At 51.4% G+C, this 87,587-nt stretch carries 83 protein-coding genes; 51 read left to right on the top strand and 32 right to left on the bottom strand.

Features of this window, described 5'->3' with window-relative positions; all coding sequences use genetic code 11:
- Positions 1-166: 166 nt before the first annotated feature.
- The 26 genes from HYT77_06810 (at position 167) to HYT77_06685 (ending at position 20,604) form a co-directional block, all read left to right on the top strand.
- Complete coding sequence (locus tag HYT77_06810; GenBank protein ID MBI2067704.1) at positions 167-361, top strand: hypothetical protein; 195 nt, start codon at positions 167-169, stop codon at positions 359-361.
- Between the two features lie 23 nt (positions 362-384).
- Positions 385-600 carry a gas vesicle structural protein GvpA gene (gene gvpA / locus HYT77_06805; GenBank protein ID MBI2067703.1) on the top strand — a complete coding sequence of 72 codons (216 nt, stop codon included), beginning with the start codon at positions 385-387 and terminating at the stop codon, positions 598-600.
- A 188-nt stretch (positions 601-788) separates the two neighbouring features.
- On the top strand, positions 789-1,340 hold the full coding sequence (locus tag HYT77_06800) for a hypothetical protein (protein ID MBI2067702.1): 552 nt from the start codon (positions 789-791) through the stop codon (positions 1,338-1,340).
- Between the two features lie 14 nt (positions 1,341-1,354).
- Positions 1,355-1,741, top strand: a complete 387-nt coding sequence (locus HYT77_06795; protein MBI2067701.1) for a hypothetical protein — start codon at positions 1,355-1,357, stop codon at positions 1,739-1,741.
- A 139-nt stretch (positions 1,742-1,880) separates the two neighbouring features.
- Positions 1,881-2,819, top strand: a complete 939-nt coding sequence (gvpN, locus tag HYT77_06790) for a gas vesicle protein GvpN (protein ID MBI2067700.1) — start codon at positions 1,881-1,883, stop codon at positions 2,817-2,819.
- A gap of 13 nt (positions 2,820-2,832) precedes the next feature.
- Positions 2,833-3,165, top strand: coding sequence for a hypothetical protein (locus HYT77_06785; protein MBI2067699.1), 333 nt, complete (start codon positions 2,833-2,835; stop codon positions 3,163-3,165).
- Positions 3,166-3,360: 195 nt separating this feature from the next.
- A complete protein-coding gene (locus HYT77_06780; GenBank protein ID MBI2067698.1) occupies positions 3,361-3,933 on the top strand; it encodes an Hsp20/alpha crystallin family protein in 573 nt (190 codons plus the stop codon).
- Positions 3,933-6,125: a CDC48 family AAA ATPase gene (locus HYT77_06775; GenBank protein MBI2067697.1), complete on the top strand. Its 2,193-nt coding sequence runs from the start codon at positions 3,933-3,935 to the stop codon at positions 6,123-6,125. Before HYT77_06780 ends, HYT77_06775 begins: the two co-directional genes overlap by 1 nt.
- A 1-nt stretch (position 6,126) precedes the next feature.
- On the top strand, positions 6,127-7,131 hold the full coding sequence (locus tag HYT77_06770; GenBank protein MBI2067696.1) for a GvpL/GvpF family gas vesicle protein: 1,005 nt from the start codon (positions 6,127-6,129) through the stop codon (positions 7,129-7,131).
- The gene (locus tag HYT77_06765) at positions 7,128-7,880 is read left to right on the top strand and encodes a GvpL/GvpF family gas vesicle protein (GenBank protein ID MBI2067695.1); all 753 of its coding nucleotides are present in this window, start codon (positions 7,128-7,130) and stop codon (positions 7,878-7,880) included. The genes HYT77_06770 and HYT77_06765 overlap by 4 nt, the downstream gene beginning before the upstream one ends.
- Before the next feature lie 118 nt (positions 7,881-7,998).
- The gene (locus tag HYT77_06760; GenBank protein MBI2067694.1) at positions 7,999-8,871 is read left to right on the top strand and encodes a GvpL/GvpF family gas vesicle protein; all 873 of its coding nucleotides are present in this window, start codon (positions 7,999-8,001) and stop codon (positions 8,869-8,871) included.
- On the top strand, positions 8,855-9,085 hold the full coding sequence (locus HYT77_06755; protein ID MBI2067693.1) for a gas vesicle protein GvpG: 231 nt from the start codon (positions 8,855-8,857) through the stop codon (positions 9,083-9,085). The genes HYT77_06760 and HYT77_06755 overlap by 17 nt, the downstream gene beginning before the upstream one ends.
- A 13-nt stretch (positions 9,086-9,098) precedes the next feature.
- A complete protein-coding gene (locus tag HYT77_06750) occupies positions 9,099-9,389 on the top strand; it encodes a hypothetical protein (GenBank protein ID MBI2067692.1) in 291 nt (96 codons plus the stop codon).
- Between the two features lies 1 nt (position 9,390).
- Entirely contained in the window at positions 9,391-9,633 is a 243-nt protein-coding gene (locus tag HYT77_06745) for a gas vesicle protein (protein MBI2067691.1), read from the top strand.
- Positions 9,630-9,806, top strand: coding sequence for a hypothetical protein (locus HYT77_06740; protein MBI2067690.1), 177 nt, complete (start codon positions 9,630-9,632; stop codon positions 9,804-9,806). The genes HYT77_06745 and HYT77_06740 overlap by 4 nt, the downstream gene beginning before the upstream one ends.
- A 27-nt stretch (positions 9,807-9,833) precedes the next feature.
- The gene (locus HYT77_06735; GenBank protein ID MBI2067689.1) at positions 9,834-10,184 is read left to right on the top strand and encodes a gas vesicle protein K; all 351 of its coding nucleotides are present in this window, start codon (positions 9,834-9,836) and stop codon (positions 10,182-10,184) included.
- Positions 10,181-10,951 carry a GvpL/GvpF family gas vesicle protein gene (locus HYT77_06730; GenBank protein ID MBI2067688.1) on the top strand — a complete coding sequence of 257 codons (771 nt, stop codon included), beginning with the start codon at positions 10,181-10,183 and terminating at the stop codon, positions 10,949-10,951. Before HYT77_06735 ends, HYT77_06730 begins: the two co-directional genes overlap by 4 nt.
- 8 nt (positions 10,952-10,959) lie before the next feature.
- Positions 10,960-11,175: a gas vesicle protein gene (locus HYT77_06725; GenBank protein ID MBI2067687.1), complete on the top strand. Its 216-nt coding sequence runs from the start codon at positions 10,960-10,962 to the stop codon at positions 11,173-11,175.
- 50 nt (positions 11,176-11,225) lie between these two features.
- Entirely contained in the window at positions 11,226-12,704 is a 1,479-nt protein-coding gene (locus tag HYT77_06720) for a M20/M25/M40 family metallo-hydrolase (protein MBI2067686.1), read from the top strand.
- Between the two features lie 55 nt (positions 12,705-12,759).
- Positions 12,760-13,626: a hypothetical protein gene (locus tag HYT77_06715; protein ID MBI2067685.1), complete on the top strand. Its 867-nt coding sequence runs from the start codon at positions 12,760-12,762 to the stop codon at positions 13,624-13,626.
- Positions 13,627-13,665: 39 nt separating this feature from the next.
- Entirely contained in the window at positions 13,666-14,649 is a 984-nt protein-coding gene (locus HYT77_06710; GenBank protein MBI2067684.1) for an ABC transporter substrate-binding protein, read from the top strand.
- A 7-nt stretch (positions 14,650-14,656) separates the two neighbouring features.
- Positions 14,657-16,303, top strand: a complete 1,647-nt coding sequence (locus tag HYT77_06705) for an iron ABC transporter permease (GenBank protein MBI2067683.1) — start codon at positions 14,657-14,659, stop codon at positions 16,301-16,303.
- Positions 16,300-17,079: an ABC transporter ATP-binding protein gene (locus HYT77_06700; GenBank protein MBI2067682.1), complete on the top strand. Its 780-nt coding sequence runs from the start codon at positions 16,300-16,302 to the stop codon at positions 17,077-17,079. The genes HYT77_06705 and HYT77_06700 overlap by 4 nt, the downstream gene beginning before the upstream one ends.
- Before the next feature lie 54 nt (positions 17,080-17,133).
- Positions 17,134-18,570 (top strand): glutamate--cysteine ligase, encoded by a 1,437-nt coding sequence (locus tag HYT77_06695; protein ID MBI2067681.1) that lies wholly within the window; start codon positions 17,134-17,136, stop codon positions 18,568-18,570.
- The gene (locus HYT77_06690) at positions 18,567-19,307 is read left to right on the top strand and encodes a type 1 glutamine amidotransferase (protein MBI2067680.1); all 741 of its coding nucleotides are present in this window, start codon (positions 18,567-18,569) and stop codon (positions 19,305-19,307) included. The genes HYT77_06695 and HYT77_06690 overlap by 4 nt, the downstream gene beginning before the upstream one ends.
- A 124-nt stretch (positions 19,308-19,431) precedes the next feature.
- Positions 19,432-20,604 carry an ATP-binding protein gene (locus HYT77_06685; GenBank protein ID MBI2067679.1) on the top strand — a complete coding sequence of 391 codons (1,173 nt, stop codon included), beginning with the start codon at positions 19,432-19,434 and terminating at the stop codon, positions 20,602-20,604.
- On the opposite strand, the gene HYT77_06680 is transcribed toward HYT77_06685, so the two are convergent.
- The 5 genes from HYT77_06680 to hutH all read right to left on the bottom strand — a co-directional run bounded on the left by HYT77_06680 (position 20,605) and on the right by hutH (position 27,115).
- Entirely contained in the window at positions 20,605-22,200 is a 1,596-nt protein-coding gene (locus tag HYT77_06680; protein MBI2067678.1) for a radical SAM protein, read from the bottom strand.
- Between the two features lie 55 nt (positions 22,201-22,255).
- Complete coding sequence (locus HYT77_06675; GenBank protein MBI2067677.1) at positions 22,256-23,794, bottom strand: hypothetical protein; 1,539 nt, start codon at positions 23,792-23,794, stop codon at positions 22,256-22,258.
- A gap of 154 nt (positions 23,795-23,948) precedes the next feature.
- A complete protein-coding gene (gene deoC / locus HYT77_06670; GenBank protein MBI2067676.1) occupies positions 23,949-24,614 on the bottom strand; it encodes a deoxyribose-phosphate aldolase in 666 nt (221 codons plus the stop codon).
- 6 nt (positions 24,615-24,620) lie between these two features.
- Complete coding sequence (locus HYT77_06665; GenBank protein MBI2067675.1) at positions 24,621-25,205, bottom strand: lytic transglycosylase domain-containing protein; 585 nt, start codon at positions 25,203-25,205, stop codon at positions 24,621-24,623.
- Positions 25,206-25,615: 410 nt separating this feature from the next.
- Complete coding sequence (gene hutH, locus HYT77_06660) at positions 25,616-27,115, bottom strand: histidine ammonia-lyase (GenBank protein ID MBI2067674.1); 1,500 nt, start codon at positions 27,113-27,115, stop codon at positions 25,616-25,618.
- Between the two features lie 68 nt (positions 27,116-27,183).
- Here hutH and HYT77_06655 point away from each other — a divergent pair, with 68 nt between their 5' ends.
- The 3 genes from HYT77_06655 to hutU all read left to right on the top strand — a co-directional run bounded on the left by HYT77_06655 (position 27,184) and on the right by hutU (position 31,201).
- Positions 27,184-28,452, top strand: a complete 1,269-nt coding sequence (locus HYT77_06655) for an imidazolonepropionase (GenBank protein ID MBI2067673.1) — start codon at positions 27,184-27,186, stop codon at positions 28,450-28,452.
- Positions 28,412-29,419 (top strand): formimidoylglutamase, encoded by a 1,008-nt coding sequence (locus HYT77_06650; protein MBI2067672.1) that lies wholly within the window; start codon positions 28,412-28,414, stop codon positions 29,417-29,419. Before HYT77_06655 ends, HYT77_06650 begins: the two co-directional genes overlap by 41 nt.
- 147 nt (positions 29,420-29,566) lie before the next feature.
- Complete coding sequence (hutU, locus tag HYT77_06645; protein MBI2067671.1) at positions 29,567-31,201, top strand: urocanate hydratase; 1,635 nt, start codon at positions 29,567-29,569, stop codon at positions 31,199-31,201.
- On the opposite strand, the gene typA is transcribed toward hutU, so the two are convergent.
- From typA to HYT77_06615, 6 genes are all read right to left on the bottom strand, one after another.
- On the bottom strand, positions 31,178-32,983 hold the full coding sequence (gene typA / locus HYT77_06640; GenBank protein MBI2067670.1) for a translational GTPase TypA: 1,806 nt from the start codon (positions 32,981-32,983) through the stop codon (positions 31,178-31,180). The genes hutU and typA overlap by 24 nt on opposite strands.
- Entirely contained in the window at positions 32,967-33,995 is a 1,029-nt protein-coding gene (locus HYT77_06635) for an alcohol dehydrogenase catalytic domain-containing protein (protein MBI2067669.1), read from the bottom strand. The genes typA and HYT77_06635 overlap by 17 nt, the downstream gene beginning before the upstream one ends.
- Before the next feature lie 10 nt (positions 33,996-34,005).
- On the bottom strand, positions 34,006-34,803 hold the full coding sequence (gene lsrF, locus HYT77_06630) for a 3-hydroxy-5-phosphonooxypentane-2,4-dione thiolase (GenBank protein MBI2067668.1): 798 nt from the start codon (positions 34,801-34,803) through the stop codon (positions 34,006-34,008).
- A gap of 36 nt (positions 34,804-34,839) precedes the next feature.
- The gene (locus HYT77_06625) at positions 34,840-35,082 is read right to left on the bottom strand and encodes a hypothetical protein (GenBank protein ID MBI2067667.1); all 243 of its coding nucleotides are present in this window, start codon (positions 35,080-35,082) and stop codon (positions 34,840-34,842) included.
- Between the two features lie 82 nt (positions 35,083-35,164).
- Positions 35,165-36,985, bottom strand: a complete 1,821-nt coding sequence (locus HYT77_06620) for a hypothetical protein (protein MBI2067666.1) — start codon at positions 36,983-36,985, stop codon at positions 35,165-35,167.
- A 13-nt stretch (positions 36,986-36,998) separates the two neighbouring features.
- The gene (locus HYT77_06615) at positions 36,999-37,367 is read right to left on the bottom strand and encodes a hypothetical protein (GenBank protein ID MBI2067665.1); all 369 of its coding nucleotides are present in this window, start codon (positions 37,365-37,367) and stop codon (positions 36,999-37,001) included.
- A gap of 171 nt (positions 37,368-37,538) precedes the next feature.
- Between HYT77_06615 and HYT77_06610 the strand changes: the two genes are divergently transcribed.
- The 5 genes from HYT77_06610 to HYT77_06590 all read left to right on the top strand — a co-directional run bounded on the left by HYT77_06610 (position 37,539) and on the right by HYT77_06590 (position 45,757).
- Complete coding sequence (locus tag HYT77_06610; GenBank protein MBI2067664.1) at positions 37,539-38,660, top strand: hypothetical protein; 1,122 nt, start codon at positions 37,539-37,541, stop codon at positions 38,658-38,660.
- Between the two features lie 9 nt (positions 38,661-38,669).
- Positions 38,670-40,004 carry a hypothetical protein gene (locus HYT77_06605; GenBank protein ID MBI2067663.1) on the top strand — a complete coding sequence of 445 codons (1,335 nt, stop codon included), beginning with the start codon at positions 38,670-38,672 and terminating at the stop codon, positions 40,002-40,004.
- Positions 39,998-41,707: a thrombospondin type 3 repeat-containing protein gene (locus HYT77_06600; GenBank protein ID MBI2067662.1), complete on the top strand. Its 1,710-nt coding sequence runs from the start codon at positions 39,998-40,000 to the stop codon at positions 41,705-41,707. Before HYT77_06605 ends, HYT77_06600 begins: the two co-directional genes overlap by 7 nt.
- Before the next feature lie 107 nt (positions 41,708-41,814).
- Positions 41,815-42,651 (top strand): hypothetical protein, encoded by an 837-nt coding sequence (locus HYT77_06595; protein MBI2067661.1) that lies wholly within the window; start codon positions 41,815-41,817, stop codon positions 42,649-42,651.
- Positions 42,652-42,661: 10 nt separating this feature from the next.
- Positions 42,662-45,757 carry a hypothetical protein gene (locus HYT77_06590; protein MBI2067660.1) on the top strand — a complete coding sequence of 1,032 codons (3,096 nt, stop codon included), beginning with the start codon at positions 42,662-42,664 and terminating at the stop codon, positions 45,755-45,757.
- Between the two features lie 118 nt (positions 45,758-45,875).
- Here HYT77_06590 and HYT77_06585 read toward each other — a convergent pair whose 3' ends face one another.
- Genes HYT77_06585 through HYT77_06560 form a run of 6 tightly spaced genes read right to left on the bottom strand, consistent with a single transcriptional unit; the run spans position 45,876 to position 52,254 of the window.
- Positions 45,876-46,760, bottom strand: a complete 885-nt coding sequence (locus HYT77_06585; GenBank protein MBI2067659.1) for a UbiA family prenyltransferase — start codon at positions 46,758-46,760, stop codon at positions 45,876-45,878.
- A complete protein-coding gene (locus HYT77_06580) occupies positions 46,757-47,320 on the bottom strand; it encodes a UbiX family flavin prenyltransferase (GenBank protein MBI2067658.1) in 564 nt (187 codons plus the stop codon). Before HYT77_06580 ends, HYT77_06585 begins: the two co-directional genes overlap by 4 nt.
- Complete coding sequence (locus tag HYT77_06575) at positions 47,317-48,051, bottom strand: ubiquinone/menaquinone biosynthesis methyltransferase (GenBank protein MBI2067657.1); 735 nt, start codon at positions 48,049-48,051, stop codon at positions 47,317-47,319. Before HYT77_06575 ends, HYT77_06580 begins: the two co-directional genes overlap by 4 nt.
- Complete coding sequence (locus HYT77_06570; GenBank protein MBI2067656.1) at positions 48,015-49,484, bottom strand: menaquinone biosynthesis decarboxylase; 1,470 nt, start codon at positions 49,482-49,484, stop codon at positions 48,015-48,017. The genes HYT77_06575 and HYT77_06570 overlap by 37 nt, the downstream gene beginning before the upstream one ends.
- Positions 49,469-50,668, bottom strand: coding sequence for an amidohydrolase family protein (locus HYT77_06565; protein MBI2067655.1), 1,200 nt, complete (start codon positions 50,666-50,668; stop codon positions 49,469-49,471). The genes HYT77_06570 and HYT77_06565 overlap by 16 nt, the downstream gene beginning before the upstream one ends.
- Before the next feature lie 47 nt (positions 50,669-50,715).
- Positions 50,716-52,254 carry a hypothetical protein gene (locus HYT77_06560; GenBank protein ID MBI2067654.1) on the bottom strand — a complete coding sequence of 513 codons (1,539 nt, stop codon included), beginning with the start codon at positions 52,252-52,254 and terminating at the stop codon, positions 50,716-50,718.
- 38 nt (positions 52,255-52,292) lie between these two features.
- Here HYT77_06560 and HYT77_06555 point away from each other — a divergent pair, with 38 nt between their 5' ends.
- Positions 52,293-53,312 carry a radical SAM protein gene (locus HYT77_06555; protein MBI2067653.1) on the top strand — a complete coding sequence of 340 codons (1,020 nt, stop codon included), beginning with the start codon at positions 52,293-52,295 and terminating at the stop codon, positions 53,310-53,312.
- A gap of 25 nt (positions 53,313-53,337) precedes the next feature.
- On the opposite strand, the gene HYT77_06550 is transcribed toward HYT77_06555, so the two are convergent.
- Genes HYT77_06550 through dnaK form a run of 3 tightly spaced genes read right to left on the bottom strand, consistent with a single transcriptional unit; the run spans position 53,338 to position 57,337 of the window.
- Positions 53,338-54,636, bottom strand: a complete 1,299-nt coding sequence (locus tag HYT77_06550; GenBank protein MBI2067652.1) for a radical SAM protein — start codon at positions 54,634-54,636, stop codon at positions 53,338-53,340.
- The gene (locus HYT77_06545; protein MBI2067651.1) at positions 54,605-55,366 is read right to left on the bottom strand and encodes a menaquinone biosynthesis protein; all 762 of its coding nucleotides are present in this window, start codon (positions 55,364-55,366) and stop codon (positions 54,605-54,607) included. The genes HYT77_06550 and HYT77_06545 overlap by 32 nt, the downstream gene beginning before the upstream one ends.
- Positions 55,367-55,411: 45 nt before the next feature.
- Complete coding sequence (gene dnaK / locus HYT77_06540) at positions 55,412-57,337, bottom strand: molecular chaperone DnaK (GenBank protein ID MBI2067650.1); 1,926 nt, start codon at positions 57,335-57,337, stop codon at positions 55,412-55,414.
- 103 nt (positions 57,338-57,440) lie between these two features.
- On the opposite strand from dnaK, the gene hemE reads away from it, so the two are divergent.
- The 11 genes from hemE (at position 57,441) to carB (ending at position 70,610) form a co-directional block, all read left to right on the top strand.
- On the top strand, positions 57,441-58,469 hold the full coding sequence (hemE, locus tag HYT77_06535; GenBank protein ID MBI2067649.1) for a uroporphyrinogen decarboxylase: 1,029 nt from the start codon (positions 57,441-57,443) through the stop codon (positions 58,467-58,469).
- Positions 58,444-59,862, top strand: coding sequence for an oxygen-independent coproporphyrinogen III oxidase (gene hemN, locus HYT77_06530; protein MBI2067648.1), 1,419 nt, complete (start codon positions 58,444-58,446; stop codon positions 59,860-59,862). The genes hemE and hemN overlap by 26 nt, the downstream gene beginning before the upstream one ends.
- Complete coding sequence (gene hemJ, locus HYT77_06525) at positions 59,863-60,300, top strand: protoporphyrinogen oxidase HemJ (GenBank protein MBI2067647.1); 438 nt, start codon at positions 59,863-59,865, stop codon at positions 60,298-60,300. It begins immediately after the preceding gene.
- Positions 60,300-61,238 (top strand): ferrochelatase, encoded by a 939-nt coding sequence (gene hemH / locus HYT77_06520; GenBank protein MBI2067646.1) that lies wholly within the window; start codon positions 60,300-60,302, stop codon positions 61,236-61,238. The genes hemJ and hemH overlap by 1 nt, the downstream gene beginning before the upstream one ends.
- 177 nt (positions 61,239-61,415) lie before the next feature.
- Positions 61,416-62,060 carry a transposase gene (locus HYT77_06515; GenBank protein ID MBI2067645.1) on the top strand — a complete coding sequence of 215 codons (645 nt, stop codon included), beginning with the start codon at positions 61,416-61,418 and terminating at the stop codon, positions 62,058-62,060.
- A gap of 231 nt (positions 62,061-62,291) precedes the next feature.
- Positions 62,292-62,687 (top strand): hypothetical protein, encoded by a 396-nt coding sequence (locus HYT77_06510; protein MBI2067644.1) that lies wholly within the window; start codon positions 62,292-62,294, stop codon positions 62,685-62,687.
- A gap of 35 nt (positions 62,688-62,722) precedes the next feature.
- Positions 62,723-63,757, top strand: coding sequence for an aspartate carbamoyltransferase catalytic subunit (locus HYT77_06505; GenBank protein MBI2067643.1), 1,035 nt, complete (start codon positions 62,723-62,725; stop codon positions 63,755-63,757).
- Complete coding sequence (locus HYT77_06500; protein ID MBI2067642.1) at positions 63,754-65,052, top strand: dihydroorotase; 1,299 nt, start codon at positions 63,754-63,756, stop codon at positions 65,050-65,052. Before HYT77_06505 ends, HYT77_06500 begins: the two co-directional genes overlap by 4 nt.
- A complete protein-coding gene (gene carA / locus HYT77_06495) occupies positions 65,039-66,163 on the top strand; it encodes a glutamine-hydrolyzing carbamoyl-phosphate synthase small subunit (protein MBI2067641.1) in 1,125 nt (374 codons plus the stop codon). The genes HYT77_06500 and carA overlap by 14 nt, the downstream gene beginning before the upstream one ends.
- On the top strand, positions 66,163-67,365 hold the full coding sequence (locus tag HYT77_06490) for a threonine ammonia-lyase (GenBank protein MBI2067640.1): 1,203 nt from the start codon (positions 66,163-66,165) through the stop codon (positions 67,363-67,365). The genes carA and HYT77_06490 overlap by 1 nt, the downstream gene beginning before the upstream one ends.
- Complete coding sequence (gene carB, locus HYT77_06485; GenBank protein ID MBI2067639.1) at positions 67,365-70,610, top strand: carbamoyl-phosphate synthase large subunit; 3,246 nt, start codon at positions 67,365-67,367, stop codon at positions 70,608-70,610. Before HYT77_06490 ends, carB begins: the two co-directional genes overlap by 1 nt.
- A 56-nt stretch (positions 70,611-70,666) precedes the next feature.
- Here carB and HYT77_06480 read toward each other — a convergent pair whose 3' ends face one another.
- From HYT77_06480 to HYT77_06455, 6 genes are all read right to left on the bottom strand, one after another.
- Positions 70,667-71,209, bottom strand: a complete 543-nt coding sequence (locus tag HYT77_06480) for a hypothetical protein (GenBank protein MBI2067638.1) — start codon at positions 71,207-71,209, stop codon at positions 70,667-70,669.
- Between the two features lie 50 nt (positions 71,210-71,259).
- The gene (locus tag HYT77_06475; GenBank protein MBI2067637.1) at positions 71,260-71,724 is read right to left on the bottom strand and encodes a hypothetical protein; all 465 of its coding nucleotides are present in this window, start codon (positions 71,722-71,724) and stop codon (positions 71,260-71,262) included.
- Positions 71,714-72,142: a hypothetical protein gene (locus HYT77_06470; GenBank protein ID MBI2067636.1), complete on the bottom strand. Its 429-nt coding sequence runs from the start codon at positions 72,140-72,142 to the stop codon at positions 71,714-71,716. The genes HYT77_06475 and HYT77_06470 overlap by 11 nt, the downstream gene beginning before the upstream one ends.
- 171 nt (positions 72,143-72,313) lie before the next feature.
- Positions 72,314-72,775: a hypothetical protein gene (locus HYT77_06465; protein ID MBI2067635.1), complete on the bottom strand. Its 462-nt coding sequence runs from the start codon at positions 72,773-72,775 to the stop codon at positions 72,314-72,316.
- A 15-nt stretch (positions 72,776-72,790) separates the two neighbouring features.
- Complete coding sequence (locus tag HYT77_06460) at positions 72,791-73,393, bottom strand: hypothetical protein (GenBank protein ID MBI2067634.1); 603 nt, start codon at positions 73,391-73,393, stop codon at positions 72,791-72,793.
- Entirely contained in the window at positions 73,390-73,824 is a 435-nt protein-coding gene (locus tag HYT77_06455) for a hypothetical protein (GenBank protein MBI2067633.1), read from the bottom strand. The genes HYT77_06460 and HYT77_06455 overlap by 4 nt, the downstream gene beginning before the upstream one ends.
- A gap of 57 nt (positions 73,825-73,881) precedes the next feature.
- Between HYT77_06455 and HYT77_06450 the strand changes: the two genes are divergently transcribed.
- From HYT77_06450 to HYT77_06440, 3 genes are all read left to right on the top strand, one after another.
- Positions 73,882-74,760 (top strand): carbon-nitrogen hydrolase, encoded by an 879-nt coding sequence (locus tag HYT77_06450; GenBank protein ID MBI2067632.1) that lies wholly within the window; start codon positions 73,882-73,884, stop codon positions 74,758-74,760.
- A 93-nt stretch (positions 74,761-74,853) separates the two neighbouring features.
- Positions 74,854-75,888, top strand: coding sequence for an agmatine deiminase family protein (locus HYT77_06445; GenBank protein MBI2067631.1), 1,035 nt, complete (start codon positions 74,854-74,856; stop codon positions 75,886-75,888).
- A 12-nt stretch (positions 75,889-75,900) separates the two neighbouring features.
- A complete protein-coding gene (locus HYT77_06440) occupies positions 75,901-76,953 on the top strand; it encodes a Glu/Leu/Phe/Val dehydrogenase (protein ID MBI2067630.1) in 1,053 nt (350 codons plus the stop codon).
- On the opposite strand, the gene speA is transcribed toward HYT77_06440, so the two are convergent.
- Together speA and HYT77_06430 are read right to left on the bottom strand one after the other, a co-directional pair.
- Positions 76,950-78,947 (bottom strand): biosynthetic arginine decarboxylase, encoded by a 1,998-nt coding sequence (speA, locus tag HYT77_06435; protein ID MBI2067629.1) that lies wholly within the window; start codon positions 78,945-78,947, stop codon positions 76,950-76,952. The genes HYT77_06440 and speA overlap by 4 nt on opposite strands.
- 38 nt (positions 78,948-78,985) lie before the next feature.
- Positions 78,986-79,648 (bottom strand): hypothetical protein, encoded by a 663-nt coding sequence (locus HYT77_06430; GenBank protein ID MBI2067628.1) that lies wholly within the window; start codon positions 79,646-79,648, stop codon positions 78,986-78,988.
- Positions 79,649-79,741: 93 nt separating this feature from the next.
- Between HYT77_06430 and HYT77_06425 the strand changes: the two genes are divergently transcribed.
- Both HYT77_06425 and HYT77_06420 read left to right on the top strand, forming a co-directional pair.
- Positions 79,742-80,596, top strand: coding sequence for a hypothetical protein (locus HYT77_06425; protein MBI2067627.1), 855 nt, complete (start codon positions 79,742-79,744; stop codon positions 80,594-80,596).
- A gap of 73 nt (positions 80,597-80,669) precedes the next feature.
- Positions 80,670-81,920 (top strand): ATP-binding protein, encoded by a 1,251-nt coding sequence (locus HYT77_06420; GenBank protein ID MBI2067626.1) that lies wholly within the window; start codon positions 80,670-80,672, stop codon positions 81,918-81,920.
- 16 nt (positions 81,921-81,936) lie between these two features.
- Here HYT77_06420 and HYT77_06415 read toward each other — a convergent pair whose 3' ends face one another.
- The 4 genes from HYT77_06415 to HYT77_06400 all read right to left on the bottom strand — a co-directional run.
- Positions 81,937-82,188 (bottom strand): hypothetical protein, encoded by a 252-nt coding sequence (locus tag HYT77_06415; GenBank protein MBI2067625.1) that lies wholly within the window; start codon positions 82,186-82,188, stop codon positions 81,937-81,939.
- Between the two features lie 49 nt (positions 82,189-82,237).
- A complete protein-coding gene (locus HYT77_06410; protein ID MBI2067624.1) occupies positions 82,238-82,504 on the bottom strand; it encodes a hypothetical protein in 267 nt (88 codons plus the stop codon).
- A gap of 13 nt (positions 82,505-82,517) precedes the next feature.
- Positions 82,518-85,331 (bottom strand): hypothetical protein, encoded by a 2,814-nt coding sequence (locus HYT77_06405; protein MBI2067623.1) that lies wholly within the window; start codon positions 85,329-85,331, stop codon positions 82,518-82,520.
- Positions 85,332-87,587: hypothetical protein (locus tag HYT77_06400; GenBank protein ID MBI2067622.1), on the bottom strand; the 2,256-nt coding region annotated here is incomplete at its 5' end.

The following is an 87,587-nucleotide window of genomic DNA, read 5'->3' as shown; positions in this document are numbered from 1 at the left end:
TGCCCTTTCATCCTCTTGTATTTGGATTCCATATTTCCTCCTTCAGACCAGGAGTAGCATATCTTTTTGTCAATTGGTACAAATAATAGATAAGCATGAATTTTGACTCCAACCTGGATCTTGGTCCCTCTTTTGCTTTAGCAAGCGCGAGTAGAGGGGGACCAAGATGGTCGGGATGATCACAGAGAGGGATTGGAGGGAGATTGAGAGGCAGTTTCCCGGTCTTCATTCCTTCTACGGTCACCTTCCACGAAAACCACACACGTTTCTCGAACTTCTCGAACTTTTCAGGATTTATAAACAGTTTACGACACGGCGGAGATCGATGAGCGATTCTCCGTTGGGCCAAGCCACGTCGTAATCTAGTTTAACAGGAGGTGTATCATGGCCGTACAAAAATCGATGGCGAGTTCGTCACTCGCGGAAGTCATCGACAGGGTCCTCGACAAGGGGATCGTCATTGATGCCTGGGCACGTCTCTCACTCGTCGGGATTGAGTTTCTATCCCTCGAGGCCAGAGTCGTTGTCTCCGGTGTTGAGACCTATCTGAAGTATGCCGAGGCGATTGGCTTGACAGCGACCGCTGCTCAGCCTGCCTAGGTGGGAAAAAGGTTCTAAGAGGACCTGCCGGTCTGACCCTGCCCTTTGCGAGCAGGCTTAGATCGCCAGGTCGTCTGGATCTGAAGGCTCGTAGCCCCCTCCCAACCTCCCCTTACCCTAAGGGGAGGGGAACGGGTCGTCCCCTCTTGTGGGGGGAGTTATAAGGGAGCCTCAGAGAAAGGGGATGTATGTCGGTTCCGAGCGAGATTCGTAATCTGACGAGTGAGGTGGTTGCCTCCTTCGAGTCGGGCATCGGGGCGGTTGGGGCCCTCATTGAAAAGGGACTCGAGCTTCTCGATGGCTACCGAATGGAGCAGGAGGCGATCCGTGGCCACTTGAGGGAGAAACTGGCATCGATGGGGAGTTTCCGGAGGAAGGATTTCGATTCCGTCATCGGGAGAATCCTCGATTTCCAGTTGCGTCGTGAGACAGAGATCAAGACGTTGATCCGGAGTTTTCTCGCCCGCCAGAGGGAGCTGACTTCAAGGCTCAATCGGTCGATGCAGGCCAACCTTTTTGAAGAGATGGAGAGGTGTAAGAAAGAGCTCTCGTTCCTCATCGAACGGGTGCGGAGTGAGATTCAGGTCTTTCAAAAGGAGCAGCAGAAGATCCGGGCCGCCTTTCGGACGTTTGAAGAAAAAGACGAGGTGAGCGGCCGTGAGTTCAGGAAGTCGATCCAGAATCTCGAAGGGGAACTGATCGGTCAGTCTTCGGTTAAACAACAGGTAAACGCTCTTTAGTTTGAAGGGGGTGAATGAACATGGGATTTGCGGAAGAGATGAAAAAAATGGGAGATGGGATCAAGGGCTCTTTTGATGCTCGGATGAATTTTCTTGGCACGAATATCGTAGAGGCCGGAAAGACGCTTGCCGGGGCGCGCAAGTTTGTCGGCGACTGTCACCGGAAGCGGAAAATAATGGCCAGGAAACTGCATGCCGATCTCCACGGCTTCACGGAGGATCTCAAGGATAACGTCGGTACGATGAAGGAGAAGTTCCATCGGGAGCAGAGGAAGAATCACCAGGAGTTTCGGTCGGGTCATCAGGCGTTCTTTGCTGCTGCCAAGGCCTTGAGTGCGAGAAGGCGGAACTTTAAATCGGAGATTGCCCGGGCCAAGCAGAAGGCCCAGCATGCCCATTAGGCAGCCTTTTCACGGATGGTTACGTCCCCTGTGTAGCTGATAGGCCAAGCAGGGGACCTGATCGTCCCTGGAGGATGACATGTCAAAGCAGGCTAGTCTTAATCAGAAAATTATTGTTCAGGAGGGGGGTGGGCAATCCATGGAGGATACGAGCATTACCATTGTAAAACCGCAGGCGGGAGAGACCTTTGTTGAAACTCCGTTTGTCAAAGGGACAATCGATCGCTCCCTGCATTATCTCAAGGCCGGCTTTCCGATCCATTTTCGCGGAATCTCCGGAACCGGGAAGACAACGATGGCGCTCCGGGTGGCAGAGCTCCTGGAGAAACCGGTTGTCATCATACATGGGGATGAACAACTGACAACCGGGGATCTGGTTGGTTCCGAGACCGGTTATCATGTCTCGAAGCTCCGGGACAATTTCATCTCGTCGGTTCTCAAGGTGGAGGAGGAGTCATCGAAGAGGTGGGTTGACAACCGGCTGACCGTCGCTGTCCAGAACGGCTATACCCTGATCTATGATGAATTCACGAGGTCGCGTCCCGAGGCGAACAATGTTCTCCTCTCTGTCCTGCAGGAAGGGATTCTCGATATTCCGGTTAATTATGATGAAGGACGCAGCAATTACATCAAGATTCATCCTGACTTTCGGGCGATCTTCACCTCAAACCCGGAGGAATACGCCGGTGTTCATCGTTCACAGGATGCGTTGCGGGACCGGATGGTAACACTCGATCTTGAAGGTCCGGACGAAGAGACGGAATCGCTTATTACCTCCCGAAAATCTGGATTGCCGGTCAAGGAGGCGTTGAAGATTGTAAGAGTTGTGCGGCACCTGAGGGAGCATGGTCAATATGAATTTGCTCCAACGATCCGGGGTTGCATCATGATTGCCCGGACGGCCAGGGAATACGGAAAAAGAATTGAAATAAACTTCAGCGATCCGATGTTTAAGAAAATCTGCTTTGACGTGTTGACGTCGGAGACATCCAGGATTGGGAGCAAGACGACCTCAACAAAGGTTCGCGAGGTGGTGGAGAAAGCGATTAGACAATACTGCCGGAACGGCCGGCATTGACAAGGGAGGGGTTATGCAACTCAAGGGAAATTTACCACGAGGCTGTCCTACGATTCGGGGGGCGTCTGATATCGTTCATCTCAAGTCGCTCGGCGGACCCAGTGCGCAACAGGCGAACCGGATGTATATGCTAACGGTCCGTCGTGAGAGCCTCATGAGCAAGAGGCAGAGTCTCGTTCAGCGAATCCATGACATCGACACGCAGCTTAAGGGGATCGAAAAAGATCTGCGGGCCTTCGAGATGATGTACCGCAATGTTTTGAAACTGCCGCGCTCAAAAAAAATGGGGGCTGCTCTCACGGGGGCCGGCAGGAAAGAGGCAAAGAGGATGTCACTCAAATTTTAAGGTGTAAGACTCTATGGTTGATCAGCTTTTGGTTAGTACATTTTTGTTGATAAACCATAAGTATTTCTAACTTTTAGCGTTGATCAGCTTTTGGTTAGTACATTTTTGTTGATAAACCATAAGTATTTCTAACTTTTAGCGGGTACAGTCGTATCCGCTAAAAGTTGAAATACTATAAAACAGAGGGAGGGGGAGATGACCAAAAAAGGGGCTCGCGGTGAAGGGGAAAAGGGTCCTGAAATCGACCTGGAGGGGGGAGCCAGGGGGCTTCTTGGGGGCTTCTTTAAGGGACTCTCGAGCCTCATCGATCTTGCCGACAAGGTGACGGAAGAAGGGGGAGAGTTAAAAAAGTCCGGCGAGTTTGGCGTCAAGGGGCAAAAGGACATGACCGGTGTCTACGGCTTCACGATTCGGACGATGGCCGGCCCTGGCGGAATGCCGAGACAAGTCGTCCGTCCGTTTGGGGATATCGCCAAGGTGAAAAGCACGAAGATGGAAAAACCGAAGGGGCCTGTGGTGGAAGAGACGCTGGAACCGTTAACGGATCTCTTTGATGAGAAGCAGTTTATAAGGATTGTCGCTGAACTTCCGGGGGTCGCCGAATCGGAGATCCATTGTGAAATAAAGGGGGATGATGTTTTTGATCTCTCGACCGTTGGCAGAAAAAAATATTCAAAGGAACTGCTTCTGCCGGCAAAGGTTGATTTGGCAAGCCTGGAGCGGAGTTATACCAATGGGGTGCTGGAGGTGAAGGTGAGGAAGAAATGATGCCTGCCAAGAAAGCAAAGATTGAAACAAGGAATCACGAGTCCGGTTCTCTTACGCTACGAGTCGCAGAGGCGCTCCCTAAAGATGTGGGCCGCGGCATTGCCCGAATTGATCCGGACGAGATTGAGAGGCTCGGTCTCAAGATCGGTGACCTCGTTCTGGTTCGTGGCAAGAGGGAGACGGGTGTCAAGTTGTTGCCAACGTTTTCTGATTATCGGGGGAAGGGGTTGATCCAGATTGATGGGATAGTGCGCGAAAACGCAAAGGTCGGGATCGATGAAAAGATAAGGATCCATTCGGCCACCTCTTCCCCCGCCAGATCGATTACGCTGAAGGCCCTTTCCCCCTTAGGCGTTGTCAATCGGTCGGGAGAGACGAGCTATCTGGGAAAGCTCGTTGAGGGACTCCCCGTAGCGCAGGGGGACAAGATTCGAGTGACTCTCTTTGGTTCGCGTACAAGGGACTTTACCGCCATTCAGACCACCCCGGCGGGGGGTCTCGTTTTTGTAACACCGCAGACGACGGTTCGGGTCGAAGGGACGGAGACCAAAGAGAAGGGGGAGACGAGGAGCTCGGTCGCCTATGAGGATGTCGGCGGCCTGGATCGGGAAATGCAACGGGTTCGTGAGATGATCGAACTGCCTCTCAAAAGCCCGCAGATCTTTGAACGACTTGGGATCGACCCGCCGAAGGGGGTTCTTCTTTATGGTCCTCCCGGAACGGGCAAGACGCTTATTGCACGCGCGGTGGCCCATGAATCCGACGCCAATTTCTTTACCGTCAATGGTCCGGAGATTGTCCACAAATTTTATGGCGAGAGTGAGGCACATCTGCGCAGTATCTTTGAGGAGGCGAGCCGGCAATCTCCATCCATTATCTTTATTGACGAGATTGATTCGGTTGCTCCCAAACGGGCGAACGTCCAGGGGGAGGTCGAAAAACGGATTGTTGCGACACTGCTCTCACTCATGGATGGCCTCAAATCTCGCGGGCAATTGATTGTCATCGGTGCGACCAACATGCCGGACCTTCTGGATCCTGCACTTCGACGCCCCGGTCGCTTTGACCGGGAAATCTCGATCGGAATTCCGGATCGGAATGGTCGTCTCAGGATCCTCGAGATCCACACACGCGGGATGCCGCTCGCCGAGGATGTCAGTCTCGAGAAGCTCTCCGACATCACTCATGGTTATGTGGGCGCCGATCTTGAGGCGCTCGCGCGCGAGGCGGCGATGGTCTGTCTTCGGGAATCGATGGAGAAAGGGGATATCACGCTGGAAGAGGTTCCTTATGAGGTGATCGAGACGCTTGAGGTAACACACCCCCAATTCATGAAGGCAATGAACGAAGTGGAGCCGTCTGCCATCCGCGAGATTTCGATTGAATCGCCGAATGTCCACTGGTCTGATGTCGGAGGACTCGAGGATGTGAAAAGAACTTTGAGAGAGACGGTCGAGTGGCCGCTTAAATTTGGGAAGCTCTTCGAAAAGGCAAGGCTTAAACCGACCAAGGGGATCCTGCTCGGAGGTTCTCCCGGGACCGGAAAGACGCTCATCGCCAAGGCACTGGCGACAGAATCGGAGGTCAATTTTATCTCGGTCAAAGGTCCGGAACTCGTTTCCAAATGGATCGGTGAGAGCGAAAAAGGGATCCGCGAGGTGTTCAAAAAGGCGAAGGCAGCCGCCCCGTGTGTCCTCTTCTTTGACGAAATTGATTCGATGGCCCCCAAGCGAGGGGGTGGTGAAGGAGACTCCGGTGTCATGGGCAGGACAATCAGCCAATTCTTGACCGAACTGGATGGACTGGAGGAGCTACGCGGGGTTGTTATCCTCGGTGCGACAAACCGCGTGGACCTCATTGATCCAGCGCTGATTCGTCCCGGCCGTTTCGACCACATCATTCATCTGGGGCTCCCCGATGAGGAGGGGCGTGAGGCGATTTTTCGGATCCATACAGGAGGGCGCCCGCTTGAAAAGGGGATCAACCTGAGGGGACTTTCCCGAGAGACAGAGGGAAAGAGCGGTGCTGAAATTGAATCGATCTGCCGGCAGGCGGTGACACTTGCCGTTCGGAGTTTTATTGAGAGGTACGGTGACGAGGCGAATGAAAAGTCGGGGAGTCTTGTCATTCGCAAAGAACATTTTGACGAGGCGGTTTCGATGATAGGCCAAAAAGCGAAAAGGGAGTCTTAGAATGGATCTCTATCTTTACGGGGTTATTGAGGGGGATCGTCCGATGGATTTCGGTTCGATCGGCTTTGATGGTAAAAACGTCACGGCTATTCCGGGCAACGGTCTTGGTGCGGTGGTAGGGAATTCTCCCCAAAAGGGGATTGATCATCTACAGAAAGAGGAGTTGGTTTCACTCCTTCTCGCCCATCAGCAGACGCTCGAATCGGTCATGAAACGTTTTTTTGTCCTTCCGTTTAAATTTGGGACGATACTGGGTGATCGATCCGAACTAGACAGAATTTTGGAGGGGTCAGGGCCGCTCTTGAAGCGGTTGGTTGCACAAATGAAAGACTCTGTTGAAATGGACCTCATAGTGACATGGGATGTTCGGACGATGCTTCAGGAGATATCGGAGGAAGATCCGGAGATTGCGGCCTGCAAGCAACAGATGGTGCAGAATCGTGCTGATCCTTTCCATATCGGCAAGCTGCTTGCCGAGGCTCTTAAACGGCGTGCGGATGCCTGGGTTCGGAAAATAACCCAATTGTTGGGAGGTGCTGTCGTTGACTCAGCCAACCATGATCTTCAGAATGACGGAATGATTTTTAATACCTCTTTTCTGGTCCGTCGGGACCTCCAGAAGGGGTTTTTCCATATCCTTGAGGAGGTCGATCGGGTTTTTGAAGGGAAGCTCCATTTCAAGTGCGTTGGGCCGCTTCCCCCTTATAGCTTTGCGACCGTTACCCTCAAGCGGTTTGATCCGGCTCAGATTCGCGAGGCGGCAACGCTTCTCCATCTGGAGGGAAAGGTGGAAATTTCTCGTTTAAAAAAAATCTACAGGGAACTTTCAAGGACCGTTCATCCCGATCACCATGTTGGTGTCTCGGCGGAACAGTTTGAACGTCTGAGCGAGGCGTATGAATTGGTCGCTGATTATTGTAGGGAAGGTGCGCGGTCTCTGGGGGAGGAGGCGGTGGTGCAATACATCCGGCTCGATTCCTTGACGTTACAGGGGGAAACGAGATGAAACAAGAAGGCAAATACCTCTACGGCATCATTGCCACTGATGAGGCCCCCAACTTCGGTTCGATCGGGATCGGCGGAAAAGATGACGAGGTTGTTACGGTGAGCACCAACGGTCTGGCGGCCGTGGTGAGCAACTCCGATTCCGACCACTACGTCTTCTCGCGCGAAAACATGGCGAGCCATATGCGCGTTCTGGAAAAGGCGATGGAACGTTTCACCATCCTGCCGATGCGGTTTGGCACGGTGGCGGAATCAACCGACGAGATCATCTCATTTTTGGAGCAAAACAAGAGGACCCTTAAAGGGAGACTCAAGGATCTGGACGGGAAGGTGGAGGTCGGGATCAAGATCCTCTGGCGCGACATGAAGGAAATTTACGAAGAGATTGTAAAGGAGAACCGGGCAATTCGCGCCGTTAAGGAGAAAGGAGCTCAAAACCGCGAGGCGCTCATCCGGGCCGGTGAGATGGTCGAGGCGGCCCTTGAAGAGAAAAAGGCGGTCGAAGGGGATGAATATCTGGGATTTCTCAAGAGGGGGCCCGTCGAATTCAAACGGGCGGAGATCAAGTTGGAGGACGTGGTCGTCGATGCCTCTTTCCTTCTCGACCGTGACTGGCTGCCGGAGTTTGATGGAAAGATCGAGAAGATTAACCAGGACCACAATGGCCGGATCGATATCCATTACGTCGGACCGATGCCGCCGGTCAGTTTTGTGGATTTGGAACTTCACTGGAGTGGAGGGAGGGGATGAGGTGGCGTCTCTCATATCCCCTCCTGACCTCCCCTTACCCTAAGGGGAGGAACTTTTATCCCCCTCTTAAGGTAAGAGGGGGCTGGGGGAGATATGGAGCATTCATTGAGGGGGTATTATGAGCGAGCGACAAGGCCTCTGGATGTATTGCATCATTGAGACCCGGGGGGAGATGAAGTTGGATTGCCTTGGAATCCACGGGACGAGTCCGGTCACAACAGTCATTGGAGGGGAGTTTGCCGCTGTCGTCTCCGAGGAGCCGATGAAAAAATACCCGCTCGTCCGCGACACTCTGATTGCCCACCAGAATGTGAACGAGACCGTTATGAAATTTCAAGAGCTCCTTCCGGTCAAGTTTTGCACCATGGCGGATCATCGGGACCGGATCATCGAGGAGGTCCTCATTCCTAAACGGGAGGAGTTTCGCGAGAATCTTTCTCGCATCCACAGCAAGGAAGAGTACGGTCTGCGCGTCCGCTGGAAAGATCTTGACCAGGTCTTTCGCGAGATCGGAGAACAGGATGAGAAGATCCGGGAGAAAAAAGAGAGGCTTTCAAGGATGTCTGAGGAGAAGAGACGAAATGAGCTGATCGATGTCGGTCATCTTGTTCAGGAGGCGGTCTCAACTAAAAATAAACAGATGGCGAGGAGGCTCATGGAGGCCCTTTCACCCCTTGCCTCGGAAACAAAGGAAAACAATGTTTTGGGGGATGCGATGATTTTAAACGCCGCTTTTTTGGTCTCCCATGAGAAGCGGCTTGCATTCGATCAGGCGGTCAATTCACTGGAGGATCAGTATGGGGCGAGTCTCCAGTTGAAATATGTGGGGCCGGTCCCCCCATTCAATTTTATCGAGATCGTTATTAAATGGCGGGAGAATCCCCCCCTCACCCGTCCCCCGACTCCTTCGACGATGCTCAGGACAGGTTCGCTCGAGACACCCTCCAAGGGGAGAGGGCAGAAAGGAACGAAAAATGTTCCTACTGGATGACATCTTGCTTGCCCCCTTAAAAGGGGTTGCATGGGTTGCAGAGAAGCTTCGGGAGGTTGCGGACAAGGAGCTTTTTGATCCTGACAAGATCCGGGAAGAGCTCATGTCTCTTCAGGCGAAGCTCGATATGGGGGATATCGGCGAAGAGCAGTACAGGGAGATCGAAAAGGCGCTTCTCGAGCGTCTGACGGCGATTCAGAACCGGGAGAAATGAGAAAGGGGGATCTATGCCAAACATCTTGGAGGCCCAGAACAAGGTGGTTGAGTTCCTGACCCATGAATTGGGGAAGCAGAAGGAGTCGATCCGGATTGTCAAGATGGCCAAAACGACTGACGGGTGGGAATGCAAGGCGGAAATAACCGAGGTCAATGAATATCTCAAAAAGGTTGGATTTCCGTCGATCTTCGACAAGAACATTTACACAGTTCTCCTTGATGCACAGATGGAGGTCTCCGGGTTTGCCGAGACGGAGTCCCGCGAACGGACCTACGCAACAGAGGAGAGGGAGGAGATCTAGTATGGCCGTCGTCCATTCAACGAAAGGGGAGAGTTTGGCCGATGTTGTGGAAAGGGTCCTGGACAAAGGGCTCGTGATCAACGCGGATATCGTCATTTCACTCTGCAAGACGGAATTGTTGTCGATCAAACTCCGGGCAGCGCTCGCCTCATTTGAGACAGCGGCGAAGTGGGGGTTGGCATTTCCATCGGATATTCAATTGCAACCGCCGGCTCCGGCCGGAAGAATGGGGGAGGTCAAATGAAGGAAAGAAAAGAAAAGGAGACAAGTGAGGGCTCGGATAAGGTTTTGGGGACACTAAACAGGCTGGTTCCGGGATTTCAGGGGTTCTTCAAAAAAATGGAGGGGTCAAAGGTTTTTGGGGAGAAGGTCAAAGAGATCCGTAAGGAGATGGAGCGTCGTTTTGGCAAGAAATGACCCTTCGGAATACTCAAGGCACCGTCCATGAAACTTGAGATTGACAACGATGACTTGAAGCACGGCCTTTTGGGGCTTGTGATGGGGATTGTGGAGATTGTTCGGGACACCCTCCGGATCCAGTCGGTGAAAAGGATGGAGAGTGGGACGCTCACCGGAGTGCAGATTGAGAAACTCGGGAATGCCTTGATCGAACTGGACCGGACCATTGACAAGATCAAGGAGGAACAGGGGATTGCGGAGGCGGTCCGGTCGGTCCGTGACGGTCTGGATGATCTCGTGAACCGCATGGTTGATACGGTGGCCGATCCGGCGGGTGTCCGTAAAATGGGAGAGGAGTCTGCATTCAGCAGAAAGATTGCTGGTGGAAAACGGTGATGGAAAAGGGGCTCTACCTTTATTGCGTTGTAGCCGGAAATGAGACGCGCGGGCTTGAGATCAAGGGGATTGACGGACAGCCGGTCCTCACGATGCCGATAGATGATCTTACAGCAGTCGTTCAGGAGTGCCAAACCCCGATTGCCAACGACGACATGAAAATCCTCTCCGATCTCGTGCTGATCCATCAGGCGGTGATCGATCTCGCCTGGGAAAGGTTTCAAACGATCGTTCCGTTCAGCTTCGGGACCGTTGTTGTAGAACGGGACGGGAAATCGAAAGAGGAAAATCTTCGGGAATGGTTGGAAAGGGAGAGCGAAACTTTAAAGGAAAAGCTTCGTCGTTTGGAAGGGAAGGCGGAGTACGGTGTTCAGGTCTCCTGGGAACCTGCAAAGATGATGGAGAAGATAACCCGGAATGATAAGGAGGTGCGATCCCTTCAGGAGGAGATCCATTCCAAAGGTACAGGGACCGCCTATCTTCTTCGGCAGAAACTGGAACGGCTCGTCAAAGAGAGGATGGAAGTGGCCGCAGACGCCTATTTTAAGGAGTTTTTTCAGGGTGTCCGAGGCCAAGTCGAGGAGGTCAGGGTGGAGAAGGTCCGGAAGGAGGATCCCTCAAGGCAGATGCTTATGAACCTCTCCTGTCTCACCCCTAAAGGGGAGACTTCAAAACTAGGGGAGTTCTTGGACAGGATTACAAAGATTGAAGGCTTCCACGTCCGGTTTACGGGACCGTGGCCACCGTATAGCTTTGTAAATTTCTGAGAGGACCCATGGAACCAGTACGCCAAGGACATGCCGGTATTGTCGATCTCCTTGACCGAGTCCTCGACAAGGGACTGATTCTGAACGCCGACTTGATCATCTCACTCGCCGGAGTCCCTCTGATTGCGGTGAGTCTCCGGGCCGCCATAGCCAGTGTAGAGACGATGGCGAAATATGGGATGATGAGGGAGCTCATCAGTCTTCCTCAAGAAAACCCCCGATAGTTCTTGCTTTAACCCCGATCGCACACTAAAAAATTGGTCGCGTGGGGGTCATGAAAAATAAAAAATTCGCCGTCTTGCTTCTCGTAAGCTTTTTAACGGCCTGCACCTGTGCCCGGAAGGGAGAGGAGACCGGCATGATTCGGTCTCCCTCGGACGAGCTTCATTTCAAACCAAGCAAGATCGAGACAGAAGAGGTGACTTACGAACGGGAAGACGACCTACAATGGCCCTTTGATCCCAAATCGGTTATTCAACCGGAACGGCTTGCTAAAACAGTGATGGAGTTTTTGCCGATCCCTTCCAGGAGTTGCGAGGAGATCCTTTACACCCTTTATGCCAAGAGGCTCCTCGAGGAGGTGGCCGAGCCTCTGGACATTCAGGTGGCGGTCGATGAGCTTCCCCGGCGGATCGAGACATTGGATGAAGAGAGACGTCAAGAGTATTATTGCAATAATGGACTGACTCCTCCCAATTCCGGTAACCTCATTGCCTATATTCCGGGTGACAAGGAGCTGCCTTCATGGAACCTCTCCGTTCATCTTGATACGAATCAATCTTCCTTTGATGGGATGAAACGGGAAGGGGATCTTATCCGGCCTGCGCCGGGAACCGCTCTAGGGGCGGATGACAAGGCGGGAATGGCGATTATCGTCGAAATTCTCCGGGTCATCGCTGAACAGAAGATTCCCCATGGAGATATCCAGATTGTCGGGCTTGTTGCCGAAGAGCAAACCGCGAGTGGTGTACAGTTGATCGATGCGGATGCCTTCCGGGGGGATATTCTAATCAGTATTGATGGAACGGATCCTCTGGAGATCGGGCGTGCCGGGCCAACGATGTATGAGGGGGTAATGATTGTCAGAACCTCCACGAGTCATCCGATGGACTTCGACGAGAAAAAATCGGTCAGTGCCTGTGCCGTCGGAAGTCGTCTGCTTCATGAAACCGGTTTCCGGCCGGAAGGGCATCCACCGAATCATCCGATGGTGATTCTCCACTCTGCTTTTGTCTCCTGTGGTGAGGAGAGGGGCGAGTTGACCCCCCAGGGAGAACCAACCGCCTCCTATAAGTATAATACCGTTTCACCTTACTGGACGGCGAGTTGGCAGATGAGGAGTCTTGAGGGGCACGAAGCAGCGGCAAGGATGGTGTCAGAGATGAGAACAACAATGGAACGGATTTGTCTTGAGCTCTCTCAGAATAGGACTCCGGTCCGGTGTGAAATAAGAGGAGCCGAAAAACCGGATCTTTACGGATACCTTGTTGAGGAGAATCATCCCTCTGTGATCTTGATGAATTATGGAATCCGCTCGCTCGGAATATCGGCCAGGGTCACCGCAAAACAGTTTGGTGGTTTCAATGGTAATTACGTCTTTAGCCGCTTTGGAGAGGAGATGCTCAGCGTGGGAACCGGTGCCGACCAGATTCACACAAACGAGGAGACGGTCAGTGTCGAGGGGATGGCAAAGGTGGCCCGTAGTATTTTGGCGGCGATGATAGAATCCTACCACTATCGAAAAGATGATTAACAAGGAACCCTTCCCAAAAATTGTTAGGGCTCTCTTTTTTTTATTTTTGTTCCCTATGATGCCTTTGCAGGCATCGAGCGAAATTTCACCGGTCGTCCGCTCTTTCTTTCGATTGACCAAAAATGCGGAATGGAAACTTGTCAAAACGGTTCCCCTCTCCTTTGAGACCTATCACCCTCAAGGGATGGTCAAAATAGGGGATTTTTTTTATCTCTCCTCCGTTGAGGTCGTTGAGAAGACGACCCAATTCCTGAAGCCGGAAGGGAGGTATGATCGAACCACAGGGAAGGGGAGGGGGTACCTTTTTCAATTTGATCAGAACGGCAAACTGATCGGAAGACTCACATTGGGGGAAGGGGCGAGTTATCACCCCGGAGGGATCGATTATGATGGTGAATCTCTTTGGGTACCTGTTGCGGAATATCGTCCCCATGGGCCGTCGATCATTTATCGTGTTGATCCGCAAAAATTCGAGGCGTCCGTCGCTTTTCGTATTGATGACCATATTGGGGCGGTTGCCGTCGATCCGAAGGAGGGAAGGATTTACGGTGCCAACTGGGATTCGCGTCGGCTCTACATCTGGAACCGGAACGGAGAGGAACTCAAGATCAAAAATAATGTCAATCACCTGATCGACTACCAGGACTGTCACTTTCAACCTTCCCGTTACATGCTCTGTGGTGGCCTCAACAGATACCGTCCCTCTTATGGAGGCGAAATCCCGGTTGGGGGGATTGACCTGCTGGACCTTCGTTCCATGACCCCGATTCACCAGATTCCGGTCATGCTATTTACCAAGAACAAAGAGATTATGACGCGTAATCCATGGACCGTGGAAGCTAGCGGGAATGGAACATTGAGATTTTACTTCCTGCCGGAAGATGGGAAGTCAACGCTTTATCTGTTTGAGGCAGCTCCCTAACCTTGACGAACAACGGAATTTGATATCTAAGAACTCCTCATGCCTCGCCTGCTGTTTTTCTTGATTTTGACGCTTGTCGGTTGCCAAAAAAAAGAAGACCGGCTCCTTCATATTTATTCTTCCCTTGATGCCAAAGAGAGTCGTGAGATTGTGGAGAGCTACGAGAAGGCATCAGGAGAGAGACTGCTGTTTGTCCGGCTCTCAACGGGCGAGGTGCTTGCCCGGATCCGAAACGAGACCTCAAACCCTCAGGTTGCGGTCTGGATTGGCGGGGGATCCAATGAGCATGTGATTGCGGGCCGGGAGGGGCTGCTTCATCCCTATCAACCAAAGATCGATTATCAGACAGGTCCGGAGTTTCATGGAAAGGAATGGGAATGGAACGGCTGGTACAAGGGGATCATCGGCTTTGCATCAAACACGGATTTTCTCAAAGAGAACGACCTGAAACCACCCCACTCCTATCGTGAGCTCCTCCATCCGGTTTATCAGGGGAGGGTCGGGATGGCGTATGCCTATACCTCAGGGACCGCCTATACCGTTCTGGCGAGTCTGATCCAGTTGATGGGGGAGGAGAAGGGATTTCAATATATTCGGGATCTCAACCGTTCCGTCCATCACTACAATAAATCAGGTTCGGCCTGTGTCACGCAGGCCGGGTTGGGGGAGATTGCTGTTTGCATCGCCTTTGCGCACGATATCCTTCATAAGGGGATTCAACAGGGGTATCCACTCACGATCTCGTATCCCGAGGAAGGGACCGGTTATGAAGTCGGTGCTGTCTCCCTGATCAAGAATGGGCCCGGTCTCGATCGCGCCAAAAAATTCGTTGACTGGCTCTACAGCCTGGAGACGCAGAATCTTCTCTCAAGATGGAACCATATTCCCCTTCATCCAAAGGCGGAAATGACGGAACAGGCGAAGATCTCAAATTTGAGCCGTCTGGTCTCCGTTGATATTTATGAATCGGCGGAGCAGCATAATCAGCTCCTGTCACGATGGCGAGAGGTCACAGGACAATAATGAAAAAATGAACTTTTTCAAAGAGACCAAGAGTGAATCGTTGGTTCGTCTCACGATTCTCCTGCTCGCAGCGGCGTTGCTTCTCTTTGTCGTTTACCCCATATTTCAGGTCTTCTGGATCAGTATGGAGGGGGGGAGTTTTCAGGCCTATCGCAAACTCCTCATCAATCCGGTCCTCAGGGAACCTCTTCTGAACAGTCTTCATCTCGGAATGACCGTTGCCTTATTCTCAACGGGGATCGGTTATTTTTTTGCCTACACCGTTGGCAGAACGGATGTCCCTTTCAAGCCGTTTTTTCGGAGCGTTGCGACATTCCCTCTTATCTCTCCTCCTTTTATTGTCGCCCTTTCGGCGATCATTTTACTTGGCAAGAATGGCCTGCTCACCCGATTGTTTTTCCCGGAGGCGATCTTTTCGATCTACGGTTTTTGGGGGATGGTGCTTGTTCAGACACTGGCACTTTATCCCCTTGCCTACCTGACCTCTCTCGGCACCCTGGAGACGATCGACCCCTCCATTGAAGAGGCCTCTCTGAATCAGGGGGCCTCGGGCCCTCAGACCTTTCTAAAAATAACCCTCCCTTTGAGTCTTCCTGGAATCATGAGCTCGCTCCTTCTCTGTTTTATTGAATCGCTGGCCGATTTTGGAACGCCGCTCGTCTTGAGTGGTTCCTACAGAATTCTTTCCGTTGAGTCCTATATCAAAACGGTCGGGGCAGAACGCGATTTTGTGGGAGGTGCGGCCCTCGCAATACTCCTTTTATTACCAACCGTCGCTGCCTTTTTTGTTCAGCGTCACTGGCTCGAGAGAAAATCGTTTTCGACTTTGTCCGGTAAGGCCTCAACAGCCAAAATTCGAGGTTTGGGATGGAGGGGAAAAAGTGCCATGACGGGGGTTGCCCTCCTTTTAACCGGGTTCACTGTCCTTTTTTATGGGACGGTCCTCTTCGGTGCATTCACAGAGGTTTGGGGGGCTCGTAACACATTGACGATCAGGCACTTTGTTACGACCTTTCGTGAGGGGTGGTATTACTTTGCAAATACATTTCTTCTCGCTGCCATTGCGACCCCCTTCTCCGGGATACTCGGGATGGTACTCGCGTATCTTTTTGTGAGGAAGAGGTTTTATGGAAAATCCGTCATGGAGGTTGTCTCGATGCTCACCTTCGCCGTTCCCGGGACGGTTGTCGGGATCGGTTATCTTCTCACTTTTAATGCCCCTCCTCTCGCCCTCCAAGGGACCTGGCTCATTATTGTATTTCTGTTTATCTTCCGGAATATGCCGGTTGGGATACGAGGCGGAATGGCGACCTTAAAACAGATTGATCCCGTTATTGAGGAGGCGGCGCATAGTTTGGGGGCCGGAAGTTTTCATGTCTTCAGGACAATAACCCTTCCCCTCTTAAAGCCGGCTTTTTACTCGGGGCTTGTCTTCTGTTTCATCAAATGCATGGTGGCCATCAGCGCCGTTATTTTTGTGGTCTCCGGACGCTGGAATCTGATAACGCTGGCGATCCTGGGTTATGTGGAGACGGGGGAGCTTTCCCAGGCGGCGGCCCTTTCCGTGATGTTAATGATTGTTGTGGCGATTGTGTTGGGCCTGTTACGTTTGGCCGTTCGGGGTCGAGAGAGGGAGTTTGTGAGGGGTTCATGAACCGTCAACAACGAGCGATCCAATTTATTGGTCTGTCGAAGATTTTTTCCACTCGTGGCAAACAGAAGGAATCTTTTGCTATCCGGGATTTCAATCTTGAGGTATTCAGGGGGGAGTTTCTCTGCCTTCTTGGCCCATCGGGTTGCGGCAAGACGACGCTCCTGCGGTGCCTCGCCGGTTTTGAACACCCGACCCAAGGGGAAATCCATCTCTTTGGACATGACATCCTTGGAGTCCCTGCCCACAAGCGCGGCATTCCCATGGTGTTCCAGAATTATGCCCTCTTCCCCCACATGACCCTCTTCGACAATCTGGCCTACGGTCTTCGTGTCAGAAAAGTCCCTTCCGTTGAGATCAGGAGACGTGTGGAGCAAATGATGAGTCAGATGGGACTCATCGATTTGGGACACCGCTATCCGGACCAGTTATCGGGCGGACAACAGCAGCGGGTTGCCTTGGGACGGGCCCTTGTTCTGGAACCAAAAATTTTGCTTTTTGATGAACCCCTTTCGAACCTTGATGAAAAGCTCCGGATTCAGATGAGGGCAGAAATTAAACAGCTCCAACAGACGACCGGCCTCACCTGCGTTTATGTCACCCACGATCAGGAGGAGGCGATCGCACTGGCCGATCGGTTGGTCGTGATGAATGAAGGGCGGGTTGTACAAATTGGGACTCCCGAAGAGATTTGCCGGAGACCGGCTAGCCCGTTTGTAAAAAGCTTCATGGGAAATAACAGAGGCCCTCTCCCCTTGGCCTGCCCTGAGCCATGCTGAAGGGCGGGAGAGGGGAACGGCTATAATAATTTCAGTGGTGGGTGAGGGAGAACCTTGGGAATCGAAATTGGCAAAAGCCGTTTTTCAGAGACCGATTTTCAGCTCTTTCAATTACACTTAAAAGAAGAGACGGAGTTGTTGATTGAAAAGGTTCATCGGGGTGAGGTCTCTTCGGATGATCGTCAGGTCGCCTTTGAAATAGAGGGATGGCTTTGTCATCCGACTGATTTTTCCCCCTCTCCCCATAATGAGGAGTTTTTGAAGGTTCTAGACCCGCTGGAATCCTCCCCCGAATTGGGTCGTTATAATGTGGAGTTTCAAAGCCAGCCTCATCTCCTTGGCCAAGGAGTTGTAAAAGAGTTAGAGAATGAAATGAATCGGATGAAGCAGATGTTTTCCAAACGTGCCAGTGAGGTGGGTTCCCTTTTTCTCATGACCGGGATCCTTCCGACACTGACGGATCACGATCTTGCGAGTGATCAAATGACCTCCTCCCACCGCTACAGGGCCTTGGCGGAACAGGTGATGCATTTGCGCGCCAAGAAACCAATGCCACTTAATATCCAGGGGAAAGAATCGTTGGCCCGAATGCAGCGGAATATCATGTTTGTTTCGGCCACTTCGGCACTCCACCTGCATCTTGATCTGAACCCGGAGGAGGCGGTCCGCTCTTTCAATTTGGCTCAAATTCTTTCAGCACCGATGGTCGCTCTGTCAGCGAACTCCCCTTATTTTTTAGAAAAGGATTTGTGGGAGGAGACGCGGATCCCCCTTTTTGAACAGGCGGTCGTGACCGGCTTTTTTACCAATCAGGACAACGAATGGGTGGGGCGTGTTTCTTTTGGTTCCGACTATCTTCAAAACTCCTTCCTGGAATTTTTTCAGGAAAACTGTGAGCGATTTCCAGCGATCCTTCCGGTCTCCTTTAAAGAGCCGAAAGAGGCGTTCAAGCATCTTCTTCTTCATAATGGAACAATCTGGCGGTGGAATCGACCTCAAATCCGAATCATGAAGGATGGAAAGATCAAACTCCGCCTTGAACATCGTGTGATGCCGTCCGGTCCGACCGTTGTCGACATGATGGCCAACTGTCTCTTTTTTATCGGTCTTCTTAAAGGGATGAAGTGGGAGGCGATTGCATGGGAGAGGGAGATTCCATTTTCGAAGGCACGGGCCAATTTTTATCGTGCGGCAGAGCTGGGACTGGCGGCTGAACTGGAATGGAGGAAGGAGCGATTTGTTTCGGTGAGAGATCTTGTTTTGGAACTCCTTCCGCTTGCAAAAAAAGGGTTGCTCCTTTATCAACTCCCCCCCGACACGGTTAATTATTATCTGGACGGGGTCCTTGCGGAGAGGGTGCGATCGGGACAAACGGGGGCAGGTTGGCAAAGACGGTTTGTGGAAAAACATGGTCGGGACTTTAGGGCCCTGACCGCCGCTTATTTTGAGAGGCAGGAATCAGGGAGACCGGTGAATGAGTGGACTGTATGAAGAAAGATAACGCCTCCTTAAAGCTTCTCCTGCTTCAAATTCGTGATGATCCCCGTGTGCGACAAGAAGAGCACGACAGTTTTTCCCGGTTCAGTGGCTTGGCCAAATCACAGATTGAGATTCTGAATGTCTTTGATACACCCCGGTTCGATCCAACGATTGTTGATCCTTATGATGCCGTTTTAGTGGGTGGGGCGAGTGAGGCATCGGTCCTGGAAAGAGAAAAATATCCGTTTGTCCCTGAAAGCGAGAAGCTCCTTCTCCATTGTCTTGAGAAAGAGATCCCTGTCTTTGCCTCTTGTTATGGTTTCCAGCTCGCCGTGACCGCCCTGGGGGGAAGAATTGTTCGGGACAAGAAAGATTTCGAAACTGGAACGATTCCGATCCGTCTCACGCTTGAGTCCAAAAACGATCCATTGTTTTGTGACATGCCGAATCCGTTTCTTGCCGTTTCTGTGCATCGGGAGAGGGCTCTTTCGCTCCCTCACGGGTGTGAGTTATTGGCCTTGACCGACTCCTGTCCTCACGCCTTTCGTGTTTTCGGAAAGCCGTTCTGGGCAATGCAGTTTCATCCGGAGGTCGATCGGGAGACGCTCGTCCGGCGACTCACGATTTATAAACAACATTACACCGAGAACGACGAACAGCTGGCCAAGGTTTTATCGTCGGCCGTTCCGACACCTGAATCAAATCAATTGGTCAGGCGGTTTGTTGAGAGGGCTTTGAATCCACCGTAAAACCTATGAGGAACCAGACGACCTCCAAACGGCCTGCGGTTTGATCGATCGGGAGCCCGCATATTCGATCAGTAAAAGAATATTGTTGTAATACACTCAATTTTCGGCGAATATTGAGTGCGATATGCAATATATTCAGCGCCAGCTTGAATCAGGGCTTCAACACCATCTGGATCGAGGGAAAAGCATCCTGCTCTTGGGTCCTCGTCAAACCGGAAAATCGACGCTCCTCGCCCGGCTTTCATCGGATCTGACCCTTTCCCTCGCCTCTCCCGGCACCCGGCAGCGTTATGAAAAAAACAGCTCTCTTTTGATCGGTGAAATCGAAGCGTTGGCAAAAAAGACCAAACGGCCGCTCGTCTTTCTTGATGAAGTTCAAAAAGTGCCGACCATTATGGATGCGGTGCAAGATCTTATCGATCGACATGTGGCACAATTTATCCTGACCGGTTCCTCGGCCAGAAAATTACGGAAGGGAAGGGGGGTTAATTTGCTCCCAGGACGGGTCGTGAGTATGCGGCTCGATCCTTTTCTTCATCAAGAATATGCCCAACCGATCGAAATGATTCTCACGGACGGAACGCTTCCCGGAATCGTTCAGGAACGAGAAGCAACCGACCGCGAAGTGGATCTCAAGTCTTATGTTGAAACCTATCTTGAAGAGGAGATTCGGGCTGAGGCGATCGTTCGAAATATTGGCTCTTTTGCCCGCTTTCTGGAGTTTGCGGGATTGGAGTCGGGAAACATTATCAATCTTCACGGCCTCTCTCAAGAAATAGGTGTCAGCCACACCACCATCGCCTCTTATTTTGAAATTCTCGATGATTGTTTGATTGCGGAACGGATCGAACCGATTACTCAAAGTCTTACCCGAAAAAAACTGACAAAATCGAACCGTTATCTGATGTTTGATCTCGGTGTGCGTCGCCTCTGTGCGGGAGAAGGTCGATCCCTTTCACGCGATCGGCTGGGAAACCTGTTTGAACAATATGTCGGCCTCGAATTGATTCGTCTGGCCCGCCTGAAAACAGTTTCCACCAAAATCCGTTTTTGGCGAGATCCGGATGGTCCTGAAGTCGATTGGGTGATAGAGAGAGGAGGGGAATATATTCCGATCGAGGTAAAATGGAATGATCGGCCGAGTCGTCAAGACATTCGTCACCTGAAGGTTTTTCTCAAGGAATACAAAAAGGCAAAAAAGGGCTATGTCGTTTGCCGAACCCCCCGACCGGTCAAGCTGGAGGAGGAAATTACCGCCATTCCCTGGCAGCAGTTGAGTGAGACGATTGATTCTTAATCAGGAAGCGGCTGCCTGTTCCATCGGATAAATGGTCGGCAGGGCGTTCGAAATTCTGGGGTTTGGAGCCGGCTCTCCGTGATGGAGATAATTGACGACCCTCTGCGGAAGGTGATCGTAAAAAACGCCCAAATTTTTCCGGATTTGATCCCGAAAGTAGGGCGGGGGCTTGATGCTGGCCCCGGCATAAAAATCATGAAATTCAGGCTCCTTGGCGAGTCGCTCCCTTACCTGAAAATAGTTGCCCCGGTTTCCCTTACCTGAAAATGTGGCGCGCAAGAGGTTCATCCAGCGAGGAAGCGGATGCTTGTTTGCCTTGAAACGTTTCCAGATCTTTTCAGGGGAGTAAGAATACCTCACCAGATCCAGATAGTGGTCGTAAAACTCAACCAGGCCATAATTTTTCGGACGAACGTTTAATCCGGCATTGCCGTCAAGGAACGGGAACGGGATGTCGATGATCCTCCCTTCCTCCTGAAATTTTTTGTTTAACGGGGCCGAATTGCCGAAAGAGGTCAGCATTGCAAAATTCGGATAGACTCCGGGAGAGAGATCGACAAATTTCTTGGTCAGTTCAAAAGGGGCGGGACCCTCATCCGTGTCGAGACCAAACAGAAAATTGGTCTGCACATAGGGGATGTATTGCATGACAAGATTAATATGCTCGGCGATCGGTTTGACCTTGTCGAGACCAAAATTCTTCTGTTGTTTTGATTTGCCATTAAAATCAAACCAGGACTCAATTCCGGGCAGCATCACAATAAAATTATTCTTTTTAAGACGCTTGAGGTTTGCTTCACTCAAGAGCGAGAGACTGCTTTCCCCGCCAAACGCCATCCGGCCGGGTGGGACCGTTGACTCGATGATATTGAGATAGTCGTCAAATCGGACCCCGAAATTCGGATCGTACCAGGCGACCGTCGGCGGCTTCGGCATCTTTTGCAGGAAATCCAGGTCTTCACGGATTTGATCGTAGGGGAGGGGTAGATAATCAATCTTGGAATCAATGCAGAAGCTGCAGGTATAGGGACACCCCAAGCTCCCAATCATCGGCACGACGTGCACGATCCGCGTCTTTTTCAAGTTTTGTTCTAGGAACTTCCAGCGTTCCCGTATCCCGGGTACCGACTTGACCTGGCCCGGGGCACTCAAATGGACCCCAATCTCTTTTTGTGGTGCAGGATCCTCGAGAAGATTTTGGATCAGGTCACGATCGGTTAGTCCCAAAACGTAATCAAAATGAAAGAGAGCATCCTCCGCATAGGCACGGGCATGGGGGCCTCCCAAAACGGTTACAATCCCCCGTTTTCTGAAGATGTCAGAAATACTGTAGGCGGTCAGGGCATTCTGGGTAAAAGTGCTGATAAAAAGGACGTCCACTTCCTGAGGGACATCATGCTGAAGATCCTCAAATCCGGTAAATGTGAGGTAGTGGACCTCGTGTCCCAGTTGCTCTGCCCAAACTGCAACGACCTGCGGCATGAGTGAGGTGTAATTGGGATTGACGATCCGGGCGTAAATTGATTTTGTCGGCTGTTTAGCGATCAGGTCAATGATTCCGACCTTGAGTCTTTTTTTGAATCCCCGAATGCTCATGAAAGAGGCAGACTATAGGAAGTATGAGAAATAACAACCGAAAAAGTAGCTTTATTTAAGAGCTTCTCTGGTCAAGAAAGTGGGCCTTGAGATAACGCTCTTGGAAGAGATTGAACGGATTCGTACTCGTTTTCATCTTTGAATCCTTGGAAGACCTGTAGAAGTGGTTGGCATAATAGAGACAACCGACTTGGGTCTGAATCCTCAGATCGCCGACCCCCTGACCTGCCAGATCTCCCCAGCGCGACTGGGCTGAAGAATAGGTGGCGGCACAATTCGTGGCGAAGAGACCGCTCCAATTGAGCAGTTGCCGGAACGGATTGATCGTGACGGAGGGGATATTATAAATCATCCGTGTCCAGCTTGGGAAAAAGCCGGTCAGGTTGATGTTAAAATCAAGAAAGCTCTTCAATGCCCCTAAGTGAAGGATATCTGAAACGGTGTTTTCGGCGTATTCATCCATAAATTTGACAAACGCATGTCCCAGTTCATGAACGGCAACATCGATAAAGAGGGGTCTCGGCTGTGACCGATTCTTGTCATAGAGATTCAGGAAGATGCGTGGGTGCGTGTTTAGATCTACAACCCGCGAAAAGAGATTTTCCCAATTAACCCCATCGACGAGGGTCTCGTAGAAGGTCATGTTTCCACTCAAGACACGAAGGAGGTTCCCCGAAATCCGTCCCCAGTCAAAGGCAGCACGCAGGAGATCATTCAGTCTTTGATCGAGACGGATTCGAAACCAGTTCGCCTGTGACCGACAGTTGGTGTTCGAGAGCATATGGATAAAGGTCTTATGCCGCAGCGAGACCTGCTCGAGAATATCGTCTTCGATTCCATCAAAATCTTTTTCGAGAGAACAATAGTTGTTTAGTGACCTCGATCGGTCGATTGAGTGAGAGGCGAGGTCCACATACCAGAAATTAAATTTATCCCTCTTTCCGTCAAAGACCGCCTGGCCAAACAGCCCATGTGCCGTGCGCCCCCCGGTTGTAGGGAGTCCTTCTCCCTCGAGATCAAGGATCTTGAGGGACTGAGAGATGAAGTAGGACTTGGAACGGGAACCGTGGCCGACAAAAATGATATTTTCACGACCGGATCGGTTGGGGCGGTTATGACCGGTGAGGAGTTCCTCTAAAATTGTTTCCGTGGAGGAATGGATGGAGAGCATCCCGAGGTCGATTTCAACGAGACCCTCATCCTCCGTCCCTTGAGATCCCTCTACGAGTTCTTCCTCAGTCATCAGGGGATCATCAGAGAATTCTGATGGTTCGCCATCTTCCGTCGGTTCTGCAACAGGCTCCTCCAATTCTGATGGGTTAACAGTACCAGACTCCAGCTCCTTTGCCGAGTTCGCAAGCGCCTGGACCGCCTCCTGCGTAATCGTTACAGAATGTTCCTCCTCAAGTAGGATCTCAATCTCGTTGTTGGCCAGTCCTTCTTCACGCATCTCCTCTTTCTGCTGTTCCGTCTCTCCGGCAGATTGTTCAGTCTCTATAGAACCTTCTTCAACTGTTGTCCCTGTCTTGGAACAGCCGGCAAAAAATAGCAGAGTTACCACCAAAGAAAGCTTCTTGAGACTGGGTTGAATCATAAGACCTCCAGGTTTCAGGAGAGAATGAACTGCAATTTTATTGCCATCGTCCCAAAAACGAATGAGCGGAATCTTACAAGTAATTTCAGATAGTTAAATATAAGCCCGTTTTGATTAGAGGTGTTTAATTATCTCTCAAAATGAGAATCTGTTATCAAACTGATAAAACACGGTTGCCGGCCTCTCTCACAAGCAACACGCCAGCGGAAGAACCAATCCGGGTTGCTCCAGCCTGGATCATGTCGAGTGCTGACTTAAGATTCTTGATTCCCCCTGAGGCCTTGACCCCCATTTTGGATCCGACCGTTTCACGAAGAAGTTTGATGTCATCGACCGTCGCACCACCCGTTGAAAAACCGGTTGATGTCTTGACAAAGTCAGCGCCGCCCTCCTGGGCCAGATGACAGGCCTTCATCTTCTCTTCATGGTTTAAAAGACATGTTTCCAGAATGACCTTCAGAAGAAGATTCGGGATTGCCTTCCGAACGGCCTCAATATCCTTTTGTACCATGGTGAACTCTCTTGATTTGAAGGCACCGATATTCATCACCATGTCAACCTCAGCAGCACCGTCATCCAGGGCACGTTTTGCCTCTTCCGCCTTGACGGAGGGCTGACCAAGTCCCAGAGGAAATCCCGCAACGGTACAGACCTTAACTCTACTCTTCTCCAGAAGTTTTTTGCATAGAGAGACCCAGAACGGGTTCACACAGACGGAAAAGAACTGATAGGTGACCGCCTCCTCACAAAGTTGGTGGATCTGCTCTCCCGTTGTTTCCGGCTTGAGCAGGGTGTGGTCGATGTACTGAGAAAAGGGCAGGGGCATCTATAAGTTGCAATACCCGTGGTAGGTCCTCATGACCTTCCAGGGATAACCGCTGGCCGGTACGGGCCTGTTTTTATAATGGCGGCTCACGGCCGTTGGACCGATATTATAAGCCATCAACGCCTTCCAGAGGTCGCCGTTGGATTTTTTAAGCAGTTTGGAAAGATAGCCAATCCCCACCTGTAAATTCAGGATCGGCTCGTGAAGCTCTTCACCGTAGAGTTTAATTTGTGTCTCTTTGTCCTTTAACAGATCTTTCAATGCGATCGGTTTCACCTGCATTAAACCGATGGCCCCTCGATGAGAACGGACTTCTGTCCGAAAGCTGCTTTCAACCTTAATGATTGCAAGGATAAGAAGGGGATCAAGATTTCGTTCATCCGATAGTCTTAGAATGGCGTCTGAAATGACCGGCAATAGGGCCTTATCTTCTCTCCATTCCTTGTCCAGTATCGAATAAACCTTCGCTGCAGTCTGGATCTTGGAGTGGTCCCCACCTTTTGTAAGTATTATTGTGTACAACCCAGCCGTAATTAAAATGACCAGTAATGCCCCCAAACAGAGCTGTTTTGAGGTAAGCCTCATAATATAGAGATATCTTGCAATAGAGGTGCCCAAGCGACTAAACTTCAAGAACCTGAAATCATTTGTTTTTTTAAATAGCATCTTTGACCGCCTCCCTTTAGATAAGAAAACAATTTCCGAAATGTGAACTGGAGTCCCAGCGCCTCAAGCGCCCTGACCTCTTAATAGCGCCTTAAAACGATCATGGAGACCCCCGCTCAATCTGGGTTGATGAAGCAACGTAGCTACTTTGGAAGCGGTTTCAGAGGCAGCACGGCAGACGACCCTTGTCGCATCCCTCCTCAATGCCATTGGATCCAACAAGAGCGCTATCCAAGGTAGCGGACCAAGATGAATGATCGGGTACATAAAAATTCACTCCCTTTGACGGGATTATCGACAGAAAAACAGTTAGGTTGCTTGGCAGTCTGTTAGGCTATTTTTCCACTGCGGAGCAGGGTAAGGGCTCTCTCCAGATCGGGGCGAAGGTAGCGGTCTTCTGAAAGGACCGGGATCTCTTTTCGACAAATCTTTCTAATCCGTGAAAGAGGGGGAGAACTCTTCAGGCTTTGTTGATCCTTCAAGGAAAGGTCGAGTGCTTGAAGCGCTACAACCAGTTCAATCGCTAAAACCTGTTCGGTATTTTCAAGAATCCTCATCCCCTTTTTTGCGGCGATCGACCCCATCGAATTGATATCCTCCTGCCCTGCGGCGGTTGGAATTGAATCAGCGGTAGCTGGATGGGCCAAAACCTTGTTTTCCGAAACGATACTGGCCGCGGTATATTGAGAAATCATCATCCCGCTTTGGAGACCGCTTTTTTCAATGAGAAATGGAGAAAGACCGGAGAGGGTAGGGTCAACCATTCGGTTGATTCGTCTTTCAGAAATGGAAGAGAGTTTTGTCATGGTGATTGAGAAGGAATCAATTGCCCAACCGATCGGTTCCCCATGAAAATTTCCACCACTCAAGATTTCACCGGAATCAACGGAGACAAGCGGATTGTCTGTTGAAGAGCGGATTTCGCACTCAAGCACTCTTTTTAAATTGTTAAGGGCCATTAAATAGGTTCCATGCACCTGTGGAATGCAGCGGAGCGAGTAGGCATCCTGCACCCTTTCACAATTTTCATGGCTCTTGAGAATTTCACTCCCTTCGAGAAGATTCCAGAGAAAGCGTGCCGTCTCCTGGAGCTCCGGGATGGGACGTCGTTCATGGAGAAAAGGATGAAACGCCTTTTGGGAACCTCGGAGCGCCTCGAGAGAAAGGGCGGCAATCGTGTTGGCTGATCTCCAGAGTTTTTCGCCTCTCTCCCAGAGCAGGAGGCCATGGGCGAGCATCATCTGGGTTCCATTGATGAGGCTCAAACCCTCTTTGGCCTTCAGTTCGAATCGGCGAACTTGTTTCTCTTGAAGCACCCCCGCCGCAGGGCGGATCGACCCGTCATTCCAAACCTCCCCTTCACCAAGAAGGGGGAGGGCAATGTGCGCAAGAGGGACCAGATCACCGCTGGATCCAACCGAGCCATGCTCATAAACAACCCCAAAGATATTTTTCTCATAGAGTTCGATCAGTTTTTCGATCAGGGCAAGTCTCACGCCGGAGTAACCGAGTGCGAGTGTATGGATCCGAAGAAGGAGCATCCACCTTGAAATTTCTTCGGCAAGCGGTTTTCCAAATCCGCAGGCATGACTCCTGAGGGTGTTGTGTGAAAGCTCTGTGAGCTGATCGGATGGGATCGTACGGTCCTTAAGTGATCCTAACCCCGTGTTGATTCCATAGGTCGGTTTGGCAATTTGTTCGACAATCTCACGGGATTTCAGGACCCGCTTTTTGGCCTCCGGCTCAATAGAAAGGGGATAACGGTTGTGGTGTCCCTCAAGCAGTTCAAGAAGACCCAGATTCAATGAACCAAGCTCCAGAAGCGGCATCGGCCTCTACTAAAATAAGGGAAGAAAATAGACAATGTTTATTGATTTGGTTAGGATCACAGGCCTCTATGACATCAGAGGGTAAAGAGATTCTCTTTTATAATATTACCTCTCTGTTGCGGATCGCCTCTTCTAAAACCCGAAAGTTAAAAGATGAGATGAAGGATTTGGAAGAGATTCAAAATGCCTACCTTGTTGTCAAGGAGGGGAGGATTGCTGCCTTGGGTATGATGAGTCAGGCACCGCGCTTAAGCCAGTTTCCAGAATCTGTTAATTGTAAGGATCGCCTCGTTCTCCCTGGTTTTGTGGATAGTCATACCCATCTCCTCTACGTCGGAAATCGTGCTGATGAGTTTGAGATGAGGAGTCAGGGCAAGAGCTACGAGGAGATTGCCCAGGCGGGTGGGGGAATCAAGAAGAGTGTAGGGCAAACTAAAAACTGTTCGGAAGATCAGTTAGTTTGGGAAACATTTCCAAGACTTCAAGAGATGCTTTCTCACGGGACGACAACCGTTGAGATCAAGAGTGGGTATGGTCTCTCTCTGGATTCCGAATTGAAGATGCTCCGGGCGATTCGAAGGCTGAAGGAGAGGAGCCCCTTGGAGATCCATGCGACATTTCTAGGCGCCCACGATATCCCCAGAGGAATTTCGCGTAAGGCCTATATTGATGAGGTGACTCAAAAGATGATCCCCCAGGTTGCCAAGGAACGGCTTGCTGAATTTTGTGATATTTTTTGTGACCGTGGCTACTTCTCTCCGGAAGAGACACGGACGATCGCGCTTGCTGCAAGGGAGAAGGGGCTTACAATCAAGATTCATGCGAATGAATTGGGGAATACCGGTGGTGCGGAGATTGCCTGTGAGGTCGGGGCGGTCTCGGCCGATCATCTCCTGTTTCTGGAGAATCCCCAAATGGATGCCCTGAAAAGAAGTCAGGTTGTCTGCACCCTGCTTCCCGGCACCTCCTTTTTTCTGAGGATGCCTTATGCCTCAGTGAGGCGTTTGATCGATGAGGGAATAACCGTTGCCTTGGCAACCGATTCCAATCCCGGTTCGTGTACGGCAACGTCAATGCCGCTGATCCAGAATATCGCAATAACCCAGATGGGGATGCACCCCTCGGAGTCGCTTGTGGCGTCGACCCTTCATGGGGCGGCGGCCCTTGGAATCGAGGATCGGGTCGGATCGATCACCGTGGGGAAAGATGCGGATCTCGTTGTCACCGTTCCGATGCAGGAGTATAGAGAGATCGCCTATCGTCTGGGACAAAATCCCTGTTGGAGGGTTTATAAACATGGAAAACTGGTCTTCGAAAATCCAGCCGGCCTCCGCTGATCTATTCTACTCGAGAAATCCGGAGAGTGATCCCCGCTTGGGAGACATTGTCCTTCCGTTTGATCCGGCCGTACATCAGCTCAAGGATTTCAGGTATGCCCTGATCGGATTTCCGGAAGACCGCGGTATCAAGAAGAATCACGGTCATCCAGGGGCCTCGCTGGGTCCGAACGAAATCCGGCGTGCCTTTTATCGCCTGACGGCCAAAGATCTCTATCATGCGATTGATCTTCGTGAGGCCCGCCTCATCGATCTTGGAAACATCAAGAAAATGGCAACCGTTGAGGAAGGCCAGCAGGCATTGGGAGAGGTGGTGCAGGCCTGTCTTTTCGCCAATCTTTTTCCAATTGTTCTGGGGGGAGGGCACGAGACGGCGTATGGACATTTCCTCGGTTACAAAGGTTTCATGGAGAGGGAGAAACAGGCGGTCCTTTCACTGCACGTTTTAAATATTGATGCCCATCTGGATGTTCGTCCGCTGGAAAAAGGAGAGGGGCATAGCGGCTCGCCGTTCAGGCAGATGATGGAGCAGATCGATTATCCGTTGAAGGGCGAACATTTGACCGTTTTCGGTCTTCAGGGTTCCTGCAATGCCGAAAATGATCTGAAATACGCTCGAGGGAAAGGGGTACAGATCCACTGGCTTGAGGATCTGAAAAAGGGTGAGATGCTTCAGGATTTGAAACAGCTCCTCGCAGAGAAACGAAGACCTTTTTATACAACGATCTGTCTCGACTCGATGCGCGGGGCGGAATTTCCGGCGACGAGTGCCGCTCCGACCTCCGGCTTCAAGGTTCGTGAGATGCTCGGGTTACTTGAGGTTATTGCCAGCCATTCCGCGCTTATGAGCCTTGATCTTGTGGAATATTCACCCCCTTATGACTTTCATGGGGGATGCGCCAAGATTGTGGCACAGCTTCTCTACCGGTTTCTTGTTCACCGACTTAAACTCCTGCCCAAAACTTAGTCCTTCGATTCATGAAGCTCCCCGCGGCAAGACCGCGGGGAGCTTCATTCACTCAGGACTAGTGCTGAGCGAGTAATTTCACTAATTTTTTGGCTTTTCAGATACGTCATGGTAATTACGAGTCGAAGTGCTTAGAGGGAGGTATCGATGAGTCCAATTAATGCACCAACAGGCACCCAACTCACCTGTAAAGGCTGGATTCAGGAGGCGGCCCTCCGGATGCTCATGAACAATCTTTCTCCTGATGTTGCGGAGGATCCGGAGCAACTTATTGTCTATGGTGGATCAGGCAAGGCGGCCCGAAACTGGGAATGTTATGAAAAGATCGTTCACTGTCTCAAAAACCTCGAGAATGACGAGACGCTTCTGATCCAGTCCGGCAAACCGGTTGGGGTCCTGAAATCACGTCCCGAGGCCCCTCGCGTTCTGTTGGCGAATTCCAATCTTGTCGGCCACTGGGACAACTGGGAGGTCTTTCGTGAACTGGAGAAAAAAGGATTGATCATGTACGGTCAGATGACGGCTGGCTCCTGGATCTACATCGGCACGCAGGGAATTCTTCAGGGGACCTACGAAACGTTTGCCGAGGCGGGCCGCAAATATTTCAAGGGGGATCTCTCCGGCCGCTGGATCCTCTCCGCCGGGCTTGGTGGCATGGGTGGGGCGCAGCCACTCGCTGCAACGATGAATGGAGCCGTTTTCCTTGGTGTTGAAATCGATCCGAAACGAATCGAACGCCGTCTCAAGACAAGATATCTCGATGAGACGACGGATGATCTTGACCGGGCCCTCGAGAGGATTTCAGAATACCGCAAAAAGAGACAACCGCGAAGCATCGGCCTTCTGGGAAACGCCGCCACCATTTATCCGGAGCTTTTGCGACGAAAGAGTATCCCGGATATTGTGACCGACCAGACATCGGCCCATGATGAATTGAATGGCTACGTTCCAAAAGATCTTCCCCTTGAGAAGGCACTCTCTCTTCGCAAGTCGAATCCAGAAGATTATATGAGAAGGGCGTATGAGTCGATCGCGGTTCATGTCGAGGCGATGGTTGGATTCAAAAAAAGAGGGGCCATCGTCTTTGATTATGGCAATAACATCCGAAGACAGGCGGAGAAGGCTGGCGCTCAAGAGGCGTTTGCATTTCCAGGATTTGTCGTCGAATTTATTCGTCCGCTCTTCTGTGAAGGGAAGGGGCCGTTTCGCTGGGTTGCCCTCTCCGGCGATCCGGAGGATATCTACACAACCGATCGGAAACTGATCGAACTTTTTCCAAATAACGACCCGCTCAAGCGATGGCTCCGAATGGCGCGCGAGAGAATCACCTTTCAAGGCCTCCCCGCAAGGATCTGCTGGCTTGGCTATGGCGAGAGGGAGAAGGCGGGAGTGCTTTTTAATGACCTTGTTCGTCGTGGAGAGGTAAAGGCCCCGATCGTCATCGGAAGGGATCACCTTGATTGCGGCTCGGTCGCTTCCCCTTACCGGGAGACCGAGGGGATGAAGGACGGGAGTGATGCGATCGCCGACTGGCCGATCCTCAATGCCTTGATCAACGCGGTCAATGGGGCCTCCTGGATTTCAGTTCATGATGGGGGAGGGGTCGGGATTGGCAATTCCCTTCATTCCGGAATGGTCATTGTTGCGGATGGAACGAAAGAGGCCGAAGGGCGTCTTCGGCGTGTTTTAACATCCGACCCTGCGATGGGAGTCCTTCGTCATGCCGATGCGGGGTATGAGGAGGCGATTTCTGTCGCCTCACTTGCGCATATTTTGAGGTAAGATATTTTTTCGAAGCCGGATACTTTTCGGCGTCACTTCAATCTGTTCATCGTCCCGGATGAACTCAATCGCCCGCTCGAGGGTCATCGGGAGTATGGGGCTCAAGATCACGTTTTCATCACGGCCGGCAGCACGAATATTCGTCAGCTTCTTTTCTTTAGCTGGATTGACATTCAAGTCCTGTTCCCGGTTGTGTTCGCCAACGATCATCCCCTCATAGACCGGGACGCCGGGCTCAATGAAGAGAATGCCACGCGGCTCAAGGTGAAAGAGGGCATAGGCGACTGACATTCCCTGACGATCCGACACGAGAACCCCGCAGGTGCGTCCCTTCATATCACCACGATACGGCTCGTACCCCATAAGGTAGGAATTCATGATCCCCATCCCTTTTGTATCGGTCAAAAACTGGGTCCGATAACCGATCAGCCCGCGGCTTGGGATTGAGAATTCAATCCGGATCCTCCCGGAACCGTGATTGACCAGATTGATCATGCGCCCAAGACGTAGCGAGATACTCTCCGTGAGGATCCCCATAAACTCCTCGGGACAATCAATGAAGAGATGTTCGATCGGCTCCAGTTTGGCGCCGTTCTTTTCCTTAAAAATAACCTGGGGACGTCCGACCGAAATTTCAAACCCCTCCCGGCGCATCGTTTCAATCAGGATCGCCATCTGAAATTCTCCCCGCCCCTTGACCGTAAAACTCTCAGCCCCCTCTCCCGTCTCAACATGTAGCGCCACGTTGTGGAGTGTCTCCTTTCGCAAGCGTTCGAGGATTTTTCGGGACTGGACGATTTTACCCTCCCGGCCGGCAAAGGGGGAGGTGTTGATCATAAATTGCATCGAGACCGTCGGTTCATCAACCGTGATTCTCTTCAGTGGTTTGGGGGAGTTGGCCGAGCCGATTGTGTCGCCAATCTCAACCTCCTCAATACCGGAGAGCAGAATGATCTCGCCTGGAAAAACCTCTTCAACCTCCTTAAGGCGGATGCCGTCATAGACCTGCAGGCTTGAGATCCTGAGCGGTCTTGGGGCGCCTTCTTTCGGGAGGCAGACTAGGCTCTCATTCTTTTTCGTTCCGCCATTAAAAACCCGGCCAATGGCAAGCCGCCCGACGTAATCGGAGTAGGAGAGATTCGTCACGAGCATCTGAAACGGCTCTTCGAGATGATAGAGGGGAGGCGGTATCTCACTCAGAATCGAATCGAAGAGGGGAGAAAGATCGCTCCCTTTCTCTTCCAGGGTTTTCTGGGAGATACCGTCGCGGCCGATCGCGTAGAGCACCGGAAATTCAATCTGTGATTCATCGGCATCCAGGTCGATAAAAAGGCTGTAAATCTCATCCAGGACCTCGCGGGGACGGGCATCCTTACGGTCAATCTTGTTAATGACAACGATGATCTTGAGCCGTGCCTCGAGTGCCTTCTTCAGCACAAACCGGGTCTGGGGAAGCGGTCCCTCCGAGGCATCGACGAGGAGGATCGCGCCATCCACCATCTTGAGTCCCCGTTCCACCTCTCCTCCAAAATCGGAGTGGCCCGGGGTATCAATGATGTTGATCTTGACCCCTTTCCAGTGGATCGAACAGTTTTTTGAGGCGATCGTGATCCCCCGTTCACGCTCCAGATCCATGCTGTCCATCACTCGTTCATCAACCGCCTGATTGGCACGAAAGGTGCCGCTTTGGCGGAGCATGAAGTCAACGAGCGTCGTCTTGCCATGATCGACATGCGCGATGATCGCAATGTTGCGAATTGTGTTGTTAACGACTGGGGTCAAGAATCACTTTAAGAGAATCATTCGCTTGTGAAACCAGTGAGAAGGCATGGGACGCCTCGGAAAAACCGAGACGATGTGTGATCAGATCTTTTACGGGAACTCTCCCCTCGGCGATGAGTCGAAGCGCCTCGTGATGGTCTTCCGGACTGGCGGCATAGGAACTCAGGAGCGTAGCCCCCTGTTGCCAGAAGACCGGATTCATCCGAAGCGGAACAATCTGGGCGGGACTCACCGGCGCATAGTAGAGAATGGTCCCTCCCCGATCGACAAGGTCAAAGGACTGGAGTGTCGCCGCCTCGGCCCCCACACAAATAATAACAACATCCGCGAGCCGGTTTTCATTGGCCCTCTTCAGCTGGTGCCCAAGATTGTGATCGGCATGAAACACCTCGTCGGCCCCAAACCGTCGCGCTGCCTCGAGCCGGTACGGATTGAGATCCGAAGTGAATACCCGTGTGGCCCCGTTAATCTTCGCCAGAATAATGTGGAGAAGCCCCGCCAGTCCGCTGCCGACTACCATGACGGTCTGTTCCTTTCTGATCGCTGCCCTTTGCTGGGCCCTGACGGTACAGGCAAGAGGTTCAATGAGTGTTGCCTCTTCAGAAGAGACATGGTCAGGAAGAGGGTAGATACCGTGACGGACATTAATCGCAGGAATCCGGATCAGTTCTGCAAAACCACCTGGATCAAAATTGGTCTGATGAATAAGATCGCAGAGGGTATGATGACCCAGGCGGCAATAATGACACTCATAGCAGGGGACATGGTGGGAGGCGGCAATCCGATCCCCCTTTTTATATTTTTCAATACCGGCCCCAACCTCCACGATCTCTCCCGCAATCTCGTGTCCTAGAATTCTCGGTGATTTGGAAACACGATACCATTCCATCACATCACTTCCGCAGATCCCCGCGGCCTCAACTTTGACAAGGAGCTCACCCTTGCCGATCTTAGGTCGGGGCCTCTCTTCGAGACGGACATCCTTGTTGTTGTAGTAAGTGATGACCCGCATGAGGGAAGAGTCAGTGGCCTGGTTGGGATTGGCTTTTTACAGTTTGGTAGATATCAAACGCCTGATCAACGGTTGCCTTCTCATGAACAATGGTACGAACCGCCTGGATCATTCCGACGGGGGAATCGGATTGAAAGATGTTGCGCCCCATATCAACCCCGACGGCCCCTCCCCGGATTGCATTATAAGAGAGTTGGAGGGCCTCCCGCTCGGGGGTCTTTTTCCCGCCGGCAATCACGACAGGGACAGGACAGCTCCCGACGATGCTCTCAAAATCATCACAGAAGTAGGTCTTGACGAAGTGCGATCCCAGTTCTGCGGCAATGCGGCAGGCGAGGGAGAGGTAACGGGCATCCCGCACCATCTCCTTTCCGACAGCCGTTACGGCGAGGACCGGTATACCGTACGGCTCCGCCTCATTCACCAGGTGGGCCAAATTGGAAAGGCTCTGCTTCTCATACTCGCCCCCGACGAAGATCGAACAGGTGACGGCCGAGGCATTGAGTCGAACCGCCTCTTCAATCGTGGTGGTGATCACCTCATTCGAGAGCTCTTTCAGGATGCTTGTTCCGCCGGAGACCCGAAGGACAATCGGGACATTGCTTGATGGATCAACGGAGGTTCTGAGGACTCCCCGAGTCAGCATGAGACTGTCGGCATACGGCAGAAGAGGGGTAATCGTCTTTTTTGGGTCTTCCAGACCGCTCGTCGGTCCCAGGAAGTAACCATGGTCAACCGCGAGCATCACCGTCTTGCCGGTTGCCGGCTTGAGAATCCGACTTAATCTGTTTTTTAGGCCCCAGCTCATTGAGTGGAGCCTATTTAGGGATTTGCAGCGAAGGTGTCAACCGTTTCGTCCCGGATGGAGATCAATCACCTGTTTGCAGAGGGCAAGTCCCAGACCGGTAACAATCAAACGACGACCGCCATGATTGGCCGGGAATAAGACAATGACCGCCATCCGAATAAAAACTGCAGTCCTCTGAACGTGGCTTCTCTGTGATAAGGCAGTGCCCACCATCAGTGAGTGCGGCGCAAGCTTCGTCGTCGGCTTCTTGGGTGGTTGTTTTGCGTGGGATAAGGTCATTTACGATTGCTGGCAAGAGGAGGGTGGCGCTACCACTTAAGAGTTTGAGTACCGTTGTTGGTGTCATAGAGACTCCTTTAATCTATCCCCCATACCTTCTGTGAATTGCCTCATTGGTGATTCTTCGAATAGCCTCTTCGAGCCGACGATTGGGAGGGAGGTCGTTTATTCCAATAAGGTAGTGTTCGCGGACCTCCTGTTCCAAACTCCCCAATTTTTCATTCTCACGCAACGGTCTGAAAACAGGATATTCCTTCGAAATCAAGGGGAATAGGGCAAGTGTTCGGAGCAGGGCCCATTCCTCCCAGTAGCGATTTGGGTCGGTTTTCCGCAACCAATCAGCCGCCTTTTTGTCATGCAACGGGCTCTTGCTCGCGTAGCTGGCCAAAAGCTCGACGAGGCCGTCACGTTCCTCGATACTGAGACCGTGCTCATCAGGCGACCGGAGCGTGTCGAAAAGTGTGTAAAAGACGTCATGATCAGGCGTGAAAAGGGTGTCGGCAAAGCGGTACATAGCGTGGGCCATTTCGGAGAACGGTATCATTTTCTCGGGATCATCAAGGCAGCCCTCGAGCCACGAGGCAAATCGATTCAAGGGTAACCATAGTGAGCCACTGTAGGGCTGAGCGTCGCTTGTCAGTCTGTCAGTCAATTGGTGGATCGACTGGGCGATAGCATCAAAACCTTTGTCAAGAAGTCGGAGGCCACCGGCCAGGATCATTTCCGACTTTTCCAGGATTGACCCAAAGAAGACACCAAACGACTGGGCGTCGTTTGAAAGGGAGTATTTACAGGCCCGGAGGTAACCAAGCCATCCCGTAAAGCTTGTGAGGTCCCCTTCGACATGCCCCAGTTTTTTACGGAGGTAGAAGGAGATCATCTCTCTCCATTCCTCTCCCTGCAGGGCATCGATGCGATCGGCCTCCTTCCGTGTCTTGATGAGTGTCCGGATCGCATTGTCCTCCCCGGCGTATTTGGGATCCGTAACATAAGTTCCGTTTCCAAAGATCCAGAAGAGGAGGAACTTGTTGATGATGATCGACTTCACCTTTGTATAATCCCCGAAATATTCCGCCGTAATCTGCATTATGGGGGATGGAGAAATCACCTGATGAAACCTTGCCGTTAAATAGTTGCCCGGGTTGACCCCCTGCAGGATCCCCTCGGCGGTGTAGACCGGCGCCATGAGAAGGCTCGTGAAGAGGACCGCCTCGAGCGCGATTGAAATTCGCTGACCGCGTGTTTCAAGGCTCGCCAACTCACGAAGCGTCAAAATTCTCTCTCGAAGGCCATTCCCCAAGGCTGTGTTGAGTCTCTCAAACCTCTGTTCCCAAGAGAGGTCGGTCGCATAAACCTCCTTCATCCGGTCATAGGCCAACCGCAGTTTTTCACCCTTCCCTGCAACGGTCTCTGCGGGGTAGCGCGCTAAAAACTGTCTCTCATTAAGGGTACTCAGTCGTCGGAGACGTGTGAAGTAGATGCCGCGATCGAGTGCCATGGAGAAGAAACCGGTCCTCAAGACGCCGAGTGAAAATCGAAAATAATTGAGATCGGCGACCGCCGTCGTCTTTCTCTGATTCGCCAATTCGACAATCACCTCCGTGCCGGCATTGATATAGGCTCCCAAACGGAGCAGCGCCATTGTGGAGACCGTGTATTCAACGATTCCTCCCACCATGAGGAGTCCGAAGATCATGCGTGTCCGTTGCCAGGCGACATTTTCCTTGAGTGTTGTTTCGGCGAGATGATCGTGATAAAGATTGATTCCAAGACCAACGACCCCTCCCGTGCGTATCGTAGAATAGGCAACACGACGAAGACCTGTCATCGCAACCGGATTCGGACCACTCGTGAACGGATGGATATACCACTGCGGATTAAAAATGACGCCCGCCTTTCCCAAGAGGGCGGTTCGGTCATTCTTGAACGTCTCCCACGATGACTTTGTAATGAAGTGAAGATAGTCCGACGGCCGGGTTCGCAGTAGAAAAAAGGAGGGCCCCCATGAGCGCGGTGGCAACGGCTGCTGGACGTGAAGAGAGTATCTTCGAGCCGATGCTGCGAGGAGTTGAACCGAAGGCAGGGAGGGTCAGGAGATAGGGGAGGGTGACGGCCCCTCCGAGTGCGGCCCATCCCGGTGCTGCCCCTGCCTTGTAAAAAATTGACTTGATCTCCGGAGAGAGTGAGGGGAGAAAACTCGCACCAAGAGCCTCTTCCGGGGGTAGCGACTCCCAGGAAGTGGAAAACAGGTTTTCAGAGCCGGATGCCCGAATAGTCTCCTCCATCGGAGGCTTCCCCTAACCCCTCCTTTTCATTCTCGGTTTATCTCAAAAAGAGTTTTGTAAAAAGTGGGGCGGGACTAAAAAAATCAAAAGCAACCTTTGGCCCTTAAGTTCGATAATGATTTTGTGACGTATCACTCTCCTAAAATCCTCAAATCACCGTGGATTCTGTTTATGGGGTTGGTCGTCCTCTCTCTGCAGTTTCTCCCTGGAAAAGCGTTTGCCGTCAAAGGGGGCTACGACGGCGGTTTTTATCTCCTTTCGGAGGACGAAAAATTCAAGTTTCAGGTCAATCTGCGGGTCATTCCCCAGTATCAGTACGAGTACAAGGAGACGCGACTCGATACAAGCACCTTCCAGTTTGAGAGTGTGAGGACCTTCTTCAAGGGACACAGTTTCTCTTCCAAGGTCCTCTACATGATTGCCGTTGACTATGCTGACGGCGGTGCCTCTCTGAAAGATGCCTATGTCGATCTCAATATCGTTAATTATTTCAATATCCGGACAGGGCAGTTTTACCTCCCGATCAACCGGGAAGACTTCTACTCCTCCTTTGGTTCTCAGATGGTGACCGGATCGATTGTCTCTGGACATTTCGGAATTGGCCGTGATCGTGGCCTCATGCTGAGTGGCGGTGTCGGTCCGCTTCCGCTCAACTACTATTTTTTCTTTACGAATGGTGATGGGGCAAACGCAGCAAACAAAAACAAAGAGATCATGACAGGAACACGGCTTGAGTACATCGCCATGGGGAGGCTGACCGGTTACCAGGGGGACCCGGATTATTCCGACAGTCCAAATTTGGGTTTTGGCGCAACGGCCCTCTATGATTTTGGTAGTGCAAAGGAGACGGCGGGCTTTCAGGAAGATGTCGATTTAGGCATCAAACCACATGAGAACCGGTTGGTGCGTGGTGATCTTGATGGTGCCTTTACCTGGATGGGATTCAATCTGCTTGGCCAGTGGCAATTTGTCTACAACACCCGTTTCCGGTCATTTGACCACGGGTACCTCACACAGGCAGGGTTCTTCATCGTTCCTCACAAGTTCGAGGCGGCAGGACGTTATGCCGTTGTGATTCCGGATTTTCCCACCCCGGCGCTTGCCTTGACCGGTCTTACGAAAGATAACGAAGGGAGTCCCAATCCGATTCATGAGTTAGCAGGGGGTCTCAATTACTACTTCAAAGGAGACAAGCTGAAACTTCAGGGGGAGTACAAACAGATCCTGAACGTGAACGGAATCCGCAACCTCAACGACCAGGTCGTTCGCGCACAACTCTTTCTTCAATTTTAAGGGAGCAAGATGGGAGAGATCTCTCTCAACGGATTGACAGGCCTCAATGTAACAACCGGCCAGAGTGGTACCGGTTGCGGGAAAGACTGTACCATCGTTAATGGAAAAGTGGGGGGCCAGGCGTCAACGGATCTCTCTATCGGTGGGGTTACAACAACGATTACCCCCAAATTTGAACTTGTCTTTCCGGGTTCCAGCAAGGTCGCAAAAGACCCGAATGGTCTTCCCCTCTATCACGTCGTTCCGAACCCGGACGGTGATAAGGTTATCCCGAGTGGCGGGATCGGTTTAAGTTTCAGCATCGAAAAGGGCGGATTCAAGGGTGAGCATGAACCGGGCGGATCTCCCACCTATGGTTATGAACATGAGGGGAGCGATTTTTCAGCCCGTTTGGGACATGGGACGCTTCGCCTCGAAAGCACCGTGGGTGTCCCCGGTTCCGCCAACCCGCTCGCGATCGCCTCATCGGGTGGTTTTGAGCCAAATGCCGGTTTTGTCGTCGGTGGCACATTTAGAAACGCCCCCCTCTGGAAGCTGTGGGAACCTTTAAAGCACCTTTCGCTCAGCCTCGATGGCGCGTTTGGGACCGATCAGGATGAGAACGGATCGGTGACGGGTGCGAAGGCCTGGTATGCACGGGCGACGCTCGGTGCTGACCTCACCAAATGGATATGGACAAAGGTTGCGGTCGAAGGTGAGATGATGCGTGCAGAGGCGGCGGCCGATCCCTCTGTTAATGAATATTACGGAGCAGGCACTTCTGAAAATTATCCAACGATTCGCACCAGGGCGGAATTCCCGGTCTTGTGGAATCTGGCCCTTCATTATGGGAACGATCCATTACGCACAGAATATAAGACCGATGCCGGCGAGACAATCATTCAGAACAGAACGATTTCTTACTACGGGGCGACATTAAATCTCGACAAGCTCCTTTATGAGGGGGTGACGCTCGGTTTTGTCTATGCCACCCGTCATCAGAATATCCGTGTTGAGGATGTTGTCGCAACCGAACCGTGGGCCGAGAGCCGTCTTGCCACGTTACAGCTCAGTTTTCCTCTCGTTGCCGGAATCGAGAAGGTGTTCGATACAAAATTGCCCCATGGACTAAAAGACCATCTCTATGTGCTTGAAGATGGAAAGAAGAACTATGCCAAGGGACTTACCTTAAAGGTCCTCCTCTCCAAGAGCTGGTCGAGTGCAAGCGGCTATGAAAATATCGATCCCAGTGAGGCAGGTCAGATGGATACCATGGTGCCTCAGTTTCCCGTCGAAGATTACTTCTTCTTTGTTGCCCTGGCAGCTAATTTAGGAGAGGGCGGAATTCTGGAGGTCCCATGGTAAAGAGGATCTCACAGTTTTTGCTCATTATTTTTTTGGTGGTGCTCACCGGTTGTTATCTGAACGACGGCCCTCCCGATGAACTGCTTCAGGCCCCGAGTGGGGTTCGGAGAACACAAGCCTCAGTCACGGCGACGCCTTCCGAATCGGAGGAGGAAGGGGACGGAGAGACGACGGAAGAGGCCGATGAAGGGGAAGAGAGCGAGGATGAGACTGAGGGGTCAGCAGAAGAGGGCCCTGTTGATGACCAGGATGGGGATGGGATTCTGGATGAAAGTGACAATTGCCCCGAGGTCGCCAATGCGAGTCAACAGGATACCAATCGTGATCGTGAGGGAAATGCCTGTGACCTCGACGATGATGCCGATGGTGTGAATGACGAGGAGGAGGTGACTCATGGATCTCTTCCGCTCGATTCGTGGAGCCTCCCCGAAAATCTGGCCTATGATGAGGCAACCTGTGCCGATGCGATCGATAACGACCTCGATGGTTATGTTGATGCCGGTGATGACGGATGTCAGGTGGAGGTAGAGGAGGGGGAGATCCAGATCAGCTTTACCGCGCCGGCGAGTGCTGCTCCGGGCCAGATCATCCCGTTATCCTGGGATGTTCGTGGTGCACAAAGAATCGCATTTGGATCGACCGGGATCTCACTGCCGGCTGGTCTTGTTGGTTCAACCTGCCCCTACCTTCGATGTTATGGGACGCGTGAGTTTGAAATCACCACATTGGGGACCTATACCTATTCGCTCAATGCGATCGGTACCCAAGGAACCGTTCAGACCGCCAGCGTTACGATCGTCATCAGCAATGAGAATTACAGTGTTCGGTTCTCACCGCTTGTCTCATTGCCGGACGGAACGACGATCAATAATGTAGCGATCCGCGAGAATGTCATTTTTACAGCGACGGACCATGGGCTCTATCGCCAGAATATTTCCGGTGGCTCGCTCGAAAATCTCAATGATCGTCTGACCGGTATTGGTGAGGGAGAGGAGATCAAGTCCGTCGCTACCAACGGCTCTGTTGTCCTGGCGGTCTCGGCGGCCGGGGAACTCTTTGAGTCCGATAATGGCGGAAACAGCTGGTCGCGCTCGCTCATTTTCCAGCCGGGTGGAACGGCAACACCCGAAACGACTTACTCTGTTGCAAGCCGCGGCTCCAACTACATCATCGGATCGAACCATGGGATTTACCGTGGTGCCACGAGCTCAGCAACGGCGGCCCAGTTGGTCGGTCTTACCGGCGCCTGGGAGGACCTACAAACTTTTGCTACTTCGAGTTCGTTCTTTGCACTTTCAGATCAGGGACGCATTTACAAGAGCACGTCCGGCAGTTCCTGGAGGGCAACGAATCGCCCCTCGGGAACAGCCCAATTTATAGAAGAGGCGGGGAGCCAGACCTATCTCATCACCTCGGCAGGTGCCTATTATCTGAGTGGTAACTCCTGGTATCCGTACCAAATTGTGAATGCCGGTGGACCGGTCAAAGTGATTGGCCAGGCTGAAGGAATTCATCGTCAGGCGGTTGCGGGTGAATCGACTCTCGTTCAGGCGTCTCAAGGGGATGATTGGATCGCTGCAACGCTGGTGACTGACTCCGCCAGTATTCCACAGATCAAGGGGTCTCAAGTCATCGGTGGGGTCAGTTTTGTATGGGACTCCTCCAAGGTCTATCGATGGGAGGTTTGGGAAGAGGCCCCTTAAGTGAGGCCGAAAAAATAAGAGGTAAATAACGGAAACCTAGCAACAGTTCTGTAAAGTGACCGAAAAATTTAATGACGGATGTTTGGGGGTAGAAAAGGGAGAAGGGTATGGACCAGCATGGATTTGACTATGAAAAGCAGAGACAACCGGGCGATCGCTTTGGTTGTTTTGAGCTAAAAATCGGCGGCCATGTGGAGGGGGATCTTAGTCTCTTCTCTCCCACAAGCTCGGTTATCTCAGGGAATGTAGATGGAGATCAGGGGAGCGGTGTCAGTTCAACAAGTCGCCCGTATCGTCCCCAAAATTTGTTCAACAGCTTCAAATTGTCGGCAGGCCCGATGCTCCGTTTTCGTTCCGACCCTAAAGCATCCGTTAAGGTATTTGGCCTCGATCTCACCGTAAGACGCCAGACGATTGCCCCTACCAATGCCCCTGATCATAACGGCTCTACAGGTGATGAGACCGCATTTCTCCTCCAGCCTTATTGGCAACAAGAGATTGGATCGGCCGGTTTCTTCTATCGTCTGAGGGGCGGTGTCGGAGTTAATCTCCTCCGCTTCGATGCGAGTGAGGACCAGAAGAGCGGCGCCTTGTTAACGGGCGATCTCCCGCGTTTTCAAAACGGTGTCCCCGTTGTGGTTGCCGCCAATAATGATTTAGCCTTCGCAGCAGGAGGAGATATTACGGTTGGCAGTTATTTTCATAAAAAAACAAATGTCTATTGGTTCCTCGGATTCGATGCGTTGTGGACCGCATCGATTGAAGGAACATTTGTTGGCGAGGACCGCGTCGACAATGCAGTTTCGAACTATTGTACCATGAGAGGTCAGTCTGACTGCCCCGAGGCGTCCGGTTTGAGCATGGGATGGCCCGTTACAACGCGGTTCATGCTCGGAGTTGGTTATCTCATCGGAAGCAAGAACCCTAACGCGAAGTCCAAGTAAGAGGTGAACTATGAAAAGTCTTCTTAAAATAAAATCCTGTCTCATCGGCCTGGCAGTTTTTTCTCTTCTGTTTTTAGGACGGAATAACCCGGTCGGGGCCGATGTCGAAGCCGTCTGGCCTGAGAGTGATGAGTGTTTTTGTCATGACGATGGCCCCGGTGGCTTCAGTTACCATACCCAGCATGACTGTGACGGGGATAAACTGTATAACTGGGAAGAGGATGTCAACGTCAACTGCGTGACCGATGCGTTTGAAACCTCTTCGGGCGTTCGTGAGGAGTCTAGTCATCCGGACCCTAAAGATACCGACGGTGATGGGATCGGAGACTTGTATGAAATTTTCAAATCGGATGCAGCCCATAATGCCTATGTCATTGAAATCGGTGCGGAGGATGGACCCGATACGATTGCCGGGTTGTCCCAGGATGTGAGGAACGGTTTCCGCTGTCCCACAGCGGCCGATCCCTTTAACTGCGATGGGGATGAACTCAATAACGGCAATGATCTCGACGCCGACAATGATGGTGTCAACGATTCAAGGGAAAATTGTGACGGAGAGGTGAATGGGGACGTGAATGGCAAACTCGTTTGGGACTCCCGTTGTTTAAAGGATGACAATCCCTACGCCTGGCAAGAGACCGATCCTTATGATCCGGACTCTGACGATGACGGCCTCCCAGACGATCCGGCACAAGATATCTGTCCTTATGAGGGAAGTCCTGGAAATCCGATCGGTGATCCCAATGGAGATGTCCGTTGTGTGAGAAAGCTCTGCCGCCCCGAGGTGATGAATAAACTCGCGGCGAGTACCGACACCGATAACGACGGGCGTCCTGACCTTGTGGAAGACGCGAGCAAGGATTGCAGAATCCAGGGCGAGGCGGAGGCGCCAAATCTCTTGGAATCTGACCCGTATTTTGATCATTCAGATACAGCGCGTGTAGCTATTGGAGGCGGTTCTGGCTCCACCAAGCTAAAACCAAAGACAGCTCCGGCCCTGGAAGGAGAGGTTATTGAGAATCTTGGGAGTGGTATGGCGCGTGTTCGTGTCCAAAACGCGGCAGGACAAAACTACAGCTATGTTGTCGTTCAGTACGCCGCAACGGGCAATGGAGATGGTAAGGCGGATGGGCACGATGCCTGCCCCCTTGATGCAACGGCCACGTGTGATGGTGTCTGCGTTCCAGGTGCCCCAACGGTCCTCAGTGCAGAGACAAACCCCGCAACCCAGGTGGCAAGACGTCGAGCGAATGTGAACGAGCAGTGCGCCGATTATGACGATGATAATCTTTGTGACGGCGAAGAGGATCTCGATGACAACTGCCTGTATAATCGTCCGGAGGAGGGTGAGGCGAGTCGTGAAACGGACTGGAGGAATAGTGATACCGATGGTGATGCCGCACTTCGTTATGAAGGGGGTGGACCTTCCACCGGTATTGATTCGATTGATGAGTGCCCCCACTTTGCGCCCTCAGAGGTTGGTTATCCCGACTGCCGGCGCTTTTACTGTGACCGGTCGTTCCCCGATCGGATCCGGTTTAAACATACGGCCGGTGTTGATACCGATGACGATGGGATTACCGACATTCATGAGGATCCGGATCAGGATTGTCAGGCGAACCCGGACAATGCGGACCTGAACATCCTGCATCTCGATCCGTTTGACCCGGATACTGATGGTGACGGATTTAGTGATGGGGAAGATCAGTGTCCCGGCGTCCCCAATGCAACACAGGATATGGAGGACATCACCTTCTGCGGTTACGACAACATTGGTGGCAATGCAGGTCCCTTCAATCACTGCGTGCCAGACAGTGCCCATCCGATCTGGGCGGGTGCTGATGGCAAGGAAGACTCTGATCGGGACGGGATTCCGAATGTTCAAGAAGACTCCAACGGCAACTGTTCGCTCGATGAATTTGAGTCGAATCCGTTCCTCCGCGACACGGATGGGGACGGGATGCGGGATGACGAGGATGCCTGCCCGTGGAGTTCGGATATTTATTGCGTCCGACGTTGTATCGCAAATCAATATGTGGACGGCAAAGACTCCGATGGTGACGGTCTGAAGGACGTTGAAGAAGACCGGAACCAGAACTGTCACTATTTCGGTGAAAGTGAGAATGTAACAGGTGAAACGGAGCCTTGGGATACAAATCCGTTCCTCCGTGATTCGGACGGTGACGGGATCAATGATAAGGTCGATGGTTGTCAGGCAACTGATCCGGGCCTCCTCTTTTCGCGAAACGCGGATGGGCGACCGGATGCCTCTAATGAAGAACTGGAGTGCGCCAGAAGTCAGTGCATTGAAGGAAATGGGCGGGATCCAGGGGCCCTCAAGGACTCAGACGGTGATTTTATCCCGGACGTGAAAGAGGACCTCGATAATGACTGCCTGAGGACATCCGCCAGTGGTGAGACGGACCGATTCGATTCAGATACGGATGATGACGGAATCCTTGACGGTATCGAAGATATCAACCGCAATGGCGTGAAGGATACGAACGAGACTGATCCGCGTTATACCGATACCGATGGTGATGGTATTTCGGATGGTGTTGAGGATTACAATCAGAACGGTCGGGTTGATTTGGGCGAGCTTGATCCAAAGAAGGCGGATTCCGACGGTGATACAATCCCTGATAATATCGAGGATAGAGATCATGACGGCCTCTGGGATGCCTCTGTCAACGGCCAGTCGGTTCCTTTAACAGGTCCCTGCCGTGCCGATGGGAATGGTGGAAACCCGGAGACCTCCGGATATCTTGCCGATTCCGATCTCGATGGGATTTCGGATAACCTTGAGGATCTGAACGGCAACGGCCAATTTACGGACATCGGTAAAAAGTATGCGGAGGGTATTGAAGAGGCGATCAATGAGATCACTCAGGGGATCGGTGTGAAAGAGTTTGGTGAGACGCATCCTTGTGATGAAGACACCGACAACGACGGTCTCCACGATGGCCAGGAAGACAAGAACAAGAACGGCGCCTTTGAGCCTAAAGAGGGTGAGACGAGTCCGCTCTCACCGCATACCTTCGGTGAACCGGATATGTCACGGCTTGAAAGAAGGCTCGGCATCAGCGGCTGTTCCTTAATCAGGTAAATAACAAATTCCTGGAAAGGAATTTTGGAGGCAGGACAGTAGTCCTGCCTCTTTTTTTGCCCTCTCCCGCAGGGGAGAGGGGATATGTGCCTGTTATCACCTTTAAGGGTGAGGGGAGCTACAATATCGACACCGCAACCCCTGCAAAAAAAATAATTGCGATAGTGCCATTCATGTTGAAAAAGGCGGCGTTGACATGGGAAAGATCCGTCGGTTTGACGAGACGGTGCTCATAGAAGAGCAAAAATCCACAGAGGGAGAGGGCTAACCAATAGGGGAGAGCGGTCGTATCAAGTACGAGATAACCAAAAGCGATGAAAGAGAGAAGGGTCAATCCGTGAAAGAGACGGGCGATCCAAAGCGCCTTGGGGAGCCCCAACCGAACAACGAGTGAGTGCAGTCCCTCCCTTCGATCAAACTCCTCATCCTGGGTTGCATAAATAATATCAAATCCAGCGACCCAGAACGTCACCCCAAGGCCCAAAATAAAAGGAATCCAGCTCCATGAGCCTGTAACGGCAATCCAGGAGGCGATCGGGGTGATACCAAGAACAAGACCGACGAAAAGGTGGGACCAGTCTGTCAATCGCTTGGTGAAGGAATAGAAGTAGAGGAGAAAAAGGGCGAGTGGCGAAAGATAAAAACAGAGAGAGTTCAGTTGAAAGGCGACCAGGAGAAGCATTGCTGAAGAGGTGAAAGAAAGGATTAAGGCAAATCTTTTTGAAATGACCCCGCGCGGGATCTCGCGCAGGGCCGTGCGGGGATTTTTAGCATCGATTTCGGCGTCCAGATAGCGATTAAAGGCGATTCCGGCCGTCCGTCCGGCGACCATACCAATTATGATGAAAAGAATGGTTCGAAGGGGCGGAATACCGCTTGCTGCGACAAGCATCGAGGATAAGGCAAACGGGAGGGCAAAAATTGTGTGGGAGAATTTGATCAATGAAAATATGTTAATTAGCCCTCTCCACCCGTGGGAGAGGGGATTTGTTATGGTTGTCATCTTTGTGGGTGAGGGGGTGATCCCCATCTCTTCCTCAAATCATTTTCGATCCCCATATGGTCGAGTACCCGTGCGATGACCGTATCAACCGCCTGCTGGATCGTTTGAGGCTTGCTGTAGAAGGAGGGAATAGCCGGGAGAACAACGGCCCCCGAGAGTGTCACGAGTTTCATGTTCTCAATATGGATAAGACTCAAAGGGGTCTCCCTCGGTACAAGGATCACCTTTTTTCTTTCCTTAAAGAAGACATCGGCTGTTCGTGAGAGAAGATCGTCCGAATAGCCATGGGCAATCCTCCCCAGGATTCCCATGCTGCATGGAATCACGACCAGTTGATCAAACTTCGCAGAGCCACTCGCAAAAGGGGCCGAGAAATCGCGGTAGCCATAGTAGCGAAAATCATACTCACGATAATCAACACCGCACTCCTCACGCCCTATCTCGATGGCATTCTCCGAGGCGGTCACATAAACCTCATGAGGAGTTCCTTTTAGAAAATCGAGCAGACTCTTTGCGTAAATGGCGCCGCTCGCACCGCTGATTCCGATAACGATTTTCATATTTTCTCCCCAACAATCAATCCTGAGATCCCTCCCGTCAGCCTCTTTGCCTTCTTTATTTCAAAGCCTGTTTTTCTCAACAACTGGATATATTGGTCAAGGGTGTAAAAGCCCCTGACCGAGTCTCGAAGGTGCTTGTAGGCCCCTTGATGCCGGGAGACAAGCCAACCGATCAGGGGAATAAGGAACTGCGCATAGGTATAATGAAAGATCCAGGTATACCATCTGTCAGGCCGAAAGAATTCGAGAATCAAGAGACGACCTCCTGGTTTTAAAAGGTGATGGATCCTTTTGAGGGCCTTGGTATTATCCTCTAAATTTCTGAACCCATAGGCACACATCGCCGCATCAAAGGTAGCAGGGGGTCGAACAAATTTAAAAAAATCAGAGCATTCGAGAGAGACTCTTTGGTGTTCATCCCGTTGTAATTTTTTCTGTCCCTCCCGAAGCATCGGTTCAGAAAAATCAGTCGCTGTGATGGAGACAGAAGGATTGATCTTTAAGAGTTCCCTCGTGAGAGCCAATGTGCCGGCGCAAAGATCAAGAACCTGATGGCTCTCTTTTAGAAAGGAGACCCCACATTTACGCCAAAGACGGTCAGTGCCGAAACTTAAGACAGTGTTGAGGAGGTCATATTGAGGGGCAATGGAGGAAAAGAGGCCCTGTATCTCCCCCTTATCGATCTTCACGGAAATCACTTCCCCCTCTTTATAATCTCTAAGTTCTCCCATATCTCATTGACTCGTTTTTTTACATCCTCCCTCATCTTAAGCACCTCGGGCCAGTCCCGTTCAAATCCCTCTTCCCTCCACTTTCGGGTCGCGTCGATCCCCATTTTTGATCCATAGGCAAACTGGGGAGCGGCATGGTCCAAGGCGTCGACCGGCCCCTCAGCAAACAGGATATCGCGTTTGGCATCGATGTTATTGGAAACACGCCAGGCCACCTCTGTGAGATTTTGGACATTCACATCCTCATCAACAACAATGATACATTTTGAAAACATCATCTGACCCGTTCCCCAGATCGAGTGCATGATCTTCTTGGCATGACCCGGGTATTGTTTTTTGATCGAAACAATGGCGAGATTGTGAAAGCAGGTCTCGATCGGGACACAAAGATCGCGGATCTCCGGAAAATTCATCCGGATTAAGGGCATGAAGATTCTCTCACTTGCCTTTCCAAGAAAACCGTCCTCCTGAATCGGTGGACCGACGATGGTCGTGGAGTAAATGGGCTCCTTGCGGTGGGTGATCGCCGTGACATGAAAGAGCGGATAGTTGTCAGCGAGCGAGTAGTAGCCGGTATGGTCGCCAAATGGGCCCTCTTTAACCAATGGTTCCATCGGATCGACGTATCCCTCAATGACAAAATCGCAGTCGGCGGGTACCTCCATATCGATTGTTTTACAGCGGACAAGCTCTACCCCTTTTTTCCGTATGAAGCCGGCCAAGATCAGTTCATCGACACCGTCCGGTAGGGGCGCTGTTGCGGAATAGCCATACGCCGGATCTCCCCCCAGACAGACCGCAACAGGAATTTTCTTCTTTAATTCCCAATATCTCTGCGCGTGCCTGGCACCCGTTTTGTGGACCTGCCAATGCATGCCGGTTGTTTTTTTGTCAAAGACCTGCATCCGATAGGTGCCAACGTTACGGATGCCCGTGTCAGGATCTTTGGTGATCACAAGGGGAAAGGTGATATACGGTCCCCCATCACCGGGCCAACATTTGAGGTAGGGAAGGATTGATAGATCCGGCCCGGAAAGGACGACCTCTTGACAGACCCCCTGAGAGACTCCCTTCGGAAGAAAACTGCCAAATTTGGCCAACTTCGGGAGCATCTTGAGCTTGTCCCAGAGACCGGAAGGGGGTTGGCTCTTCAGAATCTCCTCGATCTCTCGAGCAATCTCCTCGATCTCTTCAACCCCTAAGGCCCAGGCCATTCGCTTCCAGGTCCCATAGGTATTAATCAGGAGTGGAAATTTGGATCTTTCCCCATTCGTCTTGATAACATTCTCAAACAGAAGGGCAGGGCCACCGGCCTTGGTGGTGCGATCCGTAATTTCCGTAATTTCCAATTCGGCCCGTACCGGTTCTCTGAGCCGGCAGAGTTCGCCGCGTTCCTCAAGAAATTGGACAAAATGCGTTAAGGATGGGTACAAAAAATAACCCTCCCTCTCACCATAGAAAAACTGACTTGATCGGGCAGGAGGAGTGCTTCATAGGGATCAACCTTCTGATTCAAGAGTGGGACGCCTACAATATCCGCCTTCTTGCCAACCTCGAGCGTGCCGATCTCATTTTCCACCCCAATTGCCATTGCTCCATTCAAGGTTGCCATTCTCAAGATATCCTCTTCACCCAGATGGGTCGTCTCTTTCATGAGCTTCATCTGCCGGAGCATGTTTAACGATTCGTTGGAGGCAAGACTATCCGTCCCAAGTCCAATTCGAATCCCGCACCTTATGTAGGACTCGTAGGGAAACGCTCTCGGCCCAAAAAACCGGTGACTTCCGGGGCAGTGTATAACAAAGGCATTTTGCCCCTTCAACCGGCGAATTTCATCCTCCTTTAAATAATTTCCATGAATAAGGAGGATGTTTGTGTCATTGGAGCGGTGTTCTTCGATCCAGGCAACAGGTGATTCGGCCCGAAGTGGCGATCCCCCTCGACTCCGAACTAGCTCAAAGAGGGGGCCCTGGCGAGAACGAAAAAACTGCTCCTCCTCATCGGACTCTAGTAAATGCAACGAGAGAGTCGTCCCCGCTGAGAATGCCTCTTGTAGAATATCCGGATGGACGGAATAGAGCGAGTGGGGTGTCAGGTGGCAGGGGCGCTCCGGGTCATCATTCTCTTCCAGCCATTTTAGGCCGTTTCGACGCGATTCCTCGGCCTTTGACTTGGACGGTCCAATCAGTTCCAAAAAGAGCATCTCACGAAACGGCGTTTCTATGGGGGGGCAGTCCGGGGATCGATGATCAACAAGAGTTGTTGTTCCTCCACGAATTAGTTCATCAATCGCATATTTAATTGCCTTCTCATTCTCTGATGGAGAGATTTGAGATGATTTTTCCTGGAGGGTACGGACCCAAGCCGTAAAAGAAATCCCCCTTTGCCCCCCGGGGGGTTGGGGGGATTTTAGTGCCGAATGTTCCAGATGGGCATGGGCATTCACAAGGCCTGGAACGAGGATCGTTTCTCCCAGATCGATAACCTCCGAGATGTCCTTTTTGGCAAACCACTGGCGGGTGCCGATATCCCGAATGATACCGTCTTCTATGAGGATGGCACCCTGTTCGATGGGGGGCGTCACCCCGGTCAAAAGCCAACGGGCAGCAAGAAGCATGTCGGGAGGATAAGAAAGTCAGAAAAGAATCGCAACAGGAGAGATTGTCAGGCGTGGCTCCTTAGGACACCCGATTGCTGAATCGGATAGTAGGCATGCGCGTAGCTCGAGAAATAACCGTCCCTCACGAGATTTTTGATCATCCAGTCAACCATCTCGTTTCTCATCAATTCGGCTTCCTCCTTGAGGGACAGGCGATGAGTCTTGTCTCTCATCATTTCAAGATAACGTTTGACCGGGATCGGCTCAAAATATTCGACGGTCAATGTCCGATAGGCCCCGTTCTGAAAATCACTGGGGATGATAACGGAAGGGATGATATGCAGGTTATCCCCAAAAGCCCTTTCATGGGTAAGTGCAAATTCAAACGGAGTCGTATGAGGCCTCCAGAGACGTTTAAAATCATCCTCTCCAAATGAGCTGACAACTATTGGCTCCAGTTCACCCGCTTCATTCCGTTGAACCAGTAAACCACCTCTTTCTTTCATATAATTTTTTCCTGTCGTCCTCGTCTGTGGCCCATAGATGACATAATGAATATTTCCGTTCCGAGCGGGATAGGACGGCCTGAATCCCCTTTGCATCTGAAAGACCCCCATTGAGATATTGTGTCGATCGATAAGAACAAGGTGGCTCCCCATCTCGGCGGAAGTCAGCATACTGAGCGGGCCCAATTTTCCAAGACTCGCCCTCATAAATTGTCCCTGATCTCTTCCCAAATGGCGTGAGGTAAAATCGGTCAGGGCCCAGTCTCGCAGATCATAATGGGTCAGTTGGAGGGTCATTGCGGGGGCTCCTGCAGCCGTTGCCCCCTTAAGATGTTTACCTCCTCGAATCACGACCCTATGGACACCGGTTTGGCGGAGGATCCAGCTATCAAGACCCAACTGTTCCGTTGAGGCGCGCTGAAAATCCCCCGTTTTTATATGATAGCCAGCAAGGGTGCGTGGTGCGCTGTAAAAAAGAAGCCGCCGGAGGCCTTTTAACTTTGACCCAATACCTCCCCGGTAAGTTGTTTTTCGGGGATTTGCGAGATCAATCGTAATCTCGTCTCTTTTCGGATGGACCGTACGATGGTCGGAGGGATTCGGACGATGACAAGAAAAGAGAAAGCCGCCTCCTAACATCAACAGACTGCTAGCGGTACGGTAGGCAACGGTCGCTCCGTCGATCTCTCCATTTTCATATACCTCAAGGTTCTCCCGAAAATGGAGGGCCGAGCCTAAAAATGAGCAAAGCAGGAGGGTCCTGCTGAACCACTGATGAGTCGATAAGCGATAGAGGGTTTGAAAACCTTGTGTGCCGATCAGTCGTTTTAACCCGTTAAAAATTCTTTTGCTGTAAAGTGCCGATAAAAAAGTGCCGGAGGCATAGGAGGGGAGGGTGGTTAAGAGCCCAAAGGTGAGTCGTGGAGACTCTTCGGAGAAGGTTGATCCCTCCGAGGCGACCCGAAAGCTGGAGTCGGCCAGCGTGTAGAGAGGTAAGAGACCGGGCAGGAGAAAGCTGCCGGCTGTAGAGGCCAGATCAAAATAAAAGCGATGGGCGGCTTGATTCTCGGTCTCTTTTAAGGATAGATCACGACTCATAACACCGTGATTCTCGGCCCTATTTCAGAAAGGTTGCGATGACAAAACAACGTCTCACCGAGGCAGAGGCGCTTGATCTCTGGAAGGAGAATCTGGGGGACTTAAGGGCCGAGGCCCATAAGAGACGGTCTCTTTATTATCCGGGCAGTCAGGCGAGCTACATCATCATGCGGATTATCAGTTACACGAATGTTTGTGTCGCTGACTGCAGTTACTGTGCCTTTTACCGCCGCCCCAATCACCCGGAAGGATACGTCCTCTCAAAAGAGCAGATCTTTTCCAAGATCGACGAGTTAAAATCGGTTGGTGGCGGTCTCGTAGCGATGGAAGGGGGATTTAATCCAAAACTCAAGGTTGATCACTATGAGGACCTGTTTTACTCTGTTCGGCAAAAATATGGGGAGACAATTGAAATCTACGGTCCGACGATTGTTGAGGTGATTTTTATCGCTCGTGCCTCCCGGATCTCTTTGGAAGAGACATTGGTACGTCTCAAGGGATCAGGACTTCGTTGGATCCCCGGAGGTGGGGCCGAGATTCTCACGGACGAATGGCGCAAAAAACTTTCACCCAAAAAATATACCGTGAAGGAATATCTCGATGGAATGGAGCTGGCCCAGCGTCTTGGGTTTGGGACGACAGCGACAATGGTGATCGGATTTGGCGAAACACCAAGGGATCGGGTGGAACATTTGAGAAAGATTCGTACTCTTCAAGAGAGGACGGGTGGATTTTCCAGCTTTCTTTTATGGACCTATCAGCCCGACAACACAGCGCTTGGGGGACGTGTCACAGGGAATGATGATTATCTCCGGACGCTCGCGATCAGCCGTCTCTACCTCGATAACATCCCGGTTATCCGGGCCTCTTTTTTGACCCAATATGACAAGGGACCCGAGGCACTCCTTTCAGGGGCCCATGACTTTGACATCCCGCTCGAGGATCAGGTGACCCAGCTCGCCGGTGCCAGGATTGAACAGAATGTCGAAAAGGTATTGAATTGGGTGAGAAAGGTCGGAATTCAGCCGGTAAAGCGTGCTTCCTTACCCATCAAATGAAATAATTTTCAGGAAGAAATATTTCTTAAATCACATCCATAAACGGACTGACGGAAAAAACGGCCTTTCCAAGACCCGGTTCACCGTAGCCACGAGGGGGGGGGAGTCTGTACCGTTTGAAGGTCTCACGATAAACCCGAAGCAGTTTCACGAAATATTCAAGGGGAGGGGGTTCGTTGTTGGTTTGTGAGAGGATTGTATTTGGTTCGACGCACCAAACGGTAAATCGCGGTAAAATCCCTTTGGACATGAAAAAATCGAGCCCTTCAGCCGTTGAATCAACCGCCTCATCGACCGTTTGAAAGCCGTACGGTTTCGACATCTCGATCCCTGCCACAAAATTAGGGATCACATGGGGGGCCCCAAAAATCTCGGCCGCTGACAGAATGCGATGAATCCATTCCTCCTGCCCAATGAGTTTTTCCTTGCCCGGGCAGAGTCTTTTGAAAAGCTCTTTATCCCATACCTCGTAGTTTGGGTGATAAATTTGGTAGCCCGCTTTTTTTAGGATCTTTACCTCTTCCTCCGGCAATGCCTGGACATTCGCCTTACCGATCCAGCGTCCCGGAAAATTTTTTTCGATTACCTGGGCATACCGGGCATAAAATTCCGCCTCGCGAAGACCGTACAGATCTTTGGTAATAGCGCCTCCGGAAACGGTGTAGGCCTGACTGATTCCGTCTGTATCCATTTTTTGTATAATAGCCAGCGCCTCAACAACCTCATCAGGCTCCTTGATCGAGGTGTAGGAGCGCTCCCCTTTTTGCTGACGGTAATTGTTGTTGATGTCGCAAAACTGGCACTCCTCCTTTTCGCCCCAGTATTGGCAGAGACGAAAGGTGGTCAGATAGATCAGATACCCCCATTCAATCGTCGGGGCAATGTCGGCCACCGGTTTGCCCGATTGAAGAGCGGTTTTGTAGTAGGAGGGAGATGTTGGGAGAATGATATCAGAGATTTTCTCATATCTCTCCCCCTGTCCCCCTCTCCTTACTAAGGAGAGGGGGAGTGGAGGGGGTGAGGCCTCAATTCGATATGGCGAGTTTGGATTTAGCCTGACAGAAACAATCGTTCTCTTCAAATTATACGGCCCTCCAACCAAGGCGATCTCTTCCGGGGCCCCCCTTTTTTCCATCTCAGAAAGCTCTTTTTGAGAAACTCGATCAAAGGAAAAGATAAAATACGATTTCGGTTTTTGATCCTGGGATGTTTTAAGGGCCTCTCGGGAAAATGAGACCCCAAGTCTCAGCAGGTCCGACTTGAGAACCGCCTCGAGAGGGATCTGCTGTTTTTCACTTAAGGTAAAAAGAGAGTTGAAAGTCATTCTGGATTAAGCCCAATTCGTGGGCATAGGCACAAAACCGCTGAAGCCCCTCAATCTCAGCCCCTTCAAATTCATAGGAAATATTTTCGGAAAGGTATCGTTTTGCCTCCAGCTCCGGGAGAACGGACTGTTGTTTGGCAAGTTCCCCAAGATTTGTGAGGGCCCGATCACGTGCCTCTCTCAAGATTTGGACCTGTTTTTCCGAAATCTCCGGAGCAGATCCGATCCAGGCGGCAAAGACAAACGGGAGTCCTGTCCAGGAGGTCCATTCTCCACCCAGATCAAGCCCTTCCAGTGAGCGATATTCCTCCTTAAGTGCCTTATCACCAATGAACAGGGCAGCGTCGGCATCGGAAGAGGGAAGGGGATAATAAAAGTGAATATCCTCAAGCCTTCGTCTGTACTTGTAATGCAGGAGAACCTTGAGGAGGAGATTGGAGGTTTTTGATTCCAGATCGAGGGAAATAGAGCGAAGATCTCCGAGAGTTATTCCCTGTTTTTTGAAAATCAGCCGGACACTCTTGGCCGTTGACCGGGTCGCGATTGCGATCCCCGGAACAACCTTCCAGGAAGGATTTTCGCAAAGTGTTACAACGGGCGCCGTGGCAAGCTCAACTTCACCGATTCGGAGTAACCTGTCGAGGGCGGCAGGAGGGGCCAGACGCGGTCTCTCTGCGAGATAATGAACAAGCGGAAGTGCATTGAGGTAGCTGACGGCACCGAGCTTCATACGGTGCCGCATAACATGCTACGTCACGAGCGGCTTCGCAAGCGTTTATTCGTTTGCATCCGTGTACTCGGCGTCAACGACATCTTCCTCTTTTTTCCCCTTTGATTCCTTTCCTTCGCCTCCGCCTCCTTCGGGCGGTTTCTTCTCCTTTTCCGCTTGAGCCTTATACATCTCTTCAGCCATCTTATGTGATTCCTGTGTCAGACTTTCCATCGCCTTCTGAATGGCGCTGCTGTCATCTTTCTTGAGCGCCTCCTTGAGCTCCTCAACACCTTTTTCGATAGCATTGACAATCTTAACCGGGATCTTTTCGCGGTTTTCCTTAAGGGTCTTTTCGGTGACATAGACAAGGGATTCGGCGCTATTTTTTGTTTCAATCTCTTCACGCCGCTTCTTATCCTCCGCCTCATGAGACTGGCCATCCTTCACCAAATTATTGACCTCCTCTTTCGAGAGTCCGCTGGAGGCGGTGATTGTAATATGTTGTTTTTTGTCCGTTGCCTTATCGGTCGCCGCAACATTGAGGATGCCATTGGCATCGATGTCAAAGGTGACCTCAATCTGGGGGATGCCACGCGGTGCCGACGGAATTCCATCGAGGATAAATCGTCCGAGTGTTTTATTGTCCTTCGCCATCTCTCGCTCCCCCTGCAAGATATGGATTTCAACAGAGGTCTGGCTGTCGGCTGCCGTTGAAAAAACCTGCGCCTTTTTTGTCGGGATTGTTGTATTTCTCTCAATCAGTTTGGTCATCACGCCACCCAGCGTCTCAATCCCCAAGGTAAGTGGTGTGACATCAAGAAGCAGTACATCTCGTACCTCTCCGGACAGGACGCCGGCCTGGACTGCGGCACCCAGGGCGACCACTTCGTCCGGATTGACCCCCTTATGTGGTTCACGGCCGAAGTATTTCTTTACCTCTTCCTGAACCCGCGGGATACGGGTCGATCCTCCCACAAGGACGACTTCATCAATGTCGGACGGTTTCATCTTCGCATCGGCCAACGCCTTTTTCACCGGCTCGAACGAGCGCAGGATCAGATCCTCACAAAGTGACTCGAGCTTCGCCCGGGTCAGTTTGATATTCATATGCTTCGGTCCGGAGGCATCGGCCGTCAGGAACGGGAGGTTGATCTCGGTCTCAAGGAGACTTGAGAGTTCAATCTTTGCCTTCTCCCCCGCTTCCTTCAGGCGTTGCAGCACCATCTTGTCTTTTGAGAGATCAATCCCCTGATCTTTTTTAAATTCGGCAATAAGGTATTCAATGATTTTCTGATCAACATTATCACCGCCCAAATGCGTGTCTCCGTTGGTGGAAACGACCTCCACAACATTCTCACCAACCTCCAGAATGGAAATATCAAATGTGCCACCTCCGAAATCGTAGACCGCAATCGTCTCATCCTTTTTCTTGTCGAGCCCGTACGCAAGTGCCGAGGCGGTTGGCTCATTGACAATCCTCTTCACATCGAGCCCGGCGATCTTTCCGGCATCTTTTGTCGCCTGACGTTGGCTATCGTTAAAATAGGCCGGGACTGTAATAACTGCTTCGGTTACTTTCTCGCCGAGATACGCCTCGGCAGCCGCCTTTAATTTGGCAAGAATTTTAGCTGAGATCTCCGGTGGGGAGTAGGTCTTGCCGGTGTTTGGAATTTTAACATGGGAGTCACCGTTATCTGCCTTAACCACCGTATAAGGGACCATCTTCTGCTCCTCGGAGACCTCACCGAGCTTACGTCCCATAAATCTCTTGATAGAATAAACGGTGTTTTCAGGGTTTGTTACCGATTGCCTCTTCGCAATCTGGCCGACGAGCACCTCGCCATCCTTTGTAAAGGCAACAACGGAGGGAGTCAACCGTGAGCCCTCTTCGTTCACGATCACCTTTGGCTCAGACCCCTCCATAACGGCAACAACCGAGTTCGTTGTCCCAAGATCTATCCCTATGACTTTACTTGTTTTTCTAGACATAAAAGCTCCTTGTTGGTTTGACTAACATTAAACTAAGCACAAAGGGTTGATTGTCAATGATCTTCTTGAAATCCAAATAAAATCAAGGTTAATGAGATTCCTCATGACTCCCAAGGAACGTTTTTTGAGCGCCTGCCAGCGCAAACCGGTTGATCGTCCACCAGCCTGGATGATGCGGCAGGCCGGTCGCTACCTTCCAGAATATCGGCTTATCCGGGAGAGGATGCCAACCCTTCAGATGATGAAGGATCCCGAAACCGCTTGTGAAATTACCCTCCAACCGGTTCGGATTCTCTCCGTCGATGCCGCAATCCTTTACAGTGACATCCTCATACTTCCTGAGGCGATGGGGATCTCACTTCAATTTATTGAAGGAGAGGGGCCTTCCTTTGCCAATCCTGTCAGGGAGGCGAGAGACGTTGAAAAACTCGGAGAGACGGCGGCCGACCGGTGTGGTTTTGTCTATCAAACGATAGAAAAGATTCGCAAGAAGATCGGACCTGATTTCCCTCTGATCGGTTTTGCGGGAGGACCTTACACGGTTGCTTACTATATGACGAGGGAAGGGGAGGCCACCTCTCGTCAAGCGGTGCATCATCGGGCTTTTTTTAATCCCCTTGTGAAAAAACTCACGACGGCAACGATCCAATATCTCAAAAAACAAGTCGAGGCCGGTGTCGATTGCATCCAGCTCTTCGATACCTGGGCGGGTTCCCTTTCTCTCGAGGAATATCAGAAGAACGTTTTCCCCTCTCAACAGGAGATTATCACCGCCTTAAAAAAAATGGGGGTGCCAACAATTATCTATATGAAGGAGGCCTCCCATCTGTTTACGAACTTAATTGACACGGGCGTTGATGTGATCAGTGTTGACTGGAAAGAAACCCTTTCTTCTTATCGTAGCAAGGGAGGGGATCGCGTGGCACTCCAGGGAAATCTTGATCCTGCTATTCTCTGTCAGGCTGTTTCGCAGATTGAGAAGGCGGTTCTGGCGATGGTCAATGACTGGGGGAACGGCCCTGGTTATATTATGAATTTGGGGCACGGTATCTCCAAAGAGGTTCCGGTTGCGCACGCAAAGGCATTTATTGATTTTGCAAAAAAATATGGATCGAGAACTTGTCATGAATGATCACCCGATCGACGACCACCTCCGGAATCTCCTCGCCAAATACGATGTTCCAGGGCCGCGCTATACCAGCTACCCCACGGTACCAGCCTGGGGTGAGAATGCAGGACGAGAAGAATACAAGAAGGCACTCAAGAAGATTCCGGTTCAGGACAAGCTTTCTCTTTATTTTCATCTCCCATTTTGTGAGACCCTTTGCCACTTCTGCGGATGCATGAAGGTAATCACGCAGGATCATCAACGCTCCAGGGAATATGTCGACACCTTGTTGAAAGAATTTGAGCAGGTCATGCAGATCCTGAAAGGGCGTGGCAAAAAAAACCAGGTGAACCAGGTCCATTTTGGAGGTGGGACACCCAACTTTCTGCAACCGGAGGAGTTGGCGGATCTCATGCTCGCTGTCCGGAAGAATTTTGAGCTGCTTCCGGAGGCTGAAATCGCCATTGAAATGCATCCACGGACCAGCACAAAGGAATTTTGCGATAAGTTAAAGGAGTTGCATTTCAACCGAATCTCACTGGGGGTGCAGGATTTTGATTCCAAGGTCCAGAAGATGATCAACCGGTTTCAGACGCTCGAGCAAACGGACGCTATGGTCGATTATCTTCGTCAGTTAGGCTTTACGTCGTTCAATTTTGATTTGGTCTACGGTCTCCCGGGACAGAGTGAGCAGGGCTGGAAGAGGACGCTGGAGGAGGTCGTTCGTTTGAGACCGGGACGTCTCGCCGTCTACAGTTATGCGCATGTTCCCTGGGAGAAGCCGGCCCAGAGGTCTTTCAAGGAGAGCGATCTTCCTTCACCCGAGATGAAAATAAGATTTTTTGAAATGGCACTCCGTCATTTTCAAAAAAACGGATACCGATTGATCGGAATGGATCATTTCGCCCTACAGGATGATGAGCTTTCGCAGGCGGCGCACGAGGGGACGATTCACCGGAACTTCATGGGCTATTCAACGCGCAAGGATGATCATCAGATCGGTCTTGGTATTAGCTCCATCTCCTATGTGGGAGGCCAATACTTTCAAAACAGCAAGGAATTGAAGGAGTACGAGGGAAGGGTTACGAGGGGTGATTTGGCCACCTTTCGGGGTTACCTTCTCTCGGAAGATGACCGGATACGGCGGGACCTGATCCAGAGGATCATGTGCCAGGCACGTGTCAAACTCTCTGATTTTGAAACAGAATGGTCTGTCCAGTTCTGGGACTATTTCAGGCAGGAGCGGGGCAGGCTTGAACCGTTCATCGAAGATCGGCTTCTCACAATCACGGCGGATCAGCTTCAGATCACAGGAGAGGGGCTCCTATTCCTCCGAAATATTGCGATGGTCTTTGACCGTTATTTAAAACAGATTCGCGAAACAGCCAAGAACCCCGTTTTTTCGAGGACCGTTTAGATGGGCATCTCCTATCTTTGGCTCAAGAGCCTTCACATCATCTTTATGACCGCCTGGTTTGCAGGGTTGTTCTATATTTTTAGGATCTTTGTCTATCATGTCAAACATCGTCACGAAGAACCGATGACGCGAACCCTCAAGATTATGGAGAAGAAACTCCTCTACATCATTATGCTTCCAGCAATGCTCCTGACGCTCGTCACCGGTTTTGGATTGGCCGGCTTAAACCAGGAGGTCTTTCGAGAAGGGTGGTTTTACGTGAAGCTGGCCGGTGTTTTTGGGCTTCTCTGCTATCATCACCTGGCGATGAAGGTTCACCGGTGGATGTCACGCGGGGAATACCGGTTTTCGGAGAACGCCTGTCGTCTTATTAATGAAATTCCAACGGTTCTTCTTATATTGATTGTGATCCTGGTGGTTCTCAAACCGTGGCTCTGATGAAGGGGCTCATTCTTGTCAATCTTGGCACGCCGGAGAGCCCCACAATATCGGCGGTTCGCTGCTATTTGAACGAATTTCTATCGGACCCTGATGTGATTGATGCCCCCGCCATTGTACGGTGGTTGCTCCTTCATGCGATCATCCTTCCGTTTCGGCCAAGGCGATCCGCCCACCAGTATCAACAGATCTGGACCAAAAACGGTTCTCCACTCCTCTGTCACACGAATGCACTCGCTGAGGCCGTCCAAAAACAGTTAGGCTCGAATATTTGTGTCGCGGTCGGGATGCGATACGGTAACCCGTCGATTGCAACGGCGATCGAGGAGGTTTTAAAAAGGGGGGTGCGTGAGATCCTCTTCTTCCCGCTTTTTCCACAGTATTCAAATGCGACGACGGGCTCAATCGAGAAGAGGATTAAAGAGGGATGGCGGGATTCATTCAAAATGGCCCCTCCTTTTTTTCAAGACGACGGCTTTCTACAAAGCTTTGCAGAGGTTGGTCGGCCCGTGATTGAAAAAAATCATCCTGATCATATCCTCTTCAGCTTTCATGGGCTGCCTGAAAAACAGATCCAGAAGGGGGATCCTTACCGGGATCAATGTTTAAAGACGGCAACGGGACTCGCCCTTCAATTAGGTCTTGAGGAGAAAGATTATACGATCTGCTTTCAATCAAGGATGGGGGCGGGTCGCTGGATTCAGCCCTACACCGATCAAGAGGTTGTGAGACTCCTTGATAGTGGTAAGAAGCGCCTTGTCATTTTTGCGCCTTCTTTTGTGACCGATTGTCTCGAAACATTAGAAGAGATCGGAATTCGGTATCGCAAATTAGCGTTAGCTCACGGAGCGGAATCGTTTGAACTGGTTCCCTCTCTGAACAACCACCCCCGCTGGATTACTGCGATTTGTGAGATGTTCCATCGAGCCTATGTCTAGAAAGCAATGGTGCCACACGAAAACGATGGTGCCAGGCACGCATGGAACCCCTTGAAATTAAAATGATTAGAGTTCGAAAATCGGTTGGTACCATCTGAAAATCGAACTATTATCCACGGAAAACGGATTATTTCTGCGATAAGCCTTGGCACGGCGTTTGCTTTTCCCTCCCCCGGTATGGGACGATCTCCTCGAGTTCAATCCAGTGAGCTTCATTATCATGTCATTGTTCGCTGCAATAATCGGGAGTTTTATTTCGAATCCGATGAAGATTTTTCTCACTATTTATCCGTTCTTCGCTTTTTCAAAAAGAAACATCGGTTTCGGCTGTTCAATTATGAGCTGATGAACTCCCATGTCCATCTGCTCTTGCAACCATCTGAAGTGGTGCCACTTCAAAAAACGATGCTATTGATCAACTGGGCCTACGCTCGGGATTATAATAGACGGAAAAAGAGAAAGGGGCACTTTTGGTTGGATCGTTATAAAAGCATCCCCATAGAATCGGATGATTACGCCTTGGATCTGATGCGATATATGAATCGAAATCCCGTCCGCGCTGGGATTGTTGAAAAACCGGGGGATTGGAAATGGAGCGGTTATCAATTCTATGCCCTTGGCGAACCGAATGACTTACTGGAGGTTCATCCCACTTATCTTGGTTTGAGTTCCAACCCGGAATTTCGCAGAAAGGCCTATAGGGATTACGTGAATACGACCTTACCTGCTGATTCTTATAGGAAATCTGAGTTCAGTGACGCGAGATTTATTGGGAGCGAAAGGTTCGGAAAAAACTTGGGGTTATCTACAGGAGATTTTTAATGGCTTTCATTATTTTTCAATAGGTTCCAGACGTGCCTGGCACCATTGATAGCACCATTGATAACAACTAACTGAAGTTTTAATCGCTCCAGTCAAGGGGCCAAGACCGAATCGGAAAATCAAAAGCTTAGATCAAATCAGTCGGAAATTTTGGGTAAGCTCCACTCAACTTCTTCTCCACCGAATAAATTCACTGGACTTTTAAAACGAATAGAGGGCATAAGCCTTCCCATGAGTCCTCTTGGAGCCCTTGGCAGATATGCATTGAAGAGTCTCCCGCTTCTTGCGACTGGTTGTATCATACCCGCCATAGGTGCTGGTCTAGGAGTCGCTGAAGTCAGTGAGATACCGGCCAAAAGGGAAGAGGAAAGGGAAGAGGAGAGCAATAGAGAGACTTGTCAGAGGCTTATCGACGGATATGAAGAGACGAGGACCGATTATGCCAACTTTCTACTCGACAAAGGTGAGCCATTAAGCGAGAAAGATCAAAATCTAGACAGAATTTACAGGGATTTGCTTGAAAGTTACGGGATGTCACTCTCGGAGAACCATTGCCACTTTCCGACGAGTTTTTTGTTTGGCCCATTTCCACGTTTCTCTTTCTCTTCTGGGATGGAGCGGTCTTGACAGAGGTCTGTCATTAGATTACACACCCGCCTTTAATGAAGCAGAGACCAGTGGTTCGATTGGTTAAGAGCCCTCCGCCTAACAAGGCAGAGGGTTTTTTTTTAACCTCCTCTGCCCAGAGGGCCTCAGCGAACAGGCCTAAGGATTTGCTTGGTTTAAGGGATCTTAAGGCGCCCCAGATCACGTCCATTCTCGATCAGGCCGTCGATTATAAGAGAAGACTTCATAATGAAAATTTTAAGGCGACGGACCTCGCCGGCAAGACAGTCATGAATCTCTTCTTTGAACCGTCAACCCGCACACGAACCTCCTTCGAGTTGGCGGCTAGAAAACTGTCGGCCCAGGTTTTGAATATGTCCCCCCAGACCTCCAGCTTAAGCAAGGGGGAGAGCCTCAAGGATATGGTGGAGAATCTCGAGGCGATGAGGCCGGATCTTCTTGTTGTCAGACACGCGGCAAGCGGTGTCCCCGGTTTGATCGCCCATTACACAACGGCAGGAGTCGTTAATGCGGGAGACGGCTCGCATGAACATCCGACACAAGCCCTTGTGGATCTGTTTACCGTTCGGGAGATCCTTGGCAAGATTTCTGGGATTCGACTCTTGATTGTGGGGGATATCGCCTACAGCCGCGTTGCACGCTCCAATATCTATGGGTTCTCAAAATTGGGGGCCAAGGTAACCGCGGTTGGACCGGCAACCCTTCTGCCTCCCGGTCTTGAAAAGCTCGGGGCCTCTCATGTCTCTACTGATCTGAACAAACATCTCAGAGAAGCCGATGTTATTATGCTGCTCCGAATCCAGAAGGAGAGACAGGAATCGTTAAACTTTCCAAGCCTTGCCGAATACAGCCGTTTTTATGGGCTCACCTCCGATCGTCTCCCCCTTCTCAAGAGGGAGGCGTTGATCATGCACCCAGGTCCTATCAATCGCGGGATTGAGATTGATCCGGAGATTGCCGACAATCGTGACAAACAAGGGCCGCAGACAATCATTCTGAAACAGGTCGAAAATGCCACCGCCGTGCGGATGGCTGTCCTCTCCCTGTGGGGAGGAAAAAGTCGCCTATGAATCTCCTCATTAAAAATGGTTATTTAATAGATCCTGCCAATAAGAGAGAGGGACGTTTTGACCTTCTGATCCGGGACGGCAAGGTCAAGACGATAAGCCAAAACATTAAAACGAAGGCTGACCGAACGATTGATGCAAGTGGTTTGATTGTATCACCCGGATTTATTGATCTTCACACCCATCTTCGGGAACCAGGCTATGAATATAAGGAGACGATCCGAACCGGGACCGAAGCGGCCGCCGCCGGAGGGTTCAGTTCCGTCGTCTGCATGGCCAATACACAGCCAGTCAATGATAATGCGGTTATCACGGAGTATATTCGTAACAAGGCACGCGAAGAGGGAAGGGTGAATCTCTTTCCGCTTGGGGCAATTTCGAAAGGGCTCGAAGGGAAGGTGCTCTCTGAAATCGGTCAGATGGCGGAGGCCGGTATTGTCGGAATTTCAGATGATGGAAAGACAGTGATGAACAGTGCCCTGATGAGGAAGGCGCTGCAATACGCCGCTGGATTTAACCTGCTGGTCGTTACCCACTGTGAAGATGAGTCGCTTTCGGGAGAGGCCTCCATTAATGAAGGGGTTGTCGCAACGGAGTTGGGGCTCCCGGGTTCACCCAATGCCGCTGAAGAATTAATGGTAGCCCGAGATATTGCGCTCGCAGAACTCACGGGGGCCAAACTTCATATTGCTCATCTGACAACGGCTGTCGGTCTGGAACTCGTTACGGCCGCCAAAAAGCGCGGTGTTCGTGTGACCTGCGAGGTAACGCCCCATCATCTCACCCTGACCGATGAGTCTGTCAGGGATTATCATCGCTTTATGAAGGTCCGCCCGCCACTCCGCTCTGAAGCAGATCAAAAGGCGCTTGTCAGGGGATTACTGAACGGCACAATCGATGCGATTGCCACAGATCATGCCCCCCACGCCCCTTTCGAGAAGGAGGTTGAGTTTGTCAGGGCAGCGAATGGAATCGTCGGTCTTGAAACCTGCCTGCCGGTCTGTCTCTCCCTCCTTCTAAAAGAGATGGGGAAGAAGAAGGCACTTCCCCTCTTGCTTGAGAAGTTGAGTCGTGGACCAGCCCGAATCCTGCAGGAGAAGAACAAGGGGAATCTCACCCCCGGCTCCGCAGATGCGGATATCACGCTTTTTGACCCGGAGGTGGATGTTGTTATTGATAGTTCCAGATTTAAGTCAAAGGCAAGAAACTGTCCCTTTAACGGCTGGAAGCTAAAGGGAAAGGTGAGATATACGATTGTGGGAGGAGAGGTCGTTTATGCCTCAAATGGGAAAGTTTAGGAGCCTGCTTGTATTGGAAGATGGTCTCGTTTTTGAGGGACGTTCCTTCGGTCATGCAGGTGAGGCGATTGGCGAGATCGTTTTCAACACGAGCATGACCGGCTACCAGGAGATTCTGACGGACCCATCCTATAAGGGCCAGATCGTCGTCATGACCTATCCGGAGATCGGTAATTACGGGGTCAATACGGAGGATGTCGAGTCCTCACATCCCTTTGTTGAAGGGTTTGTCGTTCGGCACTATAACCCGGTCCCGTCAAACTTCCGGGCAAGAGAGGAGTTGGGATCTTATCTCAAGAAGAATAAGATTCTTGCGATTGAAGGGATCGATACGAGAAAACTGACGAGACATCTGCGGGACTACGGTTCCAAAATGGGGATTATTTCCACAAAAGAACTCAATACAAAAAAACTTTTGAGAGAGGTCCGGTTGGCTCCCAAAATGGTTGGTCGGGACCTCGTGAAAGAGGTGACCTGTAAGAGGCCGTATCGGTGGACAAAGGGGGTGTGGAGTCTCTCCCCCCGTTTAAGGGGGGGTGAGGGGGGGATACATGTCATCGCCTACGACTTCGGCATCAAGCAGAACATCCTCAGAAATCTCGTTGATGCCGGATGCCATGTCACCGTTGTCCCTGCCTCCACGCCAGCAGAAGAGGTCCTCAAAAAGAGACCGGACGGGGTCTTTCTCTCCAACGGACCGGGCGATCCGGAGCCGGTCACCTACGCCGTTAAAACAATCCGATCACTCCTGGGGAAAGTTCCCCTCTTTGGAATCTGCCTGGGGCACCAGCTATTGGGACTCGCCCTTGGGGGGAAGACCTACAAGCTCAAGTTCGGTCATCACGGTGGGAATCAGCCTGTTATGGACCTCACGACAAGAAAGGTGGAGATTACCGCACAAAACCACGGTTTTGCAGTCGACACCGATTCACTGAAGGGTAAGGCCGAACTGACCCATATCAATTTAAACGACAAGACAGTGGAAGGGATGCGACTGACCGACCTGCCGGTTTTTTCCGTCCAATACCATCCTGAGGCGTCACCGGGGCCGCATGATGCCCATTATCTCTTTGAAAGATTTATCAACCTCATGAAGGAGAATCGAATCTGATGTTGCAACGAAAAGAGATTCAGGCGGTGGAGGAGAGACTTAAGGATTACCACTTTGTCACGCCGCTCGAACGATCGTCAGAACTCGACTGTCGCGGGGTCGTCCTTTATTCAAAACTGGAGACCCTGCAGAGGACCGGATCCTTCAAAATCAGGGGAGCCCTGAACAAAATTCTATCACTCTCCGGAGAGGAGAGAAAAAGGGGGGTCGTTGCCGCCTCGATGGGAAACCATGCTCAAGGAGTTGCCTTGGCAGCCAAGTTGGTTGGAATTCCGGCACTGATTGTCATGCCGAATGGAGCCCCCCTCGTTAAGCTCGAAAACACCCGTTCTTATGGAGCCGAGGTGCTTGAGAGGGGAGAGTCTTTCGAAGAGAGTCTTGACTGCGCACTCTCCCTCTCGAAGGAACGTGGGCTTACCTTCATCCCGGCCTTTGATGACGAGACGATCATTGCGGGCCAGGGCGTTGTCGGCCTGGAGATCTTAAGACAGCTCCCTTCCGTCGACGAAGTAGTTGTCCCGGTGGGTGGCGGAGGGCTCATCTCGGGTGTTTCAATGGTACTCAAGGAATCGAATCCGAAGATAAAAATTACCGGTGTTCAGGCGAGCGGAGCGAATGCGGCCGTTTTGTCGTTTCAGAAAAAAAGTCTGGTTCATCTTGACCACTCAACCACTTTTGCGGACGGGATACGGGTGAATCAGCCGGGGAAACTCTGCCTGGAATACATCCAAAAATATGTCGACCGGATGGTTCAAGTCGATGACGATGAAATCGCCCAAGCCGTGCTTTCCCTCATGGATCGTTCCAAGGCGGTTGTGGAGGGGGCTGCGGCAACTACGCTGGCTGCCGTTCAGAAAGGGGTGGCGGGGGAGAAGGGAAAGAATACGGTCCTGCTTTTAAGCGGCGGCAACATCGATTTTACCCAGATAGCTCGGATTTTAAATCGCGGACTGGCTCAAACAGGAAGGATCGCACGTATTGTCGTTCTTATCCCCGATGTACCGGGACAGTTGGCGGCCCTTCTGAATATTATCAAGGAAGAGGGGGCGAATGTCCTTGAAGTTGAGCATGACCGCGCCTTCTACTCCGGCCCGATCAACTGCACGCAGGTCAAGGTTACACTGGAGACAAAGGGGAAGAGGCATATCGGGTCGATTCTCGCAAGAATAGAAGGAGCCGGGTACAAACCGGAGGCGATGTAATGCCCAAACGTACCGATTTGAAGAAAGTCATGCTGATCGGCTCCGGACCGATCGTCATTGGTCAGGCCTGCGAGTTTGATTACTCGGGAACACAGGCCTGCAAGACACTCAAGGCGGAAGGGCTGGAAGTCGTCTTGATCAACTCCAATCCGGCAACGATCATGACCGATCCGGAATTTGCCGATCAGACCTATATCGAACCGATCACGCCGGAGATCGTCGCTACGATCATTCGAAGGGAAAAACCCGATGCCCTCCTGCCAACACTCGGAGGACAGACTGCGCTCAACACGGCGGTCGCCCTTGCGGAAGCGGGGATCCTCGAAAAGGAGGGTGTTGAGCTGATCGGTGCCAAACTCCCTGCCATTAAAAAGGCGGAGGACAGGCGGCTTTTTAAAGAGGCGATGGAGAAAATCGGCCTTGAGGTCCCTCGGAGTGGACTCGCCCATTCAATGCAAGAGGCCTCCGCGGTTGTCCAAGAGACCGGCTATCCGGCGATTATTCGACCCGCATTCACTCTGGGAGGTAGTGGGGGAAATATTGCGAGAAGCGAAAAAGAGTTCGCCGAATTTGCCGCGTGGGGGCTCGATTCAAGTCCTGTCAGGCAAATCCTCATCGAGGAATCGGCGCTCGGCTGGAAAGAGTTTGAGCTCGAAGTGATGCGAGACACAAAAGATAACGTTGTAGTCATCTGCTCCATAGAAAATTTTGATCCGATGGGAATCCATACCGGCGATTCGATCACCGTCGCACCGGCCCAGACGCTCACGGACAAAGAGTATCAGAGTATGCGGGATGCGGCGATTCGGATTATACGCGAGATCGGCGTTGATACGGGTGGATCCAATATCCAGTTTGCTGTCCATCCGAAGACCGGTCGACTGATCGTCATTGAGATGAATCCACGAGTTTCCCGAAGCTCGGCACTCGCCTCAAAGGCAACAGGGTTTCCAATCGCTAAAATTGCAACTAAATTGGCGATTGGTTATACGCTCGACGAAATATTAAACGACATCACACGATCAACCCCGGCCTGTTTTGAACCGACCATTGATTATGTTGTCACTAAAATTCCACGTTTTACATTCGAAAAATTTCCTGAGACGGCTGCTATTCTGACAACCCAGATGAAATCCGTCGGAGAGGTGATGGCGATCGGACGAACCTTTCAGGAGTCATTACAAAAGGCGATCCGCTCGCTGGAGATTGGAAGCTACGGATTGGAACCGAGGCAGGGGCTTCCTGTCAAAGAGTTGCGGAAACAACTGCGGCTTCCTACGCCTGATCGCCTCTGGTTACTCGCAGAGGCATTCCGCCAAAAAATTTCTTTAAAAGAAATTCACAGGCTTACTTCAATCGATCCCTGGTTTCTTTACCACGTCGGGCAGATTATTCAACAAGAGGAGAGGATTCGCAGGGCAGACCTGACAAATACCGATCTTCTGCGCGACGCCAAGCGGGCCGGTTTCTCAGATCGCCGACTTGCCGCTCTCTGGAATACAACCGAAGCAAAGGTTCGAAAACAACGCCACCGCAAGAAGATACAGCCGGTTTACAAAATGGTCGATACCTGTGGTGCCGAATTCGTTGCAAAAACCCCTTATCTCTACTCCACCTACGAAGAGGAGACAGAGGCTGAACCAACCAAGAAAAAAAAGGTGATAATTCTTGGAGGGGGACCTAACCGGATAGGGCAGGGGATTGAATTCGATTACTGCTGTGTCCACGCGAGCCTCGCACTCCAGGAGGACGGATTTGAGACGATCATGGTCAATTGCAACCCCGAAACCGTCTCAACCGACTACGACACGTCGGACCGACTCTACTTTGAGCCGCTGACGCTCGAAGATCTCCTTCATATTGTCGATCGGGAAAAGCCGACAGGGGTTATTGTCCAGTTTGGCGGACAGACCCCTCTCAAGTTGGCAGTGCCTCTGAAGAGGGAAGGGGTGCCGATCCTCGGAACTTCTCCCGAATCGATTGATCTTGCGGAAGACCGCAAGCTGTTTGCCGCCGTCGTGAATAAACTCAAACTTCGTCAACCGGAGAATGGAACGGCTCGTACGGTCGAAGAAGCGGTTCAAGTTGCAAGAAAGATCGGTTTCCCGGTTCTTGTCCGTCCTTCCTATGTCTTGGGGGGGCGCGGCATGGAGATTGTTCATGATGAAGAGAGGTTGGAACGATTCGCCAAGAAGGCGGCTGCTATTTCGCCGGATCACCCGATCCTGATCGACCGCTTTTTGGATACGGCACTGGAAGTCGATGTCGATGCGTTGAGTGACGGAAAGGATGTCGTACTTGTCGGAATCATGGAACATATTGAGGAGGCCGGCGTGCACTCCGGAGACAGTGCCATGTGTCTGCCACCGCATTCCTTGAGCAGAAAAATATTGAATGAGATTCAACAGTGGACGGTTGCGTTGGCCCGGGAGTTGAAAGTCATCGGTCTCATGAATATTCAGTACGCCGTTCAAAATGAGATCCTTTATCTTCTTGAAGTCAATCCGCGCGCCTCGCGAACGGTGCCATTTGTTTCCAAGGCGACCGGTATTCCGATCGCGAAGCTTGCCGCGAAGATCATGACGGGCCGAAAGCTGAAGGATTTCCACCTTTCCGACCTGAAGGAGCTCCCCTATCGTTCGGTCAAGGAATCGGTCTTCCCGTTCACAAAATTTCCCGGGGTCGATACCTTGCTTGGCCCCGAAATGAAATCGACGGGGGAGGTGATGGGGATCGGAAAGGATTTTGGCACCGCCTTTGCCAAATCACAGATGGCGGCCGGCAATCAGCTCCCGATGATCGGCAAGGTCTTTATCAGCATCAAGGACTCAGACAAGCCTCAACTGATAGAACCTGCCAAGAAGCTTTCGGGATTAGGCTTTCAACTGGTTGCAACACGAGGGACCGCCGCTTATTTAAGGCGCGAGGGGATTGAGGTTCAGGAAATTAACAAGGTTATTGAAGGAGAGCCTCACATCGTTGATGAACTGGCTAAAGGGCATATCGCGCTTGTGATTAACACCGTGCAGGGACGACAGTCGACGCTCGACTCGTTCTCAATCCGACGGACCGCGCTGATCAAGGGGATTCCTTATTTTACGACCGTTGCCGCAGGCCGTGCCGCAGTCGACGGTATTGAATCGCTTCGAAGAGAGGGGATGACGGTCTGTTCACTTCAGGAATACCATCGGCAATTTACCTCAACCTGGCACTCTTCGCGATTAGCCGATTCACCAACCGGGTAGGCCGTTACTGTCTCAAAAACAAGATTGCGCGAACGGCACTGAGCTACTCCCTCATTTTAAAAGTCAATACGAGGTCCTACAGTCGCCGAGATATCAACCTCATCGGTGAAAAAGTAGGGGGTTAGCGTTAGTCCAAACAGGACCGACGGGCCCCCCATGTAGAAGGCGGTGCTTGCATAGCCCCCCCATTTTGAATTATTAAACTCACCAACAGGGGCAAGGGCAACCCCACCGGTTGTCTGAAAGACAATTCGGAAGTATGATGGCCAAACTCGATGGATCTCAAATCCGGCCCCCGCCTGTGTCAGTATCCTTGTGCCAGAAATCTTTTCTCCCTCGCCTTCATTTTTACTACCCACCATAAAAGATTCTGTGGCCTCTAACCTAAAATAGGCGTTGTTGTGGGTCTCCCGACAGGCCTTCACATTTTCTTTACACCCGTACCGTTCTGAACCATTCCTGCCGAGCTCGATCAACAGTGCCTCATCAATCCTTATGGCAAAGGTGCCTGCCGACTGAAAATCACCGTCTTCCACATCTCGACGGATAGCGGCACCCCCCAGACCGGCTCCCAGTACTAATCGTGTTGCTTCTGACATAGCAGACTCCTTTTTGGTTAGCATAATTTGACATAATATATCTTATGCGACTAACTCTTGGTTGGGCTATCTTTATAATAGGCATCTAAAAACTTTGCGAAATACAGCATCAAGAGCCCCACAGAAGTGACTATTTCCCCAAGGCTAATCAACCAGTAACGACCATGGGAGAAGTACATCTTGGCCGAGCCGACCATAGCCATTCCGGTACCGATACCGGCCAAAAAACTGAGACCACCGTTGGGCCGAGTAAGACTTTGGTCTGACAGGAGACTCGTAATACCTAAGAGAGCAATTCCTCCCCATGGCAATAATCTCGGTGGCATAGACTTTCGGAGGGCCCCGAGTGCCAAAAAACTGAGGCCAAGACCGGCAACAAAAGCGGCTGAGTTCCCCATTACTATTGGATTTGTTATTCTCAACTCTCTTTCGGCTGGTAACTCAGGAACCAATAATGTTGTTCTCCCCTCCGCCGTGGCATGACCGATTGCTGATGATGATGTGCTAGCTCCCATTATGAATCCTCCCTTCAGCTATGTACCCCATTAACACGTGGTAACTAAGACCAATGCCGCCTATGAGGAAACCTATCCCCAACAACGACCAAAACGCCTGGGGCGTTAATGTAGGTGATCTCTTGCTTGAAAATAAGCCCCCAAGAGCTAATCCGGCCAGATTCGAATAGAGATTCAGATCCCTTAACTGATCCGGATGAGGTTCACAATAATGGGCCTCGCTGCGCCACCGGGAAAGTCCTACTTGAAAGATATCCAAGATAGCGGCAGCAACGACTGGGATGAGAACCGCCTTTGTAACTATCCTCTCCGCCCGAAATTGATTAAGGGCCCCAACCCCCACCAATGAAAAACCGAGTCCCGAGACAAAATTCATCACGTTGTCGGGACCTATACGACCGATTGGTTTGCAATCCATCTCAACCTCCCTATATTTTTTCCGTTCTTATTTGAGTTTTCGAGAGACGGATCTTATTTGTTGTGAATATCGGTGAGAAAACGCAAAAAAGTGGTCTCTGAAGAGACCGGTCGGATGAACTATCTCAAGACTTGACCCCTTGACCTCTCAAACCGCTTTGTCAGCAGACTGTTAATGACTGCCCTCGGCTGGACCAATATACCGGTCCTCGGGACAGTTTGGGGCTGCCTTCGGGTTGGTCTGCTGCTCAAGATTTTTAAGACCCTCGGCAATATCTTTAAAAATCGAAGTGGAGTCCGAGTAACCTGTCCCCCAGTGATAGCTTATCCCGTCGATAACAACGGCCATATCAAGCCTGCTAAGGCTTACGTTGCTAAAACGTTCCCCTGAATAAGCGTCAAAACTCACCCTCATTGAAGTGGCGCGGGAGTAGAGAGGGCTTCTCTGCAAGAGTAGCCTCACGGAGCCTCCATCCATATCGCGATGACAATCAAACCCGACCATGGTGATTTTCGGATCGTTGTTACAGTTGCTACTCGGCGGTTCCTTTTTCTGAGGTTCTGGCTCACCACAACAGGCACTGGCAAGGATACCTGTTGCAAAGACGCCGAGCGGCAAGATGAGTCCTTTCATATTGTTCTCCTTTTTTTATTTTCCATGACGTTCTCTTAACAAAACATCTGATGAACCGAGCCACCCAAATAAACCAAAGGTGCCTATCAAGGTACCACTCAAAACAAGGGTCAACGGCAGGGCGGATCGGAATAGAACGGGATGAATTGTGAGACCGCCCAAACAGAGGCCAAGACCACTCCCAAAGATAAAAAATGATATCTTGTTAAAGATCTCTCCCTCCGTTAGCAGGAAGGCAAGAAGTCCGATTTTTCCTGTGATAGCTCCGAGCAAAAGAAGCGTTCGTGGGGGTAAAAGCTGTACGATACGGGTATGACCCATCAGAATGGCAAAATCGATGGGCGGTATACGCCTGAAGAGTCTTGCCGATTGAAAGAGACCATGACCAACCGTGAAAACGCCCAAGGAGGCGACCGAGCAGGCGGCTCCCGCACTGCCAAATATGGCGAAATTTCTCATTCCTTTTCTGAAGTGATCCAGATCGTTATCGACCGTTCCTTGAGAAGAGATTGCCTTCTGTCTCTTCCGAAAATGATTCGCGGTAAACCCGAGACCGATCCCCAAGGCTATGGGAGTTACTGTTTGAAAGATCTTCGAGGCTGCTGGAGAAAGATTCATTTTTTGCGAAGAACCTCCCCCTCAAGTTCCCCTATCACTTGTTGCAAGTCCTTAACAAAAAAAACACTCGTATAAAATATTCTTTCTTTGTAAAAACTTTTTCCATCCTTGGTGGCCGTGACTTGGATTTCGATCGGGCCATTATCGCAATTGGAGAAACCTCTGTGAGTAGAGTCATGAATAAAGGTGTCACAACCTAAGAAAGGGAGATAGGATCTGGATAAGTTAACCTCAATCGAGTCGGCCCATTGATAAAGGAGACTCCCTCGGATCGTACGAACCGCACGACCTCTCTCGTCAGAGCGAAGGTAGTCTCGAATGGTTATTTTTGGATCTTGATCGCTGCCGCGACTCTCCTGCCAAATGGCGGCACATCCGGTCGCTGTTAAACTACTGAGGGTCGCAATGACCGTTTTTATTGAGGGTGACATCTGGTCTTAAGAATCGACTTGATTGGTAAGAGGTTGTGTGATTTTTGTTGACCTCAAATGAGAAACAAGACCTCCAAAAACAACGAGGCAGGCGGGCAAAGGGTGATCGTTGGCCTCGTCCAACACCCCTGCTCCCCCTACCCCGAGGAAAACCTCAAAAAAGCGGCCCAGGGGATTGGGGAGGCGGTCCAAAGAGGGGCCCAGATTGTCTCTCTTCAGGAGCTGTTTCGAACCGAATATTTCTGCCAGAGGGAAAACCGGGCCCATTTCAAGCTCGCGGAGGCGATCCCTGGGCCAACCTCCGAGGCCCTCTCCTCCCTCGCAAAACGCCATAAAATCGTCCTAGTTGGTTCACTCTTTGAGAAATCAGGAGAGGGGTATTTCAACACCGCCGTTTTGTTTAATACGGACGGCCAATTTATCGGAAAGTACCGAAAGATCCACATCCCGAATGATCTTAAAAACTACTATGGGGAATCGTTCTATTTTTCACCCGGTGATACCGGCACCCCCGTTTTTGAGTCGCCTTATGGCCGAATCGGCCTCCAGGTCTGTTACGATCAGTGGTTCCCTGAGGGGGCACGGGCGTTGGCCAAGGCAGGGGCACAGATCATTTTTTATCCTACAGCTATTGGTTATTCCCTCCCCTCTCCACCACGCGGGAGGGGGGTCGGGGGTGAGGGGGAAGATGAATTGGACGCCTGGATCACGATCCAAAGGGGTCATGCGATTGCCAATGGCGTCTTTATCGCTGCAACGAATCGGGTTGGCAAGGAAGACCACATTGAATTCTGGGGGAGTTCATTTGTTGTGGATCCCATGGGAAGGGTTTTAGTAAAGGGAAGCCCCGAGAAGGAAGAGGTTGTCACTACCGAATGTGACCTCTCAAGGATTAACGAGGTCCGCAAGGATTGGCCCTTCTTAAAGGAATGTTAAATGCATAACTCACCCCCCTCCCCCCCTCTTAATGTAAGAGGGGGATAGTGAGTCTCGTGAAAACAGTGGAAGGGGGCGTTATGTGAGGAAGAGATGCTAACAACCGTAGACCAATGTTTTCACATGCCTGCCGAATGGGAACCCCACGCTGCCACTTGGCTCGCTTGGCCGCACAATGCCGAGACCTGGCAGGGACGCCAGAAGTTCGTCCCCTCAATCTGGATTCAGATGATCAAGGCACTTCATACCGACGAGGCCGTTCAGCTGCTCGTTAACGACGCCTCCATGAAAAAGGAGGTCCAGGAGAGGTTGGAAAAGGCGGATATCAATTTTCGTAGAGTCCGGCTCCATGAGATACCGACAAACGATTGCTGGCTCCGGGATACAGGACCGACTTTTATCAAAAAAGGTTCCGAGGTTGGTCTTATTGGCTGGATCTTCAATTCGTGGGGTGAAAAATGGCCCCCTTGGGACGAGGATGCGCTCGTCTCCTCGCGGATTGCCGAAAAAATGGTCCCCCTTCCCTTTTTCCGGCCCGGCATCGTTCTGGAGGGGGGATCGATCGAAACCAACGGGTGCGGAACCTTAATCACAACAGAATCCTGCCTGCTTCATCCCAAAAGAAACCCGAATCTCAAAAAAGGGCAGATCGAAAAAATTCTTAAAAGTTTTCTAGGAGTCGACAACATCCTCTGGCTTCCTGCCGGGACTCCTTCCGGTGATGATACGGACGGCCACATCGATAACCTGGTCCGATTCGTGAACCCAACAACGATCGTCGCCCCGCTTGAAAACGATCCGCAAGCCCCAAACTACGAGCTGCTCAGAGAGAACTATGCCACCCTGCAAGAGATGAAGAGCGAAGAGGGGCGTCCTCTGACCGTCATCCCCCTGCCAACCCCCTCCCCTATTGAGTCAGATAGCGGTCTGCTGCCGGCCTCCTACGCCAATTTCTATATTGGGAATGGTGTCGTCCTTCTTCCCTCTTTCGACAGCCCGAGGGATGATGAGGCAATTCGGCTCTTGAAAAATTTCTTTCCCGGGAGGAGGATCGCCAAGATCCCCTCGAAGGATCTCGTCCGCGGTTTTGGGGGGGTGCATTGTGTCACACAGCAACAGATCGCCTAAAAAGGAGAGGGGATGATGATCCAAAAAATCGAGACGGAGACAGGCCATGAGGAGGTTGTTTACGGAGAGGATCCAGCGTCGGGGTTGAAATCGATTATTGCGATTCATAGTACCGTTTTGGGACCTGCCCTCGGCGGAGTTCGGATGTGGCCGTATGCCTCAAAAGAGGAGGCACTCCGGGATGTCTTGAGGCTCTCTCGCGCTATGTCTTACAAGGCGTCTGTCTCAGGACTTGATCTCGGGGGTGGCAAGGCGGTGATTATCGGTGACCCTCGAAGTGAAAAGAGTCCTGGGCTGTTGAAGGCGTTCGGTCGTTTTGTTGCCTCACGCGAGGGTCGTTATATCACCGCAAAGGATGTCGGAACAACGACGGACGATCTTGAAATCATTGCACAAGAGACAAAATTTGTCGGTGGTCGTTCCTATGCCTCGGGAGGGAGCGATGATCCCTCTCCCATGACCGCCTATGGAATCTACGAGGGGATCAAGGCAACGGTCCGTTTCAAGTGGCAGAAGGAGAGCCTCAAGGGGTTAACCTTTGCGATCCAGGGAATGGGTCATGTTGGCTACGGGCTGGCTAAACATTTGCATCAGGAAGGGGCAGGACTCGTTGTCTGTGATATCCATCCCGAAAATGCCAAAAGGGCCGAAACAACGCTTGGGGCAACTGTCGTCTCACCGGAAAAGATTCTTGACGTCGAGGCGGATGTCTTCTCCCCCTGTGCCCTGGGAGGGGGCATTCATGCCGGAATGATCGAGAGACTTAAAGCCCCGGTCATCGCCGGCGGTGCGAACAATCAACTCCTGGATGAGATGCGGGACGGTGATCTGCTCCACGATAAAAATATCCTCTATGCCCCTGATTATGTGATCAACGCCGGTGGAATTATCAACATCTTTGCCGAACTGGATGGCTATCAGGAAGAGAAGGCTCGAAGAAAGACGGCGAAGATTGCGGAGACATTGACCAAAATTTTCGAGGAATCACGTAGAGAGAACCGTTCTACACCCCGTATTGCCCTGAAAATTGCCGAGGATCGGATAAACAACACAAAAAAAAACTAGAACTGCCCGTCGGAGAGGTACGTATAATCGAGAAGTGCCTTGCGGTAATCGTCCACGAACGACATCCCGACCGACGGCTTGATCCGGTCTTCTTTGATTGCATCATCGACCAGCCGCTTGAAGTTCCTTATAAGTTCATTGGAATCATATTGGGTGTTATGGAGCACCTGCTCTACGCTGGAGCCGGGGATCACCTCCTCCAGGTAGAAGCCGGACTGCTCCTCCGGGTCATGAAAGACATGCACCTCGTTCGTTCGACCAAAGAGGTTATGCTGGTCCCCCATAATATCCTGATACGCCCCAATCAGAAAAATCCCAAGATAGTACGGTCCTTTTCGGATCGGATGGACCGGCAGATACTCCTGAGCCTCCTCCTGGATATCAATGAAGGCGTCGATCTGTCCCTCGGAATCACAGGTAATGTCGACGAGTTTTGCCCGCTTCTTCGGTTCCTCATCAAGCCGATGCAACGGGATAATCGGAAACAGCTGGTCGATCGCCCAGTTGTCCATGAGCGACTGGAAGATAGAGAAATTGCAGACATACTGGTCATTGAGCGTCTTGGAGAGCTCCTGGATCTCTTCCGGAACCCGCCCGTTTTGCAGAAAGCGGTTCACAATCTGCTGGGAGATCTGCCAGTAGTGGTAGTCCGCCTTCGCCTTCGTGACGAGGTCGAGGAGTCCAACATCAAAAAGTCGGTTCGCCTCCTCACGAATCTGCTGGAGGGCATGATAGACCTCCATCAGTTTCTTTTTGTGGGGCATTTTTCTCTTCAACGCGAGAATGTCGTGGATAATTTTATGTTCCTTCTCCAGATCGACAATATCGATCAGTTTGGAGCGATGGGTCTTCTCGACATTGGCAAACGCCTCGACAACCAAAATGGTGTGATGGGCAACCGTTGCACGTCCGCTCTCGGAGACGATTGTCGGGCAAGTAACCTTCTCCTGATCGCAGACATCTTTCACGTTGTAGACAATCGTACTGGCATACTCCTCAAGCGTATAATTGGTGGAGGAGTGAAAAGCGGTTCCGCTCCCGTCATAATCGATGCCGAGTCCCCCACCGACATCCAGATATTCAAGCTTGGCGCCCAACTGGACAAATTTCGCGTGGTAGCGAGCCGCCTCACGAACCGCCTGTTTGATATGCATGATGTCGGGAACCTGCGAGCCGATATGGAAATGGATCATCTTGAGACAATGATCGAGCTTGTTCTCCTGGAGATATTCCCAGATCTCGAGCGCCTCGGAGGCGCTCAGACCGAACTTGGCGTTCTCACCGGACGACGTCGCCCATTTTCCGGAACTCTTCGTCGCAAGACGCAGACGGATACCGAGCACCGGATCAACCTCGAGCTCTTTGGCAACCTGGACAATCCTTTCGATTTCGTCTGCCTTTTCCACAACCAGAATGATTCTTCGACCGACCTTGATCCCGGTCAGCGCCAGACGGATAAAGTGGTTATCCTTATAACCGTTACAAACAATCAGACTCTCGGGATTGTCATTAATGGCCAATGCGGCAACGAGTTCTGGTTTGCTGCCAACCTCAAGTCCGTGGTGAAATTCCCGCCCTGCATCGAGAATCTCCTCTACAACCTCTCGTAACTGGTTCACCTTGATCGGGAATACACCCTTGTAAGCACCGGGGTAATGATGATCCTCAATCGCATTTCGAAAGGCGAGGTTGATCGCCTTGACGCGATGACGCAATAGATCCTGAAAACGGATCTGCAACGGAAAGGTCAGTCCCCTCTTCTTCGCCTCCCTCACAACTTCCATGACAGAAAACTTGATCGGCTCCTGCGGCGAGGGGAGGCAGATAACCTCCCCCGCTTCATTGGCGGAAAAATAACCGGAACCCCAGTTTTCGATGTTGTAAAGCTGGATGGAATCCTCCACCTTCCACTCTTTTTCCTTGGGGAGAATTTTTTGGGGCTCAATTTCCGGTACAACCCGTACGGGAAGTTCTTTCACATTAGACTGAACCATGTTGGACTTTGAAAATTATAAAGGATTCGAACCGTTCGTCAAATGTTTTCTGAAATTTCGGAAGGAAAAAGCGTTTTGGTCCCCACAAGGACCACTAAAATGGCAAGACTGCCCGTCATGACGATCGGATGTCTCACCACCTTGAGTCTCATCCATGTCTGAGCACGGTACCAGGCAGATCGAGTTGCAGCGATTTCATCGTAAAGGTCTCTTTGAAATGTTTTGACCGCCTCAATCCCCTCCTCCGTTCGCGGAAAAGAGAACTGACTCCCTGTGAAATGGGTTTTGGCATACCGCATCTGTCCACGAGACCATATTTCAAAGGTCCCCTGAACCGTTCCATCAGGCTTCAGAGATAATTTACGACATTGAAAAGAGGAACGGCCATAATGGGCCAACTCCCTTAAGTTACAATCGGTTTGTGCCCCGAGTCGAAAAGAGACGGTATCATCCTGAAGCGCCTCCTCTTCAGCAAGCCGAAAGAGATTCTTTCCTACCTTCCCAAGTGGTTCATCGCCAAGAGTGGAGACGGTTGCCCCCTCAATAGAGTGATCGACATAAAATTCGTCCCTTAATCGAAGTAGACGGACAACATTCACTTTGACGGCCGTCCGATCATCACTCGCAAAGGAAAAGAGGTCCAGAACCCGGTCAGCAACGCCCAGGAGGTCATTAAAAGGTGACTGAGGTGCAGAAATCATATACTTACCGGCATTATCGGCAGACGGCCTGAAATGTTTCTGAAACTTTGGGGCAACCAGCAACTCTATTGATTTTTAACCGATACCAACAGGGTGAGATCCCTGACCTCTCCCCTATCATTATTGACCGTGACCGTCGGTCTGGCGGCGACATGGTTTCATTTCAGAGGTCGCCATGAAGACGATCCGGCAGAAGCTCGACCGACCGTTATCACTGAGGACCGGCTATCAGCCCTGAAAGATCGCCTTGCCCGAGTTCGTCCTCACCGATTTGAGAATGACTTTGCCTCGTTTGTCCGCAGAAGAGGAAAAGAGGTCCGAAACCTAAGCCGTCCCGGTCGGTTGCAACTCCTTATTGACTATGATCGGAAGAACCCCCTTGGTGAAGCGTTGCAGGCAGAGGTGATACCACTCCTTGGCACCGACATCTGCTTCAATCTTGGTGAATTCGATTTTCCAGTAAAGGATCAGGTCCACACGGCTGCCCCACGCACGGAAAGGGAAACAGGTTGGAAATACCTCCCGATCATAAAAAAGTCACTCCCCAACTGCCGGACAGAGGAACAAATCCTGCAGGTCATGGACGATCTGCACCATATCGGTGGGAGTGAGGCAAAAGAGACATTGAGGGAGATTGTTACCAATCATTGCAGCGATTCACCGAGGTTTGCCGAGAAATTCCTGCGGCTCGAGGCGACCTTTACCCATGATCCCGCGCTGAATGATATGATACGCCGTGCGATCCTGAATCTGATCCCGGAAGATCAGGAACCACCTGACGCCCCCTACCGCGACCCAATCCACAATCTTATTCTCTCAGCGATCTTGCGTGTCCGAGAGTATACATCGACCGATCCAGGCGTAGAACCCTTTCATGAATTTATTGATGCACTGATCCGGGAGAGGCCCAATTATCAGGAACTTTTTGCCAGATTTCAGCAGGACTGACCGTCAGAGTCTGGGTCCAAAAATCAAAAAATTTTAGCTTTGCAATTATAAGATGATACTTTATAATTGTCATATGTTTATAAAAAGGAAGCTGGTTCAGTATGTTAAAGACTGTTCAAAAAAGTTCTCCATCCTGATGTTAACTGGCCCAAGGCAGGCCGGAAAGACGACTCTTCTCCGCTATGTCGAACCGAATCGTCGCTTTGTCACCCTCGATGATCTGGAAAACAGGACCCTAGCCAGCGAAAACCCCACACTCTTTCTGGAAAGGTACCCACCACCGGTACTGATTGATGAGTTCCAATATGCGCCGCAGCTATTGCCGTATCTCAAAATAGCAGTCGATGCAAAGAGAACTCGAATGATTGAGTCAGCGGGAGATTACTGGCTCACCGGCTCCCAAAATTTCACAATGATGGAGGGGGTTCAAGAATCGCTGGCGGGGCGGGTTGTGATCCTTAAACTGATGGGGTTGGACCTCGCTGAGATCCTCAGAGACGAAACCGCCTTGAATCGTCCGCCGTTTTTTGAACGCCCCCGGGTAAACTTCGAAACTGATCGGGGAGTTGAAGAACTTTTCTCTATGATCCTGCAAGGTGACAAACCGGAGCTCTGGAAACAGGGACCCAACTTCGGAAATACGGCCGATTATTATATCTCTTATATCCAGACCTGCCTCGAACGGGATGTCCGTTCTCAACTCGGTGTCAAGGAGTTGGGTCTCTTCGAAAAATTTATGAGGTTTCTGGCGGCACGAACCGCCCAATTATTAAATATGACCTCCCTCGCCTCTGACGTCGGGGTGAAGACACCGACGATCCGATCCTGGCTCACGATCCTGGAGAGGAGTTTTCAAATCACCCTCCTCTCCCCTTATTACCGGAATCTGACATCACGCCAGGTCAAAACCCCGAAAGTTTACTTCCTCGATACGGGGCTCATCACCCATCTCCTGAAATGGAACGATCCGAAAACAGCCCTGCAAGGCCCAATGGCCGGCGCCCTTTTTGAGAACTGGGTCGTTTCGCAAATTATCAAGGGGTATTGGCATTCTGGCAAAGATCCCTCTCTCTTCTTTTGGCGAACGCGTGAAGGAGAAGAGATCGACCTCGTGGAAGAGGCAGGAGACAAACTGCACGTTGCTGAAATAAAACTGACAGAGGGTCATCCAGCCGGCCTTTTCAAATCGCTGGAAAAACCCGTTCAAAAAAGATCGAAAAAAGCCTTACCTCTCGTCTTGGGTTCAAGAAAATTGATCTCAACTTCCCGAAAAAATCTTCCGCTGGGTGATGGGATTGACCTGATCTCAGCCTGGAGTCTTTGAATAAAAGCTGTTTTTGCTATTCAGTCTTGATGACTTTCAGTGTTGTTTTTTCGACCCAACGTTTTGTATTGAAGTTATATTGATATGATTCCAGGATCAAAAAGCAGCCATTACCTTCATTCTGACCCTTGGCTTGGCGAAAGGCAGGGAGATTCTTGGGATGGGGTGGAAGTTTCTCCTGCCCCTTTTGAACTTTTTCCTCCCCTGCCTTAGCCGCTTTGAGCTTGTTCTCCTTTTGGGCACTCCCTCCGCGCGCTGTTTCTTTCATCTTTATCTCCCATTTCTCTTCAATAATTGCCTTGACGCGATCAAATCGTTCAGGGGTGGAGAAGACCTTCAAATCGTTCAGGGGTGGAGAAGACCTCTGACACAATTCTCGTGGAATATTCCGATGTACCTCCTGGTTCCGGAGTCAGGGGGTGAATGTTTTTGGCTAAATCGGAGCTCAACGCCTTTTCATGTCGGAGTGATAGAGGCAGGCGGTCTCCCAAACAGTTCACTATTAGATCGGAACCGGCGGAGCCCGCAGGTGAGACCAACAAGATCATCATGGAGATCAAGTAATTCAAGACCCTCTGACCCATCGTTCCTCCTCCCTCATTCACTACAATAGGACTCACCGACACAGACACAACCTTGTATGTTCACCACACCGGCCAGAGAGGGATCCGAGTAACAGCTATGAACTGCCCTGAAGCCATCATTCGCTCTCGTACAACAACCTGCTGATGATGGAAGTGAGCTGGCAATACCACAACCACAAAAATCCCTGTCGTCACATCTTAAGTCGGGGCCATCGCGAAGACAGAACTCTCCAAAGGCGTTGAGAAAGTCAATCCATTCGGTCGGAGGACTGGCACAACAACGGACGGGGCCGACATAAGGGTAACAACTTGTACCGGCATAATGTTCCCAGATTGTGTAGTTCTCCCGACTGGTCCAGCTAACCCCACACCGGATTCCTTCAAAAATAGTATCATCCCCCCCTGATCCACTCTCCCCTCCCCCCGAATCACCGGGGGTTCCCTCTTCCTCCTCACCATCGCACCAGGATCGTTCCCATCCCCTTTCACAGATGTGATCACAGTAACCGGGCAGGCTGAGACCTCTGGCATGGCGATCGGCACAGTTTTCATCGCACCATGATCCGCTCTGCTCTTCACAAAGAGTATCACAGAAGCCGTGGTTACGATCTGCGGCGCAAAGAGAATCACAAAATTGACGACGGTGATTAGCCTCGCAGTACGGGACACAATAACTCTCCGTAAAATACGTCAAACAACTCCTGTCGCAATAACCCTGATCCCTGTCCGCGCGGCAACGCGTGTTACAGATCGACATCGATGGAGTATCACTGCAGTAGGTGGCGCAATAGCCCTGACCGCCCGTAGACTCACAGACCGGCCGGCAAAATTCTGGGATAATCCCAACACCGCGCGCCGATTCCTCCTCACAAAGACCGTCACAAAAACTGGCACCGGGGTTTGTGGCGCAATCGGCCAACCGTTGCTCTCTTAACGCCGCTTCACAATTCCGATCGAGGTTTGAGGGGGAACAATTGTTGTACAGATCATTGACCCGAAGCGGCTCACAGAGTTCAAAGTCGCGATTCCAGCAGTATTGGTAACACTCGGCAGGGATCGCCATCTCACCCGCTGTTCCTGCATGGATCTGATTGAAATAAAAATCGGTGATACAAGCGCGCAGTTGCTCCTCATCACCGGACCAGGCGTCGGAATTCGCCTCCCCCCCGATATTCCCGGGTTCGTCCCAACTATAATCCCTCGGAGGGGCCTCTGCCGCCTCCCCTGTTGTACCGACAGGGCCACCCGTATCCGGGCTCGCGGCGGTGTCATGGACCAATAACGGATGGACCGTCGCAACCCTTCTTCTCAACTCTTGACTCTCCCCGGCATAGGAGGAAGGCACTCCGTTCAGCCCGAACGGACCTCCCATAATATAAAGATCATCTTCCAGGGTCTGGAGTGTGATCCCGAGCCTGTCGAGTTCTTGGAGAATTCTCTCCATGAAACAACTCTCGCAGGCAGCGGCGTCTCTGCCGGGGCCCGAGGAACAAGAAGGACACGCGCTGTCAAATTCTTCCCGCTGAAACTCTGAAAGGGCAGAGTAGAAAAACGAGGAAAGATAGACCCTGTCAGACATCGTACTCACCCGTGCAAGAGAGGTCTCTCCATTCCGAAGGAGTTGGAAAACCCTCTGACTTCTTCGAATCAGAGAAGCAGGTACCGGGTTATCGGCACCAAAAAGCGAGGCATCGGATCGCTGAGGTGCAGTCAGGAAGTGTTCTGTAATAGCGCCAATCTGTATTGCCTCTGCCTCATTCTCATAATTGATCACGGGATTTCTTGAATATTTAATCTCTCGAACAGGAATGGGGCTCAGCAAAAGGGGGGCTTTGTAGAGTTCATTGATCCAATCATACAGGACATGTCCCATTTCATGGGCACCAAGCTCCATCACAAGGCCCCGGGCCAACGTCTCCCTGTCTGTTATCCTCAGGTCCGGAATAAACCTGATACTATTTAATGCAAACGTCCCAGCGAGCGTACAAGAAGACGCACCCGGAATGCAGGCTGGTAATGACCAAGTTGGAAAAAAGTGATTTCCAGGATTGACCGTTGGAGGAGAGAGGATAGTGCAGAGCGACTCCCAAGTACCGGGGCAAGGGGTCGTCTCGGTCGGATCGAGGATGAAGGCTAAAAATAAGGCCGTATCGAGTGTGTCCTCGACATACATCCTGAACTCGGAGCCCGGTTCGCCCACTTCATTCGGATCCTCAGTCTCTAGTGCCTCATTGATCCGATTCGCGAGCTCCTGGAAGTAGACAGTAAAGTCAGATCGTCGTGCCTCATCCCACTGGTCTGCCGTCAGTGAATTATCCGTAACAGCGAATGCGGATGGGATCAGAAACTCGATCGGATCGGGCAGGTCCAATTGACCATACGTCCCATCCCCCTCTTCATCGAACATGTACCTCCAGTTTCCACACCCCCCGATCGGACCGTCGGTCTGGATTTGCACCTCGTTCCACGCCTCACGCGCATTCTCCTCCTTCGGATGCCGCATCTGACAGCGCTTGTAGGTGATCTCCCCCTCGACAACCGGTTCCTCTTCACAACAGATATCGAGCGCGGATTTCCCCCAAAAGTTTGGGCCACAGACGACACGGTGGCACTCCCCACTCAAGACGGGATCACTCCTATTAAATGATTTTACCTCTTCGGTATGGCAACGCTCATCGGATTCAATAAGAGAGACCAGCCCGAGGCCTTCAGCAACCCGACTCACCGCATCGCGCATATCGGCCATTGAGGGGAGTGCATAAACAGGGTTGAGAAGACCAACCATGAACAAGAGAAATCCGACAATAGCAGGATAAGTTTTTCCCATTTATCTCTTCATCCCTCCTCGCCTCATCGGCTCTTGCGGCATCGTTCGGGGGAGGGCTGGATTCACGATCGGCACAGCGGAATTTCCCGGCGTCATCACCGGTGGTACGGGTGCCGGTGTTGCCGAAGGGGGCACGACTTGGGTCTCTCGCATCCTCTGCATCAGGCCAGACGGCGTTGTGTCGAGAGACCGGCTCTCTCGGGAGGGCTCCTGTGGTGTCACGAATCTCCCACCAGAGTCAGCGAGCGGGAGGGCAAACTCCCTCTCGACACCATTCAGTGTCATCAGACTTGGATGACCCAGCGTCGGCGCGAGCGAATGCCACCCCGCAAGCATCCTCGCATAGGTCGGATTCCGTTCTACAGAGAGCGTCCTTGCGATATTGAACATATTCGCACAAAACGGGCCGAGATAGGTCCGGTTATAACCACGGCAAACATTAGGATAAGAAAACCTCATCCCGGCGGTCATCGACGTCACTTCACCACCGGTTTCCGTGACCGAACGGATAAATTCCTTCTTCTGCATAGAGAATTCATTGGGACAATAACCGAGCTCGCAAAGTTGGTCATAAACAATCGCCTGAGTCATCACGGCGATCTCCTCTTCGTCAACCGCCTCCGGTGTCAGGGGCCAGTCCTCAAGCCTGTTCTCCTCAAGTTTCTCCAGGTAATAGGCATGCACGAGCTGATGCGCGAGCAGTGAAACAATGACCGGGCTGTAACCATCGGACGGGACCCTCCCCCCGATCCGCGATCTCAGGTGTTCTTCCTGAATGATCGTCGGATCCCGACGGATCAGAGGCCCCGATTTACCGCCGCCCGAAGAACCGGACGTCGGTTCGATGACTTCAGTACTCTCTTCAATAATGATCTCATGACCACGGTCGGTGCCATAAAGGGATTCGAAGAGACCGCCGTCTGTCGAGTCTCCCATGATCCCGTAAGAGGGACGACACGCGTCGCCGGTCTCCTTCGGTCCGATGTTGTAGAACGGATGAGAGTTGCTCGCCCTCTTACTCTGACAGTCATTGCAAATCTCTCCACTCAAACAGATCCTGTTTTCGTCCGGCTGAAACTCAATAATCGACCCTTCTGCTGTCTGACAACATTTCATTGCAACAACATTCCCCTGCAGCACCTCCGCCCAAAAGCGGAGCATGCTACATCCCTCTCCCGCACAATCCCCCGGGATCCGATCGAGCATCTTTCCCAGGATATTCCAGATCGTCACGACAATCTCCCGCGCCTCTTTTTGATTTGTATCCAGAGAGGCATGATAGAGATCGCCGTAGGTCCCGTTCGCAATCTTCTCGGCTAACTGATTTTTCGCCAACGCCAACAATGTCTTGTAATGATCCTTGCGCTCACCCTCCATCGCGTAGGGGGTTGGTGCGGAGGGGAGCCCATGATGAAAGAGGGGGTTCTTATAACCATCCTGACCCGCAATCACGCCACAGGTAAAACCCCATTGGAGGTGTTGTCTGCTGTGGGGGAGATCCAAATAGGGGTCCGTAGAGGTTGATCTAAAGCGCTCATCGGGAACGGTTCCAATACCGTGGGATGCAGAAGAACCCGGACTCTCATAATAATGGAGCCAGGAGGAACAGGGGACCGGCTGCATGAGATGACGACTGAAGAGAAAGCCGTAATCGTCATCGATAAAGTTTCTCCCCTGCCATCCCTCATGACTCGAGTGACTTGGTGAAGAAGGACCCCCATAGTTACTTTGGTAAATAGTGGCATCCCATGCCTTCTTTACTCCCCACGGATGGCAGTTCGTTGCATGCGTCGGAATACCAACCAGATGACAGGTATCGCTCGCAAGGATTTCGCCACAGACCCCCTCTGACTGACAACGGTCGTTGATCAGGTAGAATTGATAGCCCCCTTCGTTGGAGCCATTGTGATTATTCGGGCTTGCATCACCGAGCGCAAGTCCGGTCAGTCGCTTGTACGCAATCGCCTCATCAGTCCCGCTGCAGAAATAGGCGTCTGCCGTGCCATTACCGATTCCCCCATTGAGGGCCGGTTCGTTCGGGGGGCCGAGCGGTTTGATCTCAAATTGAAGACCCGGACGCTGGTTGTATCTCTGAGTCGCATTCCCTATCGGCCCTACCGCTGTCTCTTCCACCCTCACCGGTCTGGTTCGTGCTTGATCTGATATAACAGGGGGTGGCGCAGAGGCATCGTGCTCCTGGATCAAGAGGCCGGAGCAGAGAAACAGCAGAAGAATGGGGACTCTTTTTAACATCAG

This window comes from Deltaproteobacteria bacterium, from assembly GCA_016180855.1.
In the GTDB taxonomy this organism is placed as follows: Bacteria; UBA10199; UBA10199; order JACPAL01; family JACPAL01; genus JACPAL01.
This window is presented reverse-complemented; position numbering and strand designations above follow the sequence as displayed.

What these genes read in the sequence shown, in the direction of transcription:
- HYT77_06810 (MBI2067704.1), top strand. Translation starts at nt 167, where the DNA reads ATGGTCGGGATGATCACAGAGAGGGATTGGAGGGAGATTGAGAGGCAG.
- gvpA (MBI2067703.1), top strand. Translation starts at nt 385, where the DNA reads ATGGCCGTACAAAAATCGATGGCGAGTTCGTCACTCGCGGAAGTCATC.
- HYT77_06800 (MBI2067702.1), top strand. Translation starts at nt 789, where the DNA reads ATGTCGGTTCCGAGCGAGATTCGTAATCTGACGAGTGAGGTGGTTGCC.
- HYT77_06795 (MBI2067701.1), top strand. Translation starts at nt 1,355, where the DNA reads ATGAACATGGGATTTGCGGAAGAGATGAAAAAAATGGGAGATGGGATC.
- gvpN (MBI2067700.1), top strand. Translation starts at nt 1,881, where the DNA reads ATGGAGGATACGAGCATTACCATTGTAAAACCGCAGGCGGGAGAGACC.
- HYT77_06785 (MBI2067699.1), top strand. Translation starts at nt 2,833, where the DNA reads ATGCAACTCAAGGGAAATTTACCACGAGGCTGTCCTACGATTCGGGGG.
- HYT77_06780 (MBI2067698.1), top strand. Translation starts at nt 3,361, where the DNA reads ATGACCAAAAAAGGGGCTCGCGGTGAAGGGGAAAAGGGTCCTGAAATC.
- HYT77_06775 (MBI2067697.1), top strand. Translation starts at nt 3,933, where the DNA reads ATGCCTGCCAAGAAAGCAAAGATTGAAACAAGGAATCACGAGTCCGGT.
- HYT77_06770 (MBI2067696.1), top strand. Translation starts at nt 6,127, where the DNA reads ATGGATCTCTATCTTTACGGGGTTATTGAGGGGGATCGTCCGATGGAT.
- HYT77_06765 (MBI2067695.1), top strand. Translation starts at nt 7,128, where the DNA reads ATGAAACAAGAAGGCAAATACCTCTACGGCATCATTGCCACTGATGAG.
- HYT77_06760 (MBI2067694.1), top strand. Translation starts at nt 7,999, where the DNA reads ATGAGCGAGCGACAAGGCCTCTGGATGTATTGCATCATTGAGACCCGG.
- HYT77_06755 (MBI2067693.1), top strand. Translation starts at nt 8,855, where the DNA reads ATGTTCCTACTGGATGACATCTTGCTTGCCCCCTTAAAAGGGGTTGCA.
- HYT77_06750 (MBI2067692.1), top strand. Translation starts at nt 9,099, where the DNA reads ATGCCAAACATCTTGGAGGCCCAGAACAAGGTGGTTGAGTTCCTGACC.
- HYT77_06745 (MBI2067691.1), top strand. Translation starts at nt 9,391, where the DNA reads ATGGCCGTCGTCCATTCAACGAAAGGGGAGAGTTTGGCCGATGTTGTG.
- HYT77_06740 (MBI2067690.1), top strand. Translation starts at nt 9,630, where the DNA reads ATGAAGGAAAGAAAAGAAAAGGAGACAAGTGAGGGCTCGGATAAGGTT.
- HYT77_06735 (MBI2067689.1), top strand. Translation starts at nt 9,834, where the DNA reads ATGAAACTTGAGATTGACAACGATGACTTGAAGCACGGCCTTTTGGGG.
- HYT77_06725 (MBI2067687.1), top strand. Translation starts at nt 10,960, where the DNA reads ATGGAACCAGTACGCCAAGGACATGCCGGTATTGTCGATCTCCTTGAC.
- HYT77_06720 (MBI2067686.1), top strand. Translation starts at nt 11,226, where the DNA reads ATGAAAAATAAAAAATTCGCCGTCTTGCTTCTCGTAAGCTTTTTAACG.
- HYT77_06715 (MBI2067685.1), top strand. Translation starts at nt 12,760, where the DNA reads ATGATGCCTTTGCAGGCATCGAGCGAAATTTCACCGGTCGTCCGCTCT.
- HYT77_06710 (MBI2067684.1), top strand. Translation starts at nt 13,666, where the DNA reads ATGCCTCGCCTGCTGTTTTTCTTGATTTTGACGCTTGTCGGTTGCCAA.
- HYT77_06705 (MBI2067683.1), top strand. Translation starts at nt 14,657, where the DNA reads ATGAACTTTTTCAAAGAGACCAAGAGTGAATCGTTGGTTCGTCTCACG.
- HYT77_06700 (MBI2067682.1), top strand. Translation starts at nt 16,300, where the DNA reads ATGAACCGTCAACAACGAGCGATCCAATTTATTGGTCTGTCGAAGATT.
- HYT77_06690 (MBI2067680.1), top strand. Translation starts at nt 18,567, where the DNA reads ATGAAGAAAGATAACGCCTCCTTAAAGCTTCTCCTGCTTCAAATTCGT.
- HYT77_06685 (MBI2067679.1), top strand. Translation starts at nt 19,432, where the DNA reads ATGCAATATATTCAGCGCCAGCTTGAATCAGGGCTTCAACACCATCTG.
- HYT77_06680 (MBI2067678.1), bottom strand. Translation starts at nt 22,200, where the DNA reads ATGAGCATTCGGGGATTCAAAAAAAGACTCAAGGTCGGAATCATTGAC.
- HYT77_06675 (MBI2067677.1), bottom strand. Translation starts at nt 23,794, where the DNA reads ATGATTCAACCCAGTCTCAAGAAGCTTTCTTTGGTGGTAACTCTGCTA.
- HYT77_06665 (MBI2067675.1), bottom strand. Translation starts at nt 25,205, where the DNA reads ATGAGGCTTACCTCAAAACAGCTCTGTTTGGGGGCATTACTGGTCATT.
- hutH (MBI2067674.1), bottom strand. Translation starts at nt 27,115, where the DNA reads ATGCCGCTTCTGGAGCTTGGTTCATTGAATCTGGGTCTTCTTGAACTG.
- HYT77_06655 (MBI2067673.1), top strand. Translation starts at nt 27,184, where the DNA reads ATGACATCAGAGGGTAAAGAGATTCTCTTTTATAATATTACCTCTCTG.
- HYT77_06650 (MBI2067672.1), top strand. Translation starts at nt 28,412, where the DNA reads ATGGAAAACTGGTCTTCGAAAATCCAGCCGGCCTCCGCTGATCTATTC.
- hutU (MBI2067671.1), top strand. Translation starts at nt 29,567, where the DNA reads ATGAGTCCAATTAATGCACCAACAGGCACCCAACTCACCTGTAAAGGC.
- HYT77_06635 (MBI2067669.1), bottom strand. Translation starts at nt 33,995, where the DNA reads ATGCGGGTCATCACTTACTACAACAACAAGGATGTCCGTCTCGAAGAG.
- lsrF (MBI2067668.1), bottom strand. Translation starts at nt 34,803, where the DNA reads ATGAGCTGGGGCCTAAAAAACAGATTAAGTCGGATTCTCAAGCCGGCA.
- HYT77_06625 (MBI2067667.1), bottom strand. Translation starts at nt 35,082, where the DNA reads ATGACCTTATCCCACGCAAAACAACCACCCAAGAAGCCGACGACGAAG.
- HYT77_06615 (MBI2067665.1), bottom strand. Translation starts at nt 37,367, where the DNA reads ATGGAGGAGACTATTCGGGCATCCGGCTCTGAAAACCTGTTTTCCACT.
- HYT77_06610 (MBI2067664.1), top strand. Translation starts at nt 37,539, where the DNA reads ATGGGGTTGGTCGTCCTCTCTCTGCAGTTTCTCCCTGGAAAAGCGTTT.
- HYT77_06605 (MBI2067663.1), top strand. Translation starts at nt 38,670, where the DNA reads ATGGGAGAGATCTCTCTCAACGGATTGACAGGCCTCAATGTAACAACC.
- HYT77_06600 (MBI2067662.1), top strand. Translation starts at nt 39,998, where the DNA reads ATGGTAAAGAGGATCTCACAGTTTTTGCTCATTATTTTTTTGGTGGTG.
- HYT77_06595 (MBI2067661.1), top strand. Translation starts at nt 41,815, where the DNA reads ATGGACCAGCATGGATTTGACTATGAAAAGCAGAGACAACCGGGCGAT.
- HYT77_06590 (MBI2067660.1), top strand. Translation starts at nt 42,662, where the DNA reads ATGAAAAGTCTTCTTAAAATAAAATCCTGTCTCATCGGCCTGGCAGTT.
- HYT77_06585 (MBI2067659.1), bottom strand. Translation starts at nt 46,760, where the DNA reads ATGACAACCATAACAAATCCCCTCTCCCACGGGTGGAGAGGGCTAATT.
- HYT77_06580 (MBI2067658.1), bottom strand. Translation starts at nt 47,320, where the DNA reads ATGAAAATCGTTATCGGAATCAGCGGTGCGAGCGGCGCCATTTACGCA.
- HYT77_06575 (MBI2067657.1), bottom strand. Translation starts at nt 48,051, where the DNA reads ATGGGAGAACTTAGAGATTATAAAGAGGGGGAAGTGATTTCCGTGAAG.
- HYT77_06565 (MBI2067655.1), bottom strand. Translation starts at nt 50,668, where the DNA reads ATGCTTCTTGCTGCCCGTTGGCTTTTGACCGGGGTGACGCCCCCCATC.
- HYT77_06560 (MBI2067654.1), bottom strand. Translation starts at nt 52,254, where the DNA reads ATGAGTCGTGATCTATCCTTAAAAGAGACCGAGAATCAAGCCGCCCAT.
- HYT77_06555 (MBI2067653.1), top strand. Translation starts at nt 52,293, where the DNA reads ATGACAAAACAACGTCTCACCGAGGCAGAGGCGCTTGATCTCTGGAAG.
- HYT77_06550 (MBI2067652.1), bottom strand. Translation starts at nt 54,636, where the DNA reads ATGACTTTCAACTCTCTTTTTACCTTAAGTGAAAAACAGCAGATCCCT.
- HYT77_06545 (MBI2067651.1), bottom strand. Translation starts at nt 55,366, where the DNA reads ATGAAGCTCGGTGCCGTCAGCTACCTCAATGCACTTCCGCTTGTTCAT.
- dnaK (MBI2067650.1), bottom strand. Translation starts at nt 57,337, where the DNA reads ATGTCTAGAAAAACAAGTAAAGTCATAGGGATAGATCTTGGGACAACG.
- hemE (MBI2067649.1), top strand. Translation starts at nt 57,441, where the DNA reads ATGACTCCCAAGGAACGTTTTTTGAGCGCCTGCCAGCGCAAACCGGTT.
- hemN (MBI2067648.1), top strand. Translation starts at nt 58,444, where the DNA reads ATGGATCGAGAACTTGTCATGAATGATCACCCGATCGACGACCACCTC.
- hemJ (MBI2067647.1), top strand. Translation starts at nt 59,863, where the DNA reads ATGGGCATCTCCTATCTTTGGCTCAAGAGCCTTCACATCATCTTTATG.
- hemH (MBI2067646.1), top strand. Translation starts at nt 60,300, where the DNA reads ATGAAGGGGCTCATTCTTGTCAATCTTGGCACGCCGGAGAGCCCCACA.
- HYT77_06515 (MBI2067645.1), top strand. Translation starts at nt 61,416, where the DNA reads ATGGGACGATCTCCTCGAGTTCAATCCAGTGAGCTTCATTATCATGTC.
- HYT77_06510 (MBI2067644.1), top strand. Translation starts at nt 62,292, where the DNA reads ATGAGTCCTCTTGGAGCCCTTGGCAGATATGCATTGAAGAGTCTCCCG.
- HYT77_06505 (MBI2067643.1), top strand. Translation starts at nt 62,723, where the DNA reads ATGAAGCAGAGACCAGTGGTTCGATTGGTTAAGAGCCCTCCGCCTAAC.
- HYT77_06500 (MBI2067642.1), top strand. Translation starts at nt 63,754, where the DNA reads ATGAATCTCCTCATTAAAAATGGTTATTTAATAGATCCTGCCAATAAG.
- carA (MBI2067641.1), top strand. Translation starts at nt 65,039, where the DNA reads ATGGGAAAGTTTAGGAGCCTGCTTGTATTGGAAGATGGTCTCGTTTTT.
- HYT77_06490 (MBI2067640.1), top strand. Translation starts at nt 66,163, where the DNA reads ATGTTGCAACGAAAAGAGATTCAGGCGGTGGAGGAGAGACTTAAGGAT.
- carB (MBI2067639.1), top strand. Translation starts at nt 67,365, where the DNA reads ATGCCCAAACGTACCGATTTGAAGAAAGTCATGCTGATCGGCTCCGGA.
- HYT77_06480 (MBI2067638.1), bottom strand. Translation starts at nt 71,209, where the DNA reads ATGTCAGAAGCAACACGATTAGTACTGGGAGCCGGTCTGGGGGGTGCC.
- HYT77_06475 (MBI2067637.1), bottom strand. Translation starts at nt 71,724, where the DNA reads ATGGGAGCTAGCACATCATCATCAGCAATCGGTCATGCCACGGCGGAG.
- HYT77_06470 (MBI2067636.1), bottom strand. Translation starts at nt 72,142, where the DNA reads ATGGATTGCAAACCAATCGGTCGTATAGGTCCCGACAACGTGATGAAT.
- HYT77_06465 (MBI2067635.1), bottom strand. Translation starts at nt 72,775, where the DNA reads ATGAAAGGACTCATCTTGCCGCTCGGCGTCTTTGCAACAGGTATCCTT.
- HYT77_06460 (MBI2067634.1), bottom strand. Translation starts at nt 73,393, where the DNA reads ATGAATCTTTCTCCAGCAGCCTCGAAGATCTTTCAAACAGTAACTCCC.
- HYT77_06455 (MBI2067633.1), bottom strand. Translation starts at nt 73,824, where the DNA reads ATGTCACCCTCAATAAAAACGGTCATTGCGACCCTCAGTAGTTTAACA.
- HYT77_06450 (MBI2067632.1), top strand. Translation starts at nt 73,882, where the DNA reads ATGAGAAACAAGACCTCCAAAAACAACGAGGCAGGCGGGCAAAGGGTG.
- HYT77_06445 (MBI2067631.1), top strand. Translation starts at nt 74,854, where the DNA reads ATGCTAACAACCGTAGACCAATGTTTTCACATGCCTGCCGAATGGGAA.
- HYT77_06440 (MBI2067630.1), top strand. Translation starts at nt 75,901, where the DNA reads ATGATGATCCAAAAAATCGAGACGGAGACAGGCCATGAGGAGGTTGTT.
- speA (MBI2067629.1), bottom strand. Translation starts at nt 78,947, where the DNA reads ATGGTTCAGTCTAATGTGAAAGAACTTCCCGTACGGGTTGTACCGGAA.
- HYT77_06430 (MBI2067628.1), bottom strand. Translation starts at nt 79,648, where the DNA reads ATGATTTCTGCACCTCAGTCACCTTTTAATGACCTCCTGGGCGTTGCT.
- HYT77_06420 (MBI2067626.1), top strand. Translation starts at nt 80,670, where the DNA reads ATGTTTATAAAAAGGAAGCTGGTTCAGTATGTTAAAGACTGTTCAAAA.
- HYT77_06415 (MBI2067625.1), bottom strand. Translation starts at nt 82,188, where the DNA reads ATGAAAGAAACAGCGCGCGGAGGGAGTGCCCAAAAGGAGAACAAGCTC.
- HYT77_06410 (MBI2067624.1), bottom strand. Translation starts at nt 82,504, where the DNA reads ATGGGTCAGAGGGTCTTGAATTACTTGATCTCCATGATGATCTTGTTG.
- HYT77_06405 (MBI2067623.1), bottom strand. Translation starts at nt 85,331, where the DNA reads ATGGGAAAAACTTATCCTGCTATTGTCGGATTTCTCTTGTTCATGGTT.